105 protein-coding genes, 12 tRNA genes and 4 pseudogenes (1 of these 121 cut by a window edge) are annotated in these 111133 nt (G+C 67.6%); 62 read left to right on the forward strand and 59 right to left on the reverse strand.

Going from position 1 to position 111133, the window contains the following annotated elements; genetic code table 11:
- Positions 1 to 414 precede the first annotated feature (414 nt).
- Positions 415 to 1599 carry a hypothetical protein gene (locus JWQ81_RS38755; protein WP_297549733.1) on the forward strand — a complete coding sequence of 395 codons (1185 nt, stop codon included), beginning with the start codon at positions 415 to 417 and terminating at the stop codon, positions 1597 to 1599.
- A gap of 430 nt (positions 1600 to 2029) precedes the next feature.
- Here the strand turns inward: JWQ81_RS38755 and JWQ81_RS38760 are convergent, their stop codons facing one another.
- From JWQ81_RS38760 to JWQ81_RS38770, 3 genes are read right to left on the reverse strand one after another with little or no spacing between them, the layout of a single operon-like run.
- Positions 2030 to 3496 (reverse strand): ASCH domain-containing protein, encoded by a 1467-nt coding sequence (locus JWQ81_RS38760; RefSeq protein WP_297549734.1) that lies wholly within the window; start codon positions 3494 to 3496, stop codon positions 2030 to 2032.
- A gap of 5 nt (positions 3497 to 3501) precedes the next feature.
- Positions 3502 to 4107 (reverse strand): ATP-binding protein, encoded by a 606-nt coding sequence (locus tag JWQ81_RS38765; RefSeq protein WP_297549736.1) that lies wholly within the window; start codon positions 4105 to 4107, stop codon positions 3502 to 3504.
- A complete protein-coding gene (locus JWQ81_RS38770) occupies positions 4104 to 5003 on the reverse strand; it encodes a hypothetical protein (protein ID WP_297549738.1) in 900 nt (299 codons plus the stop codon). The genes JWQ81_RS38765 and JWQ81_RS38770 overlap by 4 nt, the downstream gene beginning before the upstream one ends.
- Positions 5004 to 5213: 210 nt before the next feature.
- On the opposite strand from JWQ81_RS38770, the gene JWQ81_RS38775 reads away from it, so the two are divergent.
- From JWQ81_RS38775 to JWQ81_RS38785, 3 genes are all read left to right on the forward strand, one after another.
- On the forward strand, positions 5214 to 6170 hold the full coding sequence (locus JWQ81_RS38775; RefSeq protein ID WP_297549740.1) for a recombinase family protein: 957 nt from the start codon (positions 5214 to 5216) through the stop codon (positions 6168 to 6170).
- 20 nt (positions 6171 to 6190) lie between these two features.
- A complete protein-coding gene (locus tag JWQ81_RS38780; protein WP_297549742.1) occupies positions 6191 to 6700 on the forward strand; it encodes a hypothetical protein in 510 nt (169 codons plus the stop codon).
- A 238-nt stretch (positions 6701 to 6938) separates the two neighbouring features.
- A complete protein-coding gene (locus JWQ81_RS38785; protein ID WP_297549743.1) occupies positions 6939 to 7169 on the forward strand; it encodes an Ig-like domain-containing protein in 231 nt (76 codons plus the stop codon).
- A gap of 119 nt (positions 7170 to 7288) precedes the next feature.
- Here the strand turns inward: JWQ81_RS38785 and JWQ81_RS38790 are convergent.
- From JWQ81_RS38790 to JWQ81_RS38805, 4 genes and pseudogenes are all read right to left on the reverse strand, one after another.
- Positions 7289 to 8372: pseudogene (locus JWQ81_RS38790) on the reverse strand (transposase); the annotation flags it as partial.
- A 311-nt stretch (positions 8373 to 8683) separates the two neighbouring features.
- Entirely contained in the window at positions 8684 to 9214 is a 531-nt protein-coding gene (locus JWQ81_RS38795) for a GNAT family protein (RefSeq protein WP_297549745.1), read from the reverse strand.
- Between the two features lie 50 nt (positions 9215 to 9264).
- Positions 9265 to 9543 (reverse strand): annotated as a pseudogene (locus tag JWQ81_RS38800) (SRPBCC domain-containing protein); the annotation flags it as partial.
- A 28-nt stretch (positions 9544 to 9571) separates the two neighbouring features.
- Positions 9572 to 10621 (reverse strand): aldo/keto reductase, encoded by a 1050-nt coding sequence (locus tag JWQ81_RS38805; protein WP_297549747.1) that lies wholly within the window; start codon positions 10619 to 10621, stop codon positions 9572 to 9574.
- A 117-nt stretch (positions 10622 to 10738) separates the two neighbouring features.
- On the opposite strand from JWQ81_RS38805, the gene JWQ81_RS38810 reads away from it, so the two are divergent.
- The 6 genes from JWQ81_RS38810 to JWQ81_RS38835 all read left to right on the forward strand — a co-directional run bounded on the left by JWQ81_RS38810 (position 10739) and on the right by JWQ81_RS38835 (position 14314).
- Positions 10739 to 11191 (forward strand): MerR family transcriptional regulator, encoded by a 453-nt coding sequence (locus JWQ81_RS38810; protein ID WP_297549749.1) that lies wholly within the window; start codon positions 10739 to 10741, stop codon positions 11189 to 11191.
- 334 nt (positions 11192 to 11525) lie between these two features.
- A complete protein-coding gene (locus JWQ81_RS38815; protein ID WP_297549751.1) occupies positions 11526 to 12059 on the forward strand; it encodes an SRPBCC domain-containing protein in 534 nt (177 codons plus the stop codon).
- Between the two features lie 79 nt (positions 12060 to 12138).
- On the forward strand, positions 12139 to 12516 hold the full coding sequence (locus JWQ81_RS38820; protein ID WP_297549753.1) for a metalloregulator ArsR/SmtB family transcription factor: 378 nt from the start codon (positions 12139 to 12141) through the stop codon (positions 12514 to 12516).
- Positions 12513 to 12920, forward strand: coding sequence for an SRPBCC domain-containing protein (locus JWQ81_RS38825; RefSeq protein ID WP_297549755.1), 408 nt, complete (start codon positions 12513 to 12515; stop codon positions 12918 to 12920). Before JWQ81_RS38820 ends, JWQ81_RS38825 begins: the two co-directional genes overlap by 4 nt.
- A gap of 285 nt (positions 12921 to 13205) precedes the next feature.
- Positions 13206 to 13385, forward strand: a complete 180-nt coding sequence (locus JWQ81_RS38830; protein WP_297549757.1) for a hypothetical protein — start codon at positions 13206 to 13208, stop codon at positions 13383 to 13385.
- 2 nt (positions 13386 to 13387) lie between these two features.
- Positions 13388 to 14314, forward strand: a complete 927-nt coding sequence (locus JWQ81_RS38835; protein WP_297549759.1) for a hypothetical protein — start codon at positions 13388 to 13390, stop codon at positions 14312 to 14314.
- On the opposite strand, the gene JWQ81_RS38840 is transcribed toward JWQ81_RS38835, so the two are convergent.
- Entirely contained in the window at positions 14300 to 15319 is a 1020-nt protein-coding gene (locus JWQ81_RS38840) for a phosphotransferase (RefSeq protein WP_297549761.1), read from the reverse strand. The two genes, JWQ81_RS38835 and JWQ81_RS38840, sit on opposite strands and share 15 nt — an antisense overlap.
- Positions 15320 to 15436: 117 nt before the next feature.
- On the opposite strand from JWQ81_RS38840, the gene JWQ81_RS38845 reads away from it, so the two are divergent.
- From JWQ81_RS38845 to JWQ81_RS38855, 3 genes are read left to right on the forward strand one after another with little or no spacing between them, the layout of a single operon-like run.
- Positions 15437 to 15778 carry a hypothetical protein gene (locus tag JWQ81_RS38845; protein WP_297549763.1) on the forward strand — a complete coding sequence of 114 codons (342 nt, stop codon included), beginning with the start codon at positions 15437 to 15439 and terminating at the stop codon, positions 15776 to 15778.
- The gene (locus JWQ81_RS38850) at positions 15738 to 16184 is read left to right on the forward strand and encodes a protein-tyrosine phosphatase family protein (RefSeq protein WP_297549765.1); all 447 of its coding nucleotides are present in this window, start codon (positions 15738 to 15740) and stop codon (positions 16182 to 16184) included. The genes JWQ81_RS38845 and JWQ81_RS38850 overlap by 41 nt, the downstream gene beginning before the upstream one ends.
- Positions 16185 to 16221: 37 nt before the next feature.
- Positions 16222 to 16824: a DinB family protein gene (locus JWQ81_RS38855; RefSeq protein WP_297549766.1), complete on the forward strand. Its 603-nt coding sequence runs from the start codon at positions 16222 to 16224 to the stop codon at positions 16822 to 16824.
- Between the two features lie 57 nt (positions 16825 to 16881).
- Here JWQ81_RS38855 and JWQ81_RS38860 read toward each other — a convergent pair whose 3' ends face one another.
- Positions 16882 to 17325, reverse strand: coding sequence for a MarR family winged helix-turn-helix transcriptional regulator (locus JWQ81_RS38860; RefSeq protein ID WP_297549768.1), 444 nt, complete (start codon positions 17323 to 17325; stop codon positions 16882 to 16884).
- A gap of 99 nt (positions 17326 to 17424) precedes the next feature.
- Between JWQ81_RS38860 and JWQ81_RS38865 the strand changes: the two genes are divergently transcribed.
- A complete protein-coding gene (locus tag JWQ81_RS38865; RefSeq protein ID WP_297549770.1) occupies positions 17425 to 18390 on the forward strand; it encodes a zinc-binding dehydrogenase in 966 nt (321 codons plus the stop codon).
- 9 nt (positions 18391 to 18399) lie between these two features.
- On the opposite strand, the gene JWQ81_RS38870 is transcribed toward JWQ81_RS38865, so the two are convergent.
- Positions 18400 to 19176 (reverse strand): TetR/AcrR family transcriptional regulator, encoded by a 777-nt coding sequence (locus tag JWQ81_RS38870; protein ID WP_297549772.1) that lies wholly within the window; start codon positions 19174 to 19176, stop codon positions 18400 to 18402.
- Positions 19177 to 19261: 85 nt separating this feature from the next.
- On the opposite strand from JWQ81_RS38870, the gene JWQ81_RS38875 reads away from it, so the two are divergent.
- Both JWQ81_RS38875 and JWQ81_RS38880 read left to right on the forward strand, forming a co-directional pair.
- The gene (locus JWQ81_RS38875) at positions 19262 to 21826 is read left to right on the forward strand and encodes a DEAD/DEAH box helicase (protein ID WP_297549774.1); all 2565 of its coding nucleotides are present in this window, start codon (positions 19262 to 19264) and stop codon (positions 21824 to 21826) included.
- A complete protein-coding gene (locus JWQ81_RS38880; protein ID WP_297549776.1) occupies positions 21826 to 22635 on the forward strand; it encodes an SWIM zinc finger family protein in 810 nt (269 codons plus the stop codon). The genes JWQ81_RS38875 and JWQ81_RS38880 overlap by 1 nt, the downstream gene beginning before the upstream one ends.
- 1 nt (position 22636) lies before the next feature.
- Here JWQ81_RS38880 and JWQ81_RS38885 read toward each other — a convergent pair whose 3' ends face one another.
- From JWQ81_RS38885 to JWQ81_RS38900, 4 genes are read right to left on the reverse strand one after another with little or no spacing between them, the layout of a single operon-like run.
- A complete protein-coding gene (locus tag JWQ81_RS38885) occupies positions 22637 to 23251 on the reverse strand; it encodes a DUF4865 family protein (RefSeq protein ID WP_297549778.1) in 615 nt (204 codons plus the stop codon).
- 26 nt (positions 23252 to 23277) lie between these two features.
- Complete coding sequence (locus JWQ81_RS38890) at positions 23278 to 23862, reverse strand: TetR/AcrR family transcriptional regulator (protein ID WP_297549780.1); 585 nt, start codon at positions 23860 to 23862, stop codon at positions 23278 to 23280.
- A 4-nt stretch (positions 23863 to 23866) separates the two neighbouring features.
- A complete protein-coding gene (locus tag JWQ81_RS38895) occupies positions 23867 to 24079 on the reverse strand; it encodes a hypothetical protein (RefSeq protein WP_297549782.1) in 213 nt (70 codons plus the stop codon).
- Positions 24079 to 24579 (reverse strand): GNAT family N-acetyltransferase, encoded by a 501-nt coding sequence (locus JWQ81_RS38900; protein WP_297549784.1) that lies wholly within the window; start codon positions 24577 to 24579, stop codon positions 24079 to 24081. Before JWQ81_RS38900 ends, JWQ81_RS38895 begins: the two co-directional genes overlap by 1 nt.
- Before the next feature lie 67 nt (positions 24580 to 24646).
- Between JWQ81_RS38900 and JWQ81_RS38905 the strand changes: the two genes are divergently transcribed.
- The 3 genes from JWQ81_RS38905 to JWQ81_RS38915 all read left to right on the forward strand — a co-directional run bounded on the left by JWQ81_RS38905 (position 24647) and on the right by JWQ81_RS38915 (position 27283).
- Positions 24647 to 25108, forward strand: coding sequence for an SRPBCC family protein (locus JWQ81_RS38905; RefSeq protein WP_297549786.1), 462 nt, complete (start codon positions 24647 to 24649; stop codon positions 25106 to 25108).
- 106 nt (positions 25109 to 25214) lie between these two features.
- Positions 25215 to 26180 carry a phosphotransferase gene (locus JWQ81_RS38910; protein WP_297549788.1) on the forward strand — a complete coding sequence of 322 codons (966 nt, stop codon included), beginning with the start codon at positions 25215 to 25217 and terminating at the stop codon, positions 26178 to 26180.
- On the forward strand, positions 26177 to 27283 hold the full coding sequence (locus JWQ81_RS38915; RefSeq protein ID WP_297549790.1) for an amidohydrolase family protein: 1107 nt from the start codon (positions 26177 to 26179) through the stop codon (positions 27281 to 27283). The genes JWQ81_RS38910 and JWQ81_RS38915 overlap by 4 nt, the downstream gene beginning before the upstream one ends.
- Here the strand turns inward: JWQ81_RS38915 and JWQ81_RS38920 are convergent.
- Positions 27259 to 28170 (reverse strand): SDR family oxidoreductase, encoded by a 912-nt coding sequence (locus tag JWQ81_RS38920; RefSeq protein ID WP_297549792.1) that lies wholly within the window; start codon positions 28168 to 28170, stop codon positions 27259 to 27261. The two genes, JWQ81_RS38915 and JWQ81_RS38920, sit on opposite strands and share 25 nt — an antisense overlap.
- A 93-nt stretch (positions 28171 to 28263) precedes the next feature.
- Here JWQ81_RS38920 and JWQ81_RS38925 point away from each other — a divergent pair, with 93 nt between their 5' ends.
- The 3 genes from JWQ81_RS38925 to JWQ81_RS38940 all read left to right on the forward strand — a co-directional run bounded on the left by JWQ81_RS38925 (position 28264) and on the right by JWQ81_RS38940 (position 31233).
- A complete protein-coding gene (locus tag JWQ81_RS38925) occupies positions 28264 to 28836 on the forward strand; it encodes a TetR/AcrR family transcriptional regulator (protein WP_297549794.1) in 573 nt (190 codons plus the stop codon).
- Between the two features lie 570 nt (positions 28837 to 29406).
- Positions 29407 to 29556, forward strand: a complete 150-nt coding sequence (locus JWQ81_RS38935) for a GNAT family N-acetyltransferase (RefSeq protein ID WP_297549796.1) — start codon at positions 29407 to 29409, stop codon at positions 29554 to 29556.
- A gap of 687 nt (positions 29557 to 30243) precedes the next feature.
- Positions 30244 to 31233, forward strand: coding sequence for a tyrosine-type recombinase/integrase (locus JWQ81_RS38940; protein WP_297549930.1), 990 nt, complete (start codon positions 30244 to 30246; stop codon positions 31231 to 31233).
- Between the two features lie 10 nt (positions 31234 to 31243).
- On the opposite strand, the gene JWQ81_RS38945 is transcribed toward JWQ81_RS38940, so the two are convergent.
- On the reverse strand, positions 31244 to 31627 hold the full coding sequence (locus tag JWQ81_RS38945) for a hypothetical protein (protein ID WP_297549798.1): 384 nt from the start codon (positions 31625 to 31627) through the stop codon (positions 31244 to 31246).
- 66 nt (positions 31628 to 31693) lie between these two features.
- On the opposite strand from JWQ81_RS38945, the gene JWQ81_RS38950 reads away from it, so the two are divergent.
- Complete coding sequence (locus tag JWQ81_RS38950) at positions 31694 to 32476, forward strand: glycerophosphodiester phosphodiesterase (RefSeq protein WP_297549800.1); 783 nt, start codon at positions 31694 to 31696, stop codon at positions 32474 to 32476.
- Here the strand turns inward: JWQ81_RS38950 and JWQ81_RS38955 are convergent.
- The 3 genes from JWQ81_RS38955 to JWQ81_RS38965 all read right to left on the reverse strand — a co-directional run bounded on the left by JWQ81_RS38955 (position 32473) and on the right by JWQ81_RS38965 (position 34860).
- Positions 32473 to 33693, reverse strand: coding sequence for a sigma-70 family RNA polymerase sigma factor (locus JWQ81_RS38955; protein ID WP_297549802.1), 1221 nt, complete (start codon positions 33691 to 33693; stop codon positions 32473 to 32475). The two genes, JWQ81_RS38950 and JWQ81_RS38955, sit on opposite strands and share 4 nt — an antisense overlap.
- A 2-nt stretch (positions 33694 to 33695) precedes the next feature.
- On the reverse strand, positions 33696 to 34043 hold the full coding sequence (locus JWQ81_RS38960) for a YciI family protein (protein WP_297549804.1): 348 nt from the start codon (positions 34041 to 34043) through the stop codon (positions 33696 to 33698).
- 118 nt (positions 34044 to 34161) lie between these two features.
- Positions 34162 to 34860 carry a transglycosylase family protein gene (locus tag JWQ81_RS38965; protein ID WP_297549806.1) on the reverse strand — a complete coding sequence of 233 codons (699 nt, stop codon included), beginning with the start codon at positions 34858 to 34860 and terminating at the stop codon, positions 34162 to 34164.
- 208 nt (positions 34861 to 35068) lie between these two features.
- Between JWQ81_RS38965 and JWQ81_RS38970 the strand changes: the two genes are divergently transcribed.
- The gene (locus JWQ81_RS38970; protein WP_297549808.1) at positions 35069 to 35827 is read left to right on the forward strand and encodes a thymidine kinase; all 759 of its coding nucleotides are present in this window, start codon (positions 35069 to 35071) and stop codon (positions 35825 to 35827) included.
- Between the two features lie 226 nt (positions 35828 to 36053).
- Positions 36054 to 36398 (forward strand): RNA polymerase-binding protein RbpA, encoded by a 345-nt coding sequence (locus JWQ81_RS38975; protein ID WP_297549810.1) that lies wholly within the window; start codon positions 36054 to 36056, stop codon positions 36396 to 36398.
- 77 nt (positions 36399 to 36475) lie between these two features.
- Here the strand turns inward: JWQ81_RS38975 and JWQ81_RS38980 are convergent, their stop codons facing one another.
- From JWQ81_RS38980 to JWQ81_RS38990, 3 genes are all read right to left on the reverse strand, one after another.
- Entirely contained in the window at positions 36476 to 37243 is a 768-nt protein-coding gene (locus JWQ81_RS38980) for a polyprenol monophosphomannose synthase (RefSeq protein ID WP_297549812.1), read from the reverse strand.
- A gap of 24 nt (positions 37244 to 37267) precedes the next feature.
- Complete coding sequence (gene lnt, locus JWQ81_RS38985) at positions 37268 to 38863, reverse strand: apolipoprotein N-acyltransferase (protein ID WP_297549932.1); 1596 nt, start codon at positions 38861 to 38863, stop codon at positions 37268 to 37270.
- Between the two features lie 169 nt (positions 38864 to 39032).
- Positions 39033 to 40631 (reverse strand): amidohydrolase, encoded by a 1599-nt coding sequence (locus JWQ81_RS38990; protein ID WP_297549813.1) that lies wholly within the window; start codon positions 40629 to 40631, stop codon positions 39033 to 39035.
- A 141-nt stretch (positions 40632 to 40772) separates the two neighbouring features.
- On the opposite strand from JWQ81_RS38990, the gene JWQ81_RS38995 reads away from it, so the two are divergent.
- Complete coding sequence (locus tag JWQ81_RS38995) at positions 40773 to 42176, forward strand: lysine 2,3-aminomutase (RefSeq protein ID WP_297549815.1); 1404 nt, start codon at positions 40773 to 40775, stop codon at positions 42174 to 42176.
- 958 nt (positions 42177 to 43134) lie between these two features.
- Here JWQ81_RS38995 and JWQ81_RS39000 read toward each other — a convergent pair.
- Together JWQ81_RS39000 and JWQ81_RS39005 are read right to left on the reverse strand one after the other, a co-directional pair.
- Positions 43135 to 43467, reverse strand: coding sequence for an EthD domain-containing protein (locus JWQ81_RS39000; protein ID WP_297549817.1), 333 nt, complete (start codon positions 43465 to 43467; stop codon positions 43135 to 43137).
- 248 nt (positions 43468 to 43715) lie between these two features.
- A complete protein-coding gene (locus tag JWQ81_RS39005; protein WP_297549819.1) occupies positions 43716 to 44297 on the reverse strand; it encodes a TetR/AcrR family transcriptional regulator in 582 nt (193 codons plus the stop codon).
- A gap of 75 nt (positions 44298 to 44372) precedes the next feature.
- Between JWQ81_RS39005 and JWQ81_RS39010 the strand changes: the two genes are divergently transcribed.
- The 8 genes and pseudogenes from JWQ81_RS39010 to JWQ81_RS39045 form a co-directional block, all read left to right on the forward strand.
- A complete protein-coding gene (locus tag JWQ81_RS39010; RefSeq protein WP_297549821.1) occupies positions 44373 to 45197 on the forward strand; it encodes an SDR family NAD(P)-dependent oxidoreductase in 825 nt (274 codons plus the stop codon).
- Between the two features lie 18 nt (positions 45198 to 45215).
- On the forward strand, positions 45216 to 46037 hold the full coding sequence (locus JWQ81_RS39015) for an SDR family NAD(P)-dependent oxidoreductase (protein ID WP_297549823.1): 822 nt from the start codon (positions 45216 to 45218) through the stop codon (positions 46035 to 46037).
- Positions 46038 to 46179: 142 nt separating this feature from the next.
- Entirely contained in the window at positions 46180 to 46374 is a 195-nt protein-coding gene (locus tag JWQ81_RS39020; protein ID WP_297549825.1) for a ferredoxin, read from the forward strand.
- Positions 46375 to 46396: 22 nt separating this feature from the next.
- Positions 46397 to 47233, forward strand: a complete 837-nt coding sequence (locus JWQ81_RS39025; RefSeq protein ID WP_297549826.1) for an NAD(P)-binding domain-containing protein — start codon at positions 46397 to 46399, stop codon at positions 47231 to 47233.
- Positions 47230 to 47622 (forward strand): carboxymuconolactone decarboxylase family protein, encoded by a 393-nt coding sequence (locus tag JWQ81_RS39030; protein WP_297549828.1) that lies wholly within the window; start codon positions 47230 to 47232, stop codon positions 47620 to 47622. The genes JWQ81_RS39025 and JWQ81_RS39030 overlap by 4 nt, the downstream gene beginning before the upstream one ends.
- A complete protein-coding gene (locus JWQ81_RS39035) occupies positions 47619 to 48833 on the forward strand; it encodes a cytochrome P450 (RefSeq protein WP_297549830.1) in 1215 nt (404 codons plus the stop codon). Before JWQ81_RS39030 ends, JWQ81_RS39035 begins: the two co-directional genes overlap by 4 nt.
- Before the next feature lie 136 nt (positions 48834 to 48969).
- Complete coding sequence (locus JWQ81_RS39040) at positions 48970 to 49326, forward strand: zinc-binding dehydrogenase (RefSeq protein ID WP_297549832.1); 357 nt, start codon at positions 48970 to 48972, stop codon at positions 49324 to 49326.
- Positions 49327 to 49735: 409 nt separating this feature from the next.
- Positions 49736 to 50068, forward strand: a pseudogene (locus JWQ81_RS39045) (lysine 2,3-aminomutase); the annotation flags it as partial.
- A gap of 383 nt (positions 50069 to 50451) precedes the next feature.
- Here the strand turns inward: JWQ81_RS39045 and JWQ81_RS39050 are convergent.
- Positions 50452 to 51492, reverse strand: a complete 1041-nt coding sequence (locus JWQ81_RS39050; protein WP_297549834.1) for an acyl-CoA dehydrogenase — start codon at positions 51490 to 51492, stop codon at positions 50452 to 50454.
- Between the two features lie 115 nt (positions 51493 to 51607).
- Between JWQ81_RS39050 and JWQ81_RS39055 the strand changes: the two genes are divergently transcribed.
- Entirely contained in the window at positions 51608 to 52009 is a 402-nt protein-coding gene (locus JWQ81_RS39055) for a VOC family protein (protein ID WP_297549836.1), read from the forward strand.
- A 467-nt stretch (positions 52010 to 52476) separates the two neighbouring features.
- Here JWQ81_RS39055 and JWQ81_RS39060 read toward each other — a convergent pair whose 3' ends face one another.
- Entirely contained in the window at positions 52477 to 54246 is a 1770-nt protein-coding gene (locus JWQ81_RS39060; protein WP_297549838.1) for an endoglycosylceramidase, read from the reverse strand.
- A gap of 195 nt (positions 54247 to 54441) precedes the next feature.
- Between JWQ81_RS39060 and car the strand changes: the two genes are divergently transcribed.
- Positions 54442 to 57945, forward strand: a complete 3504-nt coding sequence (car, locus tag JWQ81_RS39065) for a carboxylic acid reductase (protein ID WP_297549840.1) — start codon at positions 54442 to 54444, stop codon at positions 57943 to 57945.
- Between the two features lie 76 nt (positions 57946 to 58021).
- Entirely contained in the window at positions 58022 to 58384 is a 363-nt protein-coding gene (locus JWQ81_RS39070) for a DNA polymerase ligase N-terminal domain-containing protein (RefSeq protein ID WP_297549842.1), read from the forward strand.
- Between the two features lie 359 nt (positions 58385 to 58743).
- Here JWQ81_RS39070 and JWQ81_RS39075 read toward each other — a convergent pair.
- From JWQ81_RS39075 to JWQ81_RS39085, 3 genes are all read right to left on the reverse strand, one after another.
- A tRNA-Val gene (locus tag JWQ81_RS39075) sits at positions 58744 to 58816 on the reverse strand.
- A 31-nt stretch (positions 58817 to 58847) separates the two neighbouring features.
- Positions 58848 to 58920 (reverse strand) — tRNA-Asn (locus tag JWQ81_RS39080).
- A 33-nt stretch (positions 58921 to 58953) separates the two neighbouring features.
- The gene (locus JWQ81_RS39085; protein ID WP_297549844.1) at positions 58954 to 59571 is read right to left on the reverse strand and encodes a TetR/AcrR family transcriptional regulator; all 618 of its coding nucleotides are present in this window, start codon (positions 59569 to 59571) and stop codon (positions 58954 to 58956) included.
- A gap of 99 nt (positions 59572 to 59670) precedes the next feature.
- Here JWQ81_RS39085 and JWQ81_RS39090 point away from each other — a divergent pair, with 99 nt between their 5' ends.
- Together JWQ81_RS39090 and JWQ81_RS39095 are read left to right on the forward strand one after the other, a co-directional pair.
- Positions 59671 to 60378: a carboxymuconolactone decarboxylase family protein gene (locus tag JWQ81_RS39090; protein ID WP_297549846.1), complete on the forward strand. Its 708-nt coding sequence runs from the start codon at positions 59671 to 59673 to the stop codon at positions 60376 to 60378.
- Between the two features lie 93 nt (positions 60379 to 60471).
- Positions 60472 to 60915 (forward strand): VOC family protein, encoded by a 444-nt coding sequence (locus tag JWQ81_RS39095; RefSeq protein ID WP_297549848.1) that lies wholly within the window; start codon positions 60472 to 60474, stop codon positions 60913 to 60915.
- 84 nt (positions 60916 to 60999) lie between these two features.
- Here the strand turns inward: JWQ81_RS39095 and JWQ81_RS39100 are convergent.
- The 10 genes from JWQ81_RS39100 to JWQ81_RS39145 all read right to left on the reverse strand — a co-directional run bounded on the left by JWQ81_RS39100 (position 61000) and on the right by JWQ81_RS39145 (position 61910).
- Positions 61000 to 61073 (reverse strand) — tRNA-Lys (locus JWQ81_RS39100).
- A 30-nt stretch (positions 61074 to 61103) separates the two neighbouring features.
- Positions 61104 to 61176 (reverse strand) — tRNA-Lys (locus tag JWQ81_RS39105).
- 20 nt (positions 61177 to 61196) lie between these two features.
- Positions 61197 to 61286 (reverse strand) — tRNA-Ser (locus tag JWQ81_RS39110).
- A 12-nt stretch (positions 61287 to 61298) separates the two neighbouring features.
- A tRNA-Leu gene (locus JWQ81_RS39115) sits at positions 61299 to 61384 on the reverse strand.
- A gap of 4 nt (positions 61385 to 61388) precedes the next feature.
- A tRNA-Gln gene (locus JWQ81_RS39120) sits at positions 61389 to 61460 on the reverse strand.
- A 37-nt stretch (positions 61461 to 61497) separates the two neighbouring features.
- Positions 61498 to 61574: transfer RNA gene (locus tag JWQ81_RS39125), tRNA-Thr, on the reverse strand.
- Between the two features lie 15 nt (positions 61575 to 61589).
- Positions 61590 to 61663, reverse strand: a tRNA-Leu gene (locus tag JWQ81_RS39130).
- A gap of 4 nt (positions 61664 to 61667) precedes the next feature.
- A tRNA-Asp gene (locus JWQ81_RS39135) sits at positions 61668 to 61740 on the reverse strand.
- Positions 61741 to 61764: 24 nt separating this feature from the next.
- Positions 61765 to 61836, reverse strand: a tRNA-Glu gene (locus JWQ81_RS39140).
- A 1-nt stretch (position 61837) separates the two neighbouring features.
- Positions 61838 to 61910, reverse strand: a tRNA-Arg gene (locus JWQ81_RS39145).
- 633 nt (positions 61911 to 62543) lie between these two features.
- On the opposite strand from JWQ81_RS39145, the gene JWQ81_RS39150 reads away from it, so the two are divergent.
- The 4 genes from JWQ81_RS39150 to JWQ81_RS39165 all read left to right on the forward strand — a co-directional run bounded on the left by JWQ81_RS39150 (position 62544) and on the right by JWQ81_RS39165 (position 66689).
- A complete protein-coding gene (locus JWQ81_RS39150; protein WP_297549850.1) occupies positions 62544 to 63557 on the forward strand; it encodes an iron chelate uptake ABC transporter family permease subunit in 1014 nt (337 codons plus the stop codon).
- Positions 63554 to 64546 (forward strand): iron chelate uptake ABC transporter family permease subunit, encoded by a 993-nt coding sequence (locus tag JWQ81_RS39155; protein ID WP_297549852.1) that lies wholly within the window; start codon positions 63554 to 63556, stop codon positions 64544 to 64546. Before JWQ81_RS39150 ends, JWQ81_RS39155 begins: the two co-directional genes overlap by 4 nt.
- Before the next feature lie 28 nt (positions 64547 to 64574).
- Positions 64575 to 65609, forward strand: a complete 1035-nt coding sequence (locus tag JWQ81_RS39160) for an ABC transporter substrate-binding protein (protein WP_297549854.1) — start codon at positions 64575 to 64577, stop codon at positions 65607 to 65609.
- Between the two features lie 315 nt (positions 65610 to 65924).
- Complete coding sequence (locus JWQ81_RS39165) at positions 65925 to 66689, forward strand: hypothetical protein (protein ID WP_297549856.1); 765 nt, start codon at positions 65925 to 65927, stop codon at positions 66687 to 66689.
- 10 nt (positions 66690 to 66699) lie between these two features.
- Here the strand turns inward: JWQ81_RS39165 and JWQ81_RS39170 are convergent, their stop codons facing one another.
- From JWQ81_RS39170 to JWQ81_RS39185, 4 genes are all read right to left on the reverse strand, one after another.
- Positions 66700 to 69783, reverse strand: coding sequence for a DUF87 domain-containing protein (locus JWQ81_RS39170; RefSeq protein ID WP_297549858.1), 3084 nt, complete (start codon positions 69781 to 69783; stop codon positions 66700 to 66702).
- Complete coding sequence (locus tag JWQ81_RS39175) at positions 69783 to 70427, reverse strand: hypothetical protein (protein ID WP_297549860.1); 645 nt, start codon at positions 70425 to 70427, stop codon at positions 69783 to 69785. Before JWQ81_RS39175 ends, JWQ81_RS39170 begins: the two co-directional genes overlap by 1 nt.
- A 75-nt stretch (positions 70428 to 70502) precedes the next feature.
- Positions 70503 to 72149, reverse strand: a complete 1647-nt coding sequence (locus tag JWQ81_RS39180) for a CATRA system-associated protein (protein WP_297549861.1) — start codon at positions 72147 to 72149, stop codon at positions 70503 to 70505.
- Between the two features lie 3 nt (positions 72150 to 72152).
- On the reverse strand, positions 72153 to 72746 hold the full coding sequence (locus tag JWQ81_RS39185) for a toll/interleukin-1 receptor domain-containing protein (RefSeq protein ID WP_297549863.1): 594 nt from the start codon (positions 72744 to 72746) through the stop codon (positions 72153 to 72155).
- Positions 72747 to 73019: 273 nt separating this feature from the next.
- Between JWQ81_RS39185 and JWQ81_RS39190 the strand changes: the two genes are divergently transcribed.
- Positions 73020 to 73994: an SEFIR domain-containing protein gene (locus JWQ81_RS39190; protein ID WP_297549865.1), complete on the forward strand. Its 975-nt coding sequence runs from the start codon at positions 73020 to 73022 to the stop codon at positions 73992 to 73994.
- A 101-nt stretch (positions 73995 to 74095) separates the two neighbouring features.
- Here the strand turns inward: JWQ81_RS39190 and JWQ81_RS39195 are convergent, their stop codons facing one another.
- Entirely contained in the window at positions 74096 to 74713 is a 618-nt protein-coding gene (locus tag JWQ81_RS39195; RefSeq protein WP_297549867.1) for a sigma-70 family RNA polymerase sigma factor, read from the reverse strand.
- A gap of 253 nt (positions 74714 to 74966) precedes the next feature.
- Between JWQ81_RS39195 and JWQ81_RS39200 the strand changes: the two genes are divergently transcribed.
- Positions 74967 to 77288, forward strand: coding sequence for a hypothetical protein (locus tag JWQ81_RS39200; RefSeq protein WP_297549869.1), 2322 nt, complete (start codon positions 74967 to 74969; stop codon positions 77286 to 77288).
- Between the two features lie 16 nt (positions 77289 to 77304).
- Here the strand turns inward: JWQ81_RS39200 and JWQ81_RS39205 are convergent, their stop codons facing one another.
- Positions 77305 to 78258: a hypothetical protein gene (locus JWQ81_RS39205; protein WP_297549871.1), complete on the reverse strand. Its 954-nt coding sequence runs from the start codon at positions 78256 to 78258 to the stop codon at positions 77305 to 77307.
- Between the two features lie 265 nt (positions 78259 to 78523).
- Between JWQ81_RS39205 and JWQ81_RS39210 the strand changes: the two genes are divergently transcribed.
- Positions 78524 to 78682: a hypothetical protein gene (locus JWQ81_RS39210; RefSeq protein WP_297549873.1), complete on the forward strand. Its 159-nt coding sequence runs from the start codon at positions 78524 to 78526 to the stop codon at positions 78680 to 78682.
- Positions 78683 to 78884: 202 nt separating this feature from the next.
- Complete coding sequence (locus tag JWQ81_RS39215) at positions 78885 to 81083, forward strand: tetratricopeptide repeat protein (protein WP_297549875.1); 2199 nt, start codon at positions 78885 to 78887, stop codon at positions 81081 to 81083.
- Positions 81084 to 81121: 38 nt separating this feature from the next.
- Here JWQ81_RS39215 and JWQ81_RS39220 read toward each other — a convergent pair whose 3' ends face one another.
- Positions 81122 to 81364: a helix-turn-helix transcriptional regulator gene (locus JWQ81_RS39220; protein ID WP_297549877.1), complete on the reverse strand. Its 243-nt coding sequence runs from the start codon at positions 81362 to 81364 to the stop codon at positions 81122 to 81124.
- Positions 81365 to 81367: 3 nt separating this feature from the next.
- Complete coding sequence (locus JWQ81_RS39225; protein ID WP_297549879.1) at positions 81368 to 81652, reverse strand: hypothetical protein; 285 nt, start codon at positions 81650 to 81652, stop codon at positions 81368 to 81370.
- On the opposite strand from JWQ81_RS39225, the gene JWQ81_RS39230 reads away from it, so the two are divergent.
- Positions 81639 to 81905 carry a cupin domain-containing protein gene (locus JWQ81_RS39230; RefSeq protein ID WP_297549880.1) on the forward strand — a complete coding sequence of 89 codons (267 nt, stop codon included), beginning with the start codon at positions 81639 to 81641 and terminating at the stop codon, positions 81903 to 81905. The two genes, JWQ81_RS39225 and JWQ81_RS39230, sit on opposite strands and share 14 nt — an antisense overlap.
- A gap of 187 nt (positions 81906 to 82092) precedes the next feature.
- Positions 82093 to 82410, forward strand: a complete 318-nt coding sequence (locus tag JWQ81_RS39235; RefSeq protein ID WP_297549882.1) for a nuclear transport factor 2 family protein — start codon at positions 82093 to 82095, stop codon at positions 82408 to 82410.
- 115 nt (positions 82411 to 82525) lie between these two features.
- Here the strand turns inward: JWQ81_RS39235 and argG are convergent, their stop codons facing one another.
- Positions 82526 to 83968, reverse strand: coding sequence for an argininosuccinate synthase (gene argG / locus JWQ81_RS39240; protein WP_297549884.1), 1443 nt, complete (start codon positions 83966 to 83968; stop codon positions 82526 to 82528).
- A gap of 88 nt (positions 83969 to 84056) precedes the next feature.
- Here argG and JWQ81_RS39245 point away from each other — a divergent pair, with 88 nt between their 5' ends.
- Positions 84057 to 84725 (forward strand): TetR/AcrR family transcriptional regulator, encoded by a 669-nt coding sequence (locus tag JWQ81_RS39245; RefSeq protein WP_297549886.1) that lies wholly within the window; start codon positions 84057 to 84059, stop codon positions 84723 to 84725.
- 30 nt (positions 84726 to 84755) lie between these two features.
- Here JWQ81_RS39245 and JWQ81_RS39250 read toward each other — a convergent pair whose 3' ends face one another.
- Genes JWQ81_RS39250 through pdhA form a run of 3 tightly spaced genes read right to left on the reverse strand, consistent with a single transcriptional unit; the run spans position 84756 to position 88133 of the window.
- Positions 84756 to 86009: a dihydrolipoamide acetyltransferase family protein gene (locus tag JWQ81_RS39250; RefSeq protein ID WP_297549888.1), complete on the reverse strand. Its 1254-nt coding sequence runs from the start codon at positions 86007 to 86009 to the stop codon at positions 84756 to 84758.
- The gene (locus JWQ81_RS39255; protein ID WP_297549890.1) at positions 86002 to 87039 is read right to left on the reverse strand and encodes an alpha-ketoacid dehydrogenase subunit beta; all 1038 of its coding nucleotides are present in this window, start codon (positions 87037 to 87039) and stop codon (positions 86002 to 86004) included. The genes JWQ81_RS39250 and JWQ81_RS39255 overlap by 8 nt, the downstream gene beginning before the upstream one ends.
- Entirely contained in the window at positions 87036 to 88133 is a 1098-nt protein-coding gene (pdhA, locus tag JWQ81_RS39260) for a pyruvate dehydrogenase (acetyl-transferring) E1 component subunit alpha (RefSeq protein WP_297549934.1), read from the reverse strand. Before pdhA ends, JWQ81_RS39255 begins: the two co-directional genes overlap by 4 nt.
- Positions 88134 to 88261: 128 nt before the next feature.
- Here pdhA and JWQ81_RS39265 point away from each other — a divergent pair, with 128 nt between their 5' ends.
- The 3 genes from JWQ81_RS39265 (at position 88262) to JWQ81_RS39275 (ending at position 89607) form a co-directional block, all read left to right on the forward strand.
- Positions 88262 to 88753: an Lrp/AsnC family transcriptional regulator gene (locus JWQ81_RS39265; RefSeq protein WP_297549892.1), complete on the forward strand. Its 492-nt coding sequence runs from the start codon at positions 88262 to 88264 to the stop codon at positions 88751 to 88753.
- A gap of 69 nt (positions 88754 to 88822) precedes the next feature.
- Positions 88823 to 89152, forward strand: a complete 330-nt coding sequence (locus tag JWQ81_RS39270; RefSeq protein WP_297549894.1) for a metalloregulator ArsR/SmtB family transcription factor — start codon at positions 88823 to 88825, stop codon at positions 89150 to 89152.
- Positions 89153 to 89154: 2 nt separating this feature from the next.
- Positions 89155 to 89607, forward strand: coding sequence for an SRPBCC family protein (locus tag JWQ81_RS39275; protein ID WP_297549896.1), 453 nt, complete (start codon positions 89155 to 89157; stop codon positions 89605 to 89607).
- Positions 89608 to 89692: 85 nt separating this feature from the next.
- On the opposite strand, the gene JWQ81_RS39280 is transcribed toward JWQ81_RS39275, so the two are convergent.
- The 3 genes from JWQ81_RS39280 to JWQ81_RS39290 all read right to left on the reverse strand — a co-directional run bounded on the left by JWQ81_RS39280 (position 89693) and on the right by JWQ81_RS39290 (position 93321).
- Positions 89693 to 90526, reverse strand: a complete 834-nt coding sequence (locus JWQ81_RS39280) for a class I SAM-dependent methyltransferase (protein WP_297549897.1) — start codon at positions 90524 to 90526, stop codon at positions 89693 to 89695.
- Between the two features lie 100 nt (positions 90527 to 90626).
- The gene (locus JWQ81_RS39285) at positions 90627 to 91880 is read right to left on the reverse strand and encodes a GDSL-type esterase/lipase family protein (protein ID WP_297549899.1); all 1254 of its coding nucleotides are present in this window, start codon (positions 91878 to 91880) and stop codon (positions 90627 to 90629) included.
- A gap of 121 nt (positions 91881 to 92001) precedes the next feature.
- Positions 92002 to 93321 (reverse strand): MFS transporter, encoded by a 1320-nt coding sequence (locus JWQ81_RS39290; protein WP_297549901.1) that lies wholly within the window; start codon positions 93319 to 93321, stop codon positions 92002 to 92004.
- A gap of 93 nt (positions 93322 to 93414) precedes the next feature.
- Between JWQ81_RS39290 and JWQ81_RS39295 the strand changes: the two genes are divergently transcribed.
- The 4 genes from JWQ81_RS39295 (at position 93415) to JWQ81_RS39310 (ending at position 97832) form a co-directional block, all read left to right on the forward strand.
- Positions 93415 to 94116 carry a FadR/GntR family transcriptional regulator gene (locus JWQ81_RS39295; RefSeq protein WP_297549903.1) on the forward strand — a complete coding sequence of 234 codons (702 nt, stop codon included), beginning with the start codon at positions 93415 to 93417 and terminating at the stop codon, positions 94114 to 94116.
- 137 nt (positions 94117 to 94253) lie between these two features.
- Positions 94254 to 95840 carry a tannase/feruloyl esterase family alpha/beta hydrolase gene (locus JWQ81_RS39300; protein WP_297549905.1) on the forward strand — a complete coding sequence of 529 codons (1587 nt, stop codon included), beginning with the start codon at positions 94254 to 94256 and terminating at the stop codon, positions 95838 to 95840.
- Positions 95841 to 95907: 67 nt separating this feature from the next.
- The gene (locus tag JWQ81_RS39305) at positions 95908 to 96528 is read left to right on the forward strand and encodes an L-threonylcarbamoyladenylate synthase (RefSeq protein ID WP_297549906.1); all 621 of its coding nucleotides are present in this window, start codon (positions 95908 to 95910) and stop codon (positions 96526 to 96528) included.
- Between the two features lie 296 nt (positions 96529 to 96824).
- The gene (locus JWQ81_RS39310) at positions 96825 to 97832 is read left to right on the forward strand and encodes a LacI family DNA-binding transcriptional regulator (protein ID WP_297549908.1); all 1008 of its coding nucleotides are present in this window, start codon (positions 96825 to 96827) and stop codon (positions 97830 to 97832) included.
- Here the strand turns inward: JWQ81_RS39310 and JWQ81_RS39315 are convergent.
- The gene (locus JWQ81_RS39315; protein ID WP_297549910.1) at positions 97820 to 99376 is read right to left on the reverse strand and encodes a beta-1,3-glucanase family protein; all 1557 of its coding nucleotides are present in this window, start codon (positions 99374 to 99376) and stop codon (positions 97820 to 97822) included. The genes JWQ81_RS39310 and JWQ81_RS39315 overlap by 13 nt on opposite strands.
- An 83-nt stretch (positions 99377 to 99459) precedes the next feature.
- On the reverse strand, positions 99460 to 102741 hold the full coding sequence (locus tag JWQ81_RS39320; protein ID WP_297549912.1) for a glycoside hydrolase family 3 C-terminal domain-containing protein: 3282 nt from the start codon (positions 102739 to 102741) through the stop codon (positions 99460 to 99462).
- A gap of 584 nt (positions 102742 to 103325) precedes the next feature.
- Here JWQ81_RS39320 and JWQ81_RS39325 point away from each other — a divergent pair.
- The 3 genes from JWQ81_RS39325 (at position 103326) to JWQ81_RS39335 (ending at position 105338) form a co-directional block, all read left to right on the forward strand.
- The gene (locus tag JWQ81_RS39325) at positions 103326 to 103613 is read left to right on the forward strand and encodes a DUF6412 domain-containing protein (RefSeq protein WP_297549914.1); all 288 of its coding nucleotides are present in this window, start codon (positions 103326 to 103328) and stop codon (positions 103611 to 103613) included.
- A 77-nt stretch (positions 103614 to 103690) separates the two neighbouring features.
- Positions 103691 to 104359 (forward strand): membrane protein insertase YidC, encoded by a 669-nt coding sequence (gene yidC, locus JWQ81_RS39330; protein ID WP_297549936.1) that lies wholly within the window; start codon positions 103691 to 103693, stop codon positions 104357 to 104359.
- A gap of 229 nt (positions 104360 to 104588) precedes the next feature.
- Positions 104589 to 105338, forward strand: a complete 750-nt coding sequence (locus JWQ81_RS39335; RefSeq protein ID WP_366942375.1) for a VOC family protein — start codon at positions 104589 to 104591, stop codon at positions 105336 to 105338.
- Between the two features lie 13 nt (positions 105339 to 105351).
- Here JWQ81_RS39335 and JWQ81_RS45190 read toward each other — a convergent pair.
- The 3 genes and pseudogenes from JWQ81_RS45190 to JWQ81_RS39350 all read right to left on the reverse strand — a co-directional run.
- Positions 105352 to 105504, reverse strand: a pseudogene (locus JWQ81_RS45190) (amino acid--tRNA ligase-related protein); the annotation flags it as partial.
- Positions 105505 to 105706: 202 nt separating this feature from the next.
- Positions 105707 to 108643, reverse strand: coding sequence for a non-ribosomal peptide synthetase (locus JWQ81_RS39345; protein WP_297549920.1), 2937 nt, complete (start codon positions 108641 to 108643; stop codon positions 105707 to 105709).
- 122 nt (positions 108644 to 108765) lie between these two features.
- The gene (locus JWQ81_RS39350) at positions 108766 to 109041 is read right to left on the reverse strand and encodes a GDP-mannose 4,6-dehydratase (RefSeq protein WP_297549921.1); all 276 of its coding nucleotides are present in this window, start codon (positions 109039 to 109041) and stop codon (positions 108766 to 108768) included.
- Between the two features lie 270 nt (positions 109042 to 109311).
- Here JWQ81_RS39350 and JWQ81_RS39355 point away from each other — a divergent pair, with 270 nt between their 5' ends.
- Positions 109312 to 110370, forward strand: coding sequence for a DegT/DnrJ/EryC1/StrS aminotransferase family protein (locus JWQ81_RS39355; protein WP_297549923.1), 1059 nt, complete (start codon positions 109312 to 109314; stop codon positions 110368 to 110370).
- A gap of 82 nt (positions 110371 to 110452) precedes the next feature.
- On the forward strand, positions 110453 to 111133 hold the 5' portion of the coding sequence (gene ccrA / locus JWQ81_RS39360; protein ID WP_297549925.1) for a crotonyl-CoA carboxylase/reductase. Its footprint extends 675 nt past the window's final position; only the first 681 of its 1356 coding nucleotides appear in the window; its start codon is at positions 110453 to 110455; its stop codon lies beyond the right edge, outside the window.

Consider the following 111133-nt stretch of genomic DNA (forward strand, 5'->3'; position numbering starts at 1 on the left):
CCAGGTGAGGCAGGATCTCAGCGAACTTCGCCGCCAGCGCGGTCCTGAACTCCTCGGTCATGCTCATGTCATCAGCATGCCACCCTACTCAACATATCCACGGTTAATTTACAGGCGAGCCCTAAGCGTCGAACGAGGGTCCGCTGTGTCCGTTAACCCCCTGCGATCGTCGATCGTCCAGCAGGGGCGAACAACGCAACTACGCTGAGCCGGAGGCCTCAAATTGCGCACCTTTACTGAGTTTTGCGCACCTATCTTGAGTGCCGACAACCGCCCAAACGCCCATCGGTGAAATGTCCGATTCTGACTTCGGATATGGCACATTATCGAAAGTCAAAGGGGTCCCTCATGCTGGAATTACAGTATTAGATATCAATATCTAATACTGTAACTGGTGATGCTAGGGTGGTGACCATGGAAAACCCGGGTCAGGACGACGAAAACTTCGCCATGGGATCACCCCGGCCCGTTCAGGGGGCTGACGAAACTGGTGACGAAACTCGGCGCGTATGCGCGTACCGGCGCTGCGCCGCGGTGCTGCCGATGGTGTCCGGCCGGGGCAACCGCGCCCGCTTCTGCCAGGACGGGAAAAACTGGGGGACCCGGAACCTGTCGTGTCGTGAGGCCGAGGCGGCGCTGATCGACGTCGACTCGTTGCGAGACGACGCGTCGCCACTGGACGGGACCTCGGTGGCCGCGTTGGGTGAACAGGTCGACCGGGCGGTGGCTCCGGCGCAGGCGCTGTTCGAAGCGTTGGGCGCGATCCGTGGTCAGCTCGACACCACGGTCGCCGAGGCGGTGGCCGGCCGGGATTTGGCCGACTCAGCGGCGGCCGACCAGCAACGGCTTCGCGGGGTAGCCGAGGCCGCCGCCGAAGACGCGCGGGCGGACGCAGCGGCTTCGGCGCACGCCACGGAGACCGCGGTGCGTGAGCGCGCAGCGGCCGAGCGGGACAGGGCTGCCGAACGCGGCGCCCGCGTCGAAGCAGAACAGGCGCAACAGCGGGCCGAAGGCCGTGTCGGCGCCCTCAAGGACGAGCTGGACCGGGCACTCGCCCGCGCCGAGGCCGCGGTCACCAAAGTCGCGGACCTCGACGTGGCCTTGGCGAAGTCGGCAGCCGATGCCGCGGCGATGCGCGCCGCTCTCGAACAGGAAAGGCTGCGTACGGCTGAGGCGTCAGCTCGTGCCGACTCCGGTGAGCGCAAACTCGTCGTCGGCCTCGCCGAGCAGGCCTCGGCCCACCAAGCTCAGCTCGAACGCGCCGAAACCCGTCACCGGCGAGAAGTTGCCGAGCACCGCGCGGCCGCAGAGGTTGTCCGCGAGCGAGCCGAGGCCGAGATCCGATCCGCCAGGCTGACGTACGACGAGGCGATGGCGGCTCTCCATCTGACCGTCAACGCCCTCAACCGTGAACTGGGGGCCGCTCAACTCGGCCGCGACCACGCGTCGGCCGCCGCGGACTCCGTCACCGACCGCCTCGACCGTCTCAGCGACGTGGTGCGAACTACGTGGGCGCCGCAGGGCTTGCCGGAGGAAGTGCGGAAGCTGCTGTCCGACACCGACACCGACCCCGGCTCGAACCCCGGACAGGCCGAGTGAACTTGCCGCGCGACCTACCGGGCGGATCGAAGGTCGTGCTTGTCCAGCCAAGCGCCGAGGGCCGCGGTGATCGCCTCAGGCTGGTCTTCCGGGTGTGATGGCCGGCGGGGCCGAGCCGTTCGACTTCGAGCGCCGCGATGTTCGCCGCACACCAGTCGACGATCTGCTGGGTCATCATCGCGCCCGGCCCGGGTTCGAAGGTGAGCAGCAGTTTCGGACGTCCGTGGTGGTCGCCGGGGTTGAGTAGCAGCGGTACAGCCGTTAGCGCTAGCCGCAAACCTGCTGGTCAGGGCCTTTGTCGGACCTGTGAGGCATGATCTTCACGTCCTGAGCACCGTGCTCAAGGCGTGGGTGGGTACCCGGCCGGGCGGCCGCGCATGGACTGCGCGGCAGCCCGCCGCACCACACCGTTCGTCAGTTCAGGGAGCAGTTAGGCAGGGCGTGGCGGGTCGACCAGTTTGATGCCGATCGCGACGACGCCGAGGGCTTCGCGTTCGGGTGGATAGATCTGGCGGATGTTCGCCAGCTGCTCGTCGCGGGTCGCGAGCGGATTGACCGAGGCGACGTCCTGGTGGTCGAACATCTCCTCGAAGGTCGCGTACCGGTTGACCGCGGTCACGCGGGTGAGGACCGCATCGCCCTGGCAGCGGAACCGGATCAGCGACCCTTCCTTGATCTTGCGGCGGCTGGAGTCGTTGACCCGGATCTCCGTTGTCTTGCGGCCGGTGGCGATCAGGTCGAAGTAGCGCTTGTAGATGCCCATCTCGTGGGCGCGGATCACGGTTTCGGTGGGGCGTGCGGTCATCAGTCGGCCTAGTTCCTTGACGGTGAACGAGCGGAAGAAGTGTTTCGGGTCGGTGAGCAGCTCGCCGACCAGCCAGACGAGCGCGTCGACGTAGTCGTCGATCGAGCCGGCCCAGGCGGTGGTGTCGAGCATCCAGGGCTCGACGTCGGCAGGGAGGGCGCCCTTGCCCTGTTCGCGCAGCAGGGACTTCGAGAGTTTCGCGCCGGTCGGGGCGAGGACCTGCGGGGTGAAGACCCGGACGGGCATGTGCGTCGGCGGGGTGTTGAGCGCGCCGAGGGCTCCGTCGACGAGCTGGCAGCCGAAGACCCAGTCGCCGCCCTTCATCATCACGTGCAGCATGCGCTCGTCACGGCCGAAGGCGCGTTCCTTGACTAGGTTCCGGTACAGGGTCGCGAGATCGAGGTAGGGCTGGTCGTCCTCGGGGTCGATGTGCGCCTCGTAGGGGCCGTGGTCGAAGCAGACCGCGGTGAACGTGCCTCCGTCCTCGTCCAGGTGCGCAAGTTTCGTGCGGTCGCCGCGTTTCTCTGCCCATCCGCAGGCCGGGCAGGGGACCCGGACGTGGACCTGGCCGTGGGAGGGGGCCATCCACCAGCGGATGTCGTCGAGGTGTTCCAGGGTGCGCAGGAACTCCGCGCGGAACGCCGGGGTGGCCTGCTGGTCGGTGTAGGTCTCGACCGCGTAGTCGGTGTCGGTGGCCTGCGACAGCGAGTCGAAGAACGCCCGGTAGTAGCGGTCGATCAGCGCGCCGATGCCGTCCTTGCCCAGCGCGTGGTAGTAGGTCTGCTGGTAGGCGTGGTGGGTTTCCGGGTCGAGCACGACGTCATGCGGCGCATTGTCGAGCGCGCCGAACCGGACGACGGTGTCGATGGAGAACTCGCGCCGCGCGATCTTGGCGAGCAGGAACGCCGCGGTCTGCACCAGGTTGGTGCCCAGGTGTGGGGCGCCGTTGATCTGCGTGCCGACGACGAACTCGATGCGGGTCGGTCGCGCGGCGAGCACGCGGGGCCGCAGGATGTCGATCGAGCGCAGCAGTGCGTTGGCCAACACGCTGTTCGGCGAGACCAGCAGGGAGGACTTCGCGTTGCGGGACATGGCGTTCACGCTCCTCGGCTGGGTTTGGGCAGGCGAAGGTTGGCGCAGATGAAGTCCAGCCGCGCGGCGGCGGAGTCGGGGGCGACGAACACCGGTTCGTAGCCGGCGTCGTAGTAGCCCTGCACGATGAGCTCGTGCACGCGGCGGATCTCGCGGTCTTTGGCCCACACGATGTCGTCGGGTTCCTCGAAGGTGTCGAGCGGGTCGAGCACGAAGATCGCGTCGTACCGGTACTGCTTGGTGGCTTCCTCGAGTTCGCTGGTCGGCTTGAGGCCGAAGAACCCTTCCCAGCCATAGCCGTCGGGAATGCCCCGGTTGTAGAAGCGGACCCCGCCGGTATGCGCGGTGTACTCGGCGACGAACGCCTCCAGAACCTCCAGCGAGTACTCGCGACGGTCTTCGCGCAGCAGGTGGCGCCCGAGTCGTTCGCGGTGCTTGCGGTAGATCTCCCGGCCTGGCTCCTCGGCCATACACGGGATCCCGGCGGTATGCACGGCCTCGATGAGGTCGTCCTTGCCGGAGCTCGGGCCACCGGTGATGACATAGCGGCGCGGATCACCGGCGGACGCGGCCTCCAGCGCGGCGGCCAAGGCGGTGTTGGTGCTGGTCACGACAATGATCCGTTCTTCTCGGGGATGTGCTCGGGGGAGATGTTTCGAGACAGGAAGCCCTCGGTCCAGGCGTTGCCCAGCCCGGTCTCGCCGTGCAAGGAGTGCACGAACTGCTCGCGGCTGGCGCCACCGCCGGCGGCCTCGGTCAGCCGGGACGCCTGCGCCTCCGTCAGTGCGGGAGTCCAGCCGGCCAGGGCGATCAGCCCGGCGGTGTCCTGGTCGGGGGCGAAGGCGGTGGTGTAGCCGATTGCCTCACCGCGGGCCACGGCCCAGCGCCAGGCGGCTGTCACCGCCTGGTGGCCGATGTCGATCCGGTCGGCGTCCAGGCTGATCAGCCGCTCGAGCGCGAGCAGTTCGGCGCGGGCGGCGTAGACCGTCGACCACAGGCGCGACAGGTGCTCCTCGTGTTCGGCGACCTCCCACGCGAACGGGTCGGCCTGCACTGGCTGCCGGACGGTGGACGGGGCCAGTCTGGGGGCGATCATCGGGGAGCGGGTGAACCGCTCGGCGTCGGCGAGCAGTTCCCAGGCGACCTTCTCGATCAGCCGGGGTTCGACTCGCTTGCGGAAGTGGTGCACCTCGTGGCCGGCCTGCTCGGCGGCCAGGTCCCGGCGGGCGGTGAGGTTCTGGCCGGGCTCGGCCGGCGGCAGTCCGAACAGGGCCCGTGCCGCCGGGGCGTAGCGGGTGTCCGGGAACCGGGCGAGCAGGCCGCGCAGGGTGCCGTCGAGCGCGGCGGTGCGGCTGGCCTCGTCGGCGGGGTCGGCCGCCCGCGCGACGATGCCGCGCAGATCGAGTAGGACCGGTTCGGCGGCCGCCGGGGTGACCGGCAGTCCGCGCCGCAGCAATCGTCCGATCGCGGCGACCACCTCATCCTCTATTGGGCTTTTTGTGGGCATGGATCGAGTCAAGCACGATGCCCACAAAAAGCCCAGTCCTGCGGACGGGCGAATCTACGCTGACTGGTTCTCATAAACGACCGTTTCTGAGAGAAGATCGGTGAGCCGGTCGCGAAGGCGTCAGCGAAGCCCGAATTCGTCTCAGAACTCGTTCTCACCCAAACAGGGGTCATAGGTAGTTCTGAGAAATGTTTGTGAGAAGATTCAGGGATGGAGGACACCGAGACGACCGTGCCGTCCGACGCCGATGAGGTCGAGCAGCACCCGTGCCCGCGCTGCCTGGCCGAGCCGGGCTCGCCGTGCCGGTCGCGCTCCGGCGCGGTCTCCGGGACCTACCACACCGGCCGGTTCACCAAAGTGCCCCGACTGGCGAAGAACCTGCGCGTGCCGACGCCGGCCGACCGCGGGCCGGGCCAGCCGTGGCGACCGGGCACCCCGCCGCCGGCCCCGATCGCTCCCGACACCCCGAGCGCGGACATCCGCATCGGCTACGCCCGCTGCTCGCACCTCACCCAGGAACTCCAGTCCCAGCTTGATGCCCTGGCCGCGCACGGTATCCCGCGCGACAAGATCTTCTCCGAGAAGATCTCGACCCGCATCCGGGTACGGCCGAAGTTCGAGGCCGCCCTCGAGGCCGCCCGCCAGATCAAGGCCCACGCCCCGCACTGCCGGGTCATCTTCACCGTCTACGAGATGAAACGCCTCGGCCGCGACTCCGCCGAGCTGACAGCGCTGGCCGACCACCTCACCGCCCACGGCATCCTGCTGGAGATGCTCGCCGGGCCGATCGCCGGGATCTACGACCCGTCGGGGACCGGCCGGATGCTGTTCGGGTTCTTCGCCGCGATGGCCGAAACCGACCGTGAGACCATCCGCGAATCCACTTTGGAAGGTCTGAACGCGGCCGCACGCAAGGGAAACCACGGCGGGCGACCTCCCGTCATCACCGACGACATGCTGCACACGGTGCTCCGGCGCCGCGCGAACGGCGAATCCGTCGAGGACATCCGACCGGACCTGATCATCCCCACCGGCAAACGCACGGGGAAGTCCCCGAGCGTGGCCAGCATCTACCGGGCCTTGGCCGGGTACGAACAACGGCAGCGTCACCCCGAGGCGGTCGAACAGGCCCATGCCGACTTCGTCGCCCTTCAGCCCAGTACCTGACCAGCGACAGGAGCACCGTCATGCCCGGCCACGTGCCCGACGGCAGCCCGTGGGTACCCGACCAGGAATGGGTCAAGCGCACGCGCGGCGGCCGGGCCGTCGACCGGCGTACGACCGAGACCGCGCGCCGGGTCCTGGCCGGTCAGCGGCGGGCGCTGTCGGTGCGGCGGCCGTGGGCCAACCTCCTCTTCACAGGCAAGACCGTCGAGAACCGATCCTGGGCCACGACACATCGCGGCGAACTCGTCGTCCATGGAGGTCAGGCGTGGGCACCGACCGGAGTCACGCTCGCCGCTCAGCTGGGCATCACCGGCTTCGACGCCCAGGCCGCGTGTCCTGGTGGCTACCTCGGCACCGTCCGCCTGGTCGACATCCACCCCGCCACAGGCTGCTGCGCACCCTGGGGCCAGCAGGAACCCGGCACCTACCACTGGGTGCAGGCCGATCCCCGGCTGTTCGAACAGCCGGTTCCCGGCCGGGGACGGCTCGGCCTGTACTGGCTGCCCGCCGACCTGCTACCCAGCGGCTGACCTGGGCGGCTACGCCCATGGGGCCGGCCACCGCTCGTTCAGGAGACCGAGGCGTTGGCATCGGTCCTGGAGCGTCTCGCGCTACAGTGGTGGTTTTGTGAAACCTCTCAAGCACATAATCGGCTCAGTGGCTGCCGTTGCAGTCATGGGCATTGCGTCGTCACTGCTGGCTGCGCCAGCCGCGCAGGCAGCTGCCCCTTTGCCCTCCCTGGTGATTACCAGTCCGATACTGCTGGACGTGTCGCCGAATGGCCCGATCACCGGGACAGCCCCGAGTGCCGAGGCCGGGCAGAACGTGAACATCAGCCTAGGTAACAGCTCGTACTCCGCTACGGTGCAGGCAGACGGCATGTGGTCGGTGTCCATACCGACCGGCGCGTTGCCGATAGGCCTGGACACGGTGACGGCCACCTTGACCGACGACGCCGGAAACTCGACAACCGTCACGGACACGTTCGTCCAGATCTAGACGACGAGCCCCTCCGCGACGCGATGTGCGCCTGCAGAGCGGCTGGACACGACAACTGACACCGCCAATCGACGGGCGGCCGACCACCACACCCGATCATCCGTGATGGTGGTCGGCCGCTACAGGTCGTCGTGGTCGTCGCGGGTCGCGGGATCCCGCAGTGGCCGCAGACCTGCCGCGGGCTGGGACGCGGTGAAGGCGTAGCGGCCCAGGCAGTTGAGGTGCTTCTCCTTCAACGGCGAGAGTCGGGCCTTGTCCGCTTCCGGGATGTCGTGGCCGGCGGCTTCGAGCTCGGCGACCGCGGCGTCGAGGTAGCGGGTGTTCCACAGCACCACCGCGTTGAGCACCAGGCCCAGCTCGGCCAGTTGGTCCTCCTGGCCCTCGCGGTAGGCCTGCATCATCGCGCCGCGTTTGCCGTGGCAGATGGTCCGGGCCAGTCGGTGGCGGGACTCCTGGACGGTGAGCTGGCGGTTCATCCGCCGCCGGTAGGTGTCGTCGACCGGGTCGACCACCGCGAGCAAGTGCAGGGTCTTCTCGATCCGGCCGTACTCGGCGAAGGCCTGCCCCAGTGGCGACATCCGCCCCTCGCGGCCGAACATGCGCAGCAGGTCGTAGGCGCGGACCTGGTTGGTGATCAGCGACCCCCCCACGCGGAGCATGTCGGGCCACCAGGTCTCGATCTTGCCGAGGTTCACCTTGTTCCGCGCGATCGCCTCCAGCGGCCCGTACCCGCCGGCGGGCTGTTCGGGCACGTCGGCGCCGGGGATGTCCGCGCGCCACCATCGTCCCGATCCCCGACACCTGGTCGTTGACCGCGTTGAGCCAGGTGATGCCCCGCTTGTATCCGTAGTACTTCGGCGACGGCGCGGCGTTGATCGTGCGCGCCGGGACGACGAACCGCATCCCGTCCACCGACGCCAGCAGGCCTCCGCCCCAGGACTGCGCGAGCGGGATCTGCGACTGGGCCTCGATCAGCTTCGCGTTCGCCGCGGCGATGGTGTCCCCGCGCAGGTAGTTCTGGTCCACATGCGACAACCGCGACCGGGTCAGGTGCGCGAAATTCGGGTTGGTCACTGGGGTCAGGCCGATGTTGCAGGCCTCGGCGGTCAGCAGGGCCACCAGGCTGACCGGGAGGCCGGCCATCCGCGAGTTGCCTCCGGAGACGTGGGTGAAGGCGTCGAGGAACCCGGTCCAGGAGTTCACCCGCCTTCGGGGAATTCCGGACCCCGTCGTTCACGGTGAACTGCAAGGGTTCCGGCAGACCGTCATCGCCGACCTCGTCGCCGAAGGGCGCCAAGCCGAGCCCGTCCCGGTAGAAGGCGAACGATGTCCGCCGGTCCGCGGTGGGCAGACCGACGACCAAGGGCTTCGTGACCATGGGTTGAACCTCCGGAACGAGCGACCGGTTGCCGCTTCTCACCTGGTTCGACGAACGGGGACGCGGTTAACGGACACCCGAGGACCGCTGGGAGCCGACCCGCTGTGTCGCAGCCGAGCTGCCGGTCGCAGCCTGGTCAGCTAGCTAGGGTCGGCTCTGACCGCAGGATTCCCATGACCACGATGTCCTCGTACGTGCCGCGGACCCACGCGTGCTGGCGCTGACGCCCTTCGATGACGAATCCCGCCTTCTCATAAGCACGAATCGCGCCGGCGTTCGACGCGATCGCCTGCAGATGAATCCGACGTAGGTTGCGGCGCACGAATCCGAACTCCACGAGTTGGACGATCGCCGCGGTGCCTATGCTGCGGCCCCGGGCCTCGCGCACCAAGCTGATCCCGACCTCGGCATGGTGGGCGAACGAGTCGTACCCGAACAGCGAGGCGCTGCCTACGGCCACGCCGTCGACGTCGACCACGAAGTTCACGGTGTCCTCGGAGGTGTTGCCAGGGGCCGCGAGCCGTGCGTCGAACCGTTCCCTGGTCAGCGGAGCCGGTGCCGACGGGTTTCGCTCCTCCCAGGTGGCCAGATCAGCCGCGATGCTGAACAAGACATCGAGGTCGTCGGGAGTACGTGCGCGAAGCGATACGGTGGGAAGCTCGGACATGGGTGCACCGTAACGTCAGCCTCTGCGATCTGCTCGCGAATATTTCATGACTACCGCGCAACAGTCAGCTGATCGGTCACGAGCCGAGCGAGTCCGGGCAGGCCCTCGTCTCGCCAGCCCGGGCCCATGCGCTCGAAGGCGTCGCGGCTTCGTTTGTCGTCGAGGTCGAAACCCCAGTGCTCGAGCAGCAGCCGGGTGCCGGTCCCTTCAACCACCAGACGCCAGGTCAGCGTCCAGTTGCCGTTGAAGGTGTAGACGAACCGTTCGTGCGGCTCGACTTCGGTGACTTCGCACGGAATCGAGCCCCAGCCCGGCATCTCCAGGTGGAACCGGTTGCCGACCGCTGGTCAGGGCGTTCTAGCCGGCAGCCCGTTCCGCGAGCGGACGCCGTCTTTGGGCGACCTCGGCCAGCGAAGCCGTCGGGAACGGACTGTTGGGCCGGTAGACGTCGGTCCCGGGCGGGACGATCGCGTCGATCCGGTCGAGGGTCGCGTCGTCGAGGATGAGCGACGCGCCCTTCAGCAGGCCTTCGAGTTGTTCCATGGTCCGCGGTCCGATGATCGCCGAGGTGACGCCGGGGTGCGCCACGGCGAACGCGATGGCGAGCTCCGGTAGCGAGCAGCCGATGTCGTCCGCGACCTCGACAAGTTGCTCGACGACGTCGAGTTTCGCGACGTTCTCCGGGAGCAGCGGGTCGAAGCGCTCCGGCCGGATCGTGGGCCGCCCGACGGACAGGTCGGCCTGCTGTCCCTTGCGGTACCTGCCGGTCAGGAAGCCGAACGCGAGTGGACTCCAGACCAGGACGCCCATGCCGTAGCGCCGGCAGACCGGGAGCACGGACGCTTCGATGCCCCGGGACAGGATCGAGTAGGGCGGCTGTTCGGTCCGGAACCTCCCCAGCGCGCGCCGCTCGGCGACGAACTGCGCCTCCACGATCTCCTCGGCCGGGAACGTCGAACAGCCGAACGCGCGGATCTTTCCCTGGCGCACGAGGTCGGTCAGCGCGCCGAGCGTTTCCTCGAGGTCGGTAGCGGGATCGGGGCGGTGGACCTGGTACAGATCGATCCAGTCGGTCTGCAGGCGGTTTAGACTCTCCTCGACCGCTTTGACGATCCACCGCCGAGAGTTGCCGCTCCGGTTACGGCCCTCGCCCATCTGGAAGTGCACCTTCGTGGCGAGGACGACGTCATCACGCGTGCCCCGAAGTGCTTTCCCGACGATCTCCTCCGATTCGCCCGCGCCGTACATGTCGGCCGTGTCGACGAAGTTGATCCCCTGATCGAGCGCGGTGTGGATGATCCGGGCGCAGTCTTCGTGATCGGGGTTACCGATGGCGCCGAACATCATCGTGCCCAGACAGTGGACGCTGACCTCAATACCGGTGCCGCCGAGGACGCGATAGCGCATGGACTTACTCCCTTGGGTGGTCGTGCCGGAGCGCCGGATCGGCCCCTTGCCGGCGAACCCTAGGAGCTAGAGACGGCTCTAGGTCAAGGCTCTGGGCCAAAGCTCTAGGCTGCGGTCATGTCGGAAACAGCGCCGAGTCTCAGCATCGGGCAGGTGGCCGAACGCACCGGGCTGAGCGTGCACACCCTGAGGTTCTACGAACGCGAAGGCATCCTGGCGGACCAGGTCCGGCGCGGTGCCGGCGGACGTCGGCTCTACACCGAGGACGACGTCGGCTGGCTGGAGCTCTGCGTCATCCTGCGGGCTTCGGGAATGCCGCTGCCCGCCATCCGGGAGTACACCGAACTCGTCAGGCAGGGCGAGGGCAACGAGGAACAGCGGATCGCGCTGCTGCGACAGCACGAGGCGCGGGTCCACACCCAGATGAGCCAGCTCGCGCAGTGCCTGGACCTGATCAGTTTCAAGGTCAATGTGTACGAGGACATCCTCGACCACGGGTACACCGACAGTGAGTGCAGTCCCGCGCCCCGGCCGGAAACACGGTCGACGCCGGGATTCGGGGTCGAGTAGCAGCGATAAAGCCGTTGGCGCCAAGCCCCTGACGCCCTGGTCGGAATGAGGCACACGTCTGCTGGCCGAGCCCCGCGGCGTGACCACGCCGCCCTTCTCCGACTTCGCATCCGAGCCGACCTCCCGTCGTGGCGACCAGAAGTAGGGGCTAGCTCGGGGCACGAGCCGAATACGCCTACAAAGGGTGGCTTCCGGGACGTCGGCAGGTCGGGGGCGCCCGGTTCCTCCACCCTCCACCGCCTCGAGTCTCTTTACAACCATGTCCTTGTACAATAGAGTCCTTTACATCGTCGCGCGGACGCGCACAAGCAGCAGATCGAGGAAGAGGTGCACCATGACCGCAAGCGTGAACATGTCGTCCTCCGGCGACGGCGCCCAGAGGGACACCGCCGACTACCAGCGCAACACCCACTTCGACGCCTCGCCCGAGGTGGTGTTCGAGGCGATCACCACTGCCGCCGGCGTCGCCGCGTGGTGGGCACCGGCCACCGGATCAGGCATCGCGGGCGGCGAGCTGCGCCTGACCATGGGCCCTCCGGAGCCGCTGGTCCTGCACGTCGATGTCGCCCAGCCGTCCTCGAAGGTGGTCTGGTCGGTGCTGGCGTGTCCGTTCCTGCCGGACTGGGACGGCACCACGATCACCTTCGAGCTCAGGCCAGGCCAGGGCGGGGGTTGCGAGCTGGCGTTCCGGCACCGGGGTCTGACCCCGCAATTGGAGTGCTACGACCAGTGCCAGAACGGGTGGGACCACTTCATTCCCAGTCTTGGTCTCTACGCCGAGGCCGGCCAGGGCAATCCCCGAGGTTCCGATGCCGACCTGGCGCGTCGTGAGGCCCGGGATCGCGCTCGGACCGCATCTGCCGTGTGACAATCCGCCCCGCGCGGCCGCGCATTGCCGCGTGCCGCACCGTCGTCAGGACCTGGTTCGGAACGTGATGGTGAAGGACATGAGCGCCGTACCCGCGCGCCGGGATGACGATTCGGGGGGCGGGTACGGTCCGGACGCGGTGCTGCGGGCCCTGGCCGACCCGCGACGACGCCAGATCCTGCGCCTTGTGCGCGGTGGGGAGCTGGCCGCCGGGCAGATCGCCGGCCATTTTGACGACATCACCCAACAGGGCATCAGCCAACACCTGCGCGTACTCGAACGCGCCGGGCTGCTCACCGAACGCCGCGACGGCACCCGCCGGCTCTACGAGCTGCGCTCCGAGGCTCTCGAGCAGGTCCGCGCCATGCTTGCCGAGCTGTGGCCCGACGCACTGCAACGCCTCAAGGCCGCTGTCGAGGCCAACCACCCGCGAACGGGAGACACCGACCCACCATGACCAGCGCCGACACACTCACCGCGACCGTCCGCATCGCCGCACCGCCGACCGCGGTCTTCCCCTACCTCACCGATCCGGCACTGCTGGCCCAATGGTTCGGTGACGCCACCGGCACGGTGCCCGAGCCGGGCGGTGTCTTCGCCCTCGATATCGACGGGGGTGGATCCAGTCGCGGGCAGTTCGTGACGATCGACCCGCCCAAGCGAGTCGTCTTCACCTGGGGAATCCCCGGCAGCGCGGTCCTCCAGCCAGGATCGACCACCGTGGAGATCGTGCTCACCCCGGACGGGCCCGACACGATCGTCGAACTCACCCACCGCGACCTGCCGCCCACCCAACTGGCCAGCCATCAATCAGGCTGGGCGAGGCTCCTCGACCGCCTCGCGCACACCGCCACACCCTGACCGGCCGCACGCGCAGGAGCTGACCCACCGAACGTCCGATGCCACGCTGGCGCCGGCAAGCCGAGCAGCGTGTTCATGTCGAGATCGAATTTGCCGTACGGATTTACGTGGGTCCAGAACAACGGGGTCAGCGCGCGCCGGTCAGCAGCCAGTCCTCGTCCTACCGATCTCTAACCGGCTCTACTGACACTGAATGGCCACTGACCAGGCCGTTCTGGGCTTAGCGCCAACGGCTGTACCGCTGCTACTCAACCCCGGGGTTGTGCCGTCGATACCGTGAGCGCGGTGGACTCCACAACGAACGCCTATGCCGCTCGCCTTGCCGAGTACAGCACCGTTTCGACCGAGCTGGCCCTGCTCAGTGACCGTCGGCTAGGCGACCTCCTCGACGAGTTCCGCCGATCCGCTCGGGGATCGGCGGCGACAACTTCGTACTGGCCGTCGGGGGCACCCGGGTCTTCGTGAAGATGATCCCGCTGACCGACACCGAACTGCTTCCGGACAACAGGCTGTCGACCGCCAACCTCTGGGACCTGCCGGTGTACTTCCAGTACGGGATCGGCAGTTCCGGGTTCGGCGTCTGGCGCGAGGTGGCGGCGCATGTCATGACCACCAGCTGGGTGCTCAGTGCCCAGCACGAAGGCTTCCCGCTGATGTACCACTGGCGGGTGCTGCCGGACTCTGCGCCATCGCTTCCCGAAGAGCTGCAGGACATCGACGGCATGGTAGAGCGCTGGGGAGGGGCCGAGGCGGTCCGCGAGCGTATCGAGGCGGTCGGCGCTGCCTCGGCGAGCGTTGTGCTGTTCCTTGAACATCTTCCGTGGAACGTGGACGAATGGCTGCCCGGGCAGCTCGCCGAGGGCGGTGACACCGCCGAATCTGCTTGCCTGATGGTCGAACGCGACCTCGCCGAGGGGGTTTTGTTCATGAACGACAACGGCCTGCTGCATTTCGACGCCCATTTCGGCAATGTCCTCACCGACGGCCGTCGACTGTATTTCGCGGACTTCGGACTCGCCTTGTCTTCCCAGTTCGAATTGTCCGCCGCCGAAACGGCGTTTTTCACCGACCACCTGACCTACGACCGTGACTACACCGTCACGTTCCTAGTTAACTGGCTGGTCACAGCTTTGTATGGGTACGAGCGAGCCGAACGTGACGCGTTCGTCCGCGCCTGCGCGGAAGGCCGGAAACCCGAAGGGATCCCGAAGTCCGCGGCGGCCATCATCGAACGTCATGCGCCCTTGGCCGTCGTGATGGGTGGGTTCTACGAAGACCTTCAGCACAAGAGCCGCAAAACTCCCTATCCAGTGAAGGAAATCCAACGGGTCGCCGCGCACTCGGCCGCGAATGCTTGCCCTCGGGTGCCGATGGTGTGTTCAACCTGGTGGTAAGCCGTCGGCTTTAGCGGGTCCAGCCAGCGCGGTCAGCGCCTGCTGGAGGTTGTATTCGGCGATCTGGAGCATCCCGGCCCGGTCGGGGAAATCACCGTCGAGCAGCCTCAGCGGTCCGGCGACCAGGGAGAGGCGCATCGCGAGTTCGTAGAGCGACAGGCGATGCTCGTCGAGGCCACCGCGGTGCAGCCGTGGGTAGCGCTCGCCGAACCTGGTCCTCAGGAAGACGTGCTCCCACTCGATATCGAAGAACATCAATCCTTCGATATCGATGAGCACCGGATTCGCGTCCTCGTCGACGAGGACGTGGTCGGGTCCGAGTTCGCCGTGGATGAGCCCGTACTCGGACCGCGGGCGCACCTGTTCGGCTCGCTGGTGCAGGATCTCGGCCAACGTGTGGTGGGCATCGGCGATCCGCTGGTCGCGTGCGGCCGCCTCGTCGAGGTCGTCGACTGCGCGGGCCAGAACGAGTCCTTCGCAGGTGCGACCACGGGACTTGCCGTCGTTCTCGAGTAGTGCGACTTTGCCGAAGCGGGATGCGCGGTGCCGCTGCATGACGTCGAGTGCATCGGCCAGCCTCCCGAGTGTCTCGTCCGTGCCGGCCGGATCACGCCACAGCCGGGCTTCCAGGGTCTCGCCCGGAATGTCCTCCACCACCGCGATGTCGGCCGGGAAGTACTGTCCGCTGCGATCGGCGAAGTGCAGCCGTGGGGTGCGCGCCCCCAATGCGTCCAGTTGCCGGTGTGCGGACTCGAACAGCTCGATCCCCGAGGCGTGCGAGAACGGGTGGGCGAGGTCGACGTCCGAGTCGGGCCAGTAGTCCTCGGCGGGGTCCCAGACGTAGACGATCGCGGTGGAGGCATCGTCGAAAGTGAGGCGGTAGACGCCTTTCTTGGTGCCGCCGCGCAACCGGTCAACGGTGACCGGCTCGTGCCCAGGCCCCAGAGCCGCGTTCGCCGCGCTCGTCAACGTGGCTGCGGTCGCGAACCCGCGTTCCCCGGTCACCGGCACGACTACCCCCAGCTGTGTAGGTCACGGTCGGTGTCAGACTAGAACCTCACATCGATCTCAGGCCAAGCCTTTCCGGGACCCCTCCCAGCCAGGTGTGGATACCGTCCGGCGGTGAGGGACTGGTGGAACCGCCGACGCGAACGCCGGCGCGCGAAGGCGAGGATCAATAACAACCCACCGCTGCCTGGGGTCTACGAAGTCGAAGCGGGCAAGCTGGCGCGGCTCGTTCTGGTTGCGGCGCCGGCGGACGTGCGGGCGATCGGGGTGCGGCTCAACGTGGCGGGCGGGGTGCCGTTGATGAGGTACGTCGCCCACCGCGCCGACGCGCTGAGCCTGGAACACGGGAGCGGCCCGATCCTCGACCGGATCGACCAGGTCTGGGGCAGCATCGGCGACTGGGGCAGGATGGGTCATGCCCAACGACCCTCTCGTCGGCGCGATCCGGCTGCCTGACCAGTCCTGGATACGCGGCCGGGGCCTGCGAAACCCTCCACCGGACGACGTCGGCAGCATCGATCACGGCCTCTACCTCGGCGGCGGGAAACTGCGCGGTCGCCACGACGCCGAACTGCACTGGCCCCACCGCTGGATCGACTGGCCTGACTTCCTGCTGCCCCGCGACCGCGACGCCGCCATCGCCGACATCCGCGCGCTGCACGACCGCGCGCGAGCCGGTGACCGGGTCGAAGTCGCCTGCGGCGGGGGAGTCGGCCGCACCGGCACCGTCGTCGCCTGCCTGGCGATCCTGGCGGGTGTGCCCGCAGTGGACGCGATCACGTGGACTCGAGCCAACTACCACCGCCGTGCCGTCGAAACGCCCTGGCAGCGTCGGTGGGCGCAGCGCTTCCCGCTCGGCTGAACGTCCATCCGTACCCGTAGGTACAGGACGTTGGTGCATGCTCGTAATTGTGATCGATGAGTTCGCGAAGGAGTATCTGCACAGTGACCTGCGAGAGATCCGTGAGGCGATGCTCCGGAAGCTCGACGGGCTGTCCGAGTACGACATCCGTCGTCCACTGACCTGGACCGGAACCAACCTTCTCGGGCTGGTCAAGCACCTGTCGGTGGCCGAGTCCCGGTACTTCGGGGAGGTCTTCGATCGACCGTTCCCCGAGTCCATCCCCCGGTGGGACGACCTCGAACAGCGCGGCACCGACATGTGGGCGACCGAGCGCGAAACACGCGAGGAGATCACCAGCCGCTATCACCGCGTCTGGGAACACTCCGACGCGACAATCGCTGCTCTCGCCATCGACTCGCCCGGCTACGTGCCCTGGTGGCCACGTCCTGACGTGATGCTGTTCAACGTTCTGGTCCACGTGCTCACGGAGACCACTCGGCACGCCGGCCATGCCGACATCCTGAGAGAACAGCTGGACGGCGAGGTCGAGATGGACGCGGAAGGCATGGCCCGGCGAGGACAGGGTGCGGCCTTCTGGGAGAACCGGCGCGCTGAAATCGAGCGGGCGGCCAAAGCCGCCGATCCAGCCGCGACCTGACCGGTTCATCGCCCGTTGCCGCCGCCACCTCGTTCACCATCACCGGCCAGGCCGACTTCAGCGCCGCCCGGCATCGGCTTCGGGAAGGATCCTGGCAAGCAGTCCGGCAAGGGTCGCGCGTTCATCGGCGGTCAAGGGGGCGACGAGCTGGTCGTCTGCGGCGTGGACGAGCCTGTCCAGCTCCTTGAGCGCCACTGTTCCGTCGTCGGTGATCTCGACGATCTTGCGGCGCCGATCCGTGCGATCCGCTCGTCGGACGACGTACCCGAGCTCCTCGAGATCGTCGAGCAGGGACACCATGTCGCTCCGGTCGATGCCGATGCGGTCGGACAGCGGAGCCTGCGCGGCGGGACCGCCGTCGGCGAGGCTCGCCAGGACACCGTAGTGCGGTTTACGGATCGGCCCCGCGACGAATTTGGCCTGGACGAGGCGTTGGGCCTGCTGGGCAGCGCGGCCGACCAGCCAGATGACGCGGTCACTGAGCCGGTGCGGGTTCGTCATGGCACTGACTTTAGCCGGATCGTTGACAGCACCCACGATTCTCCATAACGTGGGTGTCACCCATCATTGATACATCCCACGACTAGGGGGAGGCATTCCGTGCGTTCCGTCCGTTATCGCGCCCACGGTGGTCCGGAAGTTCTGCAGTACGACGAGGTCCCCGTGCCGGAGCCGGGGGAAGGGCAGGTGCTGATCGAGGTCGATGCCATCGGGGCGAACTTCATCGACACGGTGCTACGTCGGGGTTCCGAGGCGTTTCCGCGTCCGCTGCCCGGCACGCTGACCGGTGAGGTGGTCGGGCGCGTGACCGCGCTCGGCAAGGGGGCCGGTTCGGTCGCGGTCGGCGATCGTGTCGCCGCACTGTCCGAGGACGCCTTCGCCGACTACGTCGTCGCCGACGCGCAGTGGTTGGCACCGGTGCCCGACGACGTCGACGCAGGTGAGGCGACCGTTCTGGCCATGACCGCGCCGCTGGCGCTCCGGTTGCTGCGCCAGGCCCGGCTGAGCCCCGGCGAGACAGTCCTCGTCCAGGCCGCGGCCGGAGGCACCGGCCACCTCCTGGTGCAGCTGGCCAAAGCGCTGGGCGCGCAGACGGTCATCGGCACGGCGTCGTCGGCTAAGAAGCTGGACTTCGTCCGCGAGCAGGGTGCCGACTTCGCGATCGACTCCAGCGACCCGACCTGGCCCGAGCAGGTCCGAGCCACCGCTCCGAACGGCGTCGACGTCGTACTGGATGCAGTCGGGGGAGCGGTCTTCGACCACGGCATGGACCTGCTCGCCCCGCTGGGCCGGATGGTCACCTATGGCGCCGTCGGTGGCACGCTGCCCAGCGTCCCGACTCCGGCGTTGTTCACCATGAAGTCGGTCACCGGGCTGTCGTTCGTCGCCTGGCGCGCGGCACGTCCTGACGAGGCCGCGGCCGACCTGGTCGACGCCGCCGGCTACTGGTCTGCCGGGACCGTGCGCACTGCTGTGCACGCCGTGTTCCCGCTGGCCGAGGCCCGCGCTGTCCACGAACTCCTCGAACGCCGCGAACATCTCGGCCTGGTCGTCGCCGTCCCCTGAGCGGCAAGGTCAGGAGCGCGAGGCGATGAGGCGCTCGACGCCGTCGAGGACCAGCGGCAGGCCGAACTCGAAGTTGCGTGCCGCGTCGAAGGCGGAACCGTACTCCTCGCCCGCGGCGGTGCCCACCCGGCCACTGAGCGGAAAGTGGCTCGCGTCGACGATCTTCTCCAGCACAGGAGCGCTGGCTGTCCACCACTGCTCGTCGGTCATACCGGTGCGCTGCTCGAGTTGCGCGGCGTCGACGGCATTGCGGGCGGCGCCCTGGACGTAGCCGGCGAGCAGGCTGATGACGGCGTCCATTTCGAGGTCGGTGAGCCCGGCGCCGTCGACCGCGCCGAGTTCGTGCTCGTACTTGATCATCGTGTGCGGGCCTAGCGGCGGCCGGTTCGTGGTGACCTGCAGCATCCAGGCGTGGCGGTGGTAGAGCCGCCAGTTCGCGTGCGCGATCGCTTCGAGCTTCGGCCGCCAGCCGTCGGCGTCCTGGCCCGGGCGACCCAGTTCGCCATGGACGGTGTCCATCATCAGGTCGATCAGTTCGGCCTTGCTCGGGACGTAGGTGTACAGCGACATCGCCGCGACGCCGAGATGGTCGGCGACCCGGCGCATCGACAGGGCGGGCAGTCCTTCGGCGTCGGCCAGCCGGATGGCGGCCGACACGATCATGTCGATGGTCAGCTTCGGTTTCGGCCCGCGACGAGGGCGTTCGTGGACGCCCCACAGGAGTTCGATACTGCGCTGGGGGTCTCCGCCGCCGGTGTACTCGGTGCTCACCGCGGCATTGTCCACCCGGCTATTATATACGGCGTACGGAATTATGGTAGACTGCGCTGTCCGCCGTACGGAGTAACCATCCCAAGGAGACTGCCCGCGGATGCCGAGAGCTTCACAAGCGGACCTCGCCACCCTGTTCCAGAGCCCAGCGACCTTCGAGCCGGCGGATCCACCCCGCTCCGGACACCTGGTTTTCACCGAGCCGGACCGACGTTTGACGATCCCCGACGCGCTCACGCTGCTCCTGGCCGCGCGAGACGCACCTGATCCGCATCCTTCGGTCGCCGTCTTGACCAGGGCAGCCGTGCTCGCGCTCGAAGCCGTGGCCGGTGGACGGCTTCAGCCCGCCGTCTCACCCGGCGGGTTCGACATGTGGCGTCTCGGCCCCGGTGACTTCGGTGAACTCGACCAGCAGGCACGCGCGTTGGCTGACGCCATCGCCGACGAACTGCCGCGCACCCCCGCCGCGGAGACCGCCGCGGGCATGGCCACGTTCGCCGCGTCGTCCCCGCAGCACGTCCCGCACCTGCGGGAGTGGGCGGAGACCGCCGCGGGTGTCCGCATCTCGCTGCGCGTCGAGGCCCCCGGCCATCGCTTCCAGGCGGTCCTGCAGGTCCACAGCCTCGCCGACGGCCAGGTGACCGACGCTGCCGAGCTGTGGACGGGCGAAACCACCCACGCTCGCATCGCCGCGTTGCTCGCCGTGCGCCAAGCCGCGCGGGTGTGGCCACCGCTGGAGCGGCTGCTGCACACTTCGGTCCCCGACGAACTCGCGCTGGCCGACGTCGAGATCGAGGAACTGCTCAGCTTCGGGGTCCCCAGGCTGGCCGCGGTCGGGGTCGAGGTGCACTGGCCCCAGGAACTGCTCGGCGGCCTGACCGCCCGCGCCGTCGTCGGAGCGGGAGACTCGGCGCCTTCGGGCTTCTTCGGCGATCAGCTCCTGTCCTTCGACTGGCAGCTCGCGCTAGGCGATCACCCGCTGACCGCCGCGGAGATGGAAGCGGTCGCCGAGGCGCAGCGGCCTCTGGTCCGACTGCGTGACCAGTGGCTGCTGCTTGACCCGTCCCTCGCCAGGAAGGCCAGGGAGCAGTCCCTCAAGCCGTTGACCGGCATGGATGCGCTCGGGATCGCGCTGACCGGCTCCGCCGAGGTCGACGGCGAGCGGGTCGCGGTGGCGCCCAGCGGCTGGCTGGACACGCTCCGCCGGCGCATCGCCGAGCCCGACTCCCAGTCGGGGACCGAAGCCGGCCCGCCTGCCGCGCTGCGCGCCACCCTGCGCGACTACCAGCTGCGCGGACTGCGCTGGCTGATCCGGATGACCTCCCTCGGCCTCAACGGGTGTCTCGCCGACGACATGGGGCTCGGGAAGACGATCACGCTGATCGCGTTGCACCTGCACCGCCAGGCCGAGCCGGAAACGGCCGGGCCGACACTCGTCGTCTGTCCGGCGTCCCTGCTGGGAAACTGGGAACGGGAGATCCGGCGTTTCGCCCCAGGCACCGGAGTACGCCGCTTCCACGGTCTGGACCGTTCCCTCGACACGGTCACCGACGGATTCGTCCTCACCACGTACGGCACGATGCGTGTCGACGCCGAGAGGCTGGCCGGCGTCGACTGGCGGCTCGTCGTCGCCGACGAGGCCCAGCACGTCAAGAACGCCCGATCCGGTACCGCGAAGGCGTTGCGGGCGATCCCGTCGGCCACGCGCATCGCGCTGACCGGAACGCCGGTGGAGAACAACCTGTCCGAGCTGTGGGCGATCCTCGACTGGACCACGCCCGGTCTGCTCGGCACGCTCAAGGAGTTCCGCGAGCGCTGGGCCGACCCGGTCGAAGCCGGGACCGACCCCGCGGCCGCTGACCGGCTGTCGCGGCTCGTGCGGCCGTTCCTGTTGCGGCGCAAGAAGTCCGACCCCGGCATCGCCCCGGAGCTGCCGCCGAAGACCGAGACCGATCAGCCGGTTTCGCTGACCGCCGAGCAAGTGGGTCTCTACGAGGCGGTCGTCCGCGAGACGATGGCGCAGATCACGGCGAGCGACGGGATCACCCGCCGCGGGCTCATCATGAAGCTGTTCACCGCACTGCGGCAGATCTGCAACCACCCCGCGCACTACCTCGCCGACGACCGGCCGACCGCGGACCGGTCCGGCAAGCTCGACCTGCTCGACGAGCTGATCGACACGATCACCGCGGAGGACGGCGCGGTGCTGGTGTTCACCCAGTACGTCGTGATGGCGCGCCTGCTCGAACGCCACCTCACCGAGCGCGGGCTCGCCGTGCAGCTGCTGCACGGCGGAACGCCCCTCCGCGAGCGCGAAGCGATGGTGGAGAGGTTCCAGAGCGGCGGGGCCCCGGTGTTCCTGCTTTCGCTCAGGGCCGCCGGGACGGGACTCAACCTCACCCGCGCCGACCACGTCATCCATTACGACCGGTGGTTCAACCCCGCCGTCGAGGACCAGGCGACCGACCGGGCTTACCGCATCGGCCAGACGCGGCCGGTCCAAGTGCACCGCCTCATCGCCGAGGGCACTGTCGAGGACCGCATCGGCGCGCTGCTCGAGGGCAAACGGCGGCTCGCCGACTCCGTGCTCGACTCCGGCGGAGCGGCGCTGACGGAACTGTCGGACACAGAACTGGCGGAGCTGATCGAACTGAGGAGCAGCTGATGGGGGAGTTCGACGAGGACCGGGTCCGCGGGTTCCCCGCCTTCGGCGCGAGCAAGCGCGGTGGCGGTCAGTTCGCGCGGTCGTGGTGGGGCAGGGCGTGGATCAAGGCGCTGGAGGACACCGCGCTGGACCAGAAACCGCTCAAGAACGGCCGCCGGTATGCCTATGCCGGCCGCGTCGGCACCATCACCGTCAGTCCCGGCCGATTGGCCGCGGTCGTCGACGGGGAAGCCGACGGCCTCTACCGCACCACGGTCACCCTCGCCCCGCTGACCGACGCCGAATGGGTCCGATTCCTCGACCGCGTCACCGCGCGGTCGGGGCACCTCGCGGCTCTGCTCGACCGCGACATGCCCCACGACCTGGTCGACGCGGCCGAGGACGCCGGCATCGGCCTGCTCCCCGGGATCGGGGATCTCGACCCGGAATGCGACTGCCCCGGCTGGGATCTGCCGTGCCAGCACGCCGCCGCGCTGTGCTACCAGGCGTCGTGGTTGCTCGACGCGGACCCGTTCGTGCTGTTGCTGCTGCGCGGACGTGGGCAACGCGAGCTACTCGGCGAGCTCAACCTGCGCAACGCACCGAAACACGCGAGCGCCGTCGACGCGGACGCGCTGGCCGTGCTGGTGGCCAACGCCGCCGATCGCGCGTCCCGGTTGCTGGCCGGAACCTGGACGGCGCCAGAGCTTTGGCAGGACTCCGTACGCATCGCGGCAGCCCATGACGACCCGCGGGTGACCGAGCGGTTGCGGGCTTCTTGGGACGACCGCGCGACGGAATGGGACGAGGCGGTGTCCTCGGCGGGCTGACCTACCAGTGCCGGCCGTTGGGCAGCTCGGCCAGGCCCGGTGAGGACACGTGAAGGACTTCGTACCACTCGGTGGCGTCGTTGTCCTGCGGAACCGAGTCCGCCCACAGAACGAACTTCAGCAGCTGCCAGCGCTGAGGGTCGACGGCCAATGCCGCGGTGTGCACGCCTTCGACCTGCGCCAAGGCTTCGAGCTCCTTGCATTCCTGCTCGATCCGGGCGGCCAGGCCCAACCCGGTGTCCCCGAGGTCGGGATCGACCGGCAACGCGGTGAGCCGGCGCGACGCGGCTTTCGGGGTCGTCCCGCGAGCGGGGCCCGCCACGCTCGCGACCCCGGTCCACTGCAGCACGGCAGGTCGGCCGAACGAGCGGATGATGCGTTCGAACCCACCGCCGCCGAACAGGAAGTGGCTCATCGCGCCGGGGTCGTTCCACAGGTAGAACGGCGCGTACTGGTTGACCGGCGAACCGTCGACGCGGCGTTCACGGATGACGTAGGCCTTCAGTCCCAGTCCGGGGCGGTCGTCGAGGACGTGCCTGGCCGCGGCGACGCGCGCCCGAAGAATGTTCATGTCGTAGTCGGCAGGCACGGTGATTTCGTACTGCATGGCGTACATGGGTGCGGCCACCTTCCGGTTCGTCGTCAGTCAGCGGAACGGGTACGGGTGGAAAGCAGGCCGAGGACGCCGTCGATGGCGTAGCCGAATGGTTCGGGCGCACCTGCGGCGCGGGCCAGCACATAGCCGCCCTCGAGCACCGCGAGGATGGTGGAGGCCGTGGCGGCGGGGTCGAGCGCGGGATCCAACTCGCCGCACGCACGGGCTTCGTCCAGGACTTCGGCGATCCGGCCGTGCAGCCAGACGAAGGTCTCCTCGACCGGCTGGTGCAGCATCGGGTCGTCCATGATTTCCGGGTCCTGGGTGAGACCGCCGACCGGACAGCCCTTGAGCACGTCCCGCTCGCGGCGCAGGTAGGCGGTGATCCGCTCGACCGGGGTGCCGGGGCCGCTCAGCTGAACCTCGATCCCGGCGCGCATCTCCTCGGCCGTCCGGTTGATCGCGGCGAGCGCCAGCTCGGGTTTACCGCTGAAATGGTGGTACATGCTGCCCTGTCCCGCGTCGGCGCGGGACAGGATCGCCTTGGGGCTGGTTCCCACGTACCCGCGCTCCCACAGCAGCTGCCGGGTGCTCTCGATCAGGCGTTCCCTGGTGGACTCCATGCCGTACATACTACTAGGTACAGAACCGGGAAATCGAGGTCGGGCCGGTCGCCCGGGCTCGCGTGATCCACGCGGACCGGTAGGTGTAGTTGTACAGACCGCCGCCAAGCTCCACCGCCGAAACCACCTCGGTCCCGAAGGCCCGGCGGCCCATCTCCACGATCTGCTCGGCGGACACCGACTCCTGGAACGCCCCGGACGTGCGGCCGATCCGCTCGAACCGCACTAGACGTTAATCTCCTTCACCAGGAAGACCGCGCCGGGGAGATGCTCCGAAGGACTCCCGGGCTGTTCGACGAGCTGGTATCCCGCGCGCTGGTACATCGTGATGTTGCGGGTGCTCCCGGCACCGGTGAACAACGAGTACCTGCGTACGCCGGCCGGGGCCTGCTGCTCGGCATACGCCAGCAACCAGCGGCCCAGCCCGCGTCCGGCCAGATCCGGCGCGACCATCAGCCTACCGACCTCCCACGCGTCGCCGTCGCGCCTGGCGCGCACCCCGCCGACCAGGCGGTGCCCCTGCCGCACCAGCCAGACTGACCAGGTCTTCGTCCAGTCGCGGACATCGTCGATGCTCTCGTGCAGCGCGGGAATCGCCAGCGTGTCGTTGATGAGGGCTTCCTGCACCCAGCAGCAGCGCTGCAGGACGAACAGCTCCGCGACGTCGTCCGGAGTGACCGGGTCGAGTTCGGTGTCCGGGATTCCGGCGAAGTTGTCGAGTTTCACCTCGCCTGTCTAGCGGGCAACACCGAACTCGGCAAACGGCTTTCGGGTGATCGCTAGTCTGGCGGGCATGACAACAGAGCGTTTCGAAGTCCAGCGGGAGATCGCGGCCACCCCCGCCAAGGTGTTCGCGTTGCTGACCGACCCGCAGGGCCATGTCACGATCGACAGCTCCGGGATGCTCCAGTCCGCCGACGGCGACCCCGTCGAGAAGGTCGGCGACGAGTTCGTCGTGCACATGGACCGCGAGGCGCTCAACGACTTCCCGATGGGCAAATACGACGTCACGGTGATCATCACCCGGTTCGAGCAGGACGCGGCCATCGAGTGGACGATCTCCGGCAAGGTCCAGCCACCGATCAAGCACCTCTACGGCTACCGCCTCGAACCCAGCACGACGGGCACCCTGGCCACCTCGTACTACGACTGGAGCCAGATCAGCGAGCAGTACCGCGAACGGGGCGTCTTCCCGGTCATCCCCGAAGCCGGTCTCCGCGCGACCCTCGGCATCCTCGCTCGGAACGTCGAGTAGGACTGGTGAGTGTTCCGGCCTGCCCGGGTGCGGGTGTCCCGCAGGACACCGTAGCCGCCCGGAACACTCACCAGTCCGTGCGGCTGCGGTCGGCAATACTGACGGCGTGATCGGACACCCTGCTGTACGGCACTGGTACGACACGCACCCGGTGCGGCCGGGGCGCGCCACAGTGGACGATCCTGCCGTGCTGAAGCTGCTGGACAAGGTCGCCCCGGGCGTGGCGGTATCGGATCTCGGCGGTGGGAACGGCCTCAACCTCCTCCTTGGCGACGACCTGGTGCTGCGCGTGCACAAACCGTTCATCAGTCGGACGAGGTTGGTGGGGGAGCGGGAGCTGCGTCAGAAGCTGGCCGACCAAGGCCTGCGGGTGGGTGTTCCCGCGGGCGACGGCTTGGTGCGGTGTGGACCGAGGTGGGCCGAGCTCGAACGGTTCGTGCCGACAGAGTATCTCGAACCGGACTTGGCCTGGCTGTTCGCGGCGATCGGCCGGCTGCACCGGGTGCTCGCCACGGTGCCCGGCGGACCGGTTCGGCCGAAGATCGTGACGCTCGCCTCGCCACAGACGTTGAGAAGATGGCTGACCACCAACCGGGCCGCTGGCCATCCCGGCGCAGTCCCGGAACTGGATCCGATACTGCGAGAGCTGGCACAGCGATGGATCCCGACCGACCGGCTGCCGCACCAGCTCGTCCACGGCGATCCCCATCCCGACAACGTTCTGCTGAGCCTCGACCACAAACCGCTGTATCTCGACTTCGGCAGCATCATGTCCGCCCCACGCGTTTTCGACCTGAGCTACGCATTGGCACACGTGTTGATCAGGCTCGGCCAACCCAGGGACGAAATCCCGACCGCTGTTCGCGCGTACGAGGAATCGGCGGGCTGGCGACTGACCGCCCCGGAGCGCGCGGCGCTGATTCCTTACGCGGCGTCCGTTCCGCTGTACTACGACATCTGCGACTGGGGCGACGGCGGCCCGTTCCGCGACGTCAGCACTTGGCTCCTCCGCCTGCCTGCACAACTGCTGGTGAAGGCCCGTCCCAGCGAGACTCGTTCGATACGGCGGTGACCCAGGCGCTCCGGCTGGCGTTGTCGGCCAAACGCCTGTTGGGTGGACCTTGTTGCAGGGAGGGAGGATCGGCCATGACAGTCATCGCCATCGAAGAACACTGGACGACACCGCAGCTGGCAGCGGCGCTCAACGCACTTTCCGAGGAAAGCCGAGACGACAGCCTGGCGTTCAACGAGATGGGCGACAACCTCGCCCGACTGGAGGACATCGGCGACGCACGCATTGCAGCCATGGACCAGCAGGGCATCGACATGCAGATCATCTCGCTGGCGCCTCCGGCAACAACTCCGCTCGCTCCTGCCGACGCCGTTTCGCTCAGCAGGGACATGAACGACCTCGCCGCAGCAGCGGTTCGCCGTCATCCGTCCCGTCTGCGCGCGATGTCGACCTTGCCGATGGCCGACCCGGCCGCCGTCGTCGTCGAGCTTGAACGCGCCGCGGGGCTCGGGTTCGTCGGCGCCATGGTCTACGGCCGGACCGGCGAGACCGCGCTCGACGATCCTTGTTATTACGACTTGTTCGCGGCCGCCGCAGCCCTCGGCCAGCCGATCTTCATCCATCCTCAGAGCCCCACGCGAACCATCCGGGACGCGGCCTATGCGGGCTTCGATCCGATGACCTCCCGCGCGCTGTCCACTTTCGGCTGGGGCTGGCACCTCGAGGCGGCTCTCGCCGCGTTGCGCCTCATCCTCCGGGGCACCTTCGACCGCCACCCCGACCTGCAGATCGTCCTCGGTCACTGGGGCGAACTGCTGCCGTTCTGGAGTGACCGCACCGACAGCGTGTCCCGCATCGCCGGCCTGGAGCGGAAGACGTCGGACTACCTCCGCTCGAACGTCTTCATCACGAGCTCGGGCATGTTCAACCCGGCGCTGCTCCAGCATTCCCTCGCAGTCACGACGGTCGACCATCTCCTCTTCTCGACGGACTACCCCTTCCTGCAGCCGACCCGACCCGAGATTCAGCAGTTCCTGACAGAGTTCGACACCGACGATGACCGCGAAAAGTTCACCAGCGGCAACGCTCGCCGTCTCTTCGGAATCGATGCGACGCAGGACTGGGGGAGCGTGGTCGATCAGGACACGGGCAAAGCGAAGTAATCGCCCGTCTCCAGGTCTTCGAGCAGCGTCGCGTGCGTGGGCGCCCAGCCGAGGAGTTGCTGAGTGCGAGCGCTGGAAACCGGCGCGTCTATACCGAAGGCGACGCCCAGGAACGGGTTGTCGAAGTGATCTCCGGCTTCTTCGGGCGCCAGCGAACGGGTGGGTACCCCGAGGATCTCGCCGATCTTCTCCGCGATGCTCTTGAGGGTGACTCCTTCCTCACCGGCGCCATGCAGCGCAGTGCCGGCCGGCGCTTTCTCCAGAGCGAGCCGGAAAAGCCGCGCGGCGTCGAGCCGGTGGATCGTCGGCCAGCGGTTCTCACCGTCTCCGATGTACGCCGACACGCCGGTCTTGCGGGCGCTCGCCACGAGCACCGGGATGAAGCCGAAGTCGCCCGGCCCGTGAACCGTGGGAGCAAGCCGGACGACGCTCGATCGCACGCCGCGCTTGCCAAAGCCGAGGCACGCCTGCTCTCCGGGAACCCGGAACGCGCCGTGTGAAGCCGCGTCCGGCGGGTCCTGTTCATCACTGACGCGGCCGGTTGGCATGACAAGCGTCCCTGACGTGCTCACAAACGGCTTGTCCGTGCCGACGAGTGCTTCGCCCAGCGTGCTGATCGCGGCGACATCGCGACGCATGAGGTCGTCGCGGTCGGAGAAGCTGCCGGCAATGGCCATGTGCACGACTCCGTCGGCGCGCGCGGCTCCGGCACGAAGCGCATCGACGTCTTCCAGCGACCCCGGAAACGGCGTCGCACCCAGTGCTTCCAGACGGTCCGCGCTGGCATTGGATCGGGCGAGACCGGTGACAGTGTGTCCCGCCGTGATCAGCTCGGTGACGATGGCGGGGCCGGTGAGCCCGGATCCGCCGGTGACGAAGACATGCATGAAGGCTCCCGTATCGGAGTGGCGGCGACGTAGTGTCTGTGACTGACGCTACCACGTATCGCCAGTCACTGACATAACGCGTACGATCGACCCATGCCCCGCAGTGGAGAAGAAGCACGCCACCGCCTTCAACAGGCTGCACTCGAGCTCTACGGGGAGCGCGGGTTCGACGCCACGACCACGGCCGAGATCGCAGCCAGGGCAGGAGTCACGGAACGCACCTACTTCCGTCACTTCGCCGACAAGCGCGAGGTGCTCTTCGACGGGGAGGCAACCCTTGGCGCCGCGTTGGAGGCCACCCTGGACAGCACGCCGGAGGACGTTCCGCCGCTGCAGACCCTTCTCCGGGCATTCCTGGCAGCCGTGCCGAGGCTCGAGGCGAACCGCCCGCTGACCGAGGCCAGGCATCGCGTGATCTCGGCGTCTTCCGCACTGCAAGAGCGCCAGCTGGCAAAGGGTGAGTACTTGAAGTCGACGCTCGCGGCAGCACTCGAAGCGCGGGGGACCGGTGAACGTGTGGCGCGCTTGGCGGCCGAGGTCGGCTGGGCCACCTGGGCCCAAGCGGTCGCCGGCTGGCTGGACGACCCCTCGTTGACCTTGGCAGCCCACCTGACCCGGGAATTCGACGACCTCGCAGGGCTGACGTCGGCAGTCAAGCCGCGCTAGCCGGAGTCCTTGGAGGATGTTTTCGCGGAGTTTTCGCGTTCGGTTTCGGCCATAGCGGCAAGCGTCGAGGCAGCCTCGAATTTCAGGCGGACCCCGCACGCGGATGCCGATCTTCTCGGCGAAGATTTGTCGCGGGGAATGGTGTGCGGCCAGGGCGTCCAACTGTGATTGCAGTTTCTGCGTCAGGCGCGAGCAGCGGGCGTAGCCGACGCGGATGTCCGCGCCCCGGGACCTCGCAGAGACGATCCAGTGGGGGAGCAACCTCACCGGCGTCGCGCCACTCGGTTATGGCCGACACGAGCGGCACCCCGCCGCGGCCGAAGCGGTCGGCGGCGGCTCGATGTTCGCAGGTGCCCCAGGAAAGGGGATCACCGCGCATCGCGAGGCGGTCGATGTACTGCACACGTACGTCCAGTTGAGAGCCAGCTCCCTTGGTACGTTGGCCGCCATGCCTGCGCTCGGACCCGTCACCTGGCCACCGGCGCCGATTCGGCCTATTCGTGATCGATCTCGACGGAGCGATGATCGGCATGATCCAGCTCGATCGGCGCGACGCTGAGTATCGAAGTCATGTCCGCGCCGGGTGGCGGTGAGATCGAACTCGGCTACATGCTCCTGCCGGAGCCCTGGGGATCTGGCTACGCCACCGAGGCGTGCGCAGCGGTACTCGGCTGGTTCGCCGACGCGTGTCCTGGCGAGCCAGTGGTACTCAGCACCTAGACGGCCAACGACCGCTCGATGCGCCTCGTGGCGAAGCTGGGGTTCACCGAGGTGGAGCGGTTCGAGGAGTACGGCGCCGAGCAGTGGTTCGGCCGGTGGACCTCGGTCACGCGGTCCACTACTTGACATAATGTAACTTATCGGCGTTATCGCGACATGCTGATTCTTGCCGGGAAGGGGTCTGTCGGGAAGATTTGAGCAGAGCATTGCGATACCCGTGGCGGACGTCCGCGGTACATCGACCGCACTGTCACGCCGACCCGGCGGCTCGACGACCGGAGATTTGACTGTCCGAGCAGCGCCGGCTGGACATCCTGGAAACCTCGGATCCTTCGGTGCGACTCACCAGGCCAAGACTCCCTGACGCGCTGATAAAACGTCACAGTGACGAATTGACCCGGGTCCAACGGGACGCGAGAGTTGACCTTGAAGAACTCGGCTCGCCTCAAACCGGCATATCAGCGCCCTTGAGCTGTCGTCGCTGCTCAGGATTCATCCGGCGCGGCGCGTTTCGTCAAAGTGCACGAAACGACGTCCTGGACGCAAGATTTGGGCTTCAGGGGGCCAATATCCCCCGGAAGCCCCAATGCCCCTTCTGGGTGGTTTGTCATGCATAATCACCATTATGCAGCATATATTAGTTAGGTGCGCTCAGCAACTACCTGTGGCCGCGGAACTGTCGGTGCGGTGCTGTACAAGATCACCATGAGGGTTCTCGACGCACAGCAAGCATTCTTCGCGGCTCGGCGGCCGCGGAAGGACTCTCCGCACACCACGGACGCCTATCGGCGAGACCTGGCCGGCATCACCACGCTCCTGGCCGAAACCTCGGCCACTACGGCGGACGAACTCCCCCTCGACGGGCTGACCGCCCAGGCGCTGCGGTCCGCGTTCGGTGAATTTGCCGATTGTCACGCCAAAAGCTCGGTACTGCGGGCCTGGTCGACGTGGAACCAGTTCCTGACTTTCTGCGTGTCCGACGGGTTGCTGACGGGGAATCCGATGGGAGCGGTCGACCGGCCGAAGGCCCCTCCCCTGTCCCCCAAACCGCTGCGCGGCGAGGACACTCCCGAGCGTTTGCTCGAGGCCGCCGCGCGCGGGGCGCATAAAGCGAGGGATCCGTGGCCGGAACGGGACGTCCTGGTCATCGCGCTCGGTCTGGTCGCCGGGCTGCGTTCAGCCGAAATGCGGACGCTGACCAGGCGTTCCCTGGTGGGGCGCCCGGGCGAGATGCGGCTGCACGTTCACGGCAAGGGCAGCCGGGAGCGCTCGATCCCGGTACAGCCGACGATGGAGAAGATCATCGAGGCGTACCTCGTCTCGTGCCGGACGCGGTTTCCGCACCGCCGGTTCGGGGCGTCGGTGCAGCTCCTGTGGGATCGCGCCGGCGAACCCATCGGGCGCGGTGCGTTGGAGTACCTGGTGAAGTCCTGCTATCGCTGGGCAGGTCTGCACGACCGGGTCCCGGCCGGTGCGAACCTGCATGCCTTGCGGCACACCTTCGCCACCAGGCTGGCCGAGGACGGCGCGACGGCGTCGGAGATCATGGCGCTGCTGGGGCACGCGAGCCTGGCGACCAGCCAGAACTACATCGAGGCCACCGGTCGCGAGCAGCGAGTCGCGGTCGCCGGGAACCGGACCTATCGCGCCTTGGACACCATGGTCAACGACGCGTGACGGAGGTCGGTTAGCGGAGCTGTTCGAGTTCCTTGGCCGTCCTGGCCAACTCGTCGGCGAGTTTGCGCAGCTCGTCCGGGCCGGCGCCGTCGTCCGCGGCGGTGACGACGTCTTCGGCGGCGCAGCGGAGCTGGAAGAGCCGGTCCTGCAAGGTCGCTACCTCGGTGTCGGAGAGGACGACGGCGTCTTCGGGTAGTCCGCTTCGTTGCACAGCGGCACGTCGTTCGTAGGCGCGCTGGCGGCACGACTGTCCGCAGTAGCGGCGCCGGCGGCCGACGTTGCCGCTCTCAGGCAGCCTTCGGCCGCACCAGCCGCAGTGCTTCGACGCGCCCGGGCGCCGGAGTTCGGCCAGCTCGTCGCGCGTCGCCGAGGTCTTCTCCGCCACTTCGCTCACGGCGATGACCCTAGTCGTCCACTATCCGCTCATGCCCGGGCCACGCCGGAAGGGCAGACTGTGGGCGTGCCGACTACGCATCCCTACCTGGACACTCCCCTACCTCGCGCGTTCGCCCACCGCGGCTGGCATCGCGGCGCGCTGGAGGGCATGGAGAACTCGTTGTCGGCGTTCCGGCAGGCCGTGGCGGAGGGGTACCGGTACGTCGAGACGGACGTGCACGCCACTTCCGACGGCGTGGTCGTCATCCAGCACGACGCCACCCTCGACCGGACGACGGACGGTTCCGGGTCGATCGCCGGCCAGACCTGGGCGCAGATCAAGGGTGCGAAGGTCGGGGGCCGGGAGCCGATCGCCCGGTTGGAGGACGTGCTCGAGGAGCTGCCGGAGACCCGGTTCAACGTCGACGTGAAGTCGGGCGGTGCGGTGACGGCGTTTCTGCGCACGGTCGACCGTGCCGGTGCCTACGACCGCGTCGCTGCCGCGTCGTTCTCCGATGGCCGGCTCGCGAAGCTCCGCGAGATAGCCGGGCCGAAGCTGGCGACGTCGATGGGCCCGCGCTCGGTGGCTGCGTTGCTGGCGAAGTCGCGACTGCCGCTGCTGCCGGTCGGTTTCCTGGTGCGAGGGCAGATGGCTCAGGTGCCGGTGCGACAGGGACCGCTGACGGTGGTGGACCGGGCGATGGTGGCGGCGGCGAACCGGGCCGGGGTCGAGGTGCACACCTGGACGATCGACGACGCCGCGCAGATGCGGGAGCTGCTGGATCTCGGGGTGCACGGGATCGTGACCGACCGGCCGGACCTGCTGCGGGACGTGCTGGTCGAGCGCGGGGCCTGGCACGCCGGTTAGGGCGGGAGTTCGGCGGATCGTCGGCGCAAGTGGCCGGAGACAGGTTCGCTCATGCCGGCGGCGAGGGCGCGGTCGTAGGCGGCACGGGCTTCGTCGGGGCGGTCCAGCCGGTGCAGGAGTTCGGCGCGGGTCGCGTGCCACCACGGATAAGCCGCCAGTTCGCCGATATCGTCCACGATGGCGAGGCCGGCGGCCGGGCCGTCGAGTTCGGCGAGCGCGGCGGCACGGTTGAGGCGCGTGACTGGGTTGTCCTGGATTCGCAGTAGGACGTCGTACCAGGACACCACCGCTTCCCAGTTGGTGTCGGCGTAAGTGGGCGCGAGAGCGTGGCAGGCTGCGATGGCCGCCTGCACGACGTATCGGTCGGGCCGGTCCGGGGTTCGCTTCAGCGCCCGGCCGATCAGCTCGACGCCCTCGCGGATGACGCGGTGGTCCCAGCGGGCGCGGTCCTGGTCGGCCAGCAGCACCGGCCTACCCTCGGCGTCGACGCGGGTTTCATGGCGGGAGTCCTGGAGCATGACCAGCGCGAGCAGTCCGAGCACGGTCGGTTCGTCGGGCATCAGCTCGGCGAGCAGCCGGGCGAGGCGGACGGCTTCGGCGGCGAGGCCGACTCGCACCAGTTCCGCGCCCGCCCCGGCTGCGTAGCCCTCGTTGAAGATCAGGTAGATCGTCGCGGCGACGCCGGTGAGCCGTGCGGGGAGCTCCTCGGCGGCAGGTACACGGTAAGGGATGCCAGCCTGGGTGATCTTCTGCTTGGCGCGGGTGAGCCGCTTGGCCATGGTCGGTTCCGGCACCAGTAGCGCGCGGGCGACCTCCTGGGTCGACAGCCCGCCGAGGGTGCGCAGCGCGAGCGCGACCTGGGCGTCCACGGCAAGGCATGGGTGGCAGCAGGTGAAGACCAGCCGCAGGAGGTCGTCGCGCACCACTTCGGGTGATTCGGGGCCTGGCTCGGCGAAGACCATCGCGTCGGTCTCCTTCCCGCCCCGCCGCGCCTCTCGGCGCATCAGGTCGATCGCGCGGCGCTTCGCCGTCACGATCAGCCATGCGCGCGGGTTGTCGGGTACGCCGTCACGCGGCCACGTTTCGAGCGCGCGCACGAGCGCATCCTGCGTGGCGTCCTGTGCGAGGTCGACGCTGCCGGTGACGCGGACGAGCGTGGCCAGGACCCGAGTGCCTTCCTCCCGCACCAGCCTTGCCACCGCGTCACCGGCCGCCATCGTCAGCCGAACTGGATGATGGGCCGGATTTCGACGGCTCCCGCCCAGGCTGCCGGGATCGCCGCCGCGAGCTTGACGGCTTCATCCAGGTCGGCGCATTCCAGCAGGTAGAAGCCGGTCAGCGCTTCCTTGGTCTCGGCGTAGGGGCCGTCGCTGGTGACGATGTCGCCGCCCTTGCCGCCCGTGACGCGGACGGTCGTGGCGGTGGCGGTCGGGTAGAGCGCGTTGCCACCCCTGATCACGGCGGCCGCGGCCTCGCCGAATTCGTTGTACTCCTTCATCTCCTGGCTGTACTCGGGCTGCGTCCAGTCGACGTCGATGGTGTAGGTGAGGGCGGCATAGGTAGGCATCTGGGCTCCTTGGGTGTGGACCGGCGCCGATCGCCGGCTTCCACTGTAGGGACGAACGGCCACCCGCCGCGATGGACAACCGCGTGCGACGAGTTTCTGCCCAATCTGCTCAGTCTGCTCAGCGGGGTTTCTTGCCGTCCCAGGCGGCTGTCCACGTCTTGACGCCGAGCCTGCCGGAATCGTTGATGCCGTTGGCGCGTTGGAGCTCGAGGACGGCGGTTCTGGTCTTTTCGTAGTAGCACCCGGTGGCGGCGAAGCCATAGCCGTAGACGTTCATCCGGGCTTGGAAGGCCTTGAGGGCGGGTGCGCAGTCGCCGTAGGCGTAGACGACTCCGGGCCAGGCGGGTTTGGGGCCGCCGGGCGGCGCGACCGGTCCGGGTGACGGTGAAGGGTTCGGTGACCCGCCACCGCCGATGTAGGCGGCGTCGGCGTAGCTGGGCGCGCGTTTGCTGCGGGCGTCTCCGTCGTCGCGGAGGCTGAGCATTCCGGCGCATTGCCATGGTTGCCAGCCGCGCATGCGGTAGAGGTAGAGCGCGCGGTAGTCCTGCTCGGCGGGAGTGGCTTGGTCGGGGCGGCCGTGGCCGCCGACGCTCTGCCAGGTGGGCACGTCGAATTGATACGCACCGTAGTATCCGTTGCCGGTGTTGACGGCGTAGTGGCCGCTGGCTTCGCACATCCGGAGCTTGGCCCAGGTGGCGCCGGCTGGGTCCGCGAGTGCCGCCGAGGTTGTGACCAGCGGAATGCCGGCAACCGCGACACAGACGAGAGTGACTCTCATCAGGGCGCGGGTGAACGCGCCGACTCGGGACTGCTTCATGGCTTGCACAGTAAGTAACGATCACACAAGCCACAAGAGAAACAGGGATAACATCAGAATCACACACCACATGGGGGATGCCGAGGAGCGACACGCCGACGACCGCGAAGCCGGTTTCCGGGCGCGTCGACCGTCGGTTGCGCGGGGACCCGGGCCGGGGGCAACCGTGCGCCGGTCGTCGCGTGGTCGACCGATAGGGTCGACGGTCGTGACTGTGCTTAAGGACAGCGAAACCGACCCGACCGGCGCGTTGTCGCCGGCCCAGGTGGCCGGTTCCCGCCGCCGCGCGCCGGCCGGCGGCAAGCTGAAGTTCTGCTACGGGCCGATGGACTGCGGGAAGTCGACGCTGGCGCTGCAGATCAACCACAACCACGCCCGGCAGGGTCGCCAGGGGCTGTTGCTGGTCCGGCACGACCGGTCGGGTGTGCCGCAGATCAGCAGCCGGATCGGGATCACCAGGGACGCGGTCGAGGTGGGGGCCGACACCGACCTCAGGACGTTGGTGCGTGAGTACTGGGCGCGAGGGCGGCACCTGGACTACCTGATCGTCGACGAGGCGCAGTTCCTCTCCCCCGAGCAGGTGGAGCAGCTCGGCGAGCTCGCGGACGACGCCGAGATCGACGTCTACTGCTTCGGGATCGCGACGGACTTCCGCAGCCGGCTGTTCCCGGGTGCGCGGCGGTTGTTCGAGCTGGCTGACGAGCTGCAGCCGGTGCAGGTCGAAGTCCTGTGCTGGTGCGGGGCGACCGGGCGGTTCAACGCGCGGGTGCTCGACGGTGAGGTGGTGCGGGCCGGGGACACCGTTGTAGTAGCCGATACGGAACCGTCCGTAGTTGAAAGTTCAGCTTTATTGCCGATGGAGGCCGAAAGCGCTACTGTGCGTTATCAAGTATTGTGCCGACGGCACTTTCGGAGCGGAGATCTCGGACCCGTACGAGGCCAACACGCTCAGTTACGACTGACCTGAACAGGGGCATCGATAGCCCATCTGGGGGATACCAGCACGAAGAAGGCCTCAAGCGCGTCACGTAACGGGCCGAAAGAACTCCTATCAAGAGAAGCTGTTGCCGCCGGGTGATGCAGCTCATCGTGAGCAATGACATGATGCTCCGGGAATCTCCCGGCCATCCCGCTCGTTGCATAGGGTGAGCATCGCCCAGGCTCCGCCAGGAGCCGACTGAAAGGACCCCATCATGGCCGACCGTGTTCTTCGTGGAAGCCGGCTGGGAGCGGTCAGCTACGAGACAGACCGCAATCACGATCTCGCTCCCCGGCGCACCGTGCGCTACGCGTGTCCCAAGAACCACGAGTTCGAGGTGCCGTTCTCCGACGACGCCGAGATCCCGTCGGTCTGGGAGTGCCGCCTGCACGGCAGCGAGTCCGAAATCATCGACGGCGGTACCCCCGAGCAGAAGAAGGTCAAGCCCCCGAGGACGCATTGGGACATGCTGCTCGAGCGTCGTTCCATCCCGGAGCTCGAGGACCTGCTCAACGAACGTCTCGCCGAGTTGAAGGGTCGCCGGACCCGCTCGGCCTAGGTAGCTCTCCCCCAGCCAGACAAGAGAAAGCCCCCGCGACCATCGTCGCGGGGGCTTTCTGCTGTGCTGGTTCGGTGTCAGCCGCGCTTGAAGAGGCGGCGCAGCTGCTGCAGGCGGTGGCGGATGCCCCACTTGCCGACCTGCAGCATCGCCTCGAGCACGATCGAGCTGCTCATCTTCGACTCGCCGATCTCGCGTTCGGTGAAGGTGATCGGCACCTCGACCACCTCGAACCCGGCGCGCAGGGTCCGCCAGCCGAGGTCGATCTGGAAGCAGTAGCCGCGCGAGGCGACCTCGTCGAGCGGGAGCTTCTCCAGCACCTCTCGGCGGTACGCGCGGAACCCGGCGGTGATGTCCTTGATCTTCACGCCGAGCGCGAGCTGGGAGTAGATGTTGCCGCCGCGGGAAATCAGCTTCCGGCTGGCCGGCCAGTTCACCGAGCCGCCGCCCGGGACGTACCGCGAGCCGATGACGAGGTCGGCGCCGCCGAGTGCGTCGAGGATCCGAGGGAGGTCCTCGGGCGCGTGCGAACCATCAGCGTCCATCTCGACGATGGTGGCGTACTCCTTGGCCAGTCCCCAGCGGAACCCGGCGACGTAGGCCGCGCCCAGCCCGGCCTTCTCGGTCCGGTGCATGACGTGGATCTTCTCGTTGGCGGCGGCCAGCTCGTCGGCGAGCTCGCCGGTGCCGTCAGGGCTGCCGTCGTCGACCACCAGTGCGTGGACCTCGGGGAGTGCCCCGTGCAGCCGGGCCAGGATCGGGCCGAGGTTCTCCCGTTCGTTGTACGTCGGGATCACCACCAGTACCGGATCGATTCCCTGGGCCCCCCGCGGCGCCTGCACCATCCGTGTCCTCCCTCAGCGGCGGCCTCACGCCCCCGCTTGTGTAACTGCTGTCTTCGAGTTGGTGGTGGAAGTGCGAAAACGGAGTACGAGCCCGGACAGCACCGCGGCGAGTGCCGCTCCGACCAGTACGTACTCCGTCCAGACTCCCAGACGGTCTGACAGCGTAGTCGCCGTCCTGAGCGGCACGTGACCGACCAGGGAAGCGGCGGTGAAAAGTCCTGTCGAGCTGCTGATTGTGCCATCCGGCATGACGATGGCGCTCACCCCGGTGGTGGCGGCGACGACCACCGCCCGGCCGTGCTCGACCGCGCGCAGCCGGGACATCGCGAGCTGCTGGTAGCTCATCTCGCTGCGGCCGTACCAGGCGTTGTTGGTGGGCGCGGTGAGCAGCTCGGCGCCGGCCTTGACCGCGTTGCGGCCGACGTAGTCGTAGGTGACCTCGTAGCAGATCATGGCGCCGACCTTGGTGCCTGCGACGTCGAGGACGGCCGGTGAGCCGTCGCCGGGGACGCGCTCGTCCATGTTCTTGACGAACGGGGTGACCTTTTCGGCGAGGGCGCGGGCGGGGACGTACTCGCCGAAGGGCACGAGCTGCTGTTTGGTGTAGTGCGCGCCCTGGCCGGTCTTGGGGTCCCAGGCGACCAGTGCGTTGGAGTACTCGCCGTTGGGCAGCCGGTAGAGCGCGCCGATCAGGGCGGGTGAACCGAAGTCGGCGACGAGTCGGTCGAGGACGGGGTCGGGGCCGTCGACCTCGGTCGCGGTCTCCGGCCAGACGACCAGGTCGGGTTTGGGGACGCGGCCGGCGCGGATGTCGGCGATCAGCGCTTCGCTTTCGGCGATGTGCGAGCCACGCAGGTCAGCGCCCTGGGTGAGCATGCCTAGGCCGGTGTCGGGGGCGTTGCCCTGGACCGCGGCGACGGTGAGTGAGCCGTCCTGGGCGTCGGTGCCGATGGTCGGCCAGAGGGCGAGCCCGGCGACGACGGGGATGAGCGCGGCGGCCACGGGGACGGCGAGGGTGCGCGGAGTCCAGCTCGTGCGGGACACGCGGAGGATGACGGTCGAGAGGCCGAAGCCGGTGAGTACGACGGCGAAGCCGACGAGCACCGCGCCACCGACCGACGCCAGCGGCAGGAATGCGCCCGAGGGCTGGCTGAACGCGACACGGCCCCACGGGAAGCCGCCGAAGGGGAACCAGGAGCGGGGGGTTTCGGTGGCGATGACGACCAGCGCCATCCAGATCGGCGCTCCGGGGAGTTTCGCGACCCAGGTGATGAGTCCGCCCGCGAGTCCGAAGTAGAGCGCCAGCGCGGCGCAGAGGCCGAGCCAGGGCCAGGGGCCGAAGTCCGCGCCGAGGAAGGCTTGGAGCCAGGTCAGCAGCGGGAGGAAGAACGCGAACCCGAACACGAAGCCGTGGCCGAAGGCGCCCCAGAACCGTCGTCCGTGGAGCACGAGACCGAGGCCGGCGAAGGCTATCGGCGCGAGCCACCACAGCGGGCGGGGCGCGAAGCTCAGGTAGAACAGGTAGCCGGAGGCTCCGGCGCCGACGAAACGGGTCAACCACGCGAGGGAGAACCTGCGATGCCGCGGGGGTTCTTCTGGCGCGACGGGTTCTTGTTCCACCACGGTCACGTCCCTCACCTTAAGCGGCCGGGGTGAAGGGGCCGTTGCTCGCCTGCCCGGGGCTCAAACGCGGTCCGAGCCGCACGAAGAGGACCCGATCGAGGCCGCCGTGGCGGAGCTGCACGACGACCACGCCCTACGGACTTGGCTGGCCGCCGCCGGGCGTGAGCTAGAAGGCGTCGTGGATCACTTCTCCCCCGCGGACGGTGCGCAGGCAAGTGGGCAGGACCGCGCCGGGTTCGAGGACCGGCAGGGGTGGGACGCCGGACCGTGCGTCGGTCGACCATCGCTGGACGCGGGTGTCTGAGGTGGCGACGACGAGCTCCGCGGCGTCCCAGATCGCGTAGTGCGCGGGGGCGCCGGGGACGAGGCTTCCGGTGATGCCGTCCAGCACGCCGGCCGCGCGGTGCCCGCCGCGGGTGTGGGCGGTGAAGGCCGCTCGCGCGGACAGGCCCGAACCCGGTGTGCGGTGGTAGGTCGCGGCTCGCACGCTCGCCCAGGGGTCCAGCGGGGTGACCGGGCTGTCCGAGCCGAGGGCGAGCAGGACTCCTTCGGCGGCAAGGGCCGCGAACGGATTGAGCCCGGCTGCGCGTTCAACGCCGAGCCTCGCGGCGTACATGCCTTCTGCGCCACCCCAGGCGGCGTCGAACTGTGACTGGACCGAGGCGGAGACCCCCCAAGCGGCAAGCTCGCGGGCTTGGCCGGCGTCAACCATTTCCAGGTGCTCGAGGCGGTGGTGGCGAGCGGCGAGTGCGCGGCTGCCGACGGCTTTCTCAGCCAGGCGGAAGCCTTCGACCACGGCGCCGACCGCCGCGTCGCCGATGACGTGGAAGCCCGCCTGCAGCCCGACTTCGGTGCAGGCGACGAGGTGCTCGGCGATGGCTTCGGGGGCGAGGTACAGCGCACCGGAGGTGTCCGGCTCGTCGAGGTAGGGCTGGTGCAGAGCCGCGGTGTGCGAGCCGAGCGCGCCGTCGACGAACAGGTCGCCGGCCAGGCCGCGGACGCCCAGTCGCTGCGCGGTGGCCACGGCGCCGGCTTCGCCCCAGTAGCCGACCACTTCGGGGAGCCCGGGTCGGGTGGCCAGCGCGAGGAGGTCGGCGAGGTCCTGCTCGCCGGAGATGTCGGGTCCCCCGCATTCGTGCAAGCTCACGATTCCGCGAGCGGCCGCGGTGCGCAGGAACGCTTCCTGTGCCCGGTGCCGCTGGGTCGGCGTGACGGCCTGCCGCACGGCGGTGCGGACGCGATGGTGGGCCTCGCGGGTGAGCGGCCCGTCCGCGGACCAGCCCGCGGCGTTGCGGGCTTCGGGGGTCCGCGCGACCAGCGCGGTCGAGACGAGTGCGGAGTGCACGTCAACTCGGCTGAGGTAGACCGCGGCTCCCCCGGCGACGGCGTCGAGCTCGGCGCGACTGGGGAGGCGGGGGTTCGTCCACCGCGATTCGTCCCAGCCGTGGGCGAGCAGGACCTCACCGGGTTGGATGGCGTTCTCGACCGCGGCGAGCAGCTCGCCGGCGTCGCGCACGGTGGTGAGGTCGAGGCCGGTGAGGTGGAGGCCGGTCGCGGTGGCGTGGACGTGCGCGTCGACGAAGCCGGGTGAGACGAACGCGCCGTCGAGGTCGACGACGTCGGCGCCAGGGTGCAGCGCGCGTGCGGGTCCGTCCTGGCCGATCCAGACCACGGTGTCGCCGGTGATGGCCATCGCCGTGGCGTCGGAGGCGCCCGGTGCGTAGATGCGGCCCCCGAGCAGGAGCGTGGTGCTGTCGTTCGTCACGGGACCGAGTCTGCCCGGTGGGTGACGCTGCGATCGGCCGGGGTGAGCGATATTGTAAAAAACACGTAACACAACAATATTTACGTAATTCGAACGATATGGCAGGATATTTTCACGTCACCTAGACCTCAGGGAGCACAGATGACTGCGATCCAGGAACCTGTCGCGCCGGCCGCCACCACCCTCGAGCAGCCGTACGACTACGTCAGGACCGAACTTGTCGAGCCGGATTGGCGGCGCTACCCCGGGTGGCGCGACGTCACCGAGACCCAATGGCGTGACGCACAGTGGCAGCGTGTTCACTGTGTGCGCAACATCAAGCAGCTGCGCGCGTTGATGGGCGATCTGCTCGAAGACCGGTTCTACGACGATCTCGCCGCCGACCAGCGCGAGATGGCGACGATGTCGATGCTGCTCCCGCCGCAGATGCTGAACACGATGGCGCCGACGGCCGGCAGTGATCCGGACAAGGTCACCGAGGCGTTCTACGCTGACCCGATCCGCCGCTACATGCTTCCCGTGCAGAGCGACCGCGACCTGGCCTGGCCGAGCCATCCGCATTCGGAGCGGGACTCGCTGCACGAGGCGGACATGTGGGTCGCCGAGGGGCTCACCCACCGCTATCCGACGAAGGTGCTCGCCGAGATGATCTCGACGTGCCCCCAGTACTGCGGGCACTGCACGCGGATGGACCTGGTCGGCAACTCCACCCCGCAGGTCGACAAGCACAAGTTGTCGCTGAAACCGGTCGACCGGCAGGACGCGATGATCGACTACCTCCAGCGCACGCCCGGGGTCCGCGACGTCGTCGTGTCCGGCGGCGACGTCGCGAACGTGCCGTGGCCGCAGCTCGAGTCGTTCCTGATGCGGCTGATGGACATCGACACCGTGCGCGACATCCGGCTCGCGACCAAGGCGCTTGCGGGACTCCCCCAGCACTGGCTGCAGCCGAAGGTCGTCGAGGGGCTCGAGCGGGTCGCGGTCACCGCGCAGCGGCGGGGCGTCAACCTGGCGATCCACACCCACGTCAACCACGCGCAGTCGGTGACGCCGCTGGTCGCGGAGGCGGCGCGGACCGCGCTCGACGTCGGCGTGCGCGACGTGCGCAACCAGGGTGTGCTCATGCGCGGGGTCAACGCGACTCCGGCGGACCTGCTCGACCTCTGCTTCGCGCTGCAGGGGGAAGCGAACATCCTGCCGTACTACTTCTACATGTGCGACATGATTCCGAACGCGGAGCACTGGCGTGTTTCGGTGCATGAGGCGCAGGAACTGCAGCACGCGATCATGGGTTATCTGCCGGGGTACGCGACGCCGCGGATCGTCTGCGACGTGCCTTACGTCGGGAAGCGGTGGGTCCACCAGCTGGCGGAGTACGACCGCGTCAACGGCATCTCCTACTGGACCAAAAACTACCTGACCAGCGTCGACAGAGAGAACATCCTCGACCCCGCCGACGCACTCCAGCAGCGCTACCCCTACTACGACCCGATCTCCACACTGCCCGAAGCCGGACAGCAATGGTGGGCTGAACAGGGCCGCTAGCCCAGCCGGTCCGGTTTTGTGGGCACCCGGCTGCGGTGCTCCCAAAACCGGATCCAGGTAACTTCTCAGGCCCTCGCGCCGCACGCCTCGTTCGGGCTGGTCAGGACCGGTTAGGGCTGGACGTGACTGAACGTCAAAAGGCCCAGAGAAGGCCCAGAGGTCAGATGTCCCACACGTCGAAGCGCCCCGAAAGCGTGGCAAACAATCGTTTTCAAGGGCATCGATCACTGCTTTTCAAGGCTGAGTCATTTCCACATCCGTTGGCAAACATTCGCGACACTCACCCGCGGCGGAATCGCCAGGGTTCACGCAGCGCGACCAGCAGGTTCAGGTCGATTCCGGCGAGTGACATACCGCTACCCCCATCGATCGGGGTGATGCCGGACCTCGGCCGGCCCGCGTTGAGCGTTTCCCTTTGCCGGTTGCGCAAGCACTTCGGCGACCTGAACGGTAACCACTTCGATGCTGGTGTGCGTACAACAACCGAACTGTCGCTTAGTGTCCCACCCGCGGGCTTCGCCGAAATCCGCACAGGCTCCTGCGACGTGTCCCCAGACACAGCCCCGACGGCTCACTACCTTCGAATCGCCAACCAGTATCAATAGCTCGTCGCGATCGCTTTCGTCACCACTTCCACGAATGGGTCTGGATAATCGCGCTGGGCGATACCGACGGACTGCACATATTCGAGTCTGCGATATTCACGCTGGCAGGCATGACCGAGGTCGTGAAGTTGCCGTTGGACGCGTTCGGCCTCGGCTTCACAACTGTCCCTTGGTGAGCATCCAGCCCGAACGGAGCGAGGGCCTTCCACTGCCGGGCCGGGTCACTGCAGTGACGAGCACGGGCACGATCTGGTTCTTCAGGTCAGCAGGCTCGGGGCAGGTCGGAGTCCGAGCTGATCGAGCACTTCGGCGTCGCTCGCACGACGGTCCGGCAGACCGTCGGGGATCCGCGTTCAGACCATCTTGTTGGTCTCCTCGACGAGGGCGGAGTGAATTCCGACTGAGGTCTCCCGCATGTATTCTTCGCGGGCCTTCGCGGCTTTCTCATAGCTGTCGGCCTGGAGCGCTTCGCGCATCGTTTCCTCGGAATCGAAACTGATCTGAACGATCGCGTCGATCGGGTCTTCCGCGTCGTCGGTGGCCAGATCCGACAGGAAGTACTGGACATACGACCTGGTCTGCGGCATCTCCTGGTAGGTCCGCCCGTAGATGTTCTTCATGAAGTGCCGCAACTCTTCGGTCGTGACGTTCGGCTTCTTCCGGATCACGGTCATGACGGTGAACATGATGAATCTCCTTTACCTGAACACGTGTTCAGCCCTGGTTCCAGCATACCATGAACAGGTGTTCAGGACCGGCGGGCCAAGGTGAGGTGGACCCCGCCACTCCGCACGTCCACCCCTTCGAGTGAAGCCCATCTCGTGCGTGGAAGAGGGAATGCGCGCGGACAATCACTCGAACCCGACTTGTTCATCGCCCCGGTCGACGGCTTGGCGCAGCGCTTCAAGGCGGAGGGGGCCGGTGTTCCGACGCGCTAACGGGCGCGACGATGCCGGGTGTCGCCGGCCGATGTCGCTGTCATTGCGGTCACGATTCTGGCAGTCGCCTCGTCCGCGCTGAGTTCCCAGTCCCAATCGGTCTTGTGTAGCCGCAGCGATACCAGACCGTGGTAGGCCGACCACAGCAGCAGAGCCGAGGCGAGCGGCCTGCCCGGATCGGCAGCGGCCACGAGCTCGACGATCCGGTTCTGCAGCCGGGGGCCGTGCTCGGCGCGTTCGACGGGCACCGGATCGTCGCTTTCGAACAGCAGCTGGTAGGCGCCGGGATGGGCCAGTCCCCACCGGACGTAGGCCTGCGCCTGTGCCACGAGGGGATCCGCCCCTGCCGGAGTGCGGGATATGGCTTGTTCGATGCACTCGACCATGTCCGCGTACATGACCTCCAGTACCGCCGACCGGAGTTCGGCCTCGGAGGGGAAGTGCCAGTAGACCGCAGAGGGTGCGACCTGGCATTTGCGAGCGATCGCGCGAAGCGACGGCACCGCGACGGCCTGCGGCTCGGCCAGCATGCCGACCGCTGCGGCGATCAGTTCGGCGCGGAGGTCTCGGGCATCCATTTGACCATTGAACACCTGTTCAGCTACAGTCGCCACTGAACAGGTGTTCAGGAGTTCGTGTGGAGGGAGATGGTGATGGCTGACAGCAAGACGTTCTTCCTGACCGGTGCCTCACGCGGGTTGGGACGCGCGATCGCCGAGGCGACACTCGCCGCCGGACATCGGGTGGTCCTCACGGCACGAAATCCCGAGTCGGTCGGCGATCTGGTGGCCGCGTACCCGCGCAGTGCGGCAGCATTCGCGCTCGACGTCACCGACGCCGCCGCGGCGCAAGCCGCGATGGACGCGGCCGTCAAACATTTCGGGGTGCCGGACGTGATCATCACCAACGCCGACCGAGCCGACATCGTCAGCATCGAAGACGTCGGCCTGGCGGACATGCACGCCGTGGTGGACACCAACCTGTGGGGCGTGGTGAACGTGGTGAAGGCGGCGCTGCCGCTGCTGCGGGAAGCCGGACGCGGGCACTTTGTCCAGATCTCGTCGGTCAGCGGACGCCTCGCGCCCGCCCCCGGGCTGGCGTCCTACGTCGCCGCGAAGTTCGCGGCCGAAGGATTCCTCGAGGCACTCGCCCTCGAGGTCGCCGGGTTCGGCATCGCGGTCACCATCGTGGAACCGGGACGCATGGCCACCTCGATCGCGTCGTCCATGGCCATTCCGGCGCCCAGCCAGCCGTACGCCGCCCTGCTGCACGGGCTCGCCTCGGCCTATGCCGACGGCGCCTCCGCCGGCACCACAGCCGAGAGTGCCGCCCGATTCGTGCTCGACCTCAGTGCCCTTGACCGCCCTCCGCTGCGCGTGCCCCTGGGCAGTGCCGCGTTCGAGCACATCCTGGCCGCTGACAATCGGCGGCTGACCGAACTCGGCGAGTGGGAGAAATTCAGTCGCTCCGCCGACTAGTGTTGAGGAGACAGGAAAATGCAGGAGTTCACCGGAAAAGCAGTTGTCGTCACGGGTGCGGGATCCGGGATCGGCCGAGGTATCGCCGAGGCGTTTGCCGCAGCCGGGGCCAACCTCGTCGTGGCCGGCATCGACGGAGCTCCCCTGTCCGCCGCCGCAGCGCAGCTTCAGCAGGCTTACGGCATCGAGGTTCTGCCCGTGACCACGGACGTCAGCGACCCTGACGCGGTCGAATCACTGGCCGAGGCGGCCTATGCCCGGTTCGACTCGGTCGCCGTGTTGTGCAACAACGCCGGAGTGGCCACCATGGGTGCGGCGTGGGAGCAGCCGCTGAGCGATTGGACCCACACTCTCGGCGTGAACCTGTATGGCGCCGTGCACGGGATCCGCGCGTTCGTGCCGCGCATGCTGGCGCACGGCGGGCAAGCGCACATCGTCAACGTGTCGTCAATGGGCGGCCTCACCCCGACCCCTCAGCTCGCCCCTTACTCGGCGTCGAAGGCGGCGGTGATCGGCCTTTCCCTGACGCTGCGGGAGGAATTGCTTGCCTTGCAGGCGCCGATCGGTGTCTCAGTGGTCTGCCCGGGCGGGGTGAAGTCCGCGATCATGACCGGAACCGCGGCTCGTTATGCGGCCGGCTCGCTGTCGAAGCAGGCACAGGAGAATCTCGACCGTTTGGCTGACGTCGTCGCCGACGGGATCAGCGGGGACGAAGCGGGGAGAATGATCTTCAACGCCGTTCGGGACAACCAGTTCTGGGTACTCCCCAACGCGGAGTCGATCATTCCCCTCGTTGACGAAGAATACCGGGACTTGCGCAAGTCTCTCAACCTGCGATAACTCGGCACAGCCGAGCTGCTGATCGTCGTGTGATACACGATTCCCTGAAGCTTGGCCGGACATTTTTGCCGAGCCGGAAACGCTGGGCATATCCAGGTGATGACTGGCGCCCGAGATCGTATCGGATTCGTCGGAGGAACAGATGGAGATCACTATCGATGTGGACAAATGCTGTGCGGCGGGGCAATGCGTGCTGGCCGCGCCGGATGTCTTCGATCAGCGCGACGACGACGGGGTCGTGATCCTGCTGGACTCGAATCCGGCCGAGGCACTGCACCAGGCAGCTCGCGATGCCGCCGCGGTATGCCCGGCGATGGCGATTCTGGTGCGGGAATGACCACAGCACAAGGAGTCACGAGATGAGCGCAGCTTCCGTCACACCTCGCGCCGGAGTGATCGGGCTCGGCATCATCGGCGGCGGCGTCGCCGTCAGCCTGGCCGCGTCCGGCCGGGTCCCGGCCGTCTATGACATCCGGCCGGACACGGCTGACCACCTGGTCGGCGTACCGGCGCCACTCGGTTCACCCGCGGCGGTGGCCCGCGCCAGTGACGTCGTGCTGATCGCGGTGGTCGACGCCGCGCAGGCCCGGACCGTCCTGTCCGGCCCGGAAGGTGTGCTGGCCGGGGCACAGGACGGATTGATCGTGGTGCTGCTGTGCACGGTCGCGGTCCCGGTGGTGCGCGAACTCGCGGACGTCTGCGCCGCCGTCGGAGTTCGGCTGCTCGACTGCGGCGTCACCCCCGGCGACAAAGCCGCCCAGCACGGCATGGTCGCCATTGTCGGGGGTGACGAGGCCGTCGTGGAGGCCGCACGGCCGGTACTCGACGATTTCGCCAAGGCGGTAGTCCATTGCGGACCAGTGGGAGCCGGGATGGCGACCAAGATCGCCCGCAACATGATCACCTACAGCTCCTTCCGCGCCGTGCGCGAGGCAACCGCGCTCACCGCGGCGGCAGGGGTCGCGCCGCAGCGGCTGCTCGAGGTCATCAACGAGGCCGATCCTGAAGGCGCCACCTTGTTCCTGCTGGAACGGATGCGCTGGTCCGGCACCGCGGCGGCGATGTCCCCGCACATGCGCGTGCTGATGGACAAGGACCTCGCGGCCGCGCAGGAGCTCGCCGCCGCACTCGCCATCACGACACCGCTGATCGACACCGTCCGCGACAACATTCTCGACACCCTGGAGACAGCGTGACCACCGAACAGAACCAGTACCGCGAGACCAGCGCGGGCCGTCATGTCATGGAAGCCGTTTACGGACCGGATTTCGTGGCCGGTATGCCGACCGCCAGCACCCCCGCCATGCAGGTGACCTTCGACCATCTCTTCGGCGAGATCTGGAGCCGCCCCGGCCTGTCGGTACGGGACCGGCGGCTGCTGGTCATCGGTGCCACCGCGGCGATCGGCCGCGCGGACCTGATCCGGATCCAGGTCACCGGCGCGTTGGTCAACAAGGAACTGACCGGGGACGAACTCCGCGAGGCGGTCCTGCACCTGAACTACTACGTCGGCTGGGGCAACGGCACCGCCGTCAGCGAGGGAGTCGAGGCGGCGCTGGCCGCCAGGAAAGGGGAACAGCCATGACCGCAATCCTTCCCGAGATGCCCATCGAACGGCAGACGCCGCTCGACCCGCCGACTGCCTATCACGAGCTGCGCGAGGACTTGCCCATCGTGCGCATGCGCTTCCCGAGCGGCCAGGAAGGCTGGCTGGTCACCCGGTTCGACGAAGGCAGCCAGGTCTTCTCCGATCCACGGATGAGTTCCACCTTGCGGTCCCGTCATGACATACCAGGGGAAGAAGGCGTTGAGCCGGCCGTTGGGCTGGTCTCCTTCGGCACCACCTTCGTCGAGATGGACGCACCCGACCACACCGCGTACCGGCGCCTGCTGGCCGGCAAGTTCAGCCCGAAGGCCGTAGGACTGCGGCTGCAACCGTTCATCGACCGCATCGTCACCGAGCAGCTCGACGCGATGGCGGCCGGACCCAGACCAGTGGACTTCGTGCAGGCGATGTCCATGCCGATCCCGTGCCTGGTCATCTGCGAACTGCTCGGCGTGCCCGCACGGGACCGGCACGACTTTCACAGCGCGACGGACGTCATGATGGACACCAGCAAGTCCAAGGCACAACGCGACGCCGGTTCGTCCTGGCTGGTCGACTACGTCACCGGGCTGGTCGCGCTGAAGCGCCGGGATCCGCATGCGGAAGGCCTGCTCGCCGAGCTGATCCGCTCGTCGGGCGAAGAAGGCTCGATCGTGACCGACCAGGACCTGGTCAGCGTCGGCGTGTTGCTTCTGTTCGCCGGCCACGACACCACCATGGCCATGCTCGGGCTCTCCACCCTCACCCTGCTGACGCATCCTGATCAGCGCGCACGATTCGTCAGTGATCCGGCGATGGTCGGGCCCGCCGTCGAAGAGCTGCTGAGGTATCTCACGATCGTCCAGTTCGGGCTGAGCCGCCGCGCCACCGAAGATCTCGAGCTCGGCGGCCAGCACATCACCGCAGGCGAGCTGGTGGTCGTCTCCATGGCCGCCGCGAACCGTGACCCTCGCGCTTTCGCCAACCCCGATGTGCCCGACTTGGACCGCAAGATGGCCCGCCACCTCGCGTTCGGTTACGGCGTGCACCAGTGCCTCGGCCAGAACGTCGCCCGCGCCGAACTGCGAACGGTGCTCCCGCGTGTGTTCGAGCAGTTCCCCAACCTCCGCCTGGCAGTCCCGCAGGACGAGGTCCCGATGGATGTCCACGGCACCAACTACGGCGTCAAGAAACTCATGGTCACCTGGTGACCGGCCCCGGAACAGGGACGGCGACCGACCGCCATCCTCCGCAACTGATGCAGGGTTTGACCGCCCACCACTTCACCATGGAGTCCGCGCCGCTGAGCGACGGGCAGACCGCTCTCGTGCACGCCGCCGCGGGCGTGTGGGGCGCATCCTCACCCAGCTACTCAAGCTCCGGGGAGCTCAGGTCATCGGCTTGGTCTCCCGGGAGGAGAAGGTGTCGGCGGCCAAGGAAGCCGGTGCCGACCATGTGCTCGACTCAAGGGACGGGGACTTCGTCGAACGCGTCATGGAACTCACCCGGGGCGAAGGAGTCCACGCGGTCTTCGACGGTGGCGGCTCCACCACATTCTGGTCGTCGATCGAGGTTCTGCGCCGACTCGGCATGCTGGTCTACTTCGGCCCCCTGATCGGCGAGGTCCCCACGGTGAGGATGGTCGACCTACCGAAGAGCATCAAGGTCACCTACGCGGTGTTCGCCGACCACATCCACACTTGAAGGCTGGCGGCCTCTCCACTAAACCAGGCGTACAGCAGGCCAGGGGTAACACGCCGCGAAGAGAATCGGCACAGACGTCATTACCCGAACCCTGCTACGCAGAGTAGCCATGCGGATTGGGTGATCGGCTTTGGGCGCAGCTCGATGAGGCTGGGAGAACTAGCGTTCAGCGGGCTTCCCGGCCGCCGTTACGCCACGAACACCCATACATAATGCTTGTCGCTTGCCATCTTTCGGCTGAGCTACGGGCGGCGACCCCGTCGACCGCCGCTGCGGCCCACGGGCACCCCGAAAAGCGGGCTCAACTCAGTAGTCCCCAGAAAGGCCCCGGCGCTGCCGACGACCTTAGTCATTTTGAATCTGCGCAGGTCAGGTCCGTGACAGCGCCTGTCGCGGCATGGGTCCGATCATGTGCGACATGATCCCGAACGCCGAGCACTGGCGCGTTTCGGTCGCCGAAGCGCAGGACCTGCAGCACGCGATCATGGGCTATTTGCCCGGTTACGCGACGCCGCGGATCGTGTGCGATGTGCCGTTCGTGGGCAAGCGCTGGGTCCACCAGCTCGCGGAGTACGACCGCGAGAAGGGTATCTCGTACTGGACGAAGAACTACCTGACCAGCGTCGACCGGGAAACCATCACCGATCCCGCTGACGCGCTGGCTCAGCGCTACCCCTACTACGACCCGATCTCCACGCTGCCCGAAACCGGCCGCCACTGGTGGGCCGAGCAGCAGGACTGAAGCTCGGATGCGGCGGTGCGGGACGCATGCACGACGCGTCCCGCACCGCCGCGTGTTTCACTTGATGTCACCTGAGGTGTTTCCGCAGGCCCAGGCGCTACTTAGGAGTGGTTGTGACCCGTTGTGACTCAACATCTCACGGCCCCAGGACGGCCCAGGGAGTCCACTGTAGACAGTTCAGTGGACGTGGAGGGGTGCACATTATTCCCGTATTTCTTGCGGCGATGAGGAGATCAAAGTCGTGCCAGGTTAATTCTCCTGACATGAATTGAAGGTCGAATTGAGGAGTGACACGAGGGTGGCACAACCGACATTCTTCGCCACTCCGGGGCGATGGGAAACAGGCTCTTCAAGCTATCGTTTCGTCACAGTGAAAATATGGTTTAAGTCAATGATCGAGGAATAGCGGAGCTATCTCCGCGCGCACCGGTCAGCATCGGGAGCAGGGCCTGCTTGATGCCCGGCCGGGACCCGAACACCAGCAGGAACATCGCTTCCCGGGCGAGCCGCTGGGCGTCCCGGCCGAGCAGGACCGCCTGGCTGCCGGTGCCGGCCACCAGCGCGGTCGCAGCGCGCTGGGCCAGCGCCGAGGCCTGCGCGCGGGCGACGAACAGGCCGTCGCCTTCCGCGGTGTCCAGCCGGTCGCGGGCGGCGGCGAATTCGGCGTCCAGTGGGCTGGGACCCAGCAGCGAGAGGCAACGCCGGGTCAAGCCGAGCGAGAGCGAGCCGTTCATCCGCAGGCCGCCCGCGTCACCTCGGGCCCACTCGGCATACGGCTGGCTGCTGATCACGCGGTCCGCCGGCACCGGGTGCCCGGTGAACTCCGCGACCACAGTGTTGCTCGCAGAAACGGCTACTATGCGCAGCGGGTCGATCTTGAGGGTGTCTGACTCCTTCGCGTCCACCAGCACCCAGACGAGGTTGTCGCCGTCACGGGCGGCCACCGCCAGCACGTCGACCATGCCCCATCCGGTCACCCACGGGGCGTTTCCGGTGAGGACGTATCCGTCCGCGGCCGGTTCGGCCACCAGGACGGGCGGCCCGGGCAGCGTGCCGGCCAGCGCGACACCAGCCCGCCGCCGGCCGGACACGAGCTGCGGCAGCCATTCGTCGCGTAGCCGGTGGGACTTTCCGTAAGCCAGCTGCAGCACCAAGCCGTGGTGTTGCAGCCACACGAACGTGGTACACAGGCAGCCCGCGGCCAGGGTTTCGACGACCGCGCACGCGGCCGGGAAGCCGCACCCGAGGCCGCCCAGCGCCTCGGGTGCGGCCAGTCCGTAGAAGCCCTGATCGGCGAGCAGGTCGAAGTGTCCGGGCGGGATCGTCCCGGACTCGTCCACCGCCTGAGCCGCCGGAAACAGCACCTGCTCGGCGATGGTATCCGCCACCGTGAGTACGTCGCCAGGAATCTCGTGACCGGTCATGGCGGTCAGGTTACCGCCGAGCGGCCGGCGTGGTGACCATTCGCCGGGCGAGCCAGACCGCGCCCGCGATACGCTGGCGCCCCACGAAACGGGGCCGAAACAGCGAGGTGCGATGATGTCCGACCCGAACATTTATCCGGTACTGCGGTACGCGGACGCGGGCAAGGCACTGGAGTGGCTAGCGAAAGCTTTTGGTTTCAAAGAGAACTTCGTCGTTCGCGGAGACGACGGCACGGTGAACCACGCGCAGATGTCACTAGGCCCGGGCATCGTGATGTTCGCGACGGCCCGCGATTCGCTCGGCAAGGACAACGAACCCGACCCGATGACAACACGGCATTCGATCTACGTTTATGTCGAGGACGTCGCGGCCCACGCGGCACAGGCGGAGGCCGCCGGCGCCGAGATCACCCGGGCGCTGGAGAACACCGACTACGGCTCGCGGGAATACGCGGCCCGCGACTTCGAAGGCAACCACTGGAGTTTCGGCTCGTACCAGCCCCGGGCCGGGGCGTAACCGATCCGAAACCGCCCAGTGCGGGCATGGTGGCAGGCCACCCGCACATCGGCAAGCTTTGCGCGCATTTCTCCCCGGTCGCTGCCGAGCACTATCCGGCCGGGCATGGCCGACAGTACGGTGGCGGCCACGCGGCTTGGCGACTACGAGGACCGGCGTACATTCCGGGCCGTGCTCCGGAATTGGCTGAACGCCCACGTCCCGGCCGGGCCTGACGGATTCCCGTCCGCCCGGAAAACCGAGGAGTCGCGCACCTGGAGCAAAGCCCTGTGGACCGCCGGTTATGCGCTTCAGCGTTGCTGGTTCTGGTCAGGGTCGCCCAGAGTTTCCGAATCTCGTTGCAGGACAAAGCAATCAACTGCTGAGCTCGTCCAATTCCGCCACTTTTTGAGTTCTTCTCGTTCTTCGCGAACTGGAACGTTTCCGCCGACGCATACGACCGAAGACCCACTTTGTAGAAGAGTGCCTTATCGGGGGCTTCCGGCGAGGACCGTGGGGACCCAGGTGGCGAGTTCGGTCCGCGCTGCGGCCAGCTGGGCCCCGGTCGGAGGGGTGGACGGCTCGGCGATCAGCGCGTAGTGCAGACCGGGCGTGGCAGCCAGCCGCAGCCGGTCACCGGAACGGGAAATCGCTGCCGGGTCGAGGTCGGTGACCACCGTGGCGGACAGGTCGGCCGGGATGTGCAGTTCCGTTGGGGCAGCCAAATCGGCGCCCTGCCACACCAACACGCCGTAGCGCCCGGTGCCGACCAGGTTCGCCACGGCCGGCATGGTGGACGGCACCTGATTCCAGGTGAGCGTCTGGCTGCCGTCGCGCAAGCGGTCCTCGTAGGTGAAGGCGAGCGTGTGCCCGGCCACGGCGGCTGGATAGAGCCGATCGAGCAGACGCGCGTCCTGGCGCAGCTGCATGGTTCTGCCCGCCTCGGTTACTGCGGCCGAGTAGTCCTCCCCGTTCCAGCCATCCCCGGTGGTGAGCACCTTCTGCGGGTTGTCGTTCATCAGCTCGTGGTGCTGACCGCTGTAGATGTCCCACTGCCACTGCATTCCCGACAGCACCGGCCCCGAGACCGACGCGTGGGTCCACCAGGTCGCACCGGAGAGCCGGGAGTCCAGTGCCTGGTACATCGCCTTGTCCACCGTGGGCGTCTTGTCCGAGGTGAAGCCGGTCATCGGCGGGCCGAACTCGGTGACGATCGCGGCCGTGCCCAGCGCCGCCGCCCGATCCCGCACCGCGCCGAAGTCGCCGGCGTACTGGCCGTCACCCGCCTTGCCGGGCATCAACACACCGGACTGCGCGAGCTGGTCGTAGAAGTGCGTGTTGAACACATAGCGGGACCCGGCCGCGCCGACGTCGAGGAGGCCGCCGGTCTGCTTCTCGAAGGAGATGTTGGCGTTCCAGAACATGTTCGGCTCGACGAACGCCGGCTTGTCCGGCCAGCCGGCGGTGTCCATGGCCTGGCGGAACCGCTGGAAGAACGACCAGAGCACGTTCTGCTCCCAGGACCGGCTGTCCTGGGATGAGTCGTAGCGCCCCGCGTAGGGCTCGTTGTACGGGTCCATCCCCGCGATCCCGGCGAACTCCGCGGCGCTCAGGTGGGTACGCAGGTGGTTCATCGTTTCGGTGGCCTGGCTGAAGAACTCGTCCTGCACACCGTGCGCGTTGTGCCAGAAGTCGCTCGTGGCGTTCTGCACCACGGAGTTCTGGGTGATGTTCTGTCCCCAGTGGACGCAGATCCCGCAGCTCTCGTGCGCGTAGTTGCCCGCGGCGACCACCCACTTCGGCGCGCCGTCGCCGCTGTACCAGCTGTCCGCGCTGAACAAATAGCGCGAGTACAGGTCCTGGTGGTAGTCCGGCAGCACCGTGACGCCTTCGTCCAGGAACGCCTTCAGCTGGTCGGTCAGCGCGGTCAGGTACCCGGCGTCCAACTGTCCCCGGACCGGTTCCGCGCCCGCCCAGGAAAGCGGGAAGCGCACGGCGTTCGCGCCGGTCAGACTGCGCATCGCCTGGGCGGACTTACGTGCGTCGGCGGCATTGGCGAACGGCAGGAAGCCGTTCTCCGCGAGCTTCGCTTCCCCGGATACATCGAAGCCGCGAAGCACGACCTCGCGGCCGAATCCGTCGGCCAAAGAAGACCCGCGCACGGTGATTTCGCGCGCTTGGACGTCGTCGGCCACCGCCGTAGAGACGAAGCCGCAGGTCATCGTCACCGCGACGAGGAGAACCAGGAGCGATCTCATCAAGCCCCCAAACATGAAACGGTTTCAATCCGCGACCGTAGCCAGGTGACCACAAGGCGTCAAGGGCACCTCGCCGCACAAGGAGACGATGATGATCACCACACTCCCCAAAAATAGGCCACCGCGCTGCTAAGTTGCATGATCAGACTCCTTGTTTTGTTATGCGCTGCCTGACAAGCCACTGGAAGGTTGATCATGGCTACTGGTTCAAGGTCCGAAACCGCCGGCTCGGACGTTCAGCAGCAACGCCTCCTCGCCGAGCTGTACGCCCGCGACCAGCAGGCTCGCGACGCGCGGCCGCTCGAGTCGGTCAGCGCCGCGATCCGACGCCCCGGCTTGCCGCTGACGGAGCTCGTGGCCACGGTCATGACGGCGTACGCGGACCGGCCCGCGCTCGGCGAGCGGGCCAAGGAACTGACGACGGATCCGGAGACGGGACGTACGGTTCTGCGGTTGCTGCCGCGGTTCGACACGATCAGCTATGGCGAGCTGTGGGAACGGGTCGGCGCTATCACGGCCGACTGGTACCACGATGCCCGGAACCCGCTGCGGGACGGCAAGTTCGTGGCCATCCTCGGGTTCAGCAGCACCGACTACGCGACGATCGACCTGGCTTGCGTCCGGATCGGCGCGGTCTCCGTGCCCCTGCAGGCAGGTGCCACCGTCAGTCACCTGAGGCCGATCATCGCCGAAACCGCGCCGCGCGTCTTCGCCACGAGCGTGGAGAACCTCGAAACAGCCGTCGAACTGGTCGCGGACAGCGAGTCGGTGCGGCGCCTGACCGTGTTCGACTACCACCCGGAGGTCGACGACCAGCGCGAACGGTTCGAGGCCGCGATCCGGCGCCTCGCCGAGTCCGGGAGCGACGTCGTCGTGGACTCGCTGGCCGCGGTGCTCGACCGAGGGAAGGACCTGCCGCCTGCCCCGGAGTTCTCCGCCGACCCGGCCGAGGAACGCCTGTCGCTGTTGATCTACACCTCCGGCAGCACCGGCTCCCCCAAGGGCGCAATGTACACCGACAGGCTCGTCGGCGAGCTGTGGCAAGGATTCTGGCCGGAAAAGACGGGATGGCCGGTGATCGAGGTCAACTACATGCCGCTGAGTCACGTCGTCGGCCGCGCGATCCTGCTCGGCACGCTCGCCGACGGCGGCACGGCGTACTTCGTCGCCCGCAGCGACCTGTCCACCCTTTTCGAGGACATCGCCATCATCCGCCCTACCGAGCTGATGCTGGTGCCACGGATCTGCGACATGCTGTTCCAGCACTACCAGAGCGAGCTGGATCGCCGAGGGCACGGCGCTGGGCTCGAGGCCGAGGTGAAGGCGGACCTGCGTGAGAAGTTCCTCGGCGGCCGCCTCCTCTGGGTGGGCAGCGGGTCCGCACCGCTCTCGGCCGAGATGGCGGCGTTCGTCGAGTCCTGCCTGGAACTCCCGCTGCACGACGGCTACGGCTCGACGGAGGCGGGCGCTGTGCTGATCGACCGGAAGGTGGCGCGGCCGCGGGTGCTCGACTACAAACTCGTCGACGTCCCTGAGTTGAGCTACTTCGCCACGGACTCGCCCTATCCCCGCGGTGAACTCGTGCTCAAGTCGCGGACCATGGTTCCCGGCTACTTCAAGCGGCCCGACGCCACCGCCGAGGTGTTCGACCAGGACGGCTTCTACCGCACCGGCGACATCATGGCCGAGATCGGCCCGGACGAGCTCGTCTACGTCGACCGCAGCAAGAACGTGCTGAAGCTGTCCCAAGGCGAGTTCGTGGCCATTTCCCGCCTGGAAGCCGTCTTCGCGAGCAGCCCGCTGATCCGGCAGATCTATCTCTACGGGAACAGTGAGCGCGCGTACCTGCTCGCGGTGGTCGTCCCCACACCGGAGGCGCTCGGCCGCACCGACGTCAAGCAGGCGCTGCTCGAGTCCCTGCAGCGGACGGCCAAAGACGCGGACCTCAACTCCTACGAGATCCCGCGGGACATCCTCGTCGAGACCGTGCCGTTCAGCGCCGAGAACGGCCTGCTGTCCGGGATCCGGAAACTGTTGCCGCCCAAGCTGAAGGAGCACTACGGCGAACGGCTGGAACAGCGGTACGACGAGCTCGCCGACCGGGAGACCTCGGAGCTGCGCGCGTTGCGCCTCGGCAGCCGCGACCGGCCGGTGCACGAAACCGTCGTCCGCGCCACCCGGGCGGTGCTGAGTGCCTCGGGCAGCCCGCTGAGCCCCGACACCCACTTCATGGACCTGGGCGGCGACTCCCTGTCCGCGCTCTCGTTCTCCACCCTGCTCAAAGAGATCTTCGGGGTCGAGGTCCCGGTGGGGGTGATCATCAGCCGCGCCAACAACCTGGGGCGGCTGGCGGAGTACGTCGAAAAGGCGCTGGAGTCCGGTTCGGAGCGGCCCACGTTCACGACAGTGCACGGCGCGAGCAGCACACGGGCACTGGCCACGGATCTGACGTTGGACAAGTTCATTGACAGCGGCACCCTCGCCACCGCGACGACGCTGCCCCGCCCCGGCGGTTCCGTGCGGACCGTCCTGCTGACCGGCGCCAACGGCTACCTCGGGCGCTTCCTGTGTCTGGAATGGTTGGAACGGCTCGCGCGGGTGGACGGCAAGCTGGTCTGTATCGTCCGCGGCAGCACCGCCGAAGCGGCTCGCCAGCGCCTCGACGAGGCATTCGACAGTGGCGACCCCGAACTGCTCCGCCATTTCCGGGAGCTGGCCGCGCAGCACCTGGAAGTGCTCGCGGGTGACATCGGTGACCCGGCACTCGGACTGGACGAACCCACGTGGCAGCGGCTGGCCGACACCGTCGACGTGATCGTGCACCCGGCCGCGCTGGTCAACCACGTCCTGCCCTATGACCAGCTGTTCGGCCCCAACGTCGTCGGCACCGCCGAGCTGATCCGGCTGGCGCTCACCACCCGGCTCAAGCCGATCACCTACCTCTCGACCGTCGCCGTCGTCTTCGCACAGGCATCGTCGGACGACGAGGACTCCGACATCCGGGTCACCAGCCCGGCCCGGGAACTCGACGAGAGCTACGCGAACGGTTACGCCACAAGCAAGTGGGCCGGCGAAGTCCTGCTCCGGCAAGCGCACGACCTGTGCGGCCTACCCGTGGCGACCTTCCGGTCGGACATGATCCTCGCCCACAGCCAGTACACCGGGCAGTTGAACGTGCCCGATATGTTCACGCGCTTGCTGCTCAGCCTCATCGCCACCGGCGTCGCGCCGGCGTCGTTCTATCTACCCGGCGGCGACGTGGCCGCCCACTACGACGGGCTGCCGGCCGACTTCACCGCGGACGCCATCACCACGTTGGGCAACCAGAATGACGAGGGGTACCGGACCTTCAACGTCCTCAACCCCCATGACGACGGCATCTCCCTCGATGTCTTCGTCGACTGGCTGAACGAAGCCGGGTACCCTATCCACCGGATCGACGACTACGCCGAGTGGTTCACCCGCTTCGAGACCGCCGTCCGGGCCCTGCCGGAAAAGCAGAAGCAACGTTCGCTGCTCCCCCTCCTGCACGCATTCGCCCAGCCCGCCGAACCGGTACCCGGAGCCGGCATCCCCACCGACCGGTTCCGCGCCGCGGTGCAGGAAGCGGGCGTCGGCCCCGACAAGGACATCCCGCATATTTCGGCGGCGCTCATCCGCAAATACGCCACGGACCTCCAGGAGCTCGGCCTCGTCTGAGCGGAACGCCGCCGTTGACCCGTGCCTCCCGATGGACATGGGGCAAGATCGAGGCAACCGACGGACTGGACCAGCCGTGAACCCGCACCGACCGGCATTCGTGCTGCACGAACACGACCGCCCGCGGCACCACTTCGACCTCCGCCTGGAGGAAGACGGGGTGCTGCGGTCGTGGGCGGTTCCCCGCGGACTGCCACCGGACAGCCGGCACCACCGGTTGGCCGTCGCTGTTCCCGATCATGACCTCGACCACCTCACCTACGAGGACGCCGACAAGTCCATCGCCGACATCGGCTGGTGGGAGGAGCACGACCGCACGGACCGCCGGATGCTCTTCACCCTGCACGGCCGAGCGGGTTCGGTCCGGTACGCGCTCATCCGGACCGACCGGGACTGGCTCCTGCGCCGAACCGTCGAGCAACCGCCTTCGGGTGGCTGAGCGGCGTGGCTCCTTGAGCGGTTCCTACCTCCTGATGCCGTGCTCGGCACAGTGGAGCGGACATGGTGGAGACCCACCCGGCAGTCGAACCCGGATTCCCGGTGGAGTAGGTCGTGGTCGCGCGTCCTGGTGTCGAACCAGGGACCCCGGAGTCATGAGGTCCGGGTGGCCGCCGGGCCACGCGCGTCAAGATCCCGTCCGGGTGTGACTTTTCGCAGTAGGTGACCAGAAGTGCGTACTTCCTTGCAGGAAATTGACACAGCCTCACGATCCACTTCAGACTCTGAAATGATCATCAAGTCCGGCGGTCACTGCCACGATCAACTGCCCGGCAGGGGGCGCTGAGATGAGCTTCCTTGTCGTCCTGGCGGGAATCGAACCTCGCGGCCTCCCGCGCGTCGGGCGGGCGCTCTGCCAGTGAGCTACAGGACGTTTCCTCCGGCGAAATGCCGTTTGTGCTGTGCTCCCCCGCCTGGACTCGAACCAGGTACCTCCCGATTAACAGTCGGGTGCGCAGCCTGTTGCACCTCAGGGGAATGATCAAACGTGCGCGGTTCGTCCCCGGGCGATCACGGCCGTGGCGGCAGACCGACCAGCCTGGTGAGGAACCGGTCGACCTGCTTGGCCGCGTGCGGCCAGTGCAGGCCGGGTTCGTTGATGCGCTGGGAAAGCATGCCGTTCACGGCGGCGCGGAGGTCGATCGCGACGGTTGTCGCGTCGTCGTCCGGGGCAATGCCCGCGTCCATGCACCGCTGGATGGCTGCCGTCGTGCGCTGGACCAGCACTTCCTTGAACGGCATGCCGAGCCGCCGGTGGACCTTGCTCTCGTGCAGCACCTTGTAGAGGCCAGGGTGGGCCTCCGCCCAGGCGAGCTGCGCCAGAAGGCGCCCGAGCAGCTGGGCCGCAGGGTCCCCCTCATGCGCCGCCTCGGCATCGTCGCCCGCCTGGACCAACTCCTCGTGACAGTGGCGCATGGCGGCCAGCACCAGCGCGTCGCGATCGGCGAAGTGCAGGTAGACCGACGTGGCGGCAATTGACACTTCGCGCGCGACGGCGCGCAGGGACAGGGCCTCGTCGTCGGCGAGCTCGTCGAGCATCCGCACGGCGGCCGAAACGATGTCCTCGCGCAGCAGTTCGCCCTGCCCTCGGGTGTTGGGGCGGCGCCGGGGTGAGGGACTGGTTTCCATGGCCTGCCGAGTGTAGCTGGACAGCAATCGCACTACAGGTGTAGCTTCATTCGCACTACAGGTGTAGTGCGATGATCGTTCACTCCTAAGGAGTCAACCGTGACGACTGCTACGACCAACCTCGAGCGACTGGCCGCGCTCGACCCGGTGTTCGCCCAGATGGTCGGTGCCACCGCCCGACACGCCCGCGCGATTCCCGAGCTGTCCGACCGCGAGAAGACGTTCCTGTGCGTAGTAGCGGACGTCTGCCAGCCGAGCCTCGGGCTCGCGTTCGAGGCGCACCTGCGGGCCGGCTTGGATCGGGGTGTGTCCACTTCGGACGTTCGCGCACTGGTGCGCTTCATTTCGTACGACTGCGGGTATCCCGCAGCCACGGCCGGTTTCGAAAGACTGGCCGAGTTCGAGGCGGCGCAAGGCCTGTCCTACGAGGAGGTCGAGCCCCTGGCCGAAAACCTGCTGGAGACCGGGCCCGGCGCCGCGCCGAGCCCGCTGCCGGACGCGGTCCGGGGCTCGCTAAGCGAGCTGGACCCGCATTTCCTGGAGTACTTCGACCTGCAGTCACGGATGCGGTCCGGCCACGGTCCCGAAACGCTTTCCGAGCGGGAGCGCGGCTTCGCGAGCCTGAGCATCGACGTGCACTACCAGACTTTGGGAGATACGTTCCGGGCGCACGTCGGCCGGGCTCTGCGCGCCGGCGCTTCACCCGAGGATGTGCGGGCCGCCCTTCGTTTCAATGCCCAGTTCGGCGTGACCAGGGCATGGCACGGCTGGCAGGCACTCAACTCCCTTCTCGCCGAGGTCGGCTGACAACAGAGCCGCGGGGTTCGGGTCGTGACACGTCGTGGGCCGGATGCGACACAATACGAACCGCACCCCGCGTTACCTGCGAGAGGAACCTCGATGCCCGTCCGCTACCAGTTGGTGATCGACTGCGCCGACCCGGACCTCTTGGCCCGCTTCTGGGCCGCCGCGCTGGGCTATCGGCTCGCGCCGCCGCCGTCCGGCTTCGCCACCTGGAACGACTACTACCGCGACCTCGGGGTACCCGAAGAGGACCTGGGCGATGGCGTGGACCGGATCAGCGACCCGGAGAGCAACGGCCCGAGCATCTGGTTCAACTCGGTCCAGGACCCCAAGGTGGTCAAGAACCGGTTGCACCTCGACATCCACGCCAGCGGCGCGCGGACCGACCCGATCGAGAACCGCCGGCAGCGCGTCGACGCCGAGGCCAACCGACTGGCCGGCCTCGGCGCCACCATCTCCGGCGCCCTAGCCGAGGAAGGGCTCGACCACTACGCGGTCGGGATGAAGGACCCGGAGGGCAACGAGTTCGACATCAACTGACGCCGACAGCCGCTGACTGGTTGTCGGCCGGTCGTGGCGTGCGAGTGGTGGCGTGATGACTCTGGGGTTCTTGAGGTCGATTTGTGGGCCGCCGGGGACTCGAACCCCGAACACGCCGGTTAAAAGCCGGCTGCTCTACGCAATTGAGCTAGCGGCCCGTGCGGACGAGAGTCTGTGCCGGGTGTACGTGGGTCGTCGGGGACTCGAACCCCGAACCTACCGATTAAGAATCGGCCGCTCTACCAATTGAGCCAACGACCCGTTGCGCCGCGGTGCGGCAGCGGAGGATGCAGGATTCGAACCTGCGCGGCGCTCATCACGCCGACCACCGTTTTCGAGACGGTTGCCTTTCCGGGCTCGGCCAATCCTCCCTGTTCTTCGTGTGCCCCTGGCAGGAGTCGAACCTGCATACCCGGTGCGGGTGCCCGGTTTTGAGCCGCGTGCGTCTGCCGTGTTTCGCCACAGGGGCCGGGCTCCCGGTCCAGGGCTCGAACCTGGGCAAACGGATCCAAAATCCGTGGTGCTGCCGATTACACCAACCGGGATCGAGAAGGGGCATCGGCACCGCGGGCGCGGAGCCGATGGAGCCTCTCCTGGGAGTCGAACCCAGTTCCTCCCGTTTACGAGACGGGTGCTCGGGCCGGTTGAGCTCGAGAGGCAGGATGGATACTGCGTACGGCTCCGGGGAGTCGAACCCCGACTGGACTGGCCCTCGACCAGTTGCCTCTACCTGTTGGGCTAGAGCCGCGTTGCGCTCACGACGGGACTCGAACCCGCGATCGTCTCCTCGACAAGGAGCTGCCGTCGCCACTGGGCCACGTGAGCATCTGGTGTTTCCTGGCGGTGTCGTAGCGCGTACGGGAGTCGAACCCGCGGCGTCCGGGGTGAAAACCCGGCGTCCTTCCGTTAGACCAACGCGCTGTGCCCCCAGCAGGAGTCGAACCTGCGCGCGACGGCTTAGGAAGCCGGTGCTCTGTCCGCTGAGCTACAGGGGCGAAGTGATGAGAGTGGAGTCCGGCCGCGCCGATGAGCACGGCCGGACCCCACTGCTCGTCCCTGCCGCGGCGGACGCGACCGGAACGAGCAGTGAGTAAATGTCTGTTCCACTGTGTAGATGTCAATGAACATCACCACCCAGGAAATGGGCAGCGTCAATCAATGATAATTGTTTTGGGTGCGCTGAATAGAGAAAGCCGCCCGGATCGGTTTCCCGATGGGCGGCTCCCGTGACATGACGAGGTCTACGTCATGGTGGGGAGCCTGCGCAGTCCAGAAGGACCTGTTCGCGACAGGAGAAGGCTTTCCGCTGATCATTCGACGAGCATGAGGCGGCGAGCGCGGCGACCAGATGCTGGTGCTGCGTCCTCCGCTTTCGCATATTCGTCATGATCACTCCTCCGCTTGACTGGGTGAATTTATCATTGCCCAACTTGCCGGGAAGGTCAATCGTATTTCTTACCTTTCCGCCGGTGACCTGATTCGGGGTCACCAATAGTGGTTCCGAAGGAGCGTCGCGGTAGTGAGAAGCCGGACTCGCCTGTACCTCGGGCCCAGCACGGACCGCCCTGGCTCGCGTCGGTCATCCGTGTGGTTAGCTTAGCCTAGGCTAATCACACGGATGAGGAACGATGCTGGTACCCGTCGCGCGACGACGACACGGCCTGCGTACGGTGACCGGCGTCTTGGTTCTGGTCGCCCTGCTGGTCGGGCTGCTGTTCGCCAGCCTGGCGCTGGGATCCCAGACACTGCCGCTGGGACAGGTGTGGCACGCAGTGTTCGCGCCCGACGGCTCCGCCGCGTCGATCATCGTCTGGAAGCTGCGGTTCCCGCGCACCGTGCTGGCCGTCGTCGTGGGCGCGGATCTCGCCGTCGCCGGGGTCGTCATGCAGTCGCTCACCCGCAACCGGCTGGCCGAGCCGGGCCTGCTGGGCGTGAACTCCGGCGCGGCGCTCGCCGTCGTGCTGGGGATCTCAGTCTTCGGCGTCAGCTCGGCCGCGGGCTACGTGTGGTTCGCCTTCGCCGGCGCGGGCGCGTCCGCGATCGTGGTGCAACTCGTGGGACGGGGCGGCGGGAGCGATCGGGTCCGCCTGGTGCTCGCCGGGGCGGCGTTGTCGGCCAGCTTGAGCGCGGCCACCGGCATCATCACCCTGTTCGACTCGAACACCTTCGACTCCTACCGCTTCTGGGTGGTGGGCGCGCTGGCCGACCGCGGCCTGGATGTGCTCGTGGCGGTCCTGCCTTTCTCACTGGTCGCCTTGGCTCTCGCCGCGGTGATGAGCCGGTCCCTCAACGCGCTCGCCCTCGGCGACGAGCTCGGGGTCTCGCTCGGGGTGCGCCTCGCCTGGGCCCGGGGGCTGGCGTTCGCCGCCGTGATCCTGGCCAGCGGGGCCGCCACCGCGGCCGCAGGCCCAGTCGCCTTCGTCGGTCTGGCGGTCCCCCAGGTCCTGCGCTGGCGGGTCGGCCCCGACGTGCGGGCGCTCGTGCCGCACGCACTCCTGGCCGGCCCGGTGCTGCTGCTGGCGAGTGATCTGATCGGCCGGCTCGTCGCGCCCCCTGGCGAACTCGAGCTCGGCATCGTCACCGCGTTCGTGGGTGCGCCGTTCCTGCTCGCTGCGGTGCTTCGCCGCAGGAGCGCGCGGTGACCCCGCCGGGCACCCGCCGGCGTTCGGCCGCCATCAGCCTCGCGGTGCTACTGGTCGCCGTCGTGATCGCCGCCGCCAGTCTGTTCCTGGGTGACTACCACCTCGGCCTCTCCGGCGTCCTTGACGTCTTCGGCGGTGCGGGCAGCGGGACCGACCGGTTCATCGTGCTTGGTCAGCGCCTGCCGCGAGCCGTTGCCGGCCTGCTCGTCGGCGCCGCGCTCGGCGTAGCCGGTGCTGTGTTCCAGAGCATCTCCCGCAATCAGCTCGGCAGCCCCGACGTGATCGGCTTCACCACCGGGTCGGCGTCCGGTGCCCTCATCGCGCTGCTCGTCGCCGGGCTGGGCGGTACCCAGGTCGTGATCGGCGCCGTTGCCGGAGGGTTGCTGACCGCCGTCGTCGTGCTCGCGCTCAGCTCCGGGGCAAAGCTGCGCGGCGAGCGGCTCATCGTCGTCGGCATCGCGATCGGCGCGATGCTGGCGTCGATCAACGACTTCCTGCTCACCCGCGCCGATCAGGACCGCGCCGAAGCCGCGAAACTCTGGCTGTTCGGCAGTCTCAACGGCATCACCTGGCCACCCGTGCTCGTGCTCGCCGTGGCGCTGCCGGCGTTGCTGATCCTCCTCGCCTTCCTCACGCCACCGCTGCGTGTGCTGGAGATGGGCGACGAGATCGCGCAGGGCCTCGGGGTCCGCGTCGCCGGGATGCGGGTCTCGGCCGCACTGCTCGGCGTCGCCCTCACCGGCGCGGCCGTCTCCGTGTCCGGGCCGGTCGGTTTCCTCGCACTGGCCGCACCTCAGCTCGGCCGCCGCATCACGCACTCGCTCGCGCCCCCGTTCCTCGCGGCAGGCTGCACCGGCGCGCTGCTGCTGACCACGGCGGACCTGGTGTCGCAACGAGCCCTCGCGCCATTCCAGATCCCCGTCGGACTCGTCGCCGGCGTACTCGGCGGCGCCTACCTCACCTGGTTGATCGGGCGACGGCCCGCTTGAATCCCCACCCCTCCGAAAGAGAGCCACGATGATGACCCGTCTGCCGAAGCGAACCGCCATCTGGGGCGCCTGCCTCGCCCTCCTGCTGACCGGGTGCGCGGCCACCCCGCCCACCACCCCACCCGGCACCCCACCCGGGACGACGGCACCCGCCGCGCACGTCGCGCCGCGCGATATCCCGGCCGGGATGGGCAGCGGCGTAGCCGACAGCGTGTTCCCGCGCACGGTCAAGCACTTCGCCGGAAGCTCCACCATCGCCGCGGCACCGGCCAAAGTGGTCGTCGTTTCGACCGGCCAGGCAGACGCGCTGCTCACCCTCGGCATCGTCCCCACCGGCTCGACGCGGGGCGACGGCGCCGAGCTTGTCCCCCGCTACCTGATCAACGCTTTTCCCCAGCAGCGCGACGCGCTGGCGAAGGTCGCGGATGTCGGCAGCCGGTTGAGCCCAAGCATCGAGGCCATCGCGAACCTCAAGCCGGACCTGATCCTGATGAACATCACCGGCAAGGACAACAAGACGCTCTACGCCAACCTCAGCAAGCTCGCGCCGACGGTCGCGACCCAGGGCACCGGGCTCTACTGGAAGCAGGACTTCCTGCTCGTCGCCGACGCCGTCGGAAAGACCGCGCAGGCCCGTCAGGTGCTCGACAAGTTCCAGCAGGACGCCGCCGGGCTCGGCGGCACCACGAAAAGCCCGCTCACTGTGTCGTTCCTGCGCAAGAACGGCGACCGGCTGCGCATGTTCGGCGTCGAGTCCTTCACCGGCAGCGTCGCCGATGACGCCGGTCTCCGGCGCCCGCAAACCCAGCAGTTCAAGGGCACCTCGCAGGACATCAGCTCCGAACAGCTCGACCAGGCCGACGCGGACTGGATCTTCTATGCCGTCCAAAGTGGAGACGCGGCGAAGTCGATGGCAAGCGCACCGCTCTGGCCGACCCTCGGTGCCGTCGCCGCAAACCACGCCGTCGCGGTCGACGACGACGTGTTCTACCTCAACACCGGTCCTACCGCCGCCCGCGCGGTGCTCACCGTCCTGCAACAGCGGCTGACCGGTCAGGGGTAAAGCGCCCGCCGGCCCGCCTGTCACCGGCTTCCCACTTTTGCGCTTTTGCGGGGTGTCTTAGTTTCTAAGCGACCGCAACTCGCCGTCGAGTTGCGGTCGCGGCGACGGCAACGACGTCACCACCAGGATCTACGAACCGCACGAGGTCACCAACAACGAACTGCCGTTGGAGGCCCACTTCACGACGATCAACGTCGACACGCACGCCCTCATCGGCTGGCTCATCGACCAGGGCCTTGAAATCCCCTCCCCTGACACCGTCTTGCCTTGATCTGACTTACCGCTTACTCGGTAACTCTACGATACACTGAGTAAGTGCCTGTAACCGAAACGGTGGAACTGGGGCCGACGACTCAGGTGATGCATGCCGTCGAGGTGATGTGGGCGGAGATCCGGCGGCGGCATCCCGATGTTCCGGAGGCGATACTCGTACTCGCCTCCGGAACATCGGGTGCCACCAACGAGATCTACGGCCACTTCGCCCGTTCTCGTTGGCACGTCGGCGAGGGGCACGAACCGCGTGCCGAGTTCTTTCTCGGCGCGGAAGGGTTGCGTCGCAGTCCGGCGGAGATCCTGGGCACCACGCTCCACGAGGCGGCACACGGCCTTGCGGTCACCCGTGACATCGACGACGTCAGCGACGGGCGCTACCACAACAAGCGATTCCAGCAGCTCGCCTACGAAATGGGCCTCACCACTACCCAGGCGCCCCGCATCGGCTGGTCGGCCACCACGCCGATGGACAGCACTGTCACGGCCTACCGTCGTGAACTCGTGCAACTCGAAAAGGCGCTGACGGTCTGGCGACACACCGAAGCCGAGGTGATCGAGCGCGCCCACTACCCGCCGGTCTCCCCCACCGCGGACCCCGACGATGCGGAGCAATCCCCGACCGAACCCCCGCGACCGCCGAAACTGGGCGCGGTGGACGGACGTGGAGCGCACCGCGGGGGCGACAACTACATCGTGGTTGTGTGCGGGTGTCCGAAACCTCGCCTCGGCAGGTTCGCGCTTTCGGTGTTCGAACTGGCCGGTGTCCGGTGTGATGCCTGCGAGCAGCCGTTCCGGGTCAGAGATTGAGCAACGGCTCTTACTCGTCTACATCGCGGGCGCGGTCGAGCACCTCCTCGACGCGGAGCGGGCTGGCGGGGTGGTTGCTCAGGCACAGCGGCGCGGTGATCCGTCGGAACTCGAAGTTTTCGCCGGCCACATAGAACTGAGCGCGTTCGAGCCGCGAGATGTCGGCGACCGTGCTGCCCTTGGCCCTGGCCAACTCGTTCGCGGCGGCGATCTGGGCGGGGCTGTTGAGGCGTCCGAAGAACTGCGTCATGGCGTTGCCGACTATCTGGTTGTGCAAGCCCTTCGGCGCTTGAGTGGCGAAGAGCAGGCCGAGACCGTACTTCCGTGCCTGGGAAGCCAGCACGATGGTGCTGCGGGTGCTGGCGGTGAGCGGGCCGGAGGCGGCAAGGGTCTGGGCTTCGTCCATCACGAAGAGGGCACCCAGCGGACGGTCGCCGGCGGGATTTCGCTTGATCCAGGCGAAAAGTTCCATCTGCAGCTGGTTGACGAAGTTCTGCCGCTGTTCCTCCGCGGGCAGGCCGACAAAACTGATGACGGAGACTCTGGCGCGTTTGCCGGCAGCAGGTGTGAGCAAGGTGCCCGGATCGACGGGTTCACCGCCGCCGGCGAAGAGCGGGTCGTTGACCATCGCGGCCTTGAGCGCCTCAGCGAGGTCGGCGGCGACGCGCCTGCTGTCGTTGAGCGTGCTGACGCCCTCGGGCAGATCGGACAGGACGTCGATGAGTGCGGGCAGGCTGCGTGACCCGGTGTGGGCGTGGTGGATGACGGCCTGCCGCAAGACCGCCAGGCCGATGTTGGCCTTCACAGTGCTCCCCCTGAGCCTGACCTGGGGAGCGAGCGTCGCCACCGCCACCTCGACGGCGGCGCCGAACTCATCCTCGTCATCGAGGACACCCGCGAAATCGGGCAACGGCCGGAAAGCCAGCGGGCGGCCGGTGGCGCGGCCAGGAGTCCAGACAACGACGTCCGTCTCGGCCAGGTACCGCTTCGCGAGCTGAGCGTCATCCGGCCCCCACGCCGCGGGGGGATCAGGCCAGGCGTCACCGAGCCGGGCGAGGTCGTTGTTCGGGTCCAGCACGATCGCCGAGACCCCCTGCAGGGCGCACTCCTCCACGATCCGCCTGAGCAGGACTGTCTTACCGGAGCCCGACCCGGCGAACAACGCGGCGTGCTTGCGCAGCGCCGACAGTTCGAGCCGCAACGGCTCCCCCGTGCTGTCCACGATGCCGAGGGTGATCTCATCCTCGGCCGGCGGCGGGTGGGTCCCGCCGCCGCTGTGCTGCCCCGGGGTGACCACGGGCAGCACGGACGACAACAAGTCAGACCCGCCGGCGGGCCGCCGCTCGACCAGCCACTGGTGAAGTTCCGTACCTCCCGTCGCCAGCATCTCCTCCAGTGCCCAGAAGGTGCGCACGTCCGATTCGGAGAGCTTCAGCCGTTGCCCCCCGGCGGCTTCGAACGCCTTCAGCTCGGCCTGTGTCTTGACTCCTGGTGACCATGACGAGTTGCGCATCAGGATCAGGTGCCGGTTGTCCGCGCCCTGCCGTAACCCGGCAGCCGACCGGGCTTTGCGAAAACGGTGCAGCACGGCGAGATGGTGCGGAGCGATGATCGCTCGGAAAGCCCAGTGCTCCTTCAGATCGGAGGCCTCGTCGACGGTGCGGGTCAGTGAGGCGTGGAGTTCGTTCCGTCCGGCCGGTGGGTCGCAGGTCCATTCCATATTGTCGTCGCCGACTTCGGTGATCCAGGCCCGCAGCGCCGCGGACAGGAGTTTGGGCATCACCGTGTCCTCGGCCGCCTTGTCGAGCAGCTTGACGGAGTCGGCCGCCGACCGCAGCTCTTCGAACCGCTTGTCGAGTTCGGTGAACCGGTCGGGCTTGGGCGCGAGCTGCGGTGTTTCGACCGGGCGAGGCCCATGATCGTCGAAGGTCGTCAGCTCGCGGACCTGTCCGGCGCGTAGGCAGCTGTCGATGTGAGCGCCGATGCGCCTCTGGAGCTCGCGGGGTGTCCATTCATCCCACGTCCCTTCGAAAGCCGACGCCGCGACCGGCCACGTCGAGTACGGCGGTACGAAACCCATCGCGCTGTATGCCACGCCAAGCCGCTTCTCGACAAGAGCTCGTCCGAGGGCCGCATCGGTGACCCGGCCGAGAAACAACGATTCATGGAAGCGGTCGGAGACCGTGTCGGCCGCTTTGGTCTTGATCTGTGTCCAGGTGCCGGGCAGGCACGCGAGCACCGTCACCGTACGGTGGGTTACCTCGCGCAGCCGCATCAGTCCGTCGGCGATCTGAGCCACGAGCAGGTCGTCGTCCTCGGTGTGCCCGTGGTGCTTTCCCTGCAGGGCGGATTGGGCGATGAGGGTGTCGAGCTGGTCGACGCCGATCACCACTGGCCCGGTCAGCGCCAGCAGCCGGGTGATGTCCCGCACCTGGGTGCGCGCGGACTTCGGCTTCGGCCGGATCCCCCACTTCGCCCGATCGCCCGACTTAGACTCTTCGAACCCGCCGAGATAGTCCTCGCCGATGTAGCCGGTTCCTGCGGTTTCCGAGGCGTAGAGCACCAAAGCCCGCGCGGTGTCCGCGCTCTCGCTCGCGATTTGCCGATCGAGGGTCCGCAGTCCGTCGACGAACGCGTCGACGTCCTCACGCGTGAGACCCTTCCTGCCGAGGACGTGGGCGGTGATCTCGGCATCGAGTCCGACGCGCAGGCACACTCTCCGGAGAAAACTCGTGAGCTGTGAGGCCCCGGACTCGTCCAGCCGGGAGAAACCCTGACGCAGCGCATCGGCCGTGTTCTCCCAGAAGGCGTCGCCCGCCAGGAGGTCGTCAAGGAAGAAGTACCCGCGGGCGCGGTGGGTCTGGCGCCGGACCAGGCCGAGCAGGTGGGTCTTGCCGACCCCCTTCTGGCCCTGCAGGACCAGGCCGATCGGGCTCGGGCCGTCACTGGCCGCGGCATCCCGGATGCCCTTGTCGATCTCGGCTGCGACGTCGGTGTGCAGGCCGTCCACGTGATACGGCGAGTCCCGCCAGACGTGGTCGGGGGTGTCGGCCCAGTCGAAACGCAGCGCGGCCAACGCTGCCAAGGATTCCATCACGCCACCTCGATCGAGAGCAGATGACTGTCCTCACCGCCGATGCGGATGGCCGCGCTGTGGTCGTCGGGGGTGAGCGTCTTGCGGTTGGACTCCGGAACCAAGTGCACCTGACGAGTGCGGCTCAGCTCCTTCAGCACCGCGTCGACGTCCGCAGTGGGCGCGTCACCAAGCATCCGGCGCAGATCCACCAGCCCCACCCAATCGCCCGGCGACCGAGCCAGTTTGCGGTACGCGGTGCGGATCCGGCTTTCGATCTCGTCGACGGTCACCTCGACGTCGGGCAGGAACAAGTCGAGAGGGCGAAGGTTTTCGCGGCGCAGGTGCCTGTGGATTCCACCGAGAACGACGTACAGTGCCGCGCCGAGGCTGCCGTACGGCGCCGACAGTTCACCCGTGTGCAACTCTTCCTCGCACCAGGCCCACCCGCTGTCGGTCAGCACGTGGAAATAGCACTTGCGCCCCGTCTCCGGTCGTTTCCGGAACTCGCTGGCCACCAGGTTCAGCTTGTTCAACTGGTTGCGTTCCTTACCGTCAAGCTTGAAGCGCGCGATGCCCTCCAGCTCCGGATTGGACACTTCGCGCGCGAGTGCCATCAACGTGAGCAGGGCGGCGGTCTGCTTGTGTCCCAGTTGATCCGTCATCCGAAATCCTTCCGCACCGTGGGTCCGTGACCGCGGGATCGCGGCCGGAGGTCGTTCGCAAAAACCGGCCTGGGCTTACTCGGGGAGCCGCCCGGTGAACCCGTCCCGAGTGCCGCCTGAACCTTGTACGCGGACCTCGAGGATCCGCACGGCCCAGTCGATCGCGAGGCGGGTGGCCGGTGGCACGGTTGTCCTATGGTTCTGCTCGCCGTCGCTGGAGCGGGGTCTGATCGCCAGCTCCAGGTCTGCCGCGAGTTCCTTGGCCCGTACCTCATCTCCCGCGCCGACGGCGGTTTGCAGCGCGCCGACGAGGTCGTGCACCAACTCCCACAGCAGCGGGCGCAGCGTGGTACGGGTGGTTCGCCCCAGCACCTCCACCAGGTCGATCTCACCGGTGTCCAGGAGCGCGGTGACGCCGTTGAGCTGTTCGAACAGGTCACGCGCCACCTCGACGGGACCATGTGAGGGCCTGAACCGCAGATAGCGCAGGTTGCCGACGTAGCCCGGCAGGCTGTTGGGCTTCGTCTCGGCAGTGAGTACCGGGATGACCCGGCGATCCTGGCCGACGGTCCGGTGCAGGAACAGCTCCACCTCCGCGGCCTGCCACCGGCTCACCTCGCCGTCGACGACCAGGCACAGGTGCTTCATGCCGTCCTCGGTCCGGTTCAGCAAAGACCGTTCGCCGGACAGCGAAAGCTCAGCTCGGACACCGAGTTGGTTGAGGTGTTCGATCAGCTCGGTCGCGTCGGCCAAGGTCGACCGAGGGGTGCTCACCCGGACGTCGTGGCTGAACGTGCGCTTTTCCGTCCGTACGGCGCTGACGTAGGCGTCGCGGTTCTCCGCCAGCAGGTCGGTGCGGTCGAAGTGATGAGCGATCACCGCCGCCACCGTCTCCAGCGCGAAGCTGATCTGGTCGGCTGACGGGCTGGCCTCGGACCGAACCGGGAGCTGCTCGCCGAAACTCCAATAGGAGACGTAGGGCAGCGTCAGGTGCCGTGCCATCAGCTCGGCCGGAACTTCGCGGTCGAGCCAGTTGCCGAACAAGCCCTTGGTCGCTTCGAGACAGATGCGCCGCCACTCCTCCGCGCGGGCGTACTCCTCGCGAGCGTCGAACCTGGACAGCACCGGCAGAACTGCCAACTGTGGACGGTCATAGGGCATGCGGTCACGGGCCGCGTTGGCACGCTGGGCGATATCGACCGCTCCCTCCAGGCTCTGCATGTTGGCGGTGAACAGGACGACGAGGCGGTCCGGGAGGTGGGCGGTGCAGATGCCGCCGATATCGGAGATACCGGTGCGGCTGTCGAGCAGGACGTAGTCGTATTCGGCCGTCCACTGCGCACGGCACAGTTCGAGGTAGTCGCCGAAACCCTTCTCGTACAGCAGTTCCCAGTTGATTTCCTGGACTCTGCCCGCGTAGTGCTCGTCGGCGCGACCCGCCGCGATGAGATCAAGCTTCCCCATCCCGGTCAGCCGGGTGATGTGGGGAGCGGGGTAGGTCGTGCCGGCGAGGAAGTCGTCGATCAGGTCCACCACGCCACTGACGGGAGCGACGCTCATCATCGGCCTGAAGTACGCGTCCAGGCCCGGGGCTTCCAGATCCCAGTCGACGCACAGCACCCGGTGGCCCCAGCGCGCCAGCAGGACAGCGGTGTTGGCCAGCGTGAAACTCCGGCCAACACCGCCCTTGTAGGAGTAGAACGTGACCACGGTTCCGGGCATAGGTCAGAACCTCGGCAGTTTCGAATGCCTGGGCGGGTCGGGCAACGGGGTCAGCACCGGCCAGTCCGGCTGCCAGTCGGGTGCCCCGGCGATGATCTCCACCAACTCTTCCGCCATCTGTCCCACCTCGCGATGGAAATCGTGGTATTCGACGGTGGTCTGGTACTGCGGATAGGGCTGGTTCCAGTTCTTGAAACTCCGCATCTTCCGTTCACGCGCGTAGCCCGGAAAGTTCAGGGAATCACTGAAGATCACCGGGTAGATCAGCCCCTGCGGATTCTCCCGCGACGCCATGTCCACGAGCTTCTCCCGTTCCCGCATGGAGTGCCATTCAGCGAGGCACCACTCGTCGAGAAAATATTTCGGCGAACAGACCGGAACAAGAATCCGGGCCCGTTGCAGAGCGTTCAGCGACTCCTGTGGCCATTTACTGCCCACGGTGATCTTCTCGTCGAGGAAGATCTTCACCTGGTAGTCGACGTTGTCGTCCAACAGGTCCCGCAGTCGCGGGTAGAAGTGGGTCCGAACCCACGCGGGCACGGTGTTGCCGTCGCGTTGGTAGCTGATGAACACGTCGTACTCGTACACGCGTGCCATCGCTCCTTCGGGAAACCGGTGATCGGACAGCCCCGATGCTAGATCGACAAGGCCGCCCCGAAACAGGTGCAAAATAAAGACAAAAGCTGGACACTTCCCGACCACTGCGCCAAATGGGTCAACCGCCGGGAAGATCCGAGCGAACACTGTCAGGCAAGTGACGGGAAAGACGACAGAAGGGCGACAAGCTCGTGACAAATGACGCATCACCCCGTTATATCACCGAGAATTCCGATACCCGAAAATAGGGATCAGCGCAGCCGAGGAGTACCGATGTCCGATCACGAGGCACCATGGGTGTTCGTCACCTATTCGCACGATTCACCGGAACACAAGGCCCTCGTGCTCAAGTTCGCGACGTTCCTGCGGGCCCGGATCGGCCTCGACGTCCATCTGGACCGGTGGCACGACAACAAGCGCATCGACTGGTCTCTCTGGGCGATCAAGCATCTGACCAAGGCGGACTTCATCGTGGTCGTCGCCTCCCCCGAGTACAAGCGCCGAGCCGACGGTGAGGCCGAGCCACATGAGGGACGGGGAGCGCAGTTCGAGGCGGCGATCATCCGGAACCACCTGACCCGCAACCTCGACGAGCAGACCGGAAGAGTGCTACCGGTCGTCCTGCCGGGAGGTTCGGTCGAGGACATCCCGGAGTTCCTGAATCCCTATTCCACCACCAGGTTCGACATCGCCGCGTTTACCGATGCCGGGGTGTCGGGACTGCTGGCCGCGATCACCGGACAGGGCCCGCACCCGATGCCCGAGCGTGGCCGGTGGCTAGGCGCAACCGACGACACGTCGGCCTCGTCGCAGGTGCTTCTGGCGAAGGGGTTGAACTGGTTGGACAGCGATCCTCATGTCCGCCCCAGCACGGCGTGGATCGACAACGTGCTCTACACGGACAGCATCGTGCTGCGGCCGAAGTCGGCCGCAGCACAGGTACAGGGCTTCATCGAGATAGACCTCAAAGGAGCATATGCGCGGCTGACAGCGGTGGCCGGAGTCCTGGACGACGCGACCGAGCCCTTCCAAGTCGGGCAGTTCCGGATCTACCTCGATGGACGTCTGCAGCGGGATGTCACGGTAGCGGCGGGCAAGCCGGCGACAGTCGACCTCGACGTCACCGGTGCACTGAAGTTGCGCCTGGAGATGCACCGCCCGGCCGTGACGGCCTCGACAAGGCGCTCCAGCAGCGGGCAAGCCGGCAGGCGACCAGAGTTGGCCTGGGGCAATCCGACGCTCTCCTAGCTACTGTTGTCGGCGAGTCCCACGCTGACGGAGTCGAGTTCCACGCCCGGGATCCGATCCACCCCTCGCATACCGGCGCGGAATCGTGCACAACGGCCGATTCAGAGGTCCTCGCTCCCGACCATCGTGCGCAGTGCCCGGAGCGCACGATAGTGCCTGACCCGGACGTTGCCCGCGGAAATGCCCAGTGCCGCACCGGTTTCCTCGGCGCTCATGCCGACCATCGTCCGCAGGGTGACCACCTGCTGCTGGGTCCGCGGCAAGGCCGACACGAACTGCTTCAGCCGGAGTCTGAGATCAAGTTGCAGCACGTACTCTTCGGGCTCGTTGCGCGCCGTCCCGGTCTCCGGCAGGTGCGGCACCGGACCTGACTTGTCCCTGGCTACCGTGCGGTAGGCGTCAGCCACCTTGTTGACCGCGATCGCGCGCACGAAGTAGCCGAAGGATCCGCCTTGGTCCTCATAGCCGGCCAGGCTCTTGACCACGGCGACACAAATATCCTGCACGACATCCTCAGCCGAGAGGTACGTCAGATCGCGCCCGCCCATCCGCGCGCGGCAATAGCCCAACATGGCGGGCTTGACGACTCGCAGCAGCGCCTCGACCGCATCCGGGTCACCGGTTTTGGCCGCCACCACCAGCGGGTCGAGCGATTGCCTGCTCATCGGCCCTCCCCCGCCGTTGCCACTCGCGATGGCGTTGCTGATGCTCATCTTCATCTCCTCCGACACTCGAGTTCCGAATGCCTGATAATCTCCCGTGACTACCACCGAAGTACCGAATAATCGGTTGTTGTCCAGGTCTTGCCCATTAACCGGAGTTCATCCGCGCAGGATTTCCTCGGTTGCCGCGCCAGACTTGTCAAATACAGGACAGTTAGCCGTGCGGAGCAAAAATTGTAGCGGAATGGCGACAGATAGCGATTCTGTCGCTACCGAAACGGATCGGTTCAGCAAGAAGTGGAGTACGCAGATGACGGATCCCCAGCACGACGTGTCCGTGTTACCGATCACCGGACGCCATCGCGAACTCTGGGCCGTGCACAACGCTTTCCATCCCACGACCGCGCCGGTTCCGGCAACGCGGCCACGGACCGTGGTGGTGTTGCGGGGTATGGCGGGCACGGGCAAGACCGTGCTGGCCGAGCAGTACGCCGCCCTGTTCCACGACGCGTTCGCCGGTGGAGTGATCCGACTCGGCCCGTTCGGCCACCACGCGCCGGAGGAGTTCCTTTCCCAGTTCCAGCTGGCGCTGGCCCGCGCGATCTCCGCTCGCCTGGACATCGAGGTGTCCGGAATGGACCTCGGCCGGTTGCGGGACGTCTTCGCCGAGCGGATCACCATCGCGCGCAAGAAGGTTCTTCTGCTCATCGACGACGTGCCCGCAGGGCTCCCGTCGGTGATACTGGACCACCTGCTCTTGCAGTCCGTCGAAGTATTCACGCTGATCACGAGCCGGGGTGAGTTGTCTCTGCGAGGCGCAACCTCCCTGGACCTGCCGGGGTTGACCGAGGAAGAAGGGCTCCGGCTGTTCAGCGAAGTGCGGAGACCTGTCAATGAAGCCGAGCGAGCCGCGATCGTCCGGCTGGTGAAACGCTGCGGCGGACATCCGTTCACCCTGCGTGCCAACGCTTTCACCGTCCAGAACGACCCTGGACCCCTCGACGACGGCTGCGTGCTCGCCCTGCCGGACACCGCACCGCAGGCCATCCGGGAGGTAATGACCCGGCTCAACCTGGGAGCGCGGCGTCTGAGCACGCTCGCGAGCGTGCTCGCGCCCGTGCCGTTCCCGACCGGACTTGCCCGGGAAGTACTCGGGTCCCCGGATATCGCCGAGTTCGCACAGTCCGTGCAGGAGCTCGTGTCACGAGGGTTCGCGACACGCACGGAAGGCGGACTGCAGATCCAGGCATTGGCGGCGGAGGTGGCGGGTGCCGAATTCGAGCCGGACCAGTTTCCCGAGCTTGCGGCGGAAGCCCTGCGACGTCGGCTGTCCGAGGACCGCGAAGATCGCCACGGCTTCCTTCTCCAGCACGCCCGGGCGGTCACCGAGCGCACCACCGCGCACCGGATCGAGCTGTTGCGCCCGATCGCGGCGGCCTACCGGAACCAGGGCGACGTATTCGCCGCTGGTGAGATCTACGCGATGATCCTCGCGGACGCGGCCGCGGCCGCCGCGGACTTCATCGCGGCCGCGCGAATCGAGATCGCCTGCGGGCTTTACGACGAGGCGATCACACACGCCCGGCATGCGACGACACTGGCCGTCGAGGGGCCCGACCGGTCTGCGGCCGCGTCGATCGCGGCTCAAGCACTCGACTGCCTCGGCGACTATGCCGCCGCTGACCACATGGTCCGGCTCGCCTACGACGGCAGGCGCCCGGTGAACGCCGGCGAGCGGCTGCGAGCGGTGGTGGCGATGGCACGAGCTTGCCGGCTGCGTGGCCGGCCCGCGGAGGCTGTCACCCTGCTCGAAGCGACCCTGCCGGAACTCCGAGCTTCACCATCAGACGCGCTGCGAGCCGAGCTGACGCCTTCCGCAAGCCTCGAGTACGCCCGAAGCCTGCAGTTCAGCGGGCACCCGCGCCGCGCACGCGAGGTCGCGGCGGAGCTCGTGGCGGCTTACCGCGCCGAAGGCCGGGAACATCATTTCCGGTGCACCGAGGCCGAACTGGTGCGCGCGGACGCGATGCTCACCCTTGACCTGCAAGCCCTACGGGCGAACCCCAGTGACCAGGAGCGATGGGCTACCGAACTGCGGGAGCTGGAAAGAACCTACGAAAAGCGCTGCGGTTCGGAGAATCCGCTGACGCTGACCGCCACGGCCTTGGCCGACCGCGCGCTCCTCGCCTTGGGGCAACCACGACATGCGCTGGGTGTACTGGGCGCGACCGAGCGCACCGTTGTCCGCGTGCTCGGCGAGGAACACCGGCTGTGCTACCGGATCCGGCACGGGATGGCACTCGCCCTCGCCCAGCTGCACGAGTTCGGGCGCCAGGCCGATCTGCTCGAAAGCATCCTCGAACCCCAGGTGCGGCTACTGGGCCGCACCCATCCCGAAACCCTTGAAACCAGGGTCGATCTCGGCCTCGCGCTCGTGTTCAGCGGCCGGGGCCCACGTCAACGCGCGATCGAACTGGTCGACAGCGCGGCGGAAGACATCACCGCGAACGAGGCCATCCACCCTGACCTGTCCGCGAAAGCGCTAGCCGCCAAGCGGTTGGTTCAGCTACCCCATCCGGTGGTATCCGCGCTGTTCACTGTCGAAGAACTGGTCTGGCCACGGACCGGGTGAGCACCCACGACCGGCACTAGGGCTGCCAGCGTACCCCGTACGCGAAACCCGGTGCCAGATGGCGGAACTGGACGTGCACCTCACCCGAGTCGTCGGGCGTCAGGGTCACCCCTCGCGACTGGTGATCTCGCGCGTCGTTCTGAAGCACCTTCTCCAGTTGGACGATCTCCACCGGACCCGGCCGGGGGAAACGGATGTTCAGGTCGAACAGGTCGACCGGATGCCGGGGCACGCACACGTAGTGCGGCTGCCGCAGAACGGCCCGGAACCGTAGCAGGATCTCGTGCCGTTCCTTGAGGCGAAGCGGCGCGGGCAGCTGAAGGGCGAGGCCGACCCGGTCGCTGGATTCCATCACGCGGCCGGTGAGCAACCCGCCGTGGAAGACGTCGACGTCCAGCTCGTCGTCCCTGAACGAACGCCCGTCTTCCACCGAATCGGTCAGGGTCAGCGCCAGGTCGAGCTCGGCGATGTCCTCGGCATCGGCGACCACCCGGCGGAACTCGAACGCCTCCGGCACCGGCTGGTCGAGGGCCAGTGACACCCTCAGCTCTTCGGTATGCCAGCTGCGACTCGGGTAGGGCCGCGCCGGCGGTTCCGATTCAGCGGCCACCGCGAGCTCCGCGACCTGCTCGATACCCTCGTCGATGCGGCGGCGCACCGTCCGGACGTCACGGTCGAGCGTCTGGGCCACCCAACGCACCCGGTCCTGGTAGAAGGGGTTCCGCGCGTCCTCGTGGAGCCCGAACGCGGCGAGCACCGCCGTCCGCAGGTCTTCCGGCAGCGGCGCGGCGAAAGCACGCAAGCACTCGGAAGTCTTTCGTCGGATTTCCGCGGTGTCCTCATCCTCGGAAATACCGAAGACAGCCCGCAAGGCCGGCCCGACGCGTTCGCCGAGTTGAGCTGCCGAGATCCCCCTTCCCTTACGAAGAAGCTTCAATTCACCGACGACTGCCGTCGCGCTGATGCCCACCTGTCCTCCCCACCGGGAACACGCACGATCGTCAATAGTGGTCAGCCGGGCCACCGGTGTCCAGCAGATCATGGAATACAACCTGGATCGTTATTTCGTGGTTTCTTGTTTCCTCCCGTTGGTGGAAACAGGAAACTCCTTGTCGCCCCTCGATGGGCATCGCATTCTTGGTTAGCCGCCCGATTGAGCGGCGAAAACCCTGAAAAGCCACGGATTTCCCGTGTTCTCGAGTGGTGCCCTGGCGCGTTGTCCCGGAGGAGTCGAGTTGAAGGTCATGTGTTCGTTTTCGCTGCTCCTGCGGCTGGTTTTCTGGTTGTCGGTGTTCGCCTTCGTCGTCGGCGTAGCACTGGGCGGCACGCCTGGGATCGCCCCGCCGGACCGGGTCGCCCCCGTGGTCACCATCCACGGAGAGGAGGCGAGCTGAGCATGCAGACGCACATCATCGAACTGATCGTGTCCCTGCTGACCCGCACGTTCGGCTGAGGCCGGACATGCTTGACGACCACGGGCTGTGCGCACAGCCGCCGGCCAGGTCCGCGGACCTGGCCGGCCCCAGGGTGGCTTCACGGCGGTGTGGCAAGGCCGTCCGTGCAGCCATACTGGCCATCCGACAGGGATGGGGGCTGATGAACGAACGAGCGACCTTCGGCGCCGAACTGCGGCGCCTTCGTCGATCGGCCGGTCTCTCCTTGGCCGAACTGGCCGAACGCACCCACTACAGCAAGGGCTATCTGAGCAAGGTGGAAACCGGGCTCGCCACGCCGAATCCCGCACTGGCCGCGCTCTGTGAGTCCGAACTCGGAGCAACCGGGGCGCTGACCGCGGTGCTGCCGCAGACGCCAGTACGACGCAGGACCCGCCCGGACGTCCGACCGTCGTGGTTGCCCGCCGCGGCGACCGTGTTCACCGGCCGGACCACGGAGGTGCAAGCCATCCGAGACGCGCTGGAGGCGGACGGTGGGGTCTGCGTGGTTTCGGGCATGAGCGGCGTAGGCAAGACCGAGCTCGCGATCCGCTGCGCTCACCGCCTCGAAGCCGGGTTCGCCGACGGATCCCTGTTCGTCGATCTGCGTGGGGCCAGTCCCGACGAGCAGGCAACCGACCCGGCGGCCGTACAGGACCGGCTGCTCCGCGTACTGGACGTCCCGGCCGACCGGATCCCGGCAGATCCGGACGACCGTGCGGCGTTGTACCGATCGCGGCTGCGCGGACGCAGCCTGCTGCTGGTCCTGGACAACGCGGCGAACGCGGCGCAAGTGCGATCACTGTTGCCTGCCGAACCGAAATGCCGGGTACTGGTCACCAGCCGGTCCAGGCTGAGCTCCTTGGATGACGCCCGGCATATCTCCCTGGATCCACTGGATCAGCCCGCGGCCGTCGAACTGTTCCTCTCGCTCACCGGATGCCCGCCTGGCGAGGTCGTCACCCGAGTGGTCGAACACTGCGCCGGGCTGCCGCTGGCGATCCGGATCGCCGCGGCCCGGCTGCGTGCCCACCCGAGTTGGGACGTCGGCGAGCTGGACAGGCGACTCGGCGCCGAAGCGGAGCGGCTGGGCGAGCTGGACGACGGCGAACGCTCACTGTTCGCGGCGTTCCAGCTGTCCGTGCGGCAGCTCAGCCTCGCCGAAACCAGGCTTTTCGGACTGCTCGCCCTGTACCCCGGCACGGACTTCGATGTCCACACCGCGAGTTCGCTGGCCGCTGTTTCCCTGCGCGAGGCCGACCGGCAGCTGGAACGACTGCACGACGCTTACCTGCTCAACCAGCCCGAAATGGACCGGTACGGGTTCCACGACCTGCTGCGTGTGTTCGCCGGCGAAACCGTGCTCGCCGCCTTGCCTGCGCAGGAAGCCTCGGCGGCCTTTCGGCGGCTGATGGACTTCGCTGTGCGAACTGCTTCGCAAGCGGATCGACTGCTTGCGCCACAACGTTTCCGGCCCGAGATCGAGTTCGGCCCGGAGGTGCCCGAAACGGTGCGCTTGGACGACGATGACATGGCTCTTGGCTGGTTCCGTACCGAGTGGGTGGGCCTGGTCGAGCTGTGCCGGGTGGCTGGTGAGCGGGGCGAGCACGAACGATGCTGGCAACTCGCGTTCTTCCTGCGGAGCTTCTTCTTCACAGCCAAGCTGTGGGATCCGTGGATCGCGACGCATCGATGGGCTCTCAGGTCGGCCGACGAACTCGGCGACACCTGGGCACTGGCGACCACGACGGCCAATCTCGGCATCGGACTTGTCGATCGCGGCGACCTCGACGAGGCGTCCACCTGTTTCGGCGACGCACTCGTGCTGTACCAGCGGCTCGGCGACGTTCACGGGGAAAATACCGCGCTGGCACACAGCGCGTGGGTCGATCACTACCGCGGCAAACACGCCGTCGCGCTCAGAGACTTCCAGCAGGCACGGGATTTCTACGAGCGGACCGGCAACCGCGGCAACGCCGCGATCACCGCCCGCGGCAGTGCGCTCGTGCTCGTCGCACTCGGACGGGCTCCCGAAGCCGCGTCGCTCGCCGCGACGACGTTGACCGTCTTCGATGAGCTCAAGCTGGACCTCGACGCGACCATGGCCCTCAACTGCCTTGGCTGGGCTTGGTTCCACGCGGGCCACCACGACCGCGCGAGAAGCGCCTACCGGGACGCGGTTGACCGGGCGAAAGCCTGCGGAAGTACCTACGAAACCGCTCGGGCCTATACCGGGATGGGCAATGTGGCCGCCGCGAACGGCTCGGCCGACCTCGCACGGGAGCTGTGGCACCGTGCGGACCAAACCCATGCCGGCCTCGACCCGGTCATGGTCGGCGAGGCCCGCGTGCGCATGGCGTAGCCGGAAGACGGGATCGGTCAGTGCTCGGGCAACCGGTCCTACGGTACGAAAACCCGGGTCACGAGGTCGCGGCGGCTGCGGACACCGGTCTTGGCGAAGATCGACTTCAGATGATCCTGGACGGTGTGTCGTGAGATGAACAGCCGCGCGGCGATTCCGGCGGTGTCGCAGCCATGGAGGACGAGCTCGGTCAGCTCGCGTTCGCGGGCGGTGAGCCCGTAGGCGAGGGAGATCAGCGGCGCGACCGCCGGTGCGGTCGCGGCCTGCAGGATGACTGCCACCCGTCAGGATCCGCCGCCTGTCGCCGGCGAGGCGAGCACCTGAATCCAGTCGCCCGACGCTCCAAGCACGCAAGCGCTGGCATCCACGCCCGTTGTCCGGACGCGCTCGGCGACGTTGAGCAGGAGCATGATCAGCCCAGGCCATAGCGCCGAGGTGCTTCCGGACATCCTGGTCCGCACCCCCGCGGCGCGGAATCCTTGGCCCAGCAAGGAAACCAGCTCGTGCGCGAAGTCGCCTTCGTCCTCGGTGAAGTCGGTGCGACCTTCGACCTGGGTGGTGGGAGACACGTACACGGTCAAGGCGACCGTGGAGTCGACCGGCGGCGCGTTCGGACTGCTCGAAGCGTCCGTGCCGCCGGGCAGCGGCCCACCGCCACATGTGCACACCAGGCAGGACGAGGCGTTCTATCTGCTTGACGGTGTCCTCGAGGTCACCGCGGGCGAGAAGACAACCGTCGTCCGGACAGGCGATTTCGTCTATCTGCCGCGCGGAACCGCGCACTGGTTCAGGAATCCGGGCGTCAATCCGCCCGCGCGCTGATTCTGGCTACGCCGGGCGGTTTCGAGGAGTTCTTCACCGAGGCCGGCATACCGGCGCGCCCCGGCGAACAGGCCGCGCCAATGGGACCCGCCGACTTCGAACGCATCGCCGGGCTGTCGCTGAAGTACGGCACGCGGATCGAAGCCCCGCCCGCCATTCGCCCCCACTAAGCCCAGAGGAGACCGCAATGACCACCGCACAGCACATTTTCGGTTATGTCGATCGCAAGGACCCGCACGGGTTACTTGAACTGTTCGCCGAAGACGCCACGATGGTGTTCGACAACGGTGAACCGCTGCAAGGGCATCCGGCCATCCTGGCCGCGAACCTGGGCTTCATGTCCTCCATCCAGGGCCTGCGTCACCGGATCACCGCGCGTCGAGCTGCGGATCGCCCTGCCCGCGCTGCTGCGGCGGCTGCCCGAACTGCGCCTGGCCGTGCCACACGAGCAAATCAAGCCCAAGCCGGGCCTCGTCGGCGTCGCCGAACTCCCCTCGTCTGGTGACGCGGACAACACGCTCCCGCTGACGATTCGCAAGTCGGCGGCGAGTTGCGCGGCGCAAAGGCGGGGCTGGTCCCGATCGTGATCGGACCCAGCCCCGCCTTTGTCCGGCCGTGTGTCAGTCGGTGCCGGACTCCATGGCGGCGTAGTCCAGCAGCTCGGCGTCGTCGGTGGTACCGCGGGAGGCGATCGCCTCGGCCCCGCCCAGTGCCAGCTCACCGATCAGCTCGGACGAGGTCGGCTGCCCGCTGGTCAGCATCGGGTGCGAGGTGCCGATCATGCCGAGTCCGGCGTACTGCTCGAGCTTGGCGCGGGAGTCGGCGATGTCGAGGTTGCGCATGGTCAACTGGCCGATGCGGTCGACCGGCCCGAAGGCGGAGTCCTCGGTGCGTTCCATCGACAGCTTGTCCGGGTGGTAGCTGAACGCCGGCCCGGAGGTGTTCAGGATCGAGTAGTCCTCACCTCGCCGCAGCCGCAGCGTCACCTCGCCGGTGACCGCGTTGCCGACCCAGCGCTGCAGCGATTCGCGAACCATCAGCGCCTGCGGGTCCAGCCAACGGCCTTCGTACATGAGCCGGCCCAGCCGCCGTCCATCGTTGTAGTAGCTGGCGAGGGTGTCCTCGTTGTGGATCGCGTTGACCAGCCGCTCGTAGGCCGCATACAGCAAAGCCATGCCCGGCGCCTCGTAGATGCCCCGGCTCTTGGCCTCGATGATCCGGTTCTCGATCTGGTCGGACATGCCCATGCCATGCCGGCCGCCGACGGCATTGGCCTCCAGCACGAGGTCCACCGAGGAGCCGAACTCCTTGCCGTTGATCGTGACCGGGCGTCCCCGGTCGAACCCGATCGTGACGTCTTCGGTGGCGATCTCGACGCTCGGGTCCCAGAACCGCACGCCCATGATCGGCTCGACGATTTCGATCCCGGTGTCTAGGTGCTCCAGCGACTTCGCCTCGTGGGTCGCGCCCCAGATGTTCGCGTCGGTGGAGTACGCCTTCTCCGTGCTGTCCCGGTAGGGCAGGCCGTGGGCGACCAGCCACTCGGACATCTCCTTGCGACCGCCGAGCTCGCTGACGAAATCAGCGTCCAGCCACGGCTTGTAGATCCGCAGGGAGGGGTTGGCGAGCAGGCCGTAGCGGTAGAACCGCTCGATGTCGTTGCCCTTGTAGGTGGAGCCGTCGCCCCAGATCTGCACGTCGTCCTCGAGCATCGCCCGCACCAGCAGCGTGCCCGTGACGGCCCGGCCGAGCGGGGTGGTGTTGAAGTAGACACGGCCGCCGGACCGGATGTGGAACGCTCCGCAGGCCAGGGCGGTGAGCCCCTCCTCGACCAGCGCCGCGCGGCAGTCGACCACACGGGCGATCTCCGCGCCATACGCGGTGGCGCGGTCGGGCACCGAGCTGATGTCCGGCTCGTCGTACTGCCCGATATCAGCGGTATAGGTGCACGGCACGGCCCCCTTGTCCCGCATCCACGCGACCGCGACCGACGTGTCGAGGCCGCCGGAGAAGGCGATGCCGACTCGTTCGTTGACAGGAAGGGAAGTGAGCACCTTGGACATGAACGGAAGTATATGCATACCGTCGCATGATCATACAATCGGGGTGCGGGTGATCACATGTCTTGGTCGCTGACCTACACTTCGGCAAGTGGGCACTTCGGACGACACCGCGACCGGCGGCCGCGTCGGCGAGATCGTCCGGGCGGCGTTGAAGCTGCTGGACGAGTCCGGCCTCGACGCGGTGACCCTGCGCGCCGTCGCGGGGCGGCTCGGGGTCCGGCTCAACACAGTGTCGTGGCACGTCAAGTCCAAGGCGCGGCTGCGCGACCTGATGGCCGACGCCGTGCTCGCCGACATCGATCTCGACGACCTGCCCGAGGACTGGCGGGAGCGCACGGCGGTACTCGTCCGGCGCTACCGGCAGGCCCTGCTCGCCCACCGCGACGGCGCCCGAGTGGTGACCGGCACCTTCGCGGCCGAACCGGCGACACTGGCCGCCGCGGACGCCGTGGTCACCGCCCTGCTCGACGGCGGGCTCGCCGACCACGCCGCCGGATGGACGTGCTGGACGCTGATCTACTTCACGCTCGGGCTCACCCAAGAAGAGCAGAGCAGGCCAGAAGACACCGCCGAAACCCTGCGGTCAGCGCTCGGGGCCGGCGGGTATCGGTCCCTGCTGCAGGTGCTGCCCCACCTCGCCGACGGCGACTTCGACAGCCGCTTCGAGTTCGGTGTCGATCTCATCCTGAAGTCGGCAGCGACGCGTGGGCTCGAGAGACCGCAACTCGCCGTCGAGTTGCGGTCTCTTAGAAACTAAGACACCCCACACTCACGAGTCCTTAAGTCGCTAGAGCTCGCCCAGGGCGGTGATGGGCGATTCCACGCAGTCGGCGACGAAGCGCAGGAACCCGCCGGCGGTGCCGCCGTCGCAGGCGCGGTGGTCGAACGCCAGGGTCAGCTGGCACACCTTCCGCGCGGCGAGGACGCCGTCGACGACCCAAGGACGGTCGATGATGCGGCCGATACCCAGGATGGCGACCTCGGGGTGGTTGATGATCGCCGCCGAGCCGTCGACGCCGAAGACGCCGTAGTTGTTGACGGTGAAGGTGCCACCGGACAGGTCCGCCGGGGACAGCGAGCCGTCGCGACCGGCGGTGGTCTTCTCGGTGATCGCCGCGGACAGCGATCGGGTGCTCAGCCGGTGGGCGTCGCGCACGACCGGCACCATCAGCCCGCGGTCGGTCTGGGCGGCAAAGCCCAGGTGCACGTTGTCGAGCACGACGATCTCGTCGGCCTCGACTCGCGAGTTGAGCTCCGGAAACTTCGCCAGCCCGAGCAACGTGAACCGCGCGACGAGCGCGAGCAGGCTGACCTTGCGGGCGGGATCGGCCGCGTTGAGCGCGACGCGCGCGGCCAGCAGTTCGGTCGCGTCGACGTCGACCCACACGGTCGCTTCGGGAATCTCACGGCGGGACAGCGAAAGCTTGTCGGCGATCGTCTTCCGGATGCCGCGCAACGGGATCCGCCGGCCTTCGGAGGAAGGCACAGGAGCGGCTGGCGCGGTGCGTGAGGCTAGCGCCCGCTCGACATCGGCGCGGCGTTTGACGCCGTCGGGTCCGGTGCCCTCCACGGTGCGCAGGTCGACGCCGTTCTCCTTGGCCAAGCGCCGCACGAGCGGGGAGATGACCGCGAGCGAGCCGGCCGACGAATGCGCAGCGGGCGCGGTCGGTGGCGAAGCCTTCGCCGGTCCGCGGCGGGTACCACGCCGGCGGCGGGTGGTCGTCGACGTGCCGTAGCCGATCAGGACGTTGCCGCTGCCCTCTTCGACCTTTTCGGCGGTCACCACCCCGGGCTCGGTGAAGCCGGTCGCGGCGCCGACGGTGATCAGCGGCGCACCGACTGGCAGTGTCGAGCCGGCTTCACCGTGCAACGTCGTGACGACGCCGGCGTAGGGCGAGGGCACCTCCACAGTCGCCTTCGCCGTCTCGACCTCGACCACCGGTTGGTCGGTGACGATGACGTCCCCGGCGGACACCAGCCACTGCACGATGACGGCCTCGGTCAGTCCTTCGCCGAGGTCCGGCAGCAGGAAGTCAGGCACGGCGGCCTCCGGGGAGTTCGGCGGTGTCGTCCCACTGCAGCCGCGCGATCGCGTCGAGTACGCGGTCGACGCTCGGCAGGTGGAACTCCTCCAGTTTCGGTGCCGGGTAAGGGATGTCGAAGCCCGTGACGCGCAGGATCGGGGCCTGCAGGTGATGGAAGCAGCGCTCGGTCAGCCGGGCCGCCACCTCCGCGCCGTAGCCACCGAAGCCCGACGCCTCATGCACGACGACAGCGCGTCCGGTCCGGCGCACCGACGCGGCCACGGTCTCGTCGTCGAACGGGGTGAGGCTGCGCAGGTCGACGACCTCGACGTCCCAACCCTCTTCGACGGCGGCTTCGGCCGTTTCCATCGCGGTCGTGACCATCGGTCCGTACGCGATGAGCGTGACGTCCTTGCCTGCGCGGCGCACGACAGCGCGGTCCATCGGCGCGGACGTGCGGTCGAAGGAAACCTCACCCTTGGCCCAGTACCGGCGCTTGGGTTCGAGGAAGATCACCGGGTCCGGGCACTCGATCGCATCGCGCAGCAGGTCGTAGGCGTCGGCCGGGGTGCCCGGCGTGACGACTCGCAGGCCGGGGGTATGCGTGTAGTACGCCTCGGAGGAGTCGCAGTGGTGCTCGACGCCGCCGATCCCGCCGCCGTAAGGGATCCGGATGACCACGGGCAGCCCCACACGGCCGCGCGTGCGGTTGCGCAGTTTCGCGAGATGACTGGTGATCTGCTCGAACGCCGGGTAGGCGAAGGCGTCGAACTGCATCTCCACGACTGGCCGCAGTCCGTTCATCGCCATCCCGATCGCGGTCCCGACGATGCCGGACTCCGCGAGCGGAGTGTCGAACACCCGGCGCTCGCCGAACTTCTCGGCCAGCCCATCGGTCACGCGGAACACCCCGCCGAGCGGGCCGACGTCCTCGCCGAAGACGAGGACCTTGTCGTCGGCCGACAGCGCGTCGGACAGCGCCCGGTTGAGCGAGGCGGCCATCGTCAGCTGCTCGGTGCCGACCAGCGGCCGTTCCAGGGTGGTCATGACTGGTCCTCGGCGATCTCGGCGGCGAGCAGCGCGGCCTGCTCGCGCAACGCGGTAGTGGGGCTGGCGTAAACGTGAGCGAACAGCTCGGCGGGGTCGACCTCGGGGTCGACGTTCATCCCGTCGCGCACCCGCGACGCGAACCGCTCGGCCTCGTCGGTGATGGCCGCCCGGCTGGTCGCGTCGAGGACGCCGGTGTCGGTGAGGTAGCGCTCGAGCCGGTCCACCGGATCACGACCGAGCCAGGCCGCGACCTCGCCGGGGTCGCGGTAGCGGTTCGCGTCGTCGGCGTTGGTGTGGGCTTCGATGCGGTAGGTCATCGCCTCGATCAGCGTCGGCCCGCCACCGGTTCGCGCGGTCTCGACAGCGTCGCGGACCGTGGTGTACACCGCCGGGGCGTCGTTCCCGTCGATCGACTTGGCCGGCACACCGTAACCGATCCCCTTGGCGGCCAGCGACGGCGCGGCGGTCTGCTTGCTCAGCGGCACGCTGATCGCGTACCCGTTGTTCTGCACCAGGAACACCACCGGCGCCTGCCACACCCCGGCGAAGTTGAGCGCCTCATGGGTGTCACCCTCGCTCGTGGCACCGTCACCGAGAAGGACCAGCGCGACGGTGTCCTCCCCTTGGTAGCGCGCGGCGTGGGCGAGTCCGACGGCGTGCAGCGTGTTCGTCGCCAGCGGGGTGCACTGCGGGCCGACCCGGTGCTCGTACGGGTCGTACCCGAGATGCCAGCCGCCCTGCAGCAGGGTCAGCGTCTCGATCGGGTCGACGCCGCGGGTCACGATGGCGACGGAGTCGCGGTAGGTCGGGAACAGCCAGTCCTGCTCGCGCAGCGCGGCGACAGCGCCGATCTGGCACGCCTCCTGCCCGTGCGAGGAGGGGTAGACCGCGAGCCGGCCCTGCTTGGTCAGCGCGGTGGCCTGGCGGTCGAACCGGCGGCCCACGACCATGCGGCGGTAGAGGTCGAGCAGGACGTCGTCGGCGGGCATGACCAGGCCGGGGTCGGCCACCGGGCGCCCGTCCTCGGTCAGCAGCCCGAGCGGCGACGTGGAGGGCAGAAGCTCGCGGCTGGCCGCCGGCACACTCGTCATCGTCATCGGATCCTCCACGGGGCTGAGCGACACTCTGTGCGCCAATACTCCATAGCCGAGGACCAATGTTCTAGAAGCAACGCAATCTGGCGGACGAATTGACTCTAGACAGCCGTATAGTCCCCAAGATGTCCACTCAGCCCCCGGACCGGCCCATGCGCGCTGGACAAGTTGCCCCGCTGGACGAGACCGACCGGCGCATCGTCACCGAGCTCCGCGCCGACGGCAGGCTGTCCATGCGGGTGCTCGCGCAGCAGCTGCACATCTCCCGGGCCAGCGCCTACTCGCGGGTCGAGCGGCTGCACCGCGACGGCGTCATCACCGGGTACAGCGCGGTGATCGACCCGGAGCGCAACGGCTACGGGATCTCGGCGTACGTCTACCTCAACATCAGCCAGCACTCGTGGAAACAGGTCCAGCAGCACGTCCGGGAGATCCCCGAGGTATGGCACGCCGCGCTCGTCTCAGGTGATCACGACCTCGTGCTGCTGGTCCGCGCGCATGACGCGCAGGGCATGCGCGACCTCGTCCTGAACCGGCTGCAGACACTGCCCAACGTGGTCTCCAGCCACACCGTGCTCATCCTCGACGAGATCCCCCTGACCGGAGTCGGCGAGTAGCGGCTGCTGTCCGTCACATAGTTAAGCAACCTCTTGACTTTTTCGGGTCAGGCGGCAATGGTTAAGCGCATGCCTAACCAATCCGGTCTCGATCCGGTCGGCCGTGTCTTTCAGGCGCTCACCGACCCGACCCGGCGAGCGATCGTCGAACGACTGGTCCGTGGCCCGGCGACCGTCAAGGCGCTCGCCGAGCCGCTGGCGATGTCCCTGCCCGCAGTGATGCAACACCTGCAGGTACTGGAAGGGGCGGGTGTCATCGCGACCGAGAAGGTCGGCCGAGTGCGCACCTGCCGGATCGAACCGGTGGCGCTGCGCGAGGCCGAACAGTGGCTCAGCGGTCAACGCACGGCGTCCGAACGGCAACTTGATCGACTCGACGACTATCTGAAGGGAAAATGATCATGGACGTAACACACTCGACGTTCACCCTCGAACGCCAATACCAGGCCTCGGTCCAGCGGGTGTTCGAGGCTTGGGCGACGCCGGAAGCACGGAAGCGCTGGATGGCCCAAGGAGCAGAACACTCTCAGAACTTCGAAGTCGGCGGCCTCGAGACCGTCAAGGGGGACGACGGAGAGGGGCATGCGCTGACCTACGAGGCACGCTACGCCGAGATTGCCACCAATGAACGAATCCTCACGACGTCGACACTGCACTCCGGGGATCAGTTGTCGACCGTGTCGGTCACCAGCGTCGAGTTCTCCGCAGCTGGCGAGGGAACCCGAGTAGTGCTGACCGAGCACGGAATGTACCTCCCCGGCCAGGAGCAACCCGATTGGCGAGAACACGGAACCGCACAGCAACTCGACACCCTGGCTGCGGAGTTCGCCGCGGCCGTTGAGGCGAAGTACTGACGCGAGGACGGCCGGCAAGGTGCTGAGCCCGCGGCGAACGACCTCCAGGCCACGAACCTGCACGCAGCGGCCTGAGCCGGTCCGCTCAGCTGCGGACGGCGGTGACGAACCCGCCGTCGGAGAACTCAGCGGCCGAGCGGCCGTATTCGACGGCGAGCACTGACTGGACGTGGAGCTCCGTCTGCCAGCCGTGCTCGGCCAGCCAGGCCGGCCCCTCGGAACCCAGTCCGCCCTTCCACAGCGTGGTGAGCCCGCTCGCGCTGGGCATCGCGCGGACGCGGGCCGCGAGTCCGTTTCTGTTGTTGGTGCGCCGTTCGAACGACACCCGGCTGCCCGGCGCGGACAGCTCACCCACGGTGGTCAACAGCCGGGTGGCCTCGTCGTGGGAGAGGTAGATCAGCAAGCCTTCGACCAGCCACGCAGTCGGTGCGTCATACCGGAAGCCCGCGGCGAGCAGCAGCGCCGACCAGTCTTCGCGCAGGTCCGCCGGGATGGCCTCGCGAACACAGCCGGGGGCCGCGGATTCGGCGGCGAGCACCCGTTCCTTGAACTCCAGCACCTCGGGAAGATCCAGTTCGAACAAGCGGACGCCGTCCGGCCAGGTCAGCCGGAACGCCCGGGTGTCCAGCCCCGAGGCCAGCAGCACCACCTGCTCGCAGCCTGCCGCGACCGCGCGCAGCAGGTACTCGTCGTAGAACCGGGTGCGGACCACGACGTGCGCGTAGAACAACGCACCGACGGACTTGTCCTTTGCGGAGTCCGGTACTTCGGGGAAGAACGCCCGCCCGGCTTCGACGAACGCTTGTGCATAGGGATCGTCGAACAGCCTGTCGGGCCTGCGGCTCTCCATCGCGCGCAGACCTGCGACGCCTAGAGCGGTCCGTCCGACACCGGGCAGCGATTCCGAGGAGGCGGTCATGGGCCCACCGTAGCGATCTCTCCGATGTGCACGCCGCGAGTCCCACGCTGACGGAGCCGAGTCCCACACCCGGGTCCCGGGCGCACCAGGTGTCTCACTTTCACCACCTGGAGGCTCTGAGCATCGCCAGGGATACGTAGTCGGCGAGAGCTTGCTGGCCGGGGATGTTGGCGTGGATCCCGTCGCCGTTGTCGTAGGCCGGGTTGATGGCGTTGGGCTTGAGCGGGTCCTTGAGCACCTGATCGAAGTCCACGACGCCGTCGCAGGAGCCCGCGCAGTTGTTCCACTGCTTGACGAAAGTACCCACGGTGTACCGGTCACGGTTGTTTTGGTCCGTGTAGCCGGGACGTGACGTGATGGGGGTGAGGTAGACGGCGATCCCGGCTTCGCGCAGCCGCGAGAAAACCTGCCGGTAGCTATCCAGGATGGGGACCGCCGTGCAGCCGTCGGCAAGGTCGTTCGTACCGTAGTAGTAGATCACGCCGGTCACGCCGTGCAGCGCGAGAACGTCGCGGTCGAGACGCGTAGCGGCGTCCAGGCCCCGATACACCGCAGGCATCTGCGGGCAGTCGGGGGAACTGGTCGTACCGGCGATCCCCGCGTTGGCCACCGCCAGACGCTGTCCGGGTGGGAGTTCCGCGGTGATCCGGCGGGCCAGATCGTCGGACCAGCGTCGGTTGGTCCCGGTTTCCGTGCAGCCGGGACCGCAGTTGGTGCTACCGGTGCCATCGACGACGGAACTGCCGAACGGCACGATCGTTCCCTGCAGCGCTGGATTGTGGACATCGACCGCGCTGACGAGATAGGTGGCTGTCACTGTCCTGGTGTAGGCGGTCCCGGCTGGGTCGCCGGTGTGCTCCCCCGCGCCGGACGCGGTGACGTAGTTATTCCGGAAGGCATTGTCGTGCCGGCCGGGGACGATGCGACCGGAGGCGTACGTGCTGACGGCGAGGTCGCTGTCCGGGTTGGTGACGAGCCCGGTCGGATCGCTCCAGACGTCGCCGCCGGGCGGGATCGTGATGGAACGACGGCCGCCGAACGTCACCGGCCGCACGTCGGTCACGGCGGCCTGCCCGGAGCTGTGGCCGGCTGTGGTCCGGTCGATGGTGAGCGGGGTGGTTCCGAAGGTGTTCTGAAGCCGCACGCGGATCGCGTCGCCGCCCTGGCTCAAATGCGTGATCATCCGCACCGACTGGTTTTCCAGTGTCACGGCGGCCAGTCCTTGTTGTGATTCGGCCCATGAGGTGAACCAGTCTCTTCGAGGCCGGTCGGCTCCCGGCGCAGAGCTGACGATCGAGAGGGCAAGGAGCGCGGAAACCGTGGCGACGATGACAGTCCGTCCAGTCAAACGCATGATGGTGTCCTCTCCCGAGAATGCGGCATTGGCCAAGTGGATCAGCCACTTTGATCAAGAGAATTGGCGTTCATCCCAGCCGAGGGAGCGTCCACCTCGACGGCTGGGACAGGTATCCAGGTCAGGCCTTCGCCGTTTCGGGGGCCGAGACGGCAAACTCCGCCGAGGCCGCCGTGGCACGGCGCGGCATCAGCAGGAGTGCAACCAGTGAGATCACCGCACATCCGACGATGTACCAGCTGATTCCGACACTGGAACCGGTGGCCTGCAGAAGTGCCGCGGCAATGAGCGGTGCCGGGCCGCCGGCGATGACCGAAGCGAGCTGGTAGCCCAGACCGGCGCCGCTGTAACGCACGTTGGGTCCGAAGCTTTCGGCGATCAGCGCCGCCTGCGGGCCGTACTGGATGTCGTGGACCAGTAGCGAAACGACGATCGCCAGCAGCGCCGCACCCGAGGAACGGCTGTCCAGCAAGGCAAAGTACGGGAACGCGTAGAGGCCAGTACAGACGATGCCGATGCCGTAGACGAACCGCCGCCCGAACCGGTCGGACAGATGCCCGAACAGCGGCACGGTGACGAGCCCGATCGCGGCGGCCACCATCGTGTCCCTAAGCAGCTCACCTCGCGCTAACGCGAGATGCTTCGTGCCGTAGGTCAGCACGAACGTGATGAACAGGTAGAACGGCGCCTGCTCGGACAGCCGCACGAAGGCCGACGTAAGGATTTCCCGCGGATGCTTCCGGATGGCCGTCCACACCGGGCGGCGTTCGACCGCGCCCGTCTTCTTCATCTCGGTGAAGTCCGGGCTCTCCTGCACCCGTAGCCGAACCCACAGCCCGATCCCGATCAGAACGATGCTGAAGAGGAACGGCACACGCCAGCCCCAGGTCTCGAAGCTATCGCCGCTGATGGCCTCGGTCGCCGCGACGAGCGTCGTCGACAGCAGCAGCCCGAGCGGGACGCCCAGCTGAGGAAGGCTCGCCATCAACCCGCGTCTCTTCGCGCTGCCCCACTCCATCGACATCAGCACCGAGCCACCCCACTCGCCACCGACACCGATGCCCTGCACGACCCGCAGCAGGGTCAACAGCAGCGGGGCGGCTGAACCCAGCGCGGAGTATCCGGGCAGGAGCCCGATGAGGAGAGTCGCGGATCCCATCAACAGCAGCGTCGTAACCAGCGTGACCTTGCGGCCGATCCGATCACCGAAGTGGCCGAAGATCGCTGCGCCGACCGGCCTGGCGGCGAACCCGACGAAAAGCGTGCTGAACGACGCCAGCACACCGGCACCGGTCGAACTGCCCGGGAAGAACAACTTGGGGAAGACCAGCGCGGCGATCGTGGCGTAGAGGAAGAAGTCGTACCACTCGATCGTCGTTCCGACCGTACTGGCGATCACCGCGCGCCTGCGGTGTCGCCGGTCAGGATTGAGTGCCGGCATTGTTACCTCCATTGGCTCAGCCACTTGTCCACTAGGACAGTAACCCAAAACACTGCTAGACTCACGAGGACCTGTCAAGGGGGTTGTATAACTGTGTCCGACTCGCTCCGCCCGGTAACCCGTCCTCGGATGTACGAGCAGGTCATGGCCCAGTTGCGTGAGCATGTGGCTAGCGAGGGCCTGCAAGCGGGCGATCGCTTGCCACCCGAACGCGAACTGGCCGACCGGCTACAGGTAAGCCGCGCCTCCATCAAACAGGCCGTCGTTGTGCTCGAAGTTCAAGGCCTGGTCGAAAGCCGGCACGGCGGCGGTGTCTATCTGCGTACCAGCTCCCTGGACCCGGAACCGCTGGCCGCACTCGTCGATCGCCGCCGCCGGTTGCCCGACGTGCTCGACGCCCGCGAAGCAATCGAAACAAAGCTCGCCGAACTGGCCGCCTTGCGACGCACCGACGACGATCTCACCGCTATCGAAGCTGCGCTCGAGGTCATGCGCACCCAAATCGACGACGGCGAACTGGGCGAAGATGGAGACCGCCAGTTCCACGCCGCCGTGGCCGCGGCCGCTCGCAGCACTCTCCTCACGGATTTCATGCAGGGAATCCGTGAGGGAATCGCCGAAAGCCGACACGAGTCGCTCCAGCAGCTGGACCGCCCACCGAAGTCCCTGGCTCAGCACCGGCGTATCGCCGAGGCCATTCGAGCGCAGGACGCCGCCGCTGCGGCAGCAGCAATGAAGGAACACCTCGAGACGGTCAGCCGGGTCCGCCTGCTCACGTGGAATCCCGAGGCCTGAAACCACCAGCTCTCCTGCGCTTCGGAACAGTCGCCGGAGTTGGCCAGGGTGGGCATCGGTAGATCGGTTGATGTGGGCGGCGGCGGGTGTCCGGCAGGCTCATACCCGACAGGAACTGCCGGTGGTCAGGGGGCGTCGTGAGGTTTTCGATCGGACGGATAGGGCTGGTGGCCGCGGTCGTCGCCGTGGCGGTGACACCGTTTCCGGCGGCGGTCGCGGAGGGGTCGGCGATCCCTCCGGTGCGCGGCTGTGCGTCGTTGGCCGGTTTCGCGGTGCCGGACGTCGGGAGCCGGATCACCTCGGCGCAACCCGTCACCGATGCCGCGCTGCACAAGGACTACTGCGACGTCAAAGGCGTCACCGCGCCGAACACGCGGTTCGAGATCAAGCTCCCTGTGTCCAGCTGGCAGGGGCGCTACCTGCAGGAGGGGTGCAGCGCGTACTGCGGCGCTGTTCCCGCGATGACGCCGCCGATGACGATTTCTGGTCTGACCTGCGCGGCGGAGTACACGGGCGAGCTGGTGGTGGGAGCCGACGACGAGGGGCACACCGCCCCGAGCGTGAACGACGCCAGCTGGGGCGAGCACGACCCTGGCGCGCGGGTGGTGTTCGGGCGGACGTCCGAGCACAGCCTGGCGCAGGTGTCCAAGGCGGTGATCGCGCGCTACTACGGCAGGCCGCCTGCCTACTCCTACTTCGACGGCTGCTCCACCGGCGGCCGTGAGGCGCTGATGCTCGCGCAGCGTTATCCGGCAGACTTCGACGGCATCGTCGCCGGCTCGCCCGCGGCCAACGAAGCGCCGCTGGGATTGCTGTCGGCGTGGCTTTCCCGCAGCAACACCGACGCCGCCGGGCACCAGATCGTCACCGGCGAGAAGCTGCCTGCTCTCCACAAGGCCGTCCTCGCCGCGTGCGGGAACTCCGACGGGGTCATCGCCGACCCGCGGCTGTGCGGATTCGACCCCGCGACACTGCGCTGCCCGGCTGCCACCGACACCGCCGCGTGCCTGACCCCGTCGCAGGTCACCGCCGTAGGCGCGTTCTACCGCGGGCCGACCGATTCCCATGGCCGCAGCCTGTTCAACGGTGGTGAGCCCTATGGTTCCGAGCTCGCGTGGCTGGGCGAGATGGTCCAGCCCGCCGCCGACACCGCCGCTCCCGGTGACACCTTCGCGAGCCGGATCGGGCTGAACTACTTCAAGTACCTGGCGTTCGACCGCAACCCGCCGCCGAACTTCACGCTCGCCGACGTCCACTTCACCGATGCCGAGTTCTACGCCCTCGATCGCCTCGGCCGCACGCTGTACAACGCCAACAACCCCGATCTGCGGGCGTTCCGGGCGCACGGCGGCAAGCTCATCGTCTACCACGGCTGGGCGGACCAGGCGATCCCCGTTTGGTCCACACTCGACTACTACGGCGCTGTCGAACGTGCCGCCGGCGGGTTCGACAGCAGCCAGTCGTTCTCACGGCTGTACCTGCTGCCCGCTACCTACCACTGCCTCTTCGCCCCGGACGGTTCACTGACCACTGTGGACTTCGTGACCCCGCTGATGTCGTGGGTCGAGCAGAGCTCGGCACCCGGCGGGATCACGGCCGACTACGGGCCCGGTGACCGCACGGTCGCTCCGGCTGACGCCCTGGCGCCGGTGCACGCCGCGCCGGGCGGACTCAACAGCCACTACGACTACCTCGGCAAGATCACCAGCTACCTGCCGTCGTAGCGGGGTCGCCACGCCGTTGCGGGCGCGGTACCGCCATCACAGCGGGTGATGATCCTAAACTCGACGGATGGCGAAGTACTTCGACGTGCATCCGGAGAACCCCCAGCGGCGTGCGATCAACCAGGTGGTCGACCTGGTGCGCGCCGACGCCCTGATCGCCTACCCCACGGACTCCTGCTTCGCGCTGGGATGTCAGCTGGGCAACCGCGACGGCATCGACCGGATCCGCTCGATCCGCCACCTCGACGACAAGCACCACTTCACCCTGGTGTGTCAGGACTTCGCGCAGCTGGGACAGTTCGTCCACATCGACAACAACGTGTTCCGGGCGATCAAGGCGTCGACCCCGGGCAGCTACACGTTCATCCTGCCGGCGACGAAGGAAGTGCCGCGCCGGCTGCTGCACCCGAAGAAGAAGACCGTCGGCGTGCGGATCCCGAACCACCCCGTCGTGCAGGCGCTGCTCGCGGAGCTGGGTGAGCCGCTGCTCTCGAGCACGCTGCTGCTGCCCGACCAGGAAGAGCCGATGACCCAGGGCTGGGAGATCAAGGAACGGCTCGACCACGTCGTGGACGCCGTCATCGACTCCGGCGAATGCGGCACCGAGCCGACCACGGTCATCGACTTCTCCCTGGCGGAGCCGGAGATCGTCCGCTACGGCGCAGGTGACCCCTCGCTCTTCGAGTAACGTCGCACTTTTGCAAGGACTGGGGCGGTCGGGTGCTTGCGACGGCGAGCGACTCGGGGGATGTTTAGTACAAATCATTTGTATCGGGGGACGTTTCGTACACAACGGCACCGGACCCGCCCCGCGCCGCCCCGCACCCGAGGAGTCGTCCCGCCCACCGGCACGCCGAAGAACGATCGCGCATGTACCGATCAAGTTCCTTGACCGCCCTGATCGGGCCGGGTTGACTGGCTGTAACGAGTACCGGGGGAAGAGCACGCCACTCGAGGCGTCCAGCCATACCGAGGGGCGAATACATGCGTGTAACTATTGCCGAAGTCGCCCGCCGTGCCCGCGTCAGCAAGGCGACGGTCTCGCGGGTGCTCAACGACAAGTCCGACGTCGACGCGTCGACCGCGATCCGGGTCCGCGAAGTCATCGCCGCGACGGGCTACATCCCGAGCGCCGGTGCCGTTGGCCTGGCCCGCGGCACCACCCGGACGGTGGGCATGCTGGTACCCGGGCTGACGTGGCCGTGGATCTCGGAGGTCCTCCAGGGCGTCGCGGACGTCCTCGAAGCGGCCGGGTACGGACTGCTCATCAATACGATGAACCGCGGTTCCGACTCGCTGGCCCAGTTCTCGCGGCACGTGTCGTCCAACGCGTTCGACGCGCTGCTGCTGGTCGAACCGCCGGACACGCTGAGCTACATCACCGAACTGCACCGCGGCGGGCTGCCGGTGGTGATGATCGACGACCGCGGGCGCCACCCGGAGTTCCCATCGGTGACCACCACCAACCACGGCGGCGCCGCGTCCGCCGCGCGGCATCTCCTCGGCAGCGGCCGCACGAGGATGGCTGTGGTCACCGGGCCGCCGTCATTCGAGTGCACACGCAACCGGCTCGACGGGTTCGCCGAAACCCTCGCCGAGGCCGGTCATCCCCTCGACGAACGGCTCGTCGTCGAGGGCGACTTCACCCCGGAAAGCGGTTTCCAAGCCATCGCCGAACTCGACGCCACCGGGCTCGGTTACGACGCGGTGTTCGCGCACAACGATTTCATGGCGTCGGGCGTGCTCGGCGGGCTGCGCGCGGCGAACCGGCCGGTGCCCGACGAGGTGTCGGTGATCGGTTTCGACGACATCGCGATCGCCGCGCACACCCAGCCCGCGCTGACCACCGTGCGGCAGCCGGCCCGCGAGATGGGCGAAACAGCCGCGGGCATGCTGCTGTCCCATCTCGGCGGCACCGAACTGCTCAGTGAGCCGCGGATCGTGCCGACAACGCTGGTGGTTCGCGAGTCGGCGCCGGCTCAGCTGCCGTAGACCTCCATCGACCACAGCGAATAGCCGTACTGGGTCGCGCGCTGCGTACCCAGCACCCGGACGTACCGCGCGGTCGAAGCGGTGAACGTCCGGTCCTCCACCCCACCGGCACCCGCGGTCGTCGAGTACACCGTCGTCCAGGTGCTGCCGTTGGTCGAGGTCTGGATCTGGTATGCCTTGGCGTAGGCGGCTTCCCAGCTCAGGCGTACGCGGTTGACCGAATGGGACGCGCCGAGGTCCACCTGCAGCCACTGCGGGTCGGCGAACAGCGACGACCATCGCGTGCTTGCGTTGCCGTCAAAGGCGTTGGACGCCGGGAAGGTGGTGTTCTCCGCTGAGGACGCCGTTGCGGTATGTCCCTGCGACAGCAGCCCTGCCGCCGGTGTGGTGCCGCCGGAGCCGAACGGGGTCAGCGTGAGTGTCATGGCGGTGGGCGCGTTGTCCTGGATGTAGGAGGCGAAGTTGCCGACGTCGTCGAACGGGAAGCCGTATGCCTTGCCGTCGACCATGTTCTGGTGGATCACCTGCGAATAGTGGTTGGAGATCGTCTCCTGGTAGAACGCCGAGGGGTCGGTGACCGGCTGGTCGGGATGGGTCCGCAGGGTGGAGCGGTTGAATGCGGCGCCGAGCTGGGCCGCGACGGGTCCGGTGAGGCCGTCGTTCGGTGCCCCGAGCGCGCCGTTGCAGTAGAAGACGTCCGAGGTGGTGGGTTTCGCGAACGCCGCGACTCCGCCATCGAACCGGAGCAGCCCACCCGACACGCGTCCGGTGTACGTGGTGGTGTTGATCTTCACCCGTAGGTCCTGACCGGTGTAGGTGTTCCAGACGTCGTTGACGTAGGAGGAGTAGTAGGTGGACGAGAAGATGCCGCCCTCGATGCCGTGCCCGGGCGCGACGACGCGCACGTTGTTGCCCTGGATCAGCGACTTGAAGTCGGGCAGCGCGGCGATGCCGGCGAAGATCGCGTCGCGGCCGCCGGGCTTGAGCGTGCCGATGGTCTGGTTCGACGCGCCCGAGAGCTGGATGGCCATCGGCACGCTGAACATGTCGACCATGGTGGTGTTGCAGAACATCCCGCCGTCACCGAAGGTGAACTCCATGCAGTCGTGCAGGACCGAGAAGCTCGGGTCGCTCGACACCCAGCCGGCCGGGTACTGGAACGCCGCGCGCCCGTTGCCATCGGTGACCACGCGGAACTTCAGCTTCTGGTTGATGGAGAAGTAGATCCGGCCGGACATGTTGGGCAGGGACAGGTTCGACTGGAACGGGATCGACAGGTCGGCGTAGCCGTCGGCTCCGTTCAGCGAGGGATCCGCGGGGATCAAGGTGCCGTCGGCTCGCACGTAGGACTGCTGGCCCGTGCTGAGGTTGGTGCCGACGACGTACATCCAGATCGCCGAGTTCGGGTAGAGGCCGGTGTTGTTGACGACGGTGATCGGCAGCCGCGTCGCGGCCGACGCCGCCGTCCGGCTCGCGAGGGCGAGTAGCGGGGCGGTGGCGGCCGCGGTGGCCGCCCAGCGCAGGACGTTCCTTCGTGTCGGCATGACTTTCCTTACCTTGCAGGGGACTCGGGACGGGTGAAGGGGGCGTTCCCCGGGATCGGGGTCCGGGGAACGCCCCCTTCGGCTCAGGTGGTGGTCCAGACGAAGCTCGCGCTGGCCGGTGCGCCCCTCCCATCGGACGCGGTGACCGTGACGGTCGTGGTGCCCTTCGCCGTCGCGGTGCCGGAGATGACGCCGGCCGAGCTGATGGCCAGGCCGGCGGGGAGCCCCGTGGCGGTGAACGTCAGCTTCGCGTCCGGCGCGGAGGGTAAGCCGGTGATGGGCAGGTCGACGTGGGCCGCGACCGGGCTGCTCATCCCGTTCGGGTTGGTGACCGACACCGTCGCGGCCGGAGTCGCGGCGGCGAACGTGGTGTTCACCGTCAGCGTCCCGGTCAGCGGCAGGTTCCTCGAGGAGTTGCCGACGAGGATCTGGTACGCGCCGGGGTTGGTCGTCCACGCATTGGTGGTGGTCGACCAGTGGGCCAGGTCGTGCGCGGTGAGGGTGAACTGCACGGCCTGGCTCTGTCCCGGGTTGAGTGTCACCTTCTGGTAGCCCTTGAGCTGGTGCGGCGGTTCACCGTTGGCCGCGGGCTGGTTGACGTAGAGCTGCGGGACCTCCGCGCCGGCCCGGCTGCCGGTGTTGGTCACCGTCGCCGAGACCGTCGCCGTCCCGTTCGTGCCCATTGCCCCGACCTGAAGGTTGGAGAAGCCGAACGTCGTGTAGGACAGGCCGAATCCGAATGGATACAGCGGTGCGATGTTCTGCGCGTCATACCAGCGGTAGCCGACCTTGAGCCCCTCCGAGTACTGGATCTGGTCGTTGGCGCCGGGGAACTGCTGGACGGTGCTCGCGGGGACGTCGGCGAGGCTCTTCGGGAAGGTGACCGGCAGCTTGCCTGAGAAGTTGACGTCGCCGAAGAGCAGCGCCGCGATGGCGTTGCCGTTCTCCTGCCCCGGATACCAGCCCTCGACGACGGCGGAGACGTTGTTCAGCCACGGCATGGTCACCGCGGACCCGGTGTTGAGCACCACGATCGTGCGCGGGTTGGCCGCGGCGACCGCGCTGATCAGTTCATTCTGCTGGTTCTGCAGGTCGATCGTGGCGAGGTCCTGGGTCTCGGACTCGCCGTAGCTGGCGAACACGATCGCGACGTCGGACTTCTTGGCGAGCGCGACCGCCGACGGGATGTCGGGCGTGGTGACGTGCTCCCCCGCCCCGGCGACCCACTGCGTGCTGACACCGGTCCCGGCGCGCGCGGTGATCCCGTTGATCGGGTTGACCGCCGCCGGTGACGGGTTGACCTTCGCGCTGCCACCGCCGATGTCCTGCGCGTCGATGGCGTCACCACCGAGCAGCGCGATGGACTTCAGCGAGGACGCCGTGAGCGGCAGCGCGTTGTTGGCGTTCTTCAGCAGCACCGACCCCTGCTCGGCCACGGTCCTCGCGGTCGCGACGTTGGCCGCGTTGGTGACCACCGAACCCGGGTTGCCCGCCGGTGCCTTGTCGAAGAACCCGAAGGCGAACATCTGGGTCAGCACGCGCCGGACCATGTCGTCCACCCTGGCCTGGGTGACCTTGCCCTGGTTGACCGCGTCGATCAGGCCCTGTCCGAAGAACGCGCCGCCGGGCATCTCCATGTCGAGGCCGCCGTTGGCGAGCTGCGGCGCGCCGCCGGTGGCGGCGCCCCAGTCGGCGACAGTGAACCCGCCCCAGTTGGCGGCCTGTTTGATCCCCGCGGTGAGCACCGTGGAGTTCTGGCAGGCCGGGGTGCCGTTTATTTCGTTGTAGGCGCACATCACCGACGCGGCCGCGCCCTGGGAGACCGCGGTCTGGAAGCCGGGCAGGTAGATCTCCTGCAGCGTCCGGTTGTCGATGATGACGTTGTCCGACGGGGTACCGCGCGACGCGCCGCCTTCGACGTTGTAGGCGGCCGCGTGCTTCGCCGTGGCCATCACCCCGGCGCTCTGGATGCCGCGGATGTCGGCCGCGGCGGTCTGCCCGGAGAGGTACGGGTCCTCGCTGTAGGTCTCGAAGTCGCGGCCCCAGCGGGGATCCCGCACGATGTTCAGTGTCGGGCCGAGCTCGGCGGACGCGCCCTTGCCGGCGAATTCCTTGCCTGCCACGGCGCCGTACTGCTGGACGAGGTTGGTGTCCCAGGTGGCCGCCGCCGAGGTCGGGTCGGGCAGTTGCGTGACACCGTCGAGCCCGTCACCGACGCCGGCCGGACCGTCCTCCAGGCCCAACGCGGGTACGCACAATGCCGGGATGGCGTCGGTGTCGCCGATGTACGGCCCGGTCGCGCCGTTGCCGTGCAGCACGATCACCTTCTGCGCCTGCGTCATCTGGCCCATCAGCTGGGTGACGCGGTCGGCGACGGGCGCGGTCGAGTGGACCCACGGGCACGTACCCGGCGGCACCGTCGGAGTGGTGGGACTGCTCGGCGGTGTGGATCCGTCGGTGGTGCGCACGGCGAACTCCCACAACGAGTAGCCGTACTGTGTCGCGCGCTGGGTGCCGGTGAGCCGGACATAGCGGGCGCTGCCGCTCAGGGTCGGGTTTTCGGTCCCGCCCGCGCCGGTAGTCGTCGAGTACGCCGTCGTCCAGCTCGTTCCATTGGTGGACAGCTGGATCTGGTAGGCCTTGGCGTAGGCGGTCTCCCAGGTGAGGGTCGCGCCGCAGACCGGGTGGACCCCGCCGAGGTCGACCTGGATCCACTGCGGATCACTGGACAGGCTGGACCAGCGCGTACCGGGATCGCCGTCGAAGGCCGCGCTCGGCGGGAACGCCCCGGCGTCCTGAGTAGACGATGCGGTGGCCGGCATGGCGAGGGCGGCGTTGTTGGCCGCGCACGCCGGCGCACCGCCGGTGCCGTAAACCTGGAACTCCCACAGCGAGTAGCCGTACTGCGTGGCGCGCTGAGTGCCGGTGAGCCGGACATAGCGGCCCGAGCCCGTGACGGGCAGCGTCTGGTTGCCGCCGGCGCCGGTGGTGGTGGCGTAGAGCTGAGTCCAGGTGGTGCCGTCGTTGGACGTCGAGAGGGTGAACGCCTTGGCGTAGGCGGCTTCCCAGTTCAGCACGACCTGTCCGATGGCCTGCTGCGAGCCGAGGTCGACCTGGATCCACTGGGGGTCGGCAGCGGCGCTCGACCACCGGGTACCCGGGTCGCCGTCGAAGGCGGAAGCGGCCGGGAACGCGGTGGACTCGGTCGAGGAAGCCGTAGCGGGATGCCCTTGGGAGAGCAGGGCGGGGGCAGCTTGCGCGGAAAGCACCGGCACGGTGACCAGTGCGGCGAGGGTCAGCGCGCCCAGCACCAGGCTGAACACCACCGATCTCCGGCGCGCGGAGGGGGACGTGGGGAGTCGCACGGCTTGTCATCTCCTAGAGCACGCGAGCGCCCGCAGGCCAACGGAAAGCGGCGATGCGGTACTGGGGAGGGGAGCTGGACGGCTCGCGTGTACTCGGTGGAGACGCGCCGGTGCAGGGGGACACACGGCGATGAGAACGCTCTGCCCCGAGGTTACGGAGACGTCACGACCGCTGTCAACGGGGTGATTTTCCGAATGTTCGCCAAGTGGTCTGTACCAACAACAGAAATGCCGGAACGGCCCTTGACGGTTCTTTTCCCACCCTGCTTAACTGCATCACGCCACCCCTCGGAACCGGTACCGGGACCGGTTCCGGACAGCTCCGCCAGCACCAGCACGACTCCGTTGTCGAGGTAGTTCGCCTGGCTCGCGTACCTCGCCGGCTTTGTCGTACCCCGTTCCCTCACCCGGCAAAGCGGGTTCAGCGACCGTCACGAGCAGTGGGACTCATCTCGGTCGCCGCACCCGGCCTCAGGAGGCGCCTCAGCCGATCCGCGAAAACCTCGCCGGGCGAGGAGACGTCGTCGCAGCGCGGCGGAAGCCGGTACGCTGTGCGGGAGCGTCGAGTTCCGGGGAGGAGTGCCGTGCACACGTTGTCGTTGCTCGCGGCACTGCCGACCCTGCTGTTCGCCGGGCCGGCCACCACCGCCGGTCTGCTGACCGTGCTGTCCGTGGTCGCCGGCACCCTGCTGGTGGTCCTCGTCGTCCACCACGCCCACGCCGGCCGCTCGAACCCCGGTTCGCCGGTGCCCGGCCGCGTGTCGGCCCTGCGTGAGAGGTCCCGGCGCGCCGCGTTCGTGCGGCTGCGCGACCCCAACGCCCGCGGACGCCGACGGCCCCGCTCCCCCGGCCTGCGCAGCTCGGCTGCGTAGGCGTCTTTTTTCCGACCCCTTTCCGTAGCCATTCCGCCTGCCCAAATCCCCTTTTCATCCTGGTCGGAGTGCTGCTCATGTTCGGTTTCCTCACTGTGCCCGTGGCTGGTGCGCACCAGTTGTTCGTCTGGCTCGCCGTCGCCGTCCACCCCTTGCTCGGTCAGCTCAGCATCGCGTTGTCCATCGTCCTGTTCACCATGGGCATCCGCGCCCTGCTGCTCCCGTTGAGCCGCGCGGCCGTCCGCGGCGAGAAGGCGCGAGCCGTCCTCGCGCCGAAAATTCAGCGGCTTCGGGAAAAGCACGGCAAGGACACGCCCCGGCTGCGCGAGGAGATGCTCATTCTCCAGGAGGAGTCCGGGACGTCGATGTTCGTCGGCTGCCTGCCGATGCTGCTGCAGCTGCCCGTGTTCATGGTGATGTACCGGCTGTTCTCTTCTGGTTCCGTCGACGGGCACCCGAACTCGCTGCTTGAAGGCACGCTGTTCGGGACGGGTCTCGGCGACCACTTCCACGGCCCGGTGTTCTTCGGACTCGCCGCCGCGCTGGTCGTGGTCGCCTGGTTCTCCTCGCGTTGGCAAGCGAAGACGATGGACCGTTCGGGCCTGCCCGCGCCGGCCGCGGCGCTGACCCGGCTGATGCCCTACGGAACCGTGCTCGCCACCGCGTTCGTCCCGCTCGCGGCCGGTCTCTACCTGCTCACCACAACGACGTGGACCGTCGTCGAGCGCGCCGTCCTGCGCCGTTAGCGGCTGGTCTAGAGGTAGGTCACTTTGCGTCGCCTGCACGGTGCGGCCGTGGTCAGGATCGTCTGTGGCACTCGGTGGCCTCGGCGAGCCCGAAACCGAGGAAGGCTTCGCCGCAACGGAGAGACAGTGCATGGGGTCGCCCAGCTCGCACGGTAGGCCCGAAACTGTCGTAGCCGGCCGCTACCGTCGTCGTCCTCGCGCCACGACGAAGGAGACGGACTTGAGCTACGTGACCAGCAACCAGCCGGAGGGCACCCCGACCTGGATCGACCTCGCGGTGTCGGAACCGGACCAGGCCAGGGCGTTCTACCGGGCGATGTTCGGCTGGGACTACCGGCTCGTGCGCACCAGCACCGGGGACCAGTCGATCTGCCTGCTGCGCGACCAACCGGTCGCCGCGTTCCGACACACGTCCACGCCGGGCGGCGGTGCGTCGAGGTGGAGGATGTACTTCGCCACGGAGGATTGCGACGACGCTTCCCGGCGCGTCGCAGCTTCGGGCGGCACGGTGCTCGAACCGCCGGTCGAGATGCTGGACCTCGGCCGCGTCGCGGTCGCCGAAGACCCAACCGGCGCGACCTTCGGACTGTGGCAGGGCCGCGCGCTGGTCGGCGCCGAGGTGGTGAACGAACCCGGGTCGCTGGTCAGGAACGACCTCCTCACCCCCGACCCCGAACCCGCACGCGTCTTCTACGCCGACGTCTTCGGCTACACCCTCGACCGCAACGAGGACCTGCCCGGTGCCGATTTCACTTTCCTCCGGCGCCCGGACGGCTACGAGATCGGCGGCATCTTCGGCTCCCCCGGCGCCGCGCCGGCCTGGGCAACACTGTTCGAAGTCGCCGACACTGACATCGCGGTCAAGAATGCGGTCGCGGCCGGTGGCACCGCGGCGGCCCCCGAAGACAGCCCGTACGGCCGCACGGCGGTACTCACCGATCCGGCCGGCACCGAGTTCTCCGTCATCACCCGCCCTTGACCGCAACTCGACGGAGAGCGGCGACGTAGTCGGCGTGGCGATGCAGCCGCTGCCCGCCAGTTACCAGCTCGAGACCTCGAAAGAGCAGGTCGAAGCTCCGGGAATAGGCTGGCTGCAAGGGATCCGGCTGGGTATAGAACGGCCGCTTCGCCATCGGATAGCCGGTGCGGGAACTCGCGGTACCACCGCACTTTCGCCACCACCGGCGAACCGGTGGCGACCTCATGGGAGCCCGGTCACGGGGGCAAACCGGCGGGGCATGGGGCGGAGTCGTACCGCCGTTCCTCCCCGCGCTCAGGATGGTCCGGCCAGGGCGATCTGGACCCGCTTGTTCAGGTCCAGCTTCGCGAGGCCACGGTCCGCGCTGGTCATCCTTTCGACAGGCGAGCCAGCGAAGCCACATGCTCCACTGTGGCGCGACGGATGATTTGCGGCATGTGGAGGGTGAAGGCCTTTTCGCCGGATGGGCCGACGACCTGGCGGGCGACTTCCGCCACCATGGTGATCAAGGACAGCGAATCCCCGCCCATGCGGTGGAAGTCGCTGCTGCCCGTAACCGTGTCGACGTCAACGTCGAGCACCCGCGACCAGATCTTCACGACAGTGGCCTCGACGTCGTCAAGGGGCTTCGCGGGCTCGATCGACTGTTCTCCTTCGACAGCAAAGGGATCCGGCAGTGAACCGGCCGCGACCTTGCCGTTGACCGAACGCGGGATCTCGTCGAGCTTGACGATCACCGCCGGGACCATATAGTCCGGCAGCCGCTCCGCGAGATATGCTTCGAGTTCGGCGGTTTCGACATCTTCGACCGCGACGATGTACCCGCACAACGCCTTGTCCCGGTGACCCTTGCGGCTCCGCGCCACCACGACGGCACTCCCGACAGCAGGATGCGTCTCGAGCGTCTGCGCGATCTCCGCCGGTTCGATGCGGTGACCGTGCACCTTGAGCTGGTCGTCGATCCGGCCACAGAACTCGAACGCTCCCGACCGCGGCCCACCACTCTCAACGGAACCGCTTCCTGACGCCGAACCACTCGGAGGCAGCCGCCGCGCGATATCGCCGGTTCGGTACACCCGGCTGCCGTCGGCCATCCGCACAAACCGTTCCCTGGTGAGATCCGGCCGCCCGCGATAGCCGCGCGCCAGCTGGTTCCCGCCGATGTACAGCTCCCCCGGCTCGCCAGGAGCGACGAACCGGCGCTCCGGATCAAGCAGGTGGAACGACACCCCGTCCTGCGGCACGCCGATCGGCACGGCCGCCCCGGTGTCGCGTTCGATGGTGAAGAAGTGATGGCTGACGCCGATGGTGGCTTCGGCGGGACCGTACAGATTGATGACCCGGCATTCCGGCCCGAACATCACCTGAGCGCGGGCCGCGACCGAGCGGGTGAACTGCTCGCCGATCACGATCAACGTCTTGACCCCGCGCGGTTTCAGCTCGAGCCGCGTGATGAGGTCCAAATGGGACGGTGTCAGCGACAGCATGGTGGCGCCGTTGTCGAGCACCTCCTGAATGGACAGATGGCTGATCTCGTCTCGCATCAGCAGCAGCGTCCCACCGACGAGCAGCGGCAGGATCAACGAGATCTCCGCGACGTCGAAGGACAGTGAGCAGAGCAGCGGCAGCCGGGTGGACGCGTCGATCCCGTGCTCACGGGTTGCCCAGCTCGCGTAGTTGCTGAGGCTACTGTGCTCGATTTCGACACCTTTGGGCTTCCCGGTGGAACCCGAGGTGTAGACCACGTACGCAAGATCGCCGGGCAACGGCAGGTAGTCGAGTTCCCGCGGCTCGACGTCGAAAGGCAGATCGTCCAGCACGATCCGGGTGCAGCCATCGGGCAGGAAGTCCCGCGTGTCGTGGGGACGCTGGGTCAGGCAGACCGGCGATCGGGCGTCCTCGAGCAGAGTGCGTACCCGGCCGTCGGGATGCTTCGAGTCCATCGGGAGATAGGCCGCACCCGCCATGAGGACACCCCAGGCTCCGGCCACGGCCGCGACGGTCTTGTCCGCGAGCAGGCCGACGACCATATCCCTGCCGATACCTCGCGCGCGGAGCTCGCGCGCGACGACCCTGGCGCGCTTGTCCAGCTCGGCGTAGGTGATGTCGCCTTCGGGTCCGCTGATGGCGATCGCCTCGGGATGCGCGCGAGCCTGATCGCGGAACTGTTGGACCACACCGCGGTCCGGTTTCAGCAATCCGGTTTCGGGCGGCTCCGGCGCGGACATCGAGCTATGCGAACGATTTTCCGGTGCCGCAAGCGTGTCACAAATGTGGTCAAGGAGTCGGTCGGCCCGCTCCCCCATCCTGGGACTGTCCCACCAGGACAGTGTGATGTCGGTACGGCCTTTGCCCTCCGTCAGCACCAGCGCAACCGCCGCACCCGGCTCGCGCGGGCTGAGCAGATACACACCGGCTGCCTCGAACCCATCGGCGCTGAAGGCTGCCGGGTCGATCTTGCCGATGTTGTTGACCCCCGCGGCAAAGTTCATCCGGTCCCGCTTGACGATGCGGCGGTCGCTCGCGCGGATCACCGAGCGCAGAATCGGTAGCGGCGCCCGGAGGATCTCTGGCCCTGGTGCGTGGACATTGCCGCGGCGTTCGGCCAGAACACCGAGTAGCTGCTCGTAGATCCGCTCCCAGTTGCAGCCCGCCTCGATGTCCAGCGAGATGGTGATGGAGAGATTCGAGGTGGAGCCGACCTCGGGGTGAAACGGTCGCAGATCCACTGGAAAGCCGATGGGAACAACCGGTGCGCCGGCGATCTCGACGATCGCCGCGGCCACCTGTGCGGTCAGCGCGGGGAAGGTGCCGTCGATCGTCCTGCGCCGCCAAAGGTATTCGTTCGGCACCGGCCGGTCCGGCACACCGAGCAGGGCAGGCAGTTCCTGTTCGCGTTTATCGTCTGCCGCGCTCAGGTAGAGCGGGTCGCCGAGATCGACGACGGTGACCTCGGATCTGGCACCGACGGGCTTTTCGCCACGTTGTGCCCGGAAAACGTCCTCCGCCCACAGCATCAGGCCGTGTGCATCCATCACGCTATGCGAAGCGCGGAACACCACCGTCGGGTTCGTGCCTTCGAACAGCACAACCTCGCAGTTGGCGCCGAGGGCGTCCGGCAATGCCGCCCGCAGCTCGGGAATCTCGTGCAGCGCTGACGGATTGAGGCTCCGTCCGCGCACGACGTGCACCGACGGGGTTACTTCACTGTCCACCCAGTATCGGCGGCGACGACGAAGCCGGGCGCCGGGGCACGCCTCCGACGCGATCGCCACCGCCTTTCGGAGTCGGCTGGGGTCGATCACGCCGAATCCTTCGACGCAGACGCTCAGCACCGGTGCCAGTTCCCGCGGATAAGCCAGGGACCATTGTTCGAAAGGTGCCACCGCCCTGGTGAACGGTCTGTGTTCGTGAGACATCTGACTGATCACCAGCTCGCAGTGAGTAGGAGGGCACCGTAGTCGCACTCACGGGACGCCTGACCGGACTCCCCATACCTGCCAAAGGACACCAAGCTGCTCAGCTCCGTCAGGTAACCGCCCACGAAGGACAGATCGGACATCAGCCTCGAGATCGGTGACTTCCGGAGATTCGCCTGCCCGCGGCTCAGCCGTAAGACCTGGTGTACCAGTGACCGCAAATGCTCGGCCAGGTACGAGCCGTGCTGACCGGTGATACCGGTGATCAGCGCGCGCTTCGACATCAACTCTCCCCTCGCGTCCGCGTACACGCCGACGAGACGAAATCCCGCCGGAGCACGGAAAACCGGGCACCGGACCCAACACTTCAGTGCGCCTCGCGACAGACGGTCGCAGGACGCGGAGCACCCGTCAACGACTCCTGCGGAATTCAAGGAAATCGCGAGACCTGCGGCCATACGCCCCCGGACTCTGGTGAATATCCGGGTTTCCGGCGCATACGCTCGTGGCGATTTGCCCGGCACGGATGGCCGAACCGCTGAGCGAGGGATTCCATGGCTTTCACATACCAGGTATCACAGCCCTATCTGACCGGCCGGGAACAGGAGTACCTCACGGAGGCCGTCAGCTCCGGCTGGATCTCCTCCCAGGGCCCATTCGTCGGCCGGTTCGAAGAGCAGTTCGCCGAGTACAACGAGTACGCCCACGGGGTCGCCTGTTCGTCCGGCACCACCGCGCTGACCCTGGCCCTGCGCGCGCTCGGGATCGGCCCCGGAGACGAGGTGATCGTTCCCGAATTCACCATGATCGCCTCCGCCTGGGCGGTAACCTACACCGGCGCGACCCCGGTCTTCATCGACTGCGCCGACGATCTCAATATGGACGTCGAACTACTCGAAAGCAAGATCACCGCCCGCACCAAGGCCATCATGCCGGTACACATCTACGGTAGGCGCTGCGAGATGGACGCGATCATGAAGATCGCCTACGAATACAATCTGCGCGTCATCGAGGACTCCGCCGAGGCGCACGGGGTGCGTCCCGTCGCCGACATCGCCTGTTTTTCCTTGTTCGCCAACAAAATCATCTCCGCCGGCGAGGGCGGGGTGTGCGTCACCAACGACCGGCATCTGGCCGAACAGATGGCGCATCTGCGCGGAATGGCGTTCAGCCGAGAACACGATTTTATCCACAAGAAGCTCGCTTACAACTTCCGGATGACCAATCTGCAGGCCGCGGTGGCCCTGGCCCAACTGGAAAAGCTGGATGAGATCCTCGAAATCCGCAAACGGATCGAGGCGCATTACGACGCCGGCCTCGAAGGCATCGAAGGCCTCACCAAACTGCCGCCGCGTGACGTGCTGTGGATGTACGACATCCGCGCCGAACGCCGGGACGATCTTCGCGAATCCCTTGCTGTGGACGGCATCGAGACCAGGCTGTTCTTTCAGCCGATGAGCCGACAACCGATGTACCTCGATCCGGTCTGGCCTTCGCTCAATGCGACGCGGTTCGCTTCAGACGGGCTCTATCTGCCGACCTACACCGGCCTCACCGAAGGCGACCAGGACCGGATAATCGCCAAGATCAGGCAATTCTACAAAGCGGACTGAGGGGTGAGCGGGACCGTAGCGGGGCATAGACGCACGGTTTCCGCGCTACCGTCGCAGTACCTGTACGCCGACAGCTTTTGTGATGGTTCGACAAAGGAGTCCTGTGAGAAAGATACTTGAGACAATTCTTTCCGCGGATGCCTCCGCCGACGAGGTTGCCTCGCTGCCGGTTCCCGCGAGCTATCTCGGCGCCGTGGTCCTCGAGGCGGAGTCGGAAATGTTCGCCGGAATGGCCAGCCAGGACAAGGATCCGGCGAAGTCGCTGCATGTGCGCGACGTGCCGACGCCCCAGCCTGGCCCGGACGAGGTCCTGGTCGCGGTGCTGGCCAGCAGCATCAACTACAACACGGTCTGGACCTCGATCTTCGAGCCTATGCCGACCTTCGGGTTCCTCCAGCGCTATGCCAAAACCGTGCCCGGCGCGGAGCAGCATGACCAGCCCTTCCAGGTGGTCGGATCGGACCTGGCCGGTGTCGTGCTCCGCACCGGAGCCGCGGTGCGCAACGTCAAGCCAGGCGACCGCGTTGTCGCGCATTGCCTCAACGTCGAACTGACCTCGCCGGACGGGCACAACGACACGATGCTCGACCCCGAACAACGCATTTGGGGGTTCGAGACCAACTACGGCGGCCTCGGGCAACTGTCCCTCGTCAAGGCCAACCAGCTCATGCCCAAGCCCAAGCATCTCACCTGGGAGGAGGCAGCCTGTTCAGGGCTGGTGAACTCCACCGCGTACCGGCAGCTGGTCTCGCCCAACGGCGCT

It is taken from the genome of Amycolatopsis sp. (assembly GCF_025464955.1).
In the GTDB taxonomy this organism is placed as follows: Bacteria; Actinomycetota; Actinomycetes; order Mycobacteriales; family Pseudonocardiaceae; genus Amycolatopsis.

What these genes read in the sequence shown, in the direction of transcription:
- JWQ81_RS38755 (WP_297549733.1), top strand. Translation starts at nt 415, where the DNA reads ATGGAAAACCCGGGTCAGGACGACGAAAACTTCGCCATGGGATCACCC.
- JWQ81_RS38760 (WP_297549734.1), bottom strand. Translation starts at nt 3,496, where the DNA reads ATGTCCCGCAACGCGAAGTCCTCCCTGCTGGTCTCGCCGAACAGCGTG.
- JWQ81_RS38770 (WP_297549738.1), bottom strand. Translation starts at nt 5,003, where the DNA reads ATGCCCACAAAAAGCCCAATAGAGGATGAGGTGGTCGCCGCGATCGGA.
- JWQ81_RS38775 (WP_297549740.1), top strand. Translation starts at nt 5,214, where the DNA reads ATGGAGGACACCGAGACGACCGTGCCGTCCGACGCCGATGAGGTCGAG.
- JWQ81_RS38780 (WP_297549742.1), top strand. Translation starts at nt 6,191, where the DNA reads ATGCCCGGCCACGTGCCCGACGGCAGCCCGTGGGTACCCGACCAGGAA.
- JWQ81_RS38795 (WP_297549745.1), bottom strand. Translation starts at nt 9,214, where the DNA reads ATGTCCGAGCTTCCCACCGTATCGCTTCGCGCACGTACTCCCGACGAC.
- JWQ81_RS38805 (WP_297549747.1), bottom strand. Translation starts at nt 10,621, where the DNA reads ATGCGCTATCGCGTCCTCGGCGGCACCGGTATTGAGGTCAGCGTCCAC.
- JWQ81_RS38810 (WP_297549749.1), top strand. Translation starts at nt 10,739, where the DNA reads ATGTCGGAAACAGCGCCGAGTCTCAGCATCGGGCAGGTGGCCGAACGC.
- JWQ81_RS38815 (WP_297549751.1), top strand. Translation starts at nt 11,526, where the DNA reads ATGACCGCAAGCGTGAACATGTCGTCCTCCGGCGACGGCGCCCAGAGG.
- JWQ81_RS38820 (WP_297549753.1), top strand. Translation starts at nt 12,139, where the DNA reads ATGAGCGCCGTACCCGCGCGCCGGGATGACGATTCGGGGGGCGGGTAC.
- JWQ81_RS38825 (WP_297549755.1), top strand. Translation starts at nt 12,513, where the DNA reads ATGACCAGCGCCGACACACTCACCGCGACCGTCCGCATCGCCGCACCG.
- JWQ81_RS38835 (WP_297549759.1), top strand. Translation starts at nt 13,388, where the DNA reads ATGATCCCGCTGACCGACACCGAACTGCTTCCGGACAACAGGCTGTCG.
- JWQ81_RS38850 (WP_297549765.1), top strand. Translation starts at nt 15,738, where the DNA reads ATGCCCAACGACCCTCTCGTCGGCGCGATCCGGCTGCCTGACCAGTCC.
- JWQ81_RS38855 (WP_297549766.1), top strand. Translation starts at nt 16,222, where the DNA reads ATGCTCGTAATTGTGATCGATGAGTTCGCGAAGGAGTATCTGCACAGT.
- JWQ81_RS38860 (WP_297549768.1), bottom strand. Translation starts at nt 17,325, where the DNA reads ATGACGAACCCGCACCGGCTCAGTGACCGCGTCATCTGGCTGGTCGGC.
- JWQ81_RS38875 (WP_297549774.1), top strand. Translation starts at nt 19,262, where the DNA reads ATGCCGAGAGCTTCACAAGCGGACCTCGCCACCCTGTTCCAGAGCCCA.
- JWQ81_RS38880 (WP_297549776.1), top strand. Translation starts at nt 21,826, where the DNA reads ATGGGGGAGTTCGACGAGGACCGGGTCCGCGGGTTCCCCGCCTTCGGC.
- JWQ81_RS38885 (WP_297549778.1), bottom strand. Translation starts at nt 23,251, where the DNA reads ATGTACGCCATGCAGTACGAAATCACCGTGCCTGCCGACTACGACATG.
- JWQ81_RS38890 (WP_297549780.1), bottom strand. Translation starts at nt 23,862, where the DNA reads ATGTACGGCATGGAGTCCACCAGGGAACGCCTGATCGAGAGCACCCGG.
- JWQ81_RS38905 (WP_297549786.1), top strand. Translation starts at nt 24,647, where the DNA reads ATGACAACAGAGCGTTTCGAAGTCCAGCGGGAGATCGCGGCCACCCCC.
- JWQ81_RS38920 (WP_297549792.1), bottom strand. Translation starts at nt 28,170, where the DNA reads ATGCATGTCTTCGTCACCGGCGGATCCGGGCTCACCGGCCCCGCCATC.
- JWQ81_RS38925 (WP_297549794.1), top strand. Translation starts at nt 28,264, where the DNA reads ATGCCCCGCAGTGGAGAAGAAGCACGCCACCGCCTTCAACAGGCTGCA.
- JWQ81_RS38935 (WP_297549796.1), top strand. Translation starts at nt 29,407, where the DNA reads ATGTCCGCGCCGGGTGGCGGTGAGATCGAACTCGGCTACATGCTCCTG.
- JWQ81_RS38955 (WP_297549802.1), bottom strand. Translation starts at nt 33,693, where the DNA reads ATGGCGGCCGGTGACGCGGTGGCAAGGCTGGTGCGGGAGGAAGGCACT.
- JWQ81_RS38960 (WP_297549804.1), bottom strand. Translation starts at nt 34,043, where the DNA reads ATGCCTACCTATGCCGCCCTCACCTACACCATCGACGTCGACTGGACG.
- JWQ81_RS38965 (WP_297549806.1), bottom strand. Translation starts at nt 34,860, where the DNA reads ATGAAGCAGTCCCGAGTCGGCGCGTTCACCCGCGCCCTGATGAGAGTC.
- JWQ81_RS38975 (WP_297549810.1), top strand. Translation starts at nt 36,054, where the DNA reads ATGGCCGACCGTGTTCTTCGTGGAAGCCGGCTGGGAGCGGTCAGCTAC.
- JWQ81_RS38980 (WP_297549812.1), bottom strand. Translation starts at nt 37,243, where the DNA reads ATGGTGCAGGCGCCGCGGGGGGCCCAGGGAATCGATCCGGTACTGGTG.
- JWQ81_RS38995 (WP_297549815.1), top strand. Translation starts at nt 40,773, where the DNA reads ATGACTGCGATCCAGGAACCTGTCGCGCCGGCCGCCACCACCCTCGAG.
- JWQ81_RS39000 (WP_297549817.1), bottom strand. Translation starts at nt 43,467, where the DNA reads ATGTTCACCGTCATGACCGTGATCCGGAAGAAGCCGAACGTCACGACC.
- JWQ81_RS39005 (WP_297549819.1), bottom strand. Translation starts at nt 44,297, where the DNA reads ATGGATGCCCGAGACCTCCGCGCCGAACTGATCGCCGCAGCGGTCGGC.
- JWQ81_RS39010 (WP_297549821.1), top strand. Translation starts at nt 44,373, where the DNA reads ATGGCTGACAGCAAGACGTTCTTCCTGACCGGTGCCTCACGCGGGTTG.
- JWQ81_RS39015 (WP_297549823.1), top strand. Translation starts at nt 45,216, where the DNA reads ATGCAGGAGTTCACCGGAAAAGCAGTTGTCGTCACGGGTGCGGGATCC.
- JWQ81_RS39020 (WP_297549825.1), top strand. Translation starts at nt 46,180, where the DNA reads ATGGAGATCACTATCGATGTGGACAAATGCTGTGCGGCGGGGCAATGC.
- JWQ81_RS39025 (WP_297549826.1), top strand. Translation starts at nt 46,397, where the DNA reads ATGAGCGCAGCTTCCGTCACACCTCGCGCCGGAGTGATCGGGCTCGGC.
- JWQ81_RS39035 (WP_297549830.1), top strand. Translation starts at nt 47,619, where the DNA reads ATGACCGCAATCCTTCCCGAGATGCCCATCGAACGGCAGACGCCGCTC.
- JWQ81_RS39050 (WP_297549834.1), bottom strand. Translation starts at nt 51,492, where the DNA reads ATGACCGGTCACGAGATTCCTGGCGACGTACTCACGGTGGCGGATACC.
- JWQ81_RS39055 (WP_297549836.1), top strand. Translation starts at nt 51,608, where the DNA reads ATGTCCGACCCGAACATTTATCCGGTACTGCGGTACGCGGACGCGGGC.
- JWQ81_RS39060 (WP_297549838.1), bottom strand. Translation starts at nt 54,246, where the DNA reads ATGAGATCGCTCCTGGTTCTCCTCGTCGCGGTGACGATGACCTGCGGC.
- car (WP_297549840.1), top strand. Translation starts at nt 54,442, where the DNA reads ATGGCTACTGGTTCAAGGTCCGAAACCGCCGGCTCGGACGTTCAGCAG.
- JWQ81_RS39085 (WP_297549844.1), bottom strand. Translation starts at nt 59,571, where the DNA reads ATGGAAACCAGTCCCTCACCCCGGCGCCGCCCCAACACCCGAGGGCAG.
- JWQ81_RS39095 (WP_297549848.1), top strand. Translation starts at nt 60,472, where the DNA reads ATGCCCGTCCGCTACCAGTTGGTGATCGACTGCGCCGACCCGGACCTC.
- JWQ81_RS39150 (WP_297549850.1), top strand. Translation starts at nt 62,544, where the DNA reads ATGCTGGTACCCGTCGCGCGACGACGACACGGCCTGCGTACGGTGACC.
- JWQ81_RS39160 (WP_297549854.1), top strand. Translation starts at nt 64,575, where the DNA reads ATGATGACCCGTCTGCCGAAGCGAACCGCCATCTGGGGCGCCTGCCTC.
- JWQ81_RS39170 (WP_297549858.1), bottom strand. Translation starts at nt 69,783, where the DNA reads ATGGAATCCTTGGCAGCGTTGGCCGCGCTGCGTTTCGACTGGGCCGAC.
- JWQ81_RS39175 (WP_297549860.1), bottom strand. Translation starts at nt 70,427, where the DNA reads ATGACGGATCAACTGGGACACAAGCAGACCGCCGCCCTGCTCACGTTG.
- JWQ81_RS39180 (WP_297549861.1), bottom strand. Translation starts at nt 72,149, where the DNA reads ATGCCCGGAACCGTGGTCACGTTCTACTCCTACAAGGGCGGTGTTGGC.
- JWQ81_RS39185 (WP_297549863.1), bottom strand. Translation starts at nt 72,746, where the DNA reads ATGGCACGCGTGTACGAGTACGACGTGTTCATCAGCTACCAACGCGAC.
- JWQ81_RS39190 (WP_297549865.1), top strand. Translation starts at nt 73,020, where the DNA reads ATGTCCGATCACGAGGCACCATGGGTGTTCGTCACCTATTCGCACGAT.
- JWQ81_RS39195 (WP_297549867.1), bottom strand. Translation starts at nt 74,713, where the DNA reads ATGAAGATGAGCATCAGCAACGCCATCGCGAGTGGCAACGGCGGGGGA.
- JWQ81_RS39200 (WP_297549869.1), top strand. Translation starts at nt 74,967, where the DNA reads ATGACGGATCCCCAGCACGACGTGTCCGTGTTACCGATCACCGGACGC.
- JWQ81_RS39215 (WP_297549875.1), top strand. Translation starts at nt 78,885, where the DNA reads ATGAACGAACGAGCGACCTTCGGCGCCGAACTGCGGCGCCTTCGTCGA.
- JWQ81_RS39235 (WP_297549882.1), top strand. Translation starts at nt 82,093, where the DNA reads ATGACCACCGCACAGCACATTTTCGGTTATGTCGATCGCAAGGACCCG.
- argG (WP_297549884.1), bottom strand. Translation starts at nt 83,968, where the DNA reads ATGTCCAAGGTGCTCACTTCCCTTCCTGTCAACGAACGAGTCGGCATC.
- JWQ81_RS39255 (WP_297549890.1), bottom strand. Translation starts at nt 87,039, where the DNA reads ATGACCACCCTGGAACGGCCGCTGGTCGGCACCGAGCAGCTGACGATG.
- pdhA (WP_297549934.1), bottom strand. Translation starts at nt 88,133, where the DNA reads ATGACGAGTGTGCCGGCGGCCAGCCGCGAGCTTCTGCCCTCCACGTCG.
- JWQ81_RS39265 (WP_297549892.1), top strand. Translation starts at nt 88,262, where the DNA reads ATGTCCACTCAGCCCCCGGACCGGCCCATGCGCGCTGGACAAGTTGCC.
- JWQ81_RS39270 (WP_297549894.1), top strand. Translation starts at nt 88,823, where the DNA reads ATGCCTAACCAATCCGGTCTCGATCCGGTCGGCCGTGTCTTTCAGGCG.
- JWQ81_RS39275 (WP_297549896.1), top strand. Translation starts at nt 89,155, where the DNA reads ATGGACGTAACACACTCGACGTTCACCCTCGAACGCCAATACCAGGCC.
- JWQ81_RS39280 (WP_297549897.1), bottom strand. Translation starts at nt 90,526, where the DNA reads ATGACCGCCTCCTCGGAATCGCTGCCCGGTGTCGGACGGACCGCTCTA.
- JWQ81_RS39285 (WP_297549899.1), bottom strand. Translation starts at nt 91,880, where the DNA reads ATGCGTTTGACTGGACGGACTGTCATCGTCGCCACGGTTTCCGCGCTC.
- JWQ81_RS39290 (WP_297549901.1), bottom strand. Translation starts at nt 93,321, where the DNA reads ATGCCGGCACTCAATCCTGACCGGCGACACCGCAGGCGCGCGGTGATC.
- JWQ81_RS39305 (WP_297549906.1), top strand. Translation starts at nt 95,908, where the DNA reads ATGGCGAAGTACTTCGACGTGCATCCGGAGAACCCCCAGCGGCGTGCG.
- JWQ81_RS39310 (WP_297549908.1), top strand. Translation starts at nt 96,825, where the DNA reads ATGCGTGTAACTATTGCCGAAGTCGCCCGCCGTGCCCGCGTCAGCAAG.
- JWQ81_RS39315 (WP_297549910.1), bottom strand. Translation starts at nt 99,376, where the DNA reads ATGCCGACACGAAGGAACGTCCTGCGCTGGGCGGCCACCGCGGCCGCC.
- yidC (WP_297549936.1), top strand. Translation starts at nt 103,691, where the DNA reads ATGTTCGGTTTCCTCACTGTGCCCGTGGCTGGTGCGCACCAGTTGTTC.
- JWQ81_RS39350 (WP_297549921.1), bottom strand. Translation starts at nt 109,041, where the DNA reads ATGTCGAAGCGCGCGCTGATCACCGGTATCACCGGTCAGCACGGCTCG.
- JWQ81_RS39355 (WP_297549923.1), top strand. Translation starts at nt 109,312, where the DNA reads ATGGCTTTCACATACCAGGTATCACAGCCCTATCTGACCGGCCGGGAA.